The following is a 114,484-nucleotide window of genomic DNA, read 5'->3' as shown; positions in this document are numbered from 1 at the left end:
GCCGCCACCTTGCGTCTGCGACGACAGCGCTCCCTCGGCAGGTTTCACGCCGGGGAGTGCTGCTGTGAGCCTTGCCGGAGTCGACTGTTCCCCTGAAGCCGAGGGCAGACCTGCCGCATGGCGACGCCAGAGAACCACGAACAGCGGCGAGACGCAGACGCCCGTCTGTGGGAGCACCACCTCCACACCGACACCATGGTCTTCGAGCGAGGCAACCTGTTCCTCGTCGCGCAATCTCTCCTGGCGGTGGCCTACAGCACCACCGCCACATCGGGCACCACGCACGCGGCAGCACGTGTCCTGGCCGGCTTCGGGCTCGCACTCACCGCCATCTGGGCATACGTGGGACACCGTTATCACCGCTACAACCGGGCCATCCAACGACGTACTGCCGAGCGCCTGCCGGACTACGCCGAAACCTATACATGCAGTCGCATCCCTGGTCCCAGCGCGATGCCGCTGATCGCCTATGCGCTTCCGGTTCTCGCCGCAGTCATGTGGATCGTTCTGCTCATCGTCACGTAGTCGGCGCTGCTGAGCGGCTCGGGCGAAGCTCTTTGCCGACTGTCGGATCCCTGTCCCCGGCCCGGTCTGGTCCCGGCGTCCCCGGGCGACTGTCGCTGTCCAGGACCGAATCCGGGGACTAGTGTTGGTGGCGCCGCCCTGGTCCCCGGCAGCGCCGCTTCCACCGCGATGTCGCACCGGAGCACTCCGCTCACCCGTCGCAGGGCCTGTGTCCCGTTCCCTGCACACGGTGCTCCTGGGCAACCCGATGCGTCCAGCGAGGCATCTCCCTCTGCCCCGCCCTTCTCGACAGGCCATCGAAGCCCTGGCGGTGCTCATGTACGTACTGCTCCTCCCGGCGGTGCTCCCGCTCGCCCTGCTCGGCACGATGATCGCGCTGTCCTGGTGGGAAGACCGCCAGCTCCCGCCGCGGCAGGCCAAAGGGCTCCCTGCGGCGTCGGTGGTCGTGTCCCTTCGTCCCTCTGCGCTCGCCGAGATGCCGGTCGTTGACCACCGCCCGCTCATCGGGGGCGTAGAAGCGCACTGGACGGTAAGACGCTCCACTGCGAGGTCCACGCGCCGACGCGCGCTCTTCCTGCCTGCGGCCAACAGCCAAGGCGCAGAACGGGACCAGACAGTTCTTACGCCGCTGAAGCGTGCGCCTGCTTCAGGACTCGGCTCACACGGGCGTGCTCGCGCACGCCATCGCACCCGTCGACCCCTCAGAGAGGAGAACGAAGCATGAACTGCTACGAGTGTCACGAGTCCGGTAGGACCACCGCTGCCGTCGCCGTCTGCCGGAACTGCGGAGCCGCCCTCTGCCCCGAGCACATCAAGGTCAACGCGCAGCATCTGGAGCGTCCGGAGGGCATGGGCGTGACCACCCTCAAGGAACCCGCTCGCCGCATCACGTGCCTCATCTGTCATGACGCGGAGCACCAGTTCTGACCTGGCCGCGCCACCCACCGGGTACCAGCAACGGCAGGCCGCCCGGGACGACCGAGCGACCGGAGGCAGCAAGTGAACGTCGAGGAACACGCACGGTCCGAGATGGTGCCGCACCTACGTCTGGACGAGCTGCTCGAAGAACTCCAGGCCCAGATCCGCGTGGTCCGCGGCACCCGAGGACGCCTCCACGGGCTGCTGCAGGCGATCCTGTCGGTGGGCCGCGAGCTCGATCTCTCCCAGGTGCTGCGCCACATCACCGAGGCCGCGGTGGTCCTGGTCGACGCCGAATACGGCGCACTTGGTGTCATCGGTCCCGATCAGAGCCTCACCCAGTTCATCACGGTCGGGGTCAGCGAGGCCGAGCAGGCGCGGATCGGGGCCCTGCCCGCCGGGCACGGGGTACTCGGCGAGCTGATCAGGCATCCGGAACCGATGCGGCTGACAGAGCTGTCGCAGCACCCGGCCTCGCACGGCTTCCCCCCGCACCACCCGCCGATGCACTCCTTCCTGGGTGTGCCCGTCAGTGTCCGGGGAGAAGTGTTCGGTAACCTCTACCTCACCGAGAAACGCGGTGGTGCCCAGTTCGACAGCGAGGACGAAGCCGTCCTGTCGACCCTGGCCGTGGCCGCAGGAGTGGCGATCGACAATGCCCGTCTCTACGCGGAGGCGCAGGTCAGAGAACGCTGGATGGCGGCCGGGGCCGAGCTCACCCGTGGCCTGCTCTCCGGGACCCCGGAGACGAAGGTCCTGGAGCTGATGCTGAACCGGGCGCAGGACATCACCTCGGCCGATCTCGGCGTGGTCGACCTGGTCACCGTGGGAACTCGGGAACTGCGCGGGGTACTCGCGCTCGGGGAAGGTGCCGAGCTCCATCGTGGTGTGAGACTGCCGCGCGAGGGGACTCTGAGCGGGGCGGCCCTGGCCGCAGGGCAGTTGATCGTCACCTCGGATGTGGGGAGTGACCCGCGGATCACGTACTGTCCCGAACGCTGGTCGGGGTTGGGGCCCGCGGTCGCCGTTCCCATGAGCACCAGTGACCGAGACCGCGGGGTGCTCGTCCTCGCGCGCACCGCCGGGTGCCCGCCCTTCACCCAGGCGGAGACCGAGCCGCTGCCCGGCTTCGCGGGCCAGGCCGCCCTCGCGCTGGAACTCGCCGACCGGCGCAAGGCCGCCGAGCAGGTGAGCCTCCTGGAGGACCGCGACCGTATCGCGCGCGACCTCCACGACCTGGCCATCCAAAGGCTGTTCGCGACGGGAATGACGCTGCAGAGCGCGCATCGCTTCGTTGCGCACCCGGAAGGGACCGAGCGGATCGACCGGGCTGTCGACGACCTCGACACCACCATCAAGATCATCCGGTCCACGATCTTCGGTCTGCGGGCCCACGACAGCACCGTGATCGGCCACGGCCTTCGGGCCCGTGCATCCAAGACGGCCGAGGAAGCCGTTCCCGCGCTGGGGTTCACTCCCTCCCTGCTCATGGAGGGACTGCTCGACACCGACGTTCCGCACACCATGGCGGATGAAGTCGTGGCGGTGCTGAGTGAAGCCCTGGCGAACATCGCCCGGCACGCGCACGCCTCGTCCGCGGAGATCGCACTCGTGGTCCGCAAGGAGCGGCTCACGCTGACGGTCACCGACGACGGGGTCGGAATCGGCGAAGGCGGACACCGTAGCGGGCTGCGCAATCTCAGCGAGCGCGCGCGGAACCTGGGCGGTGAACTCACCCTCGACGCACCGCCCGAGAGCGGCACCCTCCTCCGCTGGTGCGTACCGCTTCCCGACCGGCGCTAGCGCGACCCTCCGGGATCACGTGTCGGGGGCCAGCGGTGCGAGCCGGACCGCCGGGACCGCCGCTCAGATCCACCATGTCGTTTTCGCGCACGGTCAGAGCGTCCAACTGTCCTGCCTATGAAGCGGGTTGCCCGGAGGGCGCGCGCAGACTGCGCATCAGCCGTCCGGTGGTCGCCGGGTCCAGCATCGACTGCCCCGACGCCACCGTCCGTACGGCCACAACCAGATCGGAGCCCTTGATCTGTCTCAGGACGTAGCCGGCCGCCCCGGCCATGATCGCGTCCAGCAGGGCGTCGTCATCGTCGAACGACGTCAGCATCAGGCAGGCCAACTCCGTTATTCGGTGGTGCAGTTCACGGCAGACGGTGATGCCGCCACCGTCCGGGAGGCGAGTGTCCAGGATCGCGACGTCCGGGCGCAGCGCCGGGCCGTGGACCAACGCCTGCGCACTCGTACCCGCCTCGCCGACCACCGTAATGTCCGCTGCGCTGCGCGCGGGGCGGCGTGTGCGGCCGGAGGGAGGCAGACGTCCACTGCAGGCATAGTCTGGCTGTCTTCGATGAGAGATCTGCAGCGCCTACAGGGGGAAGAACGGGTGGAGCGCACCATCGGTGTCGATCTGGCGGTTGGGTCGCGGTCGACAGCGGCTGCGGAGATCCGCTGGAGCCCGGGCGGGGCAGAAGCGATGACTCCGACGGTTGGGTGCGGGGACGAGGATCTGCTGGAACTGCTTTCAGGTCTCGCGCCGGGCGAGCGCGCGGGGGTCGACTGCCCGTTTGGCTGGCCAGTGGCGTTTGTCGAAGCCGTGGCGGCGCACGCGGGTCACCTGCCGTGGCCGGGGCGGACGGGGCGGGCGGGGCACTATGCCCGGCTGCGGCTGCGGACGGCTGACCGGGTCGTGGATGCGGTGGTCCGGCCTTTGGTCGGGCGCGGTCCGCTCTCGGTGTCGATGGACAAACTGGGGGCGACCGCGGCGCGCTGGGCCTACCTCGCTGACCAACTTGCCCTTGGAGGCCGCCCTGTTGATCGGACTGGCGCCGGACCGGTGGTAGAGGTCTATCCCGCCGGCGCCCGGGCCGTATGGCGCCTGGACGGTACGCGCTCCACAGAGGCACTGCTCAAGGCAGCCCCATGGCTGCGGTTCGAACCCGGTGCCCAGCAGATGTACGAGAAGAATGAGCACGCCTTCGATGCGCTGATCGCCGCCCTTGTCGCCCGGGCCGCAGCCCTGGGTCTGACCTCCGGTCCCCAGGGCGAACAGGAGGACCGAGCCGCCGCCGTGGAGGGTTGGATTCACCTTCCCGAACCCGACAGCTTGATCAGGCTCGCCCCATCCGCCCCCTCATGACCTGCTCTTGATCGTCCCATCTCGTTCGCCCTTCCTGGCGAGCTGCGGCAGCACGCGCAGACCCCTCAGCATCCAACAGGCCACCGAGGAGGTCGGCGTCGTCACCGCTGCTCAAGACAGCCCCCCTCATGGCAGTGAGGGAAGGGCATGGCCGACTGGGGCGTGGTCGGTCGGGACCCGGAAGCCTCCGGCAGACCGCCCGCCCCTCACGTCGTTGCGCTGACCACCTTTGCCAGGTACTGGTCGAAGAGGTCTGCCTTGTAGAGGAGTCCGCTGTATTTGACGGGGATCCGGTACCCGTTTATCTCGGCGGTGGGTGTGCCGGGTCCGGCGTGCCCGTTGTAGTGTCCAGCGGCGGCGAACACCTTCTCGGTGGAGTCGACGAAGGCCTGGTACTTCATGGACTTCACCGCGGTGTCGAAGGAGGGGTTCCGCAGCCCGTTCACCTTGCTGGCCAGTTGCAGCAGGCGCGCGGTGGTGAAGCCGTCCACCTCCTCGGAGGGCTGGTTCTGGTAGAGGACCGCGTGGTACTCGGCGAACTTCCCTGTCTGCACCGCCGCGCGCAGCGCGTTGACCGCCTTCTTCGACCCGTTTCCGCCCAGCCGCGGGTCCAGGAATGACGCCATCGTGTACTCGACCTTGACCTTGTGCCGCAGAACCCATTTGGTCAGGACCGGGCCGCCGCCCGTGGTCTCGAATTCCCTGCAGTACGGGCAGCGCGGGTCTTCGTAGAGGTGCACGGTCACCTGTGCCTGGGGGTCGCCCACCAGAATGCTCGTGCCGTCCGATTCCACCTGCTCGGGCACGTCGTCCAGCCGGGGGTAGTCGGTTTTGGCCGCCGTTGGCCGCCCGCCGTCGGCCGCGGCGGCCGGGTGCCGGGACCCGCAGCTCACCAGTGCCGCACCGAGCACGCCTGTCAGTACGGCTGCCGTCAGCCGTCTACTCCCGCGATTCAACCGCATGATGCCCCCCCTGTGTTCTTGGAGTGGGAGGGTAGGCCATCCGCTGTGGGACTGAGGCCGCGGGGTTCGGTTCTTCCGTCCCGCTCAACTGGTACCACCGGATCCCGGCCTGTTCCGGTGGCCGGCAACAGTTCGACGGCGCCGGGAGAGCTGACGACGCTCGAGCGCGAAGAGGACCGGCCCGGCGCGCGGATCCCCTCCCGCGGTGACTGCCGGCCGTGCCTATTGCGGCTGTTGGGTTCCGAGGTGGCGTACGGCGGGGGTGTGTTCGGCCAGCCGTATGATCACGGTGGCGTGCCCGTGGTCGGCGAGTTCGCGCCATGCCTCGCGCATGTTGAGGATCTTGTCCACGGTGTAGGTCTCGGTGTAGGGGCAGAGGTCGATCTGGTGGTCGCCGAGGGCGAAGATCATGGATTCGTATCCGGCGGTGAGGTGGAACATCCCGTCGCGGATGCGGGCCAGCTGGTCGAGGCCTGCGGCTGCGGATATGGTCTCGCCCCGCAGGACGGTCTTCTTCCCGTCGAGCAGCGCGTGGATGTCCTTGATCTCGTGCGTCCTGCCAGGTGACGTCGTGGGGGACGGGGAAGCAATGGCTGGGCCGGCTCTGCAGTCGGGCCAGGTTGTCGTAGGCGTCGGCCCAGAACTGAGCTTCGTCATCCCCCTGGCCGGCACCTTGACCGGCGGCCAGAGGGATGACGAAGCTCAGCTGATCCCACTGCTCCAAGCCGTGCTACCGGTGCGGGGCAAGCGCGGCCGAGCCCGTCGCCGCCCCAGCGTGGTCCTGGCCGACCGCGGCTACGACCACGACAAGAACCGCCGCATGGTCTGGGAGATCGGTGTAAAACCGCTGATCGCTCGTCGGGCACCGAGCATCGCTCCGGACTCGGCACTCAACGCTGGGTCGTCGAGCGGACACACCTCGAACCCGGTCGGCGCGGACGGCGATGGGGGAGACGCCGACCGTGGCGAATCCTGCCTCGGAGCTGGAGCTGGAGCTGGAGCTGGAGCCGGAGCCGGTCAGGGTTCCCAGGCGACGGACTGCGAAGGCAGCCGGTGCGGGTGCGTAGGTAGCGGTAAATCACCAGTGAGGCTCGGCACTGTCACGGTGCCGAGCCTCACCTCGTACGACAGGAGCATCTGATGGACATCGCTGTACGGGCCTGGTTGCTGGCTTACGACCTCACCCGCGCTTGATCTGTGGGCATGCCGGCCAGACGATTCGGCTGGTGGTGATCAGCAGGCCGTGTGGCGGGTGAGTACCAGTTCGGTGCTGAGCGCGCGACGGGCAGGGCGTTGGGCCGTCCTGTCGGAGATCAGGCTGGCGATGGCCTGCTGGGTCTGTGGGAAGGTCTCGCGGCGTCCGATGAACCTGCGTATCGGTGCCCACTGCCGTAGCTCGGCGTTGGTGTGCTCGACACAGATTCGGGCCGAGGACTGCCGGCGTCTGGCCTCGCGCCAGGCTCGCTTGTCGCCCTCGCAGGCGTCGTCCTTTGGCTTCTTCGGCGGGGCCGTGACCTGGTAGTGGAACTCCTTGGCCAGGCCGGGGTAGCCAGAGTCGACCTTGGCCTTGACCCTCGGTCGCTGCCGGAACTGTTCAGCGATGCCCTCCGTGTGCACGGTGGTCTGGTCGTGCATCCGGCCGGGGGTGCAGCTCTCACGGAGGGAAGATCGTCGATCAGGGTGTGAGGCCGCGGTCGTGCTGGTTGGGGGTGGGAGACCCTTCCGGCCAATGCAATCGGACTGATCGAGGTCACAGCCTGTTGGCTTCAAGCTTTTCCCTTTGGCCACCACTCTTCGCGGCACTCGGGATGGTCGGCGTAGACAGTGGCGAGCCGTAGACAGACATCTTCGAGCGCAGATCGCCGGGCTTCCCAGGACACGGCGTCCTCGGGTGCCGTCTTGGCCCACAGAGCGATGTCGTACTCGTCGACGTTTGTCTGGTGGGCCTGAACCTCGGCGAGAACGCGGGCAGGGTCATGGCGCACGATGTGCATAGCATCGGCCGGGCGAGGGCATTCGATGACCGTGCTGCCGTACTCGCCTATGTAGACGCAGTTGGGCTCGTCGCCCGGGGCGTCGTCACCAAGCGCCCACCGGCCGGAGCCGGCAGCGAGGCGTGCTGCCTGTTCGTCTTCGTTGAGGCGGTCACGTAGGAACTGAACCAGCGCATCAGTCATGGCGCTCAGCGTTGCAGTTGTGCCAGTTCTGGGCCGGCATGATGAGGGAAGATCGTCGGTCAGGCCGTGAGCTCGTAGTCGTACTGGTCGGCGGTGGGGTAGAGGCGTTCGTGTTCGCGGGAGAGGTGGTGTCGCCAGTAGGCGGCAAAGTCGCCGTTATCGATGAGGGCTCGGAGCGTGAGGACGGCCTCGGCCCCGTCGAGTCCCCAGCGGCTGCCGGTGATGTCGAGGCGGTCGCCGATCAAGTGCCGGCAGGCCCCTTCGATCGGGCCGGTGGCGACGGGCCAACCTGCGGCGAGCGCGAGGTCGTAACCAAGCTGGTCGAGGTGACCAGTGAGGTATCGGACGCAGGCGTCGGCGCCTTCACGCCTCGTTCCGTGGAGATGAGTTCGGTCGGCCTCGGCGATGATCTCGGTGGAGGCTCGGTCGGTCTGCCCGTGGAGGACCGCGGTGAGGTGGCCCGCGACCCAGGCTTCGGCGTCGGGGGTGCCTGGCTTGTGGAAGCGGTGGGCCGCTGCCCAGATGTACTCGGCCATGTGCACGAAGTCGAGCAGGACGTGCACCGTGATGTGGAGCCGGTCGGCTTCCGCCTGGATCAACTCCAGCTGGTGGCGGGCACCGTCGACCAGGACCACCCAGTGGCGCAGATGGTCCCGGTCGCGGGCTTCGGCTTGGTCGAATGCGACGGCGATCACGTGCTCGGGTGGATGGATAGGGGAGGCCGTGAGCCATTTGTGTTGTGCTCTTGGCCCCGGGCGAGGGTCCGTGTGGTGCTGCGGCCCTCGGGTGGGGCGATCACATCGTGTGGTCGACGCGGCGGTCGGTATCGAAGACGCAGGCCAGCGTGGCCATCCGTTCCGGTGCGGCTTCTCACCCGGAGCCAGCCGGGTTCGCAGAGCACGCCGGCCGTTCAGGTGTGCTCTGAGCGCCGCGGGCCGCAGGGCCTCGGGCCGCATCACGACGCCCTTGCCGTCGACCTGCATCACGAGTGCGGTCGCGGCGGTCGACGGAAGCGGAATCGTGCACTGGTAGAAGTCACCGACGTCCACCGCCGCGGCGACCAACAGCCCTTCGGCCTGCCGTTTGCCCAGGACCTTCCCGCAGCCGCGGTCAATTGCCTCTTTGGCCTGGTCGTAGGAGCCGCGAACGGCCTCGAGGACGGCGAGGCGGCGCAGACCACGGGAGTGCAGGTGGGCGGGCAGGGAGAGTTCCGCATCGGCCGGGTGCACGCTGGCCAGTCCCTTGCCCCGCCATGCGGTTCGCGTGATGGTGACCGTGCCGAACACGCAGGCCAGCAGTCGGGAGTGCCCCGTCTCGCGGTGCGGGCGGACCTGCCCGTCCGCACCGCGGACCACCACTCCTCTTGTCTTCCGCAGCTGTTCCCGCTCTCGGCGTTCCCGCGGATCGAGGTGTCCCTGGAACAGCAGCCGTGCAGGCAGCCTGGAGCTGGACCAGGAGGGCGAGCATCTGCTTGCCGAGCGCGTCCTCGACGAGGGCGTGCGGGGCCGTGGCCGAGGGAGGCGGAACCGGGCGGCGCAGGCTTCATCGGCCCGTCGGGCCGCGGCGCCCCGACGGGCACGGTCACCCCGTTGCGGAGATGATCGGACGACGAGGCAACAGCGTCGGAGCAAGCGCGTGGAGGCAGGATCGTGAGCGCGGACGGACAGCGGAACGCGACCGACGCCGCGGAAGGACACGGCGGCCGCGACGCCGGGCGGCTGCACTGCCTGGTCACCGGAGCGTCCGGCTACGTCGGCGGACGCCTGGTACCGGAGCTGCTGGAGGCCGGCCACCGGGTACGCTGCCTCGCTCGTTCACCGGACAGACTCCGTGACCACCCCTGGACCGGCGACGCCGAGACGGTTCGCGGGGACGTCACGGACCCCCAGTCGGTCGCCTCAGCCATGGGTGGCATCGACGTCGCCTACTACCTGGTGCACGCCCTCGGCTCCGGCGCCGGGTTCGAGGACACCGACCGCCGCGCCGCGCACGTCTTCGCCGAGCAGGCACGGGCCGCCGGCGTACGACGGATCGTCTATCTCGGCGGACTCACCCCGAAGGGCGTGCCCGAAAGCTCCCTGTCCCCCCACCTGCGTTCCCGGGCAGAGGTGGGACGGATCTTCCTGGAGTCGCCGGTGCCCGCCACCGTATTGCGGGCAGCGGTCGTCATCGGCTCCGGATCGGCCTCCTTCGAGATGCTGCGCTACCTCACCGAACGGCTGCCGGTGATGGTCACCCCGAGCTGGGTGAACACGCGCACCCAGCCCATCGGGGTGCGGGACGTGCTGCGCTACCTCGTCGGCTCCGCGACCATGCCGGACGACGTCAACCGCACGTTCGACATCGGCGGGCCGGACGTCCTCACCTACCGCGAGATGATGCGACGCTACGCCCTCGTCGCCGGACTGCGCCGACGGCTCGTCGTGCCCGTTCCGGTCCTGACGCCAAGGCTGTCCAGCCACTGGGTCGGGCTCGTCACGCCCGTGCCCGCCTCCATTGCCCGACCCCTCACGGAGTCCCTGCGCCACGAGGTCATCTGCCACGAGCACGACATCGCCCGCTACATGCCCGACCAGCCGGCCCGGCCACTGCCCTTCGACCAGGCGCTCGCCCTGGCGCTCCAGCGCGTACGGGAGGCGCAGGTGGTCACCCGCTGGTCGTCGGCCTCCGTGCCGGGCGCGCCCAGTGACCCGCTGCCCACAGACCCGGACTGGGCGGGCGGCAGCCTCTACGAGGACGAGCGGCAGGCGTCGGTCGACGCGTCGCGGCAGGCGCTGTGGGAAGTGATCGAGGGGATCGGCGGCGACAACGGCTGGTACTCCTTCCCGCTGGCCTGGGCGGTCCGGGGCTGGATGGACCGGTTCGTCGGCGGAGTCGGCCTGCGCCGCGGCCGGCGCGACGCCGAACACCTGCGGGTCGGCGACTCGCTGGACTTCTGGCGGGTCGAGGAGATCGAGCGCGGACGACTGCTGCGGCTGCGGGCGGAGATGAGACTGCCGGGCCTGGCCTGGCTGGAGATGTACTCCGATACGGACACCGAGGGCCGCACCCGTTACCGTCAGCGTGCCCTGTTCCACCCCCGTGGTCTGCTCGGCCACGTCTACTGGTGGTCCGTCTCGCCGTTCCACGCAGTCGTCTTCGGCGGCATGGCCCGCAACATCACCCGGGCCGCCGCCAAGAACACCGGCAGGCCCAGGCGTGCCCATCGCCCCGCCCGGGCCCGAGGCCACCGCAGCTGACCAGGATCCCACCGGTAGCGCACGCATCCCCATCACACTGGCAAGAGCGGCACCATCACCAGCGTGTCCGTGCTGTCCGCTTCGAATGGGTCTCACGCGCCCTCCCGGACAAGGGCACCACGACCGCCGGATACACGGCACTCGACCAGGTGACCGGCCTTTCTTTGGGTGAAGGGCGACCCACCGGTCCGGCAATCCGTCCCCCCGTCGGGTTGCCGGCCCCTGAGGGCCGCCGCCGCGTCCACGCTCCAGCCGGCGTGGCGGCGGCCCGCCAGATCCCCGGTCGCATGCCGGAGAGCAACATTCCGACCGTTCCTGTGTGCTCCACCGCCCGCGGCTCCTTCTCGCTGGTTCTCCAGATCTCGGCTCTCTCAGACGTGAGACCCGGGCCATGCGCGTAATCGCCGAGGACCACGGCAGCCAGGAGATCGCGGACGAGCTCTTCACCAACGTCTCCCAGAACCGGTGGCGCCGGTCACGAGGCAACGGTGTCGCCGAGGTCGTCGACCGACTCCACCATCACGCTCTCCAGCGAGAAGAACAGCAACTCTTCGAGTTCCGGGCGTACTTCGTTCACGGCGCAGTACCGTCGGCCACGCTGTCCACCGGCCGGACGATTTTCGGGCTGTCTCAGCCACCATCAAGAGGAGATCGACAGTCACCTGCCCCGCATGTTCCAACGTGATCGGTACGGTGATACCGAGACGACAAGAGGGGAGCCGCGCGGCCGTGGGCGAGGAAGCGGAGATCAGGACGGCGAAGGAGGCCGCCGACCACGAACTCATCCTGGCGTTCGGGCGGCTGCAGGGGGCGGCGAACCGGCTGGAGTACATCCTTGGCCGGGCGCTGGAGGCGGAGTGTGGCATCAGCCATCTGGTCTTCGAGGTGCTGCTGATCCTTGGGCGCGCGGGCGATCCGGGGCTTTCGATGCGGGCCATCGCCCAGGAACAGGTGTTGACCACGGGCGGTGCCACCCGGCTGGTTGATCGCATGCAGGCGGCGGGGTTCGTGACGCGTGCGGATTCCCCCGACGACCGGCGCGGAAAGCTGGTTCGGCTGACGCCGTTGGGCGAGGAGACGGTCGTGTGCGCGTCCCGGGTGCACCTGGAGAACATCAAGCGGTACCTCGTGGATCCCCTGCCCGAGGCGGACCGGAAGCGGTTCGCGGAGGATCTCCGGATCCTCAGCCACACGGCCCGGGACCTGCTGCCCCGTCTGCCCTGACCTGCGGACCAGCGGCCGCGCTGGTGTACTGACGTGGTCAGCCACACCCATGTGCCCCACCTCACACGAACCTTGAAATATCTGACGCGTCAGTTACTGTTCTGTCAGGTGAATCGCTCGCAACCCGCGGGCGCACATCTCTGCCGAGGTCTTCGATGAAGCTCGTCTACGTCTTCGACGCCTACTGCGGCTGGTCGCACGGGTTCTCCGGAACACTGAGCGAGGTCGCCGCCCGTCACCCCGAAATGCCGGTCGAAGTCGTCTCCGGCGGCCTGTTCACCGGATCGCGGCAGGTGCCCGTCCGCCAGTTCGGCTACGTCCAGGGTGCGAACGCCAAGATCGCCGAGCTGACCGGCGCCGAGTTCGGCGCGGCCTACGAGCGGCTGATCGCCGACGGCTCGTTCGTGATGGACTCCGAGGCCGCCGCCCGCGGTGTCGCCGCCCTGCGCCAGGTCGCCCCCGACCGCGCGGCGGAGCTGGCCGCGGCCCTGCAGGCCGCCTTCTACGTCGACGGACTCAGCCTGTCCGAGGCGGCCACCTACCGGAAGGTCGCCCAGGCCGCCGGGCTCGACGCGGATGCCGTCGTTACCGCCTTCGAAGCCCCCGACGCTCAGACCGCGGCCCACGCCGACTTCCGCCGCGCCGTCCAGCTCGGCGTTACCGGGTTCCCCACTCTGCTGGCCGTCGACGGCGACTCCGTCACCCCGCTGGCCTACGGCCAGGCCACCGCCGACGAGGTCGACGCACGCTTCGTCGCGCACTGATCTTCCCCTGCCCCCACCCCACCCCCTGCGTAAAGGAGCCCTCGCATGAGCACCCTCTCCTTCAAGGTCCTCGACCTCGACTTCCCGGCCGGCAGCAAGAACAAGACCGCCACCCTCGTCACCGGCGAGAACGACGCCCTGCTGGTCGACGCCGCCTTCACCCGCGCCGACGGCCACCGCCTCGCCGCCGAGATCCTCGACTCCGGCAAGAAGCTGACCACCGTCTTCGTCAGCCACGCCGACCCCGACTTCTACTTCGGCGCCGAGGTCCTCGCCGACGCCTTCCCCGACGCGACCTTCGTCGCCACCCCCCTCGTCATCGAGCACATCCAGCACACCTACGAGGGCAAGCTCAAGGCATGGGCAGCGCTCGGCCCGAACCTGCCCACCCGCCTGGTCGACCTCACCCCGCTCACCGGCGACCTCACCCTGGAGGGCCACCGCTTCGAGCTCAAGGGCGGCCCGGCCGCACTGCCCGACCGCCACTACCTGTGGCAGGCCGAGCACCGCGCCCTCCTCGGCGGCGTCCTGCTCTTCCAGCAGGAGCACGTCTGGGTCGCCGACACCCCCACCCCCGGCGACCGTGCCGCGTGGATCGACCTGCTGGACGAGATGGCCGCCCTCCAGCCCGACCTGGTTGTTCCCGGCCACCAGCTGCCCGGCGCGCCGGCCGACGCGTCCGCCATCTCCGCCACCCGCGAGTACCTTCTGGTCTTCGAGGAGGAGCTCGCCACGGCGGCCGACGGTGCGGCCCTGGCCGAGGCGTTGGTCAAGCGCTACCCAGGCAACGGCATGCTGATCGCCGCCCAGATCGGCGCGAAGGTCGCCAAGGGCGAGATGAAGTGGGGCTGACCATGACCGAGTTCGCTGCCTCCACCGCTCCCGTCGATGTCGTACGGCGTCAGTACCTCGCCTCCGCGGCAGGTGACCTGGAGGCACTTCGGGTCACCCTCGCACCCGACGTCGAGTGGACGGAGATGGCCGGCTTCCCTCTCGCCGGTACCTACCGCACCCCCGACGGCGTCACCGCCAACGTCATGGAGAAACTCGGCCAGGACTGGGACGGCTGGACCGCCCACGACGACACCTACGTTGTCGACGGGGAGAACGTCGTCGTCCTCGCCCGCTACACCGCGGCCAACAAGGCCACCGGGAAGCCGATCGACGTCCGCGTCGCCCACCACTTCGTCGTACGCGGCGGACACATCGTGCGCTTCGAGCAGTTCGTCGACACCGCGCTCGTCCGCGATGCCATGACCGCGTAACCGCACCACCCGGCCCCTCGGAGAGCAGGAGAAGCTCGTGTCCGCTGCCGACAACAAGGCGCTCGTCATCGCGTTTAACGAGCAGGCGTTCAACGACCATCGGCCGGAGCAGGCCGCCGCCGCGTATCTCGGCGAGAGCTACACCCAGCACAACCCGGAGGCGCAGGGACAGTCCGCAGGCGTTCGTCGGCTACGTCCACTGGCTGCGCGGTCAGTTCCCGGAACAGCGCCTGGACATCAAGCGGGCTGTCGCCGAAGGGGATCTGGTCGTTACCCGGGCAACGGCACGGATCGAATGGCCGGACGGAGGCGTGACCACCTTGGCCACCGGAGCCCCCACGACGTGGCCAATGGAGCGCCCCACTGAACGGCCGGCATCGCCCAACCGCTATGACTGAGCCGGGTTTACGTCCCGCGGAATCCAGGTGTCTTCCCCGGGCCGTGGCCGCTGTTTGCCGTGTGTGGTTCGCCGAGGTGGATCTATGTCTCACACACGGTGAAAAATGACCAGCGGTGGTGAGCGGAGCCAACGCCCCGGGTGGGGCGGTGGTCCTACGTTGGAGCGCATGACCAACACCAAGCTCCTGAGTTCGGTGCAGATGGCGCACTTCGTGTCCCACGGCTCATTGAGGCTGGACGCCGTGGTGCCGCCCGAGCTGAACGTCGTAGGGATCGAGGCATTGCGCAAGAGCGTTCCGGACGTTGCCTACGGCAGCAGTGTGCCGGACGCCTACCCTGAGGGGTCCTTCGCCCGTCTCCTGCTCGAAATCCCGGAGGTGGCAGGGGCGTTGCGCAGCCTCGTCGGGCCCGAACCCAGTGTCGACCACCATGCCGTCCACATCCGGGAGCCCCGTCAGGGGCAGGCGCAGCCGCTGCACGGGGACGCGATCATCGACGTGCGCACCGACGCGTTCGACGTACAGCTGATGTACTACCCGCAGGACGTGACGCTGGACATGGGCGGAACCCTCAGCGTGCCGGGGAGTCATCTGCGGCGTACGAATGAGTCGGACACCGGTCGCTACCAGAACCTGAGAGGGCAGAGTCGGCTGGTCTGTCCCGCCGGCACCGTGGTGTTTCTGCACCATGGTCTGTGGCACGGAGGCCGGCGCAACGACAGCGATGCCGTCCGGTACATGTTCAAGATCCGCTTCAATCCCACCGTGCGTCAACTCCGGTTGTGGGACACGTCGGACCTGGGAGATCCTCGCGTCGCCGCGGAGCTGTCGACGATGTTCCCGTGGTACGAGCAGGCCACCGGACGCCTGGAGATCTACAACCGAGTCCTTCTGTGGCGCTCGCTCACGGGTGACGACACCTTCGACCTGGAGCACTGGGTGTCGCGGGTCTCCAACCGTCCCGAGAGGCAGGCCGCATGAGCATGCGTCAGCAGGTCTTGGTGCTCTACCTGGCCACCTCCGCACTGGACGCGGATGTGGTGGGCTGGTCTCTCTACGACGGCACGGGGCTCACGACACCGACGGCGGGCGACAGTGACAAGCCCCCGTACACTTCGGGCGTCCGTGCCCTGGAGGACGGCTGGAGACTGTTCCAGGCAGCTCAGCTGATTCCCCCGTATCCGGGGCACGAGTACGACGTGTCGTTCCTCAAGCATGAGTTCTTCTTCGAAAAACTGGCGGACACGGGCGTCGCCTGACGTCCAAGATCCGACCCGGCCGGTCGGTCCCGCGTTCGGCGCGGGACCAACCGACCCGATGGGTCGGCGCGGCGATCGGTTCGGATCGTCGGTCGGCCCGAGCAAGGCCGTGTCCTGGCCCGGCGGCAGGCAATAGGCGCTGCGGTACTCGCTGTTGAACTGGGTGGCGCTCACGTATCCGACGGGTCTGTCCAGCCGACGGCGTGATGCCGTCGCGACCATCGGTCGTGCTCAGCGTGTCCGTCGGGTCTCAGACACGCCAATGCACTTTGAACACCCATGCGTGCTGCCCCGCGTTGCGTGCGGCTTCGGGGACGTCGATCACCAGCGCCCCGTTGCTGAGGCTCCATGTCAGGGGGCGGCCGTGGCCGAGCATCGTCACCTTGTCACCGCTGCGGATCGGGACCGGCGCTTCGACGGTGAGTTTGGTGCTCGGCTTGGCCAGGGAGTGGATGTAGAAGGCCTCGTCGGGACGGACCGTGAACCTCAGGTCGTCGCCGAGCTGCGCCATCCGCGACCAGTACGTCGTGTCGTAGATCGCCTCGCCGTTGACGCGCAGCCAGCGGCCCGTCTCGCGCAGCCGGGTCTGCATGATCTCGGGGATCGAGCCGTCGGCCCGAGGGCCGATGTCGAGAAGGAAGTTGCCGTTCTTCGACACGATGTCGACGAGGTTGCGCACGACCTCCTCGGCCGTCATGTAGCCGTCGTCGGGGGTGGCCCGGTTGTAGCCGTAGCTGAACGGGTCGAGGCCGCGGCTGGACTCCCACTTGGCGACGACCGTGTTCTCGTACGTCGTGTACTCGGGCGTGGTGAAGTCGTGGAAGGCGATTCCCGAACGGTCGTTGACGGTCACGTCGATCGGACGGCGGCGGTTCTTGGCGTGGTTGAAGTACTCCGCCAGCACATGGAGGCTGTCGTTGGCGCCGCCTATGTCGCACCAGATGAGCTCGGGGTCGTAGCCGTGGATCAGTTCCAGCATCTGCGGGGCCTGATACTGCGTCACATAGTCCTTGCCCGCGGTGTATCCGGTGTACGGCACCGGCTCAAGGGTGTACGGATTGCGTGGGGCGTGGCCCATCCACGGGTTGTCGGGGTTGAACCACTCCGGCATCGAGAAGTAGAGCCCGCGGTGGAGTTCGGGCGTGTGGCGGCGTGAGGCGTCGAAGAGTTCTTTGACCAGGTCCCTCTTCGGGCCCATCTTGACCGCGTTGCGGTCGGAGACCTTGGTGTCCCACAGCGCGAAGCCCTCGTGGTGTTTCGAGGTGAGCACGTGGTACTGGGCGCCCGCGTCGCGGAACAGTTCCACCCAGGCCCGCGGGTCGAACTTCTCGGCGGTGAAGCGCGGGATGAAGTCGTCGTAGGCGAAGTCCTCGCCGTAGGTGTCCCGGTGGTAGGCGTACGTCGGGTTGTTCGGGTCCTGCATCTGGTCCCAGTACCACTCGGCGTACTGCTTGCCGACCGGCGCCCAGGCGGGCACCGAGTAGACGCCCCAGTGGATGAAGATGCCGAACTTGGCGCCCTGGAACCAGTACGGCGCCTGGTGGCCGGCGAGGGAGGCCCCGGTGGGTCCGTAGTCGGAGACGCCGAGGGTCAACTGCTTGCGGGACACCGCGACTTGGGAGCCGCGTCCGGTCACGGTCACCGTGCCGTCCCGCACGGTGCCGGGTGTCACACCGCTGCGGATGCCGACGCGGACGCGGGCCTGCTCACCGGGGTCCAGGCGCCGGACGCGGGCGGCCTCGACCGTACGGGCACCCTCGGCGTCGACGCGCACGGACACTCCGTCGCCCGCGAGGATCGCGACCGTACCGGCGTTCACGACCGTCGCCTCGACGCTCTGTGCGCCGGACGACTCCAGCAGCGAGTTGGTGGAGTGGGCGTCGCGCAGGGTCAACGCCCGTCCCTGGGCGGCGGGTTGCAGGGAGAGGGCGAAGACGTGCAGGGAAGTCCTGCCTGCCTCGGCCGGGTTGGTGACGGGGAGGGTGAGGGCGACGGCCTCGCGCTGCGGGTCGAGCCAGACCTCCGAGGTGCCGATGCCGACGCCGTGCTGGTCCTCGGTGCCGTCCGGCCGGTAGCGGTACGGGGCGGAGAGTGTGCCGCCGGCCGCGTACCAGTCGGCGCCGCCGAGGCCTGCGGTCGTGGTGGAGCCGTCGGCGTAGTGGACGGTGGCGTTGCCGGAGGCGTTGCCGTAGCTGCCCGAGGTGAGGAAGACGGCCGAGAGGTAGCGGCCCTGTGGGAGTTCGACGCGCTGGCCCAGGGCGACGACGTTGTTCTTGGCGCCCGCGGTCGAGGAGGGGAAGAGGAAGGGGATGCCGTCGACCTCGACGCGGCCGGTGGGGAGTTCCTCGCCCGGGAAGGTGTAGCCCGAGCCGTCGAAGTCACCGCCGCGGGCGGTGGTGGTGTCGATGCCGTCGTTGTCGTAGAGGTCGTCGAGCGGGACGGGGACCGGCTCGGGGACGGGAACCCATGGCCCGGCGTGCTCGGCAAGTGGTTCGTCGGCGTGTGCGGCGGTGGCTGAGGTGAGGGGAAGGGCTGCTGCTGCGGCGACTCCGGCTGCGGCGCCCAGGACCTGACGTCTCGGATACGTACCCATGAGCGGCTCCAATTCATCGGATGTCTGATGATTGAGGAGAGCCGAGACACTGTCAACAGTGGGGACAGGGGGAGGAGTTGGAGGAATTCATAGGATGAAAAGTAGGGTCGCTCGGCTGCATGTCCTGTTCGGCCAGTTACTGGTGGATCTCAGTCGCACCAACGCGCGGCCTGAGCCGGTCCGGCCCCCTGAACCGTCCGCGGTACCCACGCCGTCCACTTGTTTCTCGGTTCTCGACGAGGTGCCCGGGATCGGTGTACGCAGAGAGCGGGAGGGGAGTCCGGCATGGGTAACAGCCTCCGAACAGAGGTACGGCTCGCGCAGCCGGGGCAGGCTCACCACGTGGGTGACCATCCTGTCCTCGGCTTCCGGCACGTCCAGCCCGAGCTCGTCGACCTGCCGGAGCTCGACCAACTGGCCTGAGTGGGAGGAGGGTTGGGTCAGTCGTTCGACATGAACGGAGAGTCTGCTCAGATCGTTCAGGTGGGCGAGGTCGGCCGGCACCCGGTGACGGCCGAGGCCCGGACCGTCAGCCTGCCTATGCCGTCGGCCGGGAGCTGCCGCAGGAACGGCAGCCGTACCGTCGTGCGCGGCCTGTATATCCTCGTACCCGGCCCGCAACGTCTCCCTGACCACCGCCATCGTGCTGCCGCGACCGCCGGCCGATGACATACTGCGCGGCACTCTCGACCGCCTCCCCAACTCCCGCGACCGGCTCAGCTTCGTGCTCGCCGCCGTGCACGCCCTGAGCACCCACGACCAGCGCCCCCTGCTGCTGGACGACCTCGACCACAGCCGCGCCACCCTCCGCGTGCGCCGCACCGGCAAACCCGTCCACACCGTCTACCTGGACGAACTCACCCACCGCCTGGCACGGCAATGGCTCGCCGCACGCCACCGACGCCGGCCCGCCACCACCAGCCCCTACCTGCTGGTCACCGCCCGTACCGCCACTGACGACACCCGGCCCCCGGTGTCGATCGAGGCGATCAACAAGCCCCTGCGCGTCCACGGCCACCAGGCCGGCCGCCTGCGCGTGGACCGCATCCTCAACGAGGCCCAGCACACCGACGACCCCCTCCACCTCATCCGGCTCTTCGGCCTCTCCCCCCCCCGCACTGCCATGAAGTACATCCACGCCGCGCGCCCGCACCGCAGCCAGAGGACCCGATCATGTCCTGAGCAGCACAAGCTGTAGGAATGTGAGGTGCTTGGGCGCTCCTACCTGGAACGTCGCGGTGTTGAGGGTCCCAGTAGTTCTCGCGGAAGAACAGCACTACGCCGTGCGGCAGCCCATTGCTCTGGGCTCGGCCCCCGACCGAGCGAGGCTGGGTGCGGCGTTGACCCTCACGGCTAACGTGACTAGTCTATGGCTAATCACGTTAGCCATTTTGGTGGAGGACGGCATGACCGAGCACCTGAGAATCGGCAAGAACACCGTCGCCTTCGACGTGACCGGGGAGGGTCCCCTGGTCGTGCTGGCGCACGGTATCGGCGACAGCCGGCACTCCTACCGCTTCCTCGTTCCCGGCCTGGTGGCCGCCGGATACCGGGTCGCGAACGTCGACATCCGCGGGTGCGGTGAGTCCAGCCTCGGCTGGGACGGTTACAGCCGCACCGACATCGCCGGAGATCTGGTCGCCGTCGTGCGTCACCTCGGCGGCCCGGCCGTGATCATCGGGCAGTCGATCAGCGGCGGCGCAGCGACCATCGCGGCCGCCACCGCGCCCGACGTGATCAGCGGAGTGATCGAGCTGGCTCCGTTCACCCGTGCGCAGCCGGTCGACCTGGGCGGGCTGATCCGGGTCAAGCGCTTCCGGACCGGGTACACGCGGATGGCGCTGGTCATCGTCCGGGGACGCCTGGCGGACTGGAAGAAGTACCTCGACGTGGCCTACCCGGCCAAGCCCGCCGACTGGGACAGCGAACTGGCCCGCATCGAGGCCACGTTGAGTGAGCCCGGCCGGATGAAGGCCCTGCAGGACATGTGCAAGTCCAAGCCCACCGACGCCGGCGCCCAGCTCGCCCACGTCACCTGCCCGGTCCTGATCGTCGAAGGCAGCCTGGACCCCGACTGGGCCGACCCCCGCGGCGAAGGGGCGAAGATCATCGCCGACCTGCCCGCCGGCCTCGGCGAGCTCGCGGTGATCGACGGCGCCGGCCACTACCCGCACGCCCAGACCCCCGACCAGGTCCTCGCGCTGGCCCTGCCGTTCCTGGCCAAGGCGGCCGGCCGTGCCTAGGGCCGGACTCACCGCCGCGGCGGTCACCGAAGCCGCCGCCGCCCTGGCCGACGAGGTCGGGTTCGACCAGCTCGGCATGAGCCTGGTCGCCGAACGGCTCGGGGTCAGGACCCCCTCGCTGTACAAGCACGTCAGCGGCCAGACCGACCTCGCCCACCGGATCGCCATCCTGGCCATGAACCAGTGCGCCGACGCCATCCGCGACGCCATCCAGGGCCGGTCCGGCACCGAAGCCCTGGCTGGCGGCGCACAGGCGATGCGGACGTTCGTCAAGGACCACCACGGCCGGTACGCCGCAGCCAACGCCGCCCGCCCGACCGGACCCGACGACCCCCTCATCGACGCCCTCAACCGGGTGGTCGACTCCTGGGCGGCCATGCTGCACGGCTACCGGATCGACCCCGACCAGCAGATCCACGCGCTGCGGATGCTGCGCACCGTCCTGCACGGATACGCGTCCCTCGAAGCAGCCGGCGGGTTCCGGTTCGCCACCGACATCGACGACAGCTTCACCTGGATGATCGACTTCATCGACCACGGCCTGCGGGAGACCACGGCCACCAGCACCCCCTCCCGTAGGGCCGCGCCGGGCGGGACGCTCTGACCCGCCGTGGACCGCGCCCCACGCCGTTCCCCGGCCCCACCGGCCACCGCCGGTGGACCACCCGCTCGCCGAACCCCCGCCCCTGTCCTCCCGCACCAGCCAGAAGTGGAAACCATCATGAAGCCGGTCCTCACCGCGGTCATCGACATCGACGCCACCCCGCAAGCGGTGTGGGACGTCCTCACCGACTTCGCCGCCTACGGTGAGTGGAGCACCTTCGCCGCAGCCGAAGGAACCGCTCGAGTGGGAAGCCTCGGGCTCGTTGTTGGGTACTCGGGGCGAGAGCACCTTCGATCCGTCCGTGTCGATTACCGTGCAGTGATGCGCGGCCTTGCCGGCATCCGTCCCTGCCCAGAGCTCGGGCACCCGAGCCTCCCTCGTCGATCGGTTGACTGGTCCCTGCAGACGACCACGCCGACGTGTCCTTACGAAGCGATCTCTGTTCGCTCATCCCAATGAGTGGCCGTGTCGTCGCGGAGCACTGGACGGCCTATCAGTCAAAGCCACACGTACGGCATGAGCGCTTTCAGCCACACCCAGACCCCTGGGTCTGCCGATCGTACGAAGGACCGGAATCAACCCGCCAACAAGGTAAGGAGCGCTTCAGTTGGTTCTGACCGCTCTTCCGTGATAGCTACGGCACAAGGAGGACGCGGGCTCTGAGCAAAGCGAACGAGGCTCGACCGTACATTTGCCGCTTGATCGTTTTTATTCTGTTGACGTGTCCTTCCACGATGCCGGAGCTGTAGGGCAGGGTGAGGCCGGCGGTGACGGCGTGGAGGTCTTGGCGGATGGAGTCGGCGAAGATGCCAATGGCGTCGGGGCCGCCCAGCTCGGCCTTCTGGATCCAATCCCGGAGTAGGTGGCCGCGACGGTCGCGAAGCATGTCGGTGAACTCCCGCGCGAGGTCGCAGGCCAAGGCGATCTCTGGGCAGGCACTCCGAACAGCCTCCAGCCGGGCAACGTCAGAGAGCCCAAGTGTCTCCTGGGGGCGCATGATCCATGAGGTGATATCGCGAGGACGGGGAGTCATCGAGCGGGCAGGGACCGCGATGCCCTCCCGGATGGCCATCACGTAGCGGTTCACAACGTGGTATCCGCCGGTGTAGCCGAGAGCGAGCAATTCGCGATAGAGCTGCATCGAGTTGGTGCAGCCCGTCTGGAAGCGGTGCTGCACGTGCTCAATGAACGGGTCGAGGACACCGTGCCCGCGGTCCTGCGCGGAGGCGAGGAGCCCCGCCAGGTCCTTGTTCCGGTAGCGCCGAACCGTCTTGCGGTCCAACTGCAGGCGGCGGCCGATGGCGCTGAGCGACAGGCCGGTGTCGACCAGCTCGTTGACCTCCGCGTGGCGTCGTCGGACCCGGTCCAGGAGCGGCGTCTGCGGAGTGGCCAACGGTGGGTTGGACTCTGGTCCGGCTGGTCGCCGTAGGCACTCACGATGCCGACGGCAGGTCTTCTCCACGGCCGCCGAGAGGTTCTGGAGGAGGTGCCAACGATCGGCCACTTCCAGCGCGTCCGGGGCGGCCTGCCTGATGGCCTTGGTGAATGCCATCAGACGGTCTCGACAGATGATCTCGGCGCCGGGATGCTCCTGGAGCCAGGCGGCGACCGTGCCAGTTTCTCGATCCGGCAGCACGTCCACCGGCCTGGAGGACTCGACGTCGACGAGGACGGTGCCGTAAGTCCGGCCCTTGCGGAACGCGAACTCGTCGATTCCGAGGATCCGTGGGGCCTGGTCCGGCACGGGCTGAGCGGCCAACTGCCTCAGGAGGTTCGTCCGCCGACCATGGATCCGCAGTTTCGTGCATAGGCGTTGACCCGGGCGGCCGCCGAGTTCCACGGCGACCGCTCTCATCGCCGACCGGGCCGCCGTTGAGGTACGAAGGCGCGGCTCGGTCAGGCCCGCCACCTGTTCCACGTATGTCCGGCGTCGGCACTGGCTTTGATCACAGAGGAACCGACGCACGCAGAGTCGGACGATCACCCGGTGACCACCGACGGGCAGCCCGGCTATGTGACGCCAGTAGCGGCTGTGAACGCGTGCGGCAGGATGCTGACACTGAGGGCATGGTCCTGGGGGTCCGCAGCCCGCCGCGTCGATCATCAAATAGTCGTCCGCGAGCACGGCCTGGCGCACCGTGAGGTTCAGGCCCGGGAAGAGGAAGTCTTCGACCGATTCCAACTTCATGTCGACGTCATCCCCTGGCGGAACGATCCTGCAGTCCAGCCCTTCGAGGGCCAGCCGTCAGGGGGCGACGTCCAGGGCACGAGTGATCGTCTGAACCGTCGTTCGCCACTGTTGGGCATCACTGCTCTCGACCCAGCCTGCGGCCAGCTCCGAACCGTCCTGCAGAACACAACGAAGTGCCCGACCGGCCACGGGCCGGAGCAAGAGCGGCAGGACAGGCAACGGCTCAGAAGGACCGTCATCAGGATCGATCACTACCTGACTGCCCGGAATCTGGGCCGCGACAAGAGCAGCAGCGGCAACGGCTTCGGCCGCGTCCCCACCATCCACGCGCGAACCTGAGTCCACCACTCGCTGGAAAGCCCTCGCCATCGCTTCAATTACCTGCTCAGGCGACTTCCCTGCAAGGCCATCGACGAAGTCTGCGGCCATGTCGCTGTCGAATGGACCGGTCCCCCACGTCCCCATGCACCACTCCCACCACCTGGACTTGATGGTGCCAGCATCTCAGCACGCCCTGACACTGCGGAGCAGGGCATCCGGCGATGCCCACCGTCTGGCAGTGTCCCGCGGATGGCGTGGGCCTCACGGAAGAGCGGTCAGAACCCTTCAGTTGCCCACTCTGAGCGTCACGGTTGGCCGCAGGGTAGCGACCACGTCGTCTTACTGATGCCGATCCGAGCCTCCCCTGGGCACGGCCTGGGGGGTGGCCGGACCACTAGCATCAGGCGTATCTGGATCACTGTCTCCGGATTCCCGAGGCTGATGGGGCAAACGCAACACAGACCTACGGAATCGGAGACGCACGCGATGCGCGTTGTGATCATGGGTGGGACGTCCGGGATCGGCCTCGCGGCAGCCGAGAGGCTGACGGCTGCCGGCGCCGAGGTGATCGTGACCGGACGGGACCCCGAGAAGCTGGCGGCAGCCAAGGGCCGGGTGGCCGGTGCCGAACAGATCGACGGTGCCTCGGAAACGGACGTGGCGGAGTTCTTCGAGCGGGTCGGCGCCATCGACCATCTCGTGCTGGCATTCAGTCCGGGCGCGCTCGGGTTCGGGCCGCTCGCGGACGTGAGCCTGGCCAGCATCAGGGGTGCCTTCGACGGCAAGCTCTTCCCCTACCTGTACGCGATCCAGAAGGCCGACGTCACCGGCTCGGTCACGATGATCTCCGCAGCGACCGCGAGGGCCGCCCTGCCCGGCAGCGTGGCGCTTGCCGCGGTCAACGGGGCGATCGAACGCATCGTGTCCCCACTCGCCGCCGAACTGGCTCCGGTGCGGGTCAACGCCGTGGCCCCCGGGGCCGTCGACACTCCCTGGTGGTCGTTCCTGCCGGAGGAACAGCGTGCGGCCCAGTTCACCGCCGTGGCGGCGGACCTTCCGGCCAAGCGGATCGGACGGCCCGGCGATGTGGCGAACGCGATCTCCTACCTCATCGGCGCCGACTATGTGACGGGCACGGTCCTCCCGGTCGACGGCGGGTTCACCGTCGCCTGACGTTCACGTACCCGGATTCCTGACGAGTTTCAGGAATCGGCTCTCCACTTCTGAGCCCGGTGGCAGCAGATACGACACCAGCGTCTTGTCGTCGTTCGCCACGTGCAGCTTCACGTAGTCGAGGGTGACCTCGCCGAGCAGCGGATGGTCGATCGTACGGACCTTGGGCACGAACGGCGCCAGCTCCCTGCGTCGCCACAGGCGGGCGAAGTCGGGGCTGGCGTCGGCCAGTTCCGCGATGAGTCCGGTGATCTCGGGCGCCAGGATGCCTTCGTTCGCCTGCGTGCGGAACAGCGCGACGGTGAGCGCGGCCTCCGTCTCCCAGTCTCGGGTCATCTCCCGCACCTCGGGCGCGGTGAACGTGAGCCACAGGACGTTGCGCCGCGATGCGGGCAAGGCGCCCAGGTCGCCGTAGAGGAGTTCGCAGCCGCGGTTCCAGGCCAGGATGTCGAACCGCTGGTTCACGATGAAGGCCGGGTTCGGGTCGAGGTGGGTGAGCAACAGCTCGTACTGGGCCGGCAGTTCGGCGCGCGAAGGCGCCCCGTCCGGAGGCGGTTCATCGGCCAGCCGGAACAGATGGGCACGCTCGACCTCATCAAGTCCCAGTGCCGTGGCCAGGCTCCCGAGAATCTGGCGCGAGACGCGGATATTGCGGGCCTGCTCCAGCCACGTGTACCAGGTGATGCTCACCCCAGCGAGCGTCGCGACTTCCTCGCGCCGCAGCCCGGGAGTGCGCCGCCGCCCGAAGGTTGGCAGCCCCGCGTCGGCAGGCGTGCGCCGCGCCCGCCGGCTGCGGAGGAACTCGGCAAGCTCACGCCGCCGGCCCTGCGCTGTCATCTGTCCACCACGGCTTCCGCTTCGACGGGTTCCCGGAAGTCCTCGACGCGCTGAGACCCGATGAACGGCCCATCCTCACAGGTGCCGCCAGAAAACTCTGCGTCAGGCTTCGGAAGGGGGCCCAGGCCGGAGGACGGCTGGGAAATCGCCGCCAAAGCCTGTTCTTCAGTGCATGCGAGTGTTCTTGCGCATGCCTTCATCTGCAGGAACATGGCGCCTCCAGCCGCTCGGTCACCACAGACTCCAGGCCAACCGACCTTCCCGGCCCTGGCCCAGCCAGTCCACAACTGTCTACACCCGCACGAACTCGTGTTCGTGGCCAGCTTCGATCACCCGATCGAGACTCCCGTTCGACGCAGGCGCCTCAAGATCGGAACGACAAAGCTGCTTACGCGCCGGGGTGCTCCGGCATGGCGAGCCAGTCCGACCAGGAGATCTCGCGGCCGAGGAAGCGCGGCTGCTCGAACGGCCAGTCGGCGGCGATCCACTGCGGTACCAGCTCGTCGAGGGCCTGCTCGACCTTGCTGCCCACCAGCTCGTCCACCACCCACCAGGAGATCTCGCCGTCCGCGTCGGCCCTCTCCGGTGGGTCGATGTAGACGCAGCCGAGCAGAGCTGTCTCCGCCGAGTCGAACAGCGCGTAGTTGAAAGACTGATGTGCGGCGATCTCCTTCTCGTGCCGCAACAGGTCGGCCTGGTCGGCCTCGTAGGTCATGGTGGCCGCGGGCCAGCCCCAGGCTGGGCCGAAGATGGTCCACAGCCGCTCGCGTGAACCCATCACAGCCGGATAGTCGAGCGGGGTGTCCGCCTCCCGGATCGGCCGCAGGTGATGACCACTGCCCGGCAGCGGTACCAGGACGGGATGGACGAAGCCATCGGGGAGCCAGCTCATAGCGCCCGACCGTAGCAGCGCGCGGCCGTCCGCTCCCCAGGATTTTCCCCGTACACCGCCAGGCCCTGCTCTCATGCCGGGCAGTGCCCGTGAGTACCCGAGCGAGACTCCCGTTCGATCGACAGACTCCATGATCGGTATGGCAACGGCTTCTGACTTGCTGTGCTGAATGCAGACGCGCACCAGGGGCTGCGTGTACACCTGACAGAGCGCGTGGGACCGACTCAGGGTGGGAACAGTGAGCGCATGGCAAAGGCGGTCAACAGTACGGCCGGTTTGTCCGGCCTCCTGGGGGAGGGCCACATGACCGTTCTCCGACACTCCGTATCCGTCCTCGCCCTGGAACCCGACCGGCTCCAGGAGCTCACCAAGCTGATCTTCGATTTCGCCGAATCCACCCGGGCCCAGGGAGAACAGATCGTCCTGGAAGACGGGCGGCCGGTCGCGGACGTACGACTGGTCAAGGGGCGGCATTTGCGGCCCGGCGCGCGGTACGAGCTCGCGGAGGCCGGCGCCACGGATCAGGTGGCTGTGCTCGTACGTGAGTGGCAGCGCCGCAGCGCGATCGCCGTGGAACAGCTACTGGTCTCGGACGATGTGACGGTGCGGACGGCTCTGCGACTGCGCACCCCCGACCGGCCGCGGCTGCTGGAGGTCGAAGGACAGGTGCGGGGCCCCGAGGGATCGGGGGCGCTGCGCCGGGGGTCGGGAAAGGCGCGGCTCGACCTGGCCGCATGGTGGGCGGCGACCGACCTCGCGCCCGGGGCTCTGCCTGCGGCGCGTGCCCCGGCGACGGCACGGCTGAAGCACCGGTTGGGCAAGGCGCATCTGTATCTGTGGCCGCGGCGGGCGGACGGCGGACGGTGGCAGGTGGACGTCGCAGTCACCGTGCGTGGGCGGTGGCTGTTGCGGCCGGTCGTCGCTGTCGCCCTGATGGTGGCGGGGCGCCCGGTGCGGCGAGGCTTCCGGTCCGAGGTGGAGCAGGCGGCCGACGAATGGAACCGGTCGATCGGCGAACTGCTGGCGCTCACCCCGGACGACCTCCGGGCCGAGCTGACGAGGCAGGCCACCGAGCGACCCCCGGAGGAGCCGATGGGCGCTCCGGCTTCCTGAGCCCCCCATGGGTCAGCTTCCTGGTTCCCTGCTGCCTACATGGCCAACTCGAACGCCGACTGCCCAAGTGAAGCGCAGGTTCACCAGCGCCTGAGTGAAGGCCCGGTCATCGGGGCCCTGGAGGACGGCGACCTCGTGTTCGGCATCCAGGAAACCGTCGCGGAAGCCCCGGAGGACGCGCCCGATGCCGACCATGCCGTACGGGGCCAGCTCGGCGGCGTGCAGCGCGCCCATGCTCGCGGCGCCGAACACCTCGACGCCCGAGTGGTGGGCTGATCGAGTCGTCGATCGCCAACAATGGCTCGCCGCACACTCGGGCAGCGTGAACAGCCTGGTTTTAGTGCCTGTGAGGCTCGATTCGGCCCCGGCCTCCCGGTGCGGCCCAGGCTCGGCGAGTTGGAGGACGGGAAGGCCATGGATTCCATGCACCAGACTGAGCGGCCATGGCGTTCTTCGTGACCCCTTCCATCGCCGACACCCCGGCGAGATGTTCATGCGCACTTGGATACGAAGCCATCCCGCATAGGCGGGTGAAGTTCTCTCGCTGTACGCCGACGGCACCAGTGGTGCGACATCTGTGCGCCTGCACGCCCTGCCGCGCCCGGTAGTGCGGCAGACGGGTAGGGCAGCATCTGCTCAGCTTCCGCCTGACCGCGAAGGGTCATCATGCGCTCCACCCGCTGCGCCGCGTCGTCCGTGTTGTTCACTTGTCTGGTGCTCGCGGGTTGCTCGCTCACGTCGCTCGTCAGTTCTGGCGCGACAACAAGCGGGAGCCCAGCTGCTGGTCCGGCAGGCACGGGTGCCCAGGGCGGAAGTTCGGGGCGGGTGAAGGTCGGGGCGGGTCCGCAGATGACGTACACGCTGCAGCAGCCGGCCGCGGGCTCCTGCCACTACCGATATCTCAAGGGTGAGCCGATCGAGGACCCGAGGTGCCCGCCGGGAGCGGTCTCCGCGGCGGTCGCGCAGGCGAATCTGAAGTCGACGATCTGCCGCGCGGGCGGCTACACCTTCGGCATCCGGCCCTCCACGTCGGTCACGGGCAGGGGAGAAGAGGCTGAACGCCGCCTCCTACGGTTTCACCGGCCGTATGGGGGATGCCGGGTACGACAACCTCCTGTCTGGCGTCGTGACTGTGTAGCGAGTCGTATCTCCTGTTGACAGCGCCAGCGGCATGTCGCTGACAAGCGCCCGGCGCGCAGATGACCCCGGAGTTCCCAGCTCGGGCACCAGCCGTGAAGTGAGGGTCGTGGCCCTGCTAGCGTGCCGCCGTGCCTTCGGAGATATCCCAGCTCGTTGACGAGCTCGTCGCGCAGATGAGGTCTGGTTCGACTCGTGGCTACCGGCGGGCTCTGTCGCGGTTGGGAGACACCGCGCGTGCGGGAGGTCCTGCGGGTTTGACCGCTACGGTCGAGGCCCTTGCGCCGTGGTTGCCGGGTTTGGCGGGCGACTTCGCCAAGACGGCCGTCCTGGCGGGGGCGTGCGTCGAGTGGGGCGGTTCACCAATGGCGCTGGCCAACGTACTGCCACAGCGCGCGGCGGACGCGATGATGCTCAACGATCTGTTCCCTCGGTGCTGGGCCGAAGCGGCTCCCGGGCAGCCGCTGCCGGAGCAGGTGAGCGCCAGTACGAAGCAGCTGGTGCAGGCTCTTGTCACCCTGGCCAGACCGAAAGGTCGTCCAGACGAAGAGGACATGACCCGGATCGCCATGTCCTGGTTCGACATGGAGGACTGGCTCAAGGCGCTGATCACCGTCTTGGGGCGCGGTCCCTTCCGGGCGGCGGTGCCCGCTGAGGTCAAGGCCGAGCTGCGGGAGTATGCCGCAGCGGTCGCCGACCGGTCGCAGCGCGCTGCCTGGGTCAGAGACTTGGCTGCGGTCCTGGACGACGAGCCCCTGGTCGTCCTCAACCCCCGTGCGCGTAGGGGGTATGCCCTCACGATGAGCGGTGTCGGGGACAACTTTCAGCTGCACACCCTGCTTGCGGACCGGCTCATCGGCGACTCCGGCCAAGGCATGGTTGCAGGGGTGCGCCCCGACCGCTCGTGGGTCGAGGCAGCGACGGATGCCGACCCGTACCTGGGCCCCGATAATCCGGCGCTCCGCCGTTTCCGCCTTTTCGACGGTCATGGCGCCTACGTCTACCCGGAAGGGGTGCCCGCCGACATCAAGCCGCTCGATGGCACCCGCGTGCTGGTACTGCACCCACCGAACGGAGACTTTGGCATGGGTGTCGGCCGGGTCTTCCAGAATATGACCCCCACCCTCAGCCTTGACCGGGTCCTGGGATTGGACGAGGCGGAGTTGTGGCTCACCCGCATCACCCCCGCCGTCGAGAACGACCTCATGGCTAACTAACAGATCTGCTCTGGGGCTGTCGTCGAAGCGCGAGGAGCTCACTGTGGGCCGCGGCGTGGGCGGCTGGCAACTGGGCGACTTCTTCTCGGTGTTTGCGGCGCTCGGTGGCGAGTTGCTGAGTGAGGCGGCGGACCAGGGTGCCGGCGGCTGCCTCGGCGCCGGGCGGAGCCGATCGTCAGCAGCGTCACCGTCATGAACGAACAACCCCGGATGTCACCTGATCAGCCTGCAGTTGGGCGGGGATCCCAATAACTACCGCAACCTGTGGGTGGAGCCCGCCGACCCCGGCCACAGGAAGGGTTCCGGGGTCAACAACGCGAAGGATCCGGTGGAGACGAAGCTGCACACCGCGGTCTGCAAGGGCACCGTCACCCTCGCCGCCGCAGAGCAGGCGATTGTCACCGACTGGACGACTGCGCTCAGTCGCTTCGGGCTGGTTGAGACACGGCGCAGAGCAGTTGACTAGGCATCGGCGCCTCGGTCGGTGTCTTCGGGCTTCTCCTCGGCCTGGGGCGCAGTTGTCGGCTCCGGTGCGTCGGGAGAGGTGTAGTAGACCGAGGCTCCCTGCTTGGTGCGCTGGGCCTGGCTCCTGGCCACGAGTCCTTCGAGGGTGACGCGTACGACCTTGGTCTTGATGCCACGTTCGGGGTGAGCGTTGCCGAGCGCGGTGGAGATTTCCGCGGCGGAGCGTGGCTCGTTCTGTTCGATGAGGTGGCGGCGGATGAGTTCCACCAACGTGGGTCGGGGCGCTGTCGTGCCGGCCATGGGTGTGGTTGGCTTCTTGGCCGTCGTTTCCCGCACGGCTGTGGTCTTCCGTGCCCTTTGCTTGCTGGCCGGTGCGGCCTCGGTCTTCTGCTGGGAAGCGGGCGCTGCGGCGCTCTCGGCCGCGGTTGACGGCTCATCCGGTTGGCGGGTGACGCCGAGCGCCTGCTGCATGTTGACCAGCACGCTGTGGTCCTGCTGCAGGGCGGTCAGCTGTTGCTGCAGGGCGGCGATTTCCGCGCCGATACGTTCCTGCTCTTTGAGGTTGCTTTCGAGGTCGCCGGCGACCTGGGCGATGTACTGGGATGTCAGTCCCGTGGTGACAGTTGTGCTCTCGGGCATCGTGCTGGCCTTTCCTCGTTGTGCGGCGGTGATCGACGCGGGCGGTCTCGAACCGGGTGGCGCTCTCTGTGCCGTACCGGCGGTGCGGGCGCTGTGACTGCCGCAAAATGCCTTGGCGTAGAGATACTACGGACAGGCGGAACCAGTTGTTCCCCTCAAATGGCGTCCGCTGTTCGACATGGAGGTCAGGGCCTCGCTGTCCGGTGCCTTTGCGGCGCTGCCGCAGGGCGGGTTCGTGCGCAGGGACTGGGGCAGTTGCCAGACTGCCTCGTCGGTCTCCCGGTTGTGGTGCCAGGTCGTCAGGGCGCCTGTTGTCACCAGCCGGTCGAGGAGTTCTCCGGTCTGCTGCGGGGAGTGCCCACACAGGCGGGCGAGGGCGTCCAGGTCGGTGCTGTGTTCGGTGTTGGCGGTGTGTGCGGCCAGGGCCAGGGCCAGGGCGGTCAGTCGCAGGACGGGCGGTGCCGCGGGCAGGGCCAGCGGGGCGGTGGCTTCGTCAGTGACAACCGGCTCCATTGGTAGGTCAGTTTTGGGATCAGGCACACATTCCGTGAGGCCGATCACCAGGATTCAAGGGCAGTGACGTAGCGTCGTCTGGGACGGTGGTGCGGTGTGACGAGCTCGTCAGCGTGCTGTTCCCGTACCTCGGCACCGTGCTGGTGGACGCCGTCGTCCGGCGGACGGTGCGGTCCACGTTGTGGCCAGAACCCGGAACGTCGTCGTGAGTTGTCCCGGCTGCGCGACGCCGTCCGAGCGGATACACAGCATCTACGAACGGCACCTTGCCGATGGCCCGGTGGGTGATCAGGCGGTACGGATCGATCTGTCCGTCCGGCGGTTGTAATGCGAGAAAGCTGGTTGTCCGCGCCGTACGTTCGTCGGGCAGGTCGATGGACTCACCGTGCGGTACGGCAGGCGGACTCCGGCTTTCCGCAGGGTGCCGGAGGCGGTGGCCGTGGCTCTCGCCGGCCGTTCCGGGGCTCGTTTCGCGAAGGCCCTGCACAGTGTCGTGAGCCGGATGGCGTTGCTCCGGCTGGTGATGGCCGTGCCCGATCCCGTTCGGGCTGTGCCGAAGATGCTGGGGGTGGACGACTTCGCTACACGCCGCGGGCAGCACTATGGCACCGTCATCATCGACTGCGAGACTGGTCAGCCCCTGGACCTGCTGCCCGGCCGGGACGCTGGCCGCCTGGCTGCTGGCCCATCCCGGCTCGGAGGTCATCTGCCGGGATGGGCCGGGTCCTAAGCCGACGGCGCCCGCTCCGGAGCACCCCACGCGGTCCAGGTCGCAGACCCCTTCCACCTGCTGCAGAACCTCGGCACAGCGGTGGAACGCTGCGTGCGCCGGTACAACGCCTGCCTCAAACCGCCGGACGCCGACGCGAACGGCATCGTGAACATCTCCTTCGCCGAGCCGGAGAACACGACGAAGGCGATATCGCCCATCGAGGCCCGACAGCGTGAACGCCACGCGATCGTCCACGCCCTCCTTGACCAGGGACACGGCATCCAGGAGATCGCCCGGGAACTGCACATGGGCCGCAATACCGTCCGCCGGGTCGCCCGAGTCGAAACACCCGAGCAGATGCTCAACGGCCGTCACCAGCCCCGGCCCAGCCAGCTTGACCTGCACGCCGAGCTCAAGGAGCTTGGCTATCAGGGCAGCTACCAGATCATCAGCGACTACCTGCGGCCCCGCCGCCGACGGCGCATCCGCGTCGTCGGACCGGCGCCGCCGGGCGTCCGCCATGTCACCAGTTGGATGATGCGCCACCCCGACCGCCTGCGGGACGAGGAGCGGGAGCTGTTCGCCGGCATCCTCGCCCGCTGCCCCGAAGTGGCCGCTGCCGAACAGCTCGTCCGGTCCTCCGTCGAAATCCTCACCGCCCGCTCCGGCCAGCACCTCAAGGACTGGATCCTCGCCGCCCAGACCGAGGACCTCCCCGGACTCCACAGCTTTGCGCACGGCTGGAGAAGGACTGGGACGCCGTCCTCCAGGGACTGACCACCCACTGGAACTCCGGCCCCGTCGAAGGCCGGGTCAACCACATCAAGATGATCAAACGTCAGATGTCCGGCCGCGCCAAGCTCCCTCTGCTCCGCAAGCGGGTCCTCCTCACAGCGGCAGCGAACTGGTGACCACGTCGGCGGAGTGTCAGACGCCTGCGTCATGCTGCAGGCATGAACGAAGACGCCTTCTGGCAGCTCATCGAGGAATGCAGACCCACCGGGCCGGACCCTGATTCCGAACAACTGGCAGTCGCGCTGACAGAGCACCTTGCTCAGTCCCCGGTGTTCGTCGTCACCGGCTTCGCCGAGCAACTGTCCTGGGCCCTTTACCGCTTGGACCGCAAGGAACTCGGACAGGGCCTGTCCGGTGACGCATTCCTCTACACACGCTGCGCAGTCGTCGCCGCCGGCCGTGAAGCGTTCGAAGGCGTACTCCAGGATCCGAGGGCCTTCGCACCGTTCGCCACCGACCTCATCTGGGCCGAGAGCCTGCTCTACACGCCAGACCACGCCTACGAACGCATCACCGGCGAGGAATGGGACCGCCGCACTCGGTACTCCTACGAGTCGTACTCGAACACCGGCGGGTGGGCAGTCTGAACACCGCCGATCACAGCAGCAGCCGGCCCCGACCGGATCGCCGACCACGAAGGCCGGACCACGGTCATGAAGCGACAACGCCTCCGTGGACCACGGTCGGTATCCCCTCCCACAACCCGGCCGGCAACCGTCCGTATGCTCTGCCGCGCTTGTCCGTGAATCCGCAGGCCACCATGCCTGGTTGGGCCGTGGTCGGGAGGCTGACATCCCCTCTACGCCCCCGAGTCCACGCCCCACAGCAGGAAGAAATGAGAAGTGGGTGGGACAGGCCCCGGACTGCGGGCGAGGGGACGAGCGCCGCTTGTGTGCCTCGCGCGCGAGGGCGGAGCCGCGCGCGAATCCGCAGGGGCTTTGGGGTGCGGCGTCTCGGGGCTTTCCACCTTGTACGCACGGAGCAGGCACACTACCTCGACGACGTCTTCGGATCGGCTGGCTCAGCAGCTGCGGCATGACCGCCATAGCGCCTGCTGCTCGCCAAGGACGTTTGTCTGGCCTTGCGCTCAGGGTGGCGAACGTCGCGAGCCCGAATCAGCCCCAGGGCTGCCGGCCGCGGGCCGGGAGGACAGCGGCGTTCAGGGGCTGAGGGGGTTCGCCTCGGGAGGGTCCACGGCGGTGAAAAATGCGTCGATGGGGTAACTGGATGCGTCGCGGGGGCTGCATGGTCTCTGGCGGTTGGGCGGGCTTCGGGGTGCCGGGCGGGTGGGCTGCCGAAGATCGAATACTGTTACTGAGCCTTTTCCATCCTCAGTTTGAGCTGGTCAGATCGAGGGTGAGGCTGGTGATTCTGGTCGTCGAGCAGCGGAGCTTGCGTAGGAGCCGCTAGGACTTGAGGGTGGCGATGGCTTGTTCGACCAGTGCCCGGACCTTCGCATGGGACCGGTTGACGGCCTGCTGACCGGCGGAGAGGCTGTCCCATCGGCCGCGGTAAGGGAGGCGGACCGTGCCGCCCGCGCCCTGGTAGCCCTTGATGCTCCTATAGAAGTCAAGTCGCTGAGGTAGTGCTGCCGGGGTGTGTGCGAGTGAGGGCGTGGTAGACCTCGCGGGCGATGAAGCGCTTGAGGCAACGGATGATGTCCTTCTTGGTCAGTCCCTGTTGGGTGCGGCGTGCAACGTAGGCGCGCGTGCGGGGGCAATAGCGCATCCGGACCACCGCGATCATGTGGAGGGCGCGGTTGGCCTGGCGGTCCCCGCCTCGGCTGAGTCGGTGTCGGTCGGTGCGTCCGGAGGAAGCCGGAACTGGAGCGGCGCCGCACAGAGCGGCGAACGCGGCCTCTGTGCGCAGGCGTTCGGGGTTGTCGCCGGCCGTGACCAAGAGCTGGCCGGCGGTCTCGGTGCCCACGCCGGCCACGTGCGACGGCGTCACCGACAGACCGACGGATCAAGGCAAGGACACGAGATTCCGGTCAGTCAGCCCAAGGGACAGATCTATCGGTGACGCCATCACCCATCATCACTGTCCGCCCAGCAGTTGATGCCGGCCTCGGCGAGAGCGTCGATGATGCCGTACTCGCGCGCGGCCCGGCGTCGTGGACGGCTCCGGCCAGGGCGGGTGAAGCCCAGATGAGACGTCCCTTCGGGTCGGCTATGACCTGCACGTTCATGCCGTGCTTCTTGTGTTTGCCCGAGCAGAAGGGACGGTCGGCGGCGATCCGGTCGATCGGCGGCAGCGTTCCGTCCAGGATCAGATACGCCTTCATGGACGCGGTCCGTACTGCTTCGGCGAGCGTGGGGGCGAGGGCGGCCAGGACCTCGACGGCGTCGATGACGTACCGGTAGACGGTGGTGGTACCGATCCCGAAACCCGCCGCGCAGGTACTCCATGGCGTGGCGCGGGACGTCGAGCGTGGCAACATAGGTGACCAACGTGAAGCCTCTGGTTCAGCAGACGATCTTGTGACAGAGACCCTGTCCTACCAGGGGCTTCACCCCTATCTGCGACCGGGACCCACCTGCCCGACGCCACACCCGCGAAGTGCGTGATGCGTGTGAACCAGGCTGATTGCGCATGCCCAGCTTCAACTCATGCCCTGGGGAATACACCTATCCGTATCACGGATCCGTCACCTGCGATCTACAGTGAGTGAATGGGGTTTCGTGCTCGCTCGGCAAACGAGGTCTTCCGTTACGCCTTCAGGCAGGACAATAGTCATCGCTCCTTGAACGACGGATTCAGCTGGACCATCCTGTTCCTCGGCGACAGCGGCGAGGTGTCCAGGGAGTTCCTGCTGCACTATGGAGTGGACCTCAGCATCGCGACCGCCCACCGGGTCCGGTTCGTCTTCTTCTCTGAGATCCCGGAGCGGGAGATGTATCGCTTCCAGGAGGCCCGGGCCTACGGACGGTCGTCGAGGCGGTCATTCCTCGATCTGCTGGAGCGCGCTCTGCGGAGTTCGCCCCGTCGCCGTCGGTATCAGCCGCTCGACTGGGAGGGAGACCCCTGGCGGGAGCTGCGCCCTGGCGCGCTCACGCCCTTCACACGCGCGCAGGATGTCCACAGGCACCTCAGGGACGACTATGAATTCTCGGAGTTGGCGATCCCGGGAGCCGAGGCCTCGGTCGGGTTCGCACAGATCCTGGGCATCGGACGCCATGTGCCCTGTCTGCTCATGTTCACCGACCTCGGAGCCCCGCAGTACCACATCCTGCCGATCGGGGACCTGACTGCCGCCGAGGCTTACTCCCGCGTCCGGGGCTGGATCGACTCGTTCTACGAGACCAACCATTTCGACCTGACGCGCTGGTCCTCGGTCGAGCAACAGATACAGCGGCTGGCCGCGCAGGCACATCGTTCCCTGCGGTCCATCCAGAGCGAGCCTGCGCAACGCAAGAGCGACTGGCTCAGTCTAAGTACGCTCGCGGAGTGCGCCCGGATCGCACGAGAGCGCCCGGCCGAAGCCCTCCGGACCGTCCAGATGCTCCCCCTCCGGTCCAGCAGTCAGTGGCGGATCGGCGGAGAGCTCCACAACCTGCAACAGCGAGGCAGAGAGCTCGAATCTCGGGAGGAGACTGGACAGAAACTCTCCGAGATCGCCCGCGCTCTTCAGCGCACTACGGACCTGTACGAGATCTCCGTTCTCGTCGGCCGGCTGAGCCGTCGAAAACCAGCCGGGCTCTCTCCCGACTCTCGGCAGGCGATAGAGGCGGCCTCCGCCGTCTTTCGGGCCAGTCCACCGCCCGTTCCACCAGATGTCGAACTCTTCATGTGGTGGCGGGACATCAGCGGTTCCCCTTTCTCTCCGCACCAGTTCCTTCGCCTGCGCCGTGCGTGGCGCGCATTCCAGCGGCCCCAACAGCGGGCAGACGAGTCGGACGCCGAGCAGGAGAAGAGGGACTACGCCGCTTTCTGGACGGCGCTCGGGCACTGCCCTCTCTCGGCGAGGGCAGAAGACACCGCGGAAATCGTGCGCACACACCTCGCACGCCACTACGGAGTGGCACCTTCCGAACCCGCGTGGCTCACAGCTACAGAGAAACTCCGCGATCATGTGGTCGGCAGTGTGCGCAAGTTCCAGCGCAAATCTCCTAGCTGGCTTCTTCAGTGGACCCCTCCCGCGCTGCTGCACGAATGCCTGCTCCCCAGCGGTCAGCGCGACGAGAACAGCCTCCGGCAGTTCCTCGCCTCATCCACCAGACTGGCCGCCGCCACGCGCGACCGAAGCGAGAGTTCCAGCAACCGCTTCACCGTATCCGACGAGGTCTATTTCCAGCATCGGAACGCCATCTCACGAATGCTGCTAGAGGACGCCCGCCGAACGGAGACAGTTCCCGAGAGCCGCGCGTCATTCGCACGGGACACAGCCGACTATCTCGAACGGGTCCGTGCGGAATTCCAGGCCGAGATGCAGAAGAATTCCGAGACCGTCTTCAATGGATCCGTAGACATTTCGGCGCTCAAGGATGATCTGGCAGTCGCTGAACGCCTCGGCGCTGCGCTGGACGAGTACGACGAGGCCGTTCGCGGCCTGGTCTACCCCTATGTGAACGATCCCCGTGTGATTCCGCTCAGGACCCCGCCCGACCTACTCCAGGCCACCATCGGTTCGTACACGGGTGACATGCCTACCGGCGCCAACGCGATACTCCGGGACGCCGTACGGCAGACCCGGGACGACACTGGTGAGGTGCTGGCCGCGTGGCAGGGGGCGCGAAAGGAAGCCGCCAGATGGACACCTGAAGCCCGGCTGGCGGAAGTCATCACCGCGGTGATGACCCCAGCGAGGACGGCCGAGGCCCTGGCCCCGTTTCCCGGTGCGACGGCCGAGGAGAAGGTGTCACGTGCCGTACAGGATAAGCGTGCGGTAGACCTCCTCGCGGCTCTGCGACCCGAGGAACTGGCCTTGGTCTTGAAACACGCCCGCCCGTCCGACGCACCGTGCCGCCCCCAGCTCCTGCCGGAAGAGAAGGTGACACCGACCGTGGTACTGAGCTATTTCGGACTGAGCGCCCCGCCCCGGGTGTTCATCTCCTACGCACACGAGGACGACGGCGGTGTCCATGCCGAGCGTGTACGGGCGCTCTGGCTGCTGCTGCGCGCACGGGGTGTCGATGCACGGCTGGACCTCTCGGCGGCGGAGGAGCCGCAAGACTGGGCGCTGTGGATGCAGGGCGAGTTCAGCGCTGCGGACTACGTCCTGGTGATCGCGTCGCCCGCCTACAAGCGCCGTGCGGAAGGCACCGAGGTCCTCGGTGCCGGAGAGGGCGTGATCTGGGAGACGCGTGGCATCAGAAGCGAGGTCTACGCCTGTCCGGCCACCTGGTACCGCCGCATCCTGCGTGTCGTCCTCCCCGACGGCTCCCGCGAGGACCTGCCCAACTATCTGGGCGGCCACACAGTCACGTACTACACCGTCGACCCGATCGACGACACTGGCGTGGAGAAACTCCTGCGCTACCTCACCCGGCAGCCGTATGAGGTCGAGCCCTTGATCGGCACCCCTCCGCTGCTCCCGCCGCGCGGAGCAGAGTAACAACGGCCGACGGCATTGAGCCTTTTCCAACCCCCTTCTGCAGAGGGGAGACGGCCATGGCTGACGCGATCCGCTGCAACACCGCTGTGACCGGCGCCGTCGCCGTACTCCCTTGCTTGGTGTTCACCCTCGAAGCGCCGGCGGTCGAGCGCCGGCCCTTCACCCGCGACGTGTCCGCCCTCCAGAGGGCCCTGGCGTCGCGGAGCTGATCGCACGGGCCCCGGCGATACACGTCGGCGGCCCGCGCGCTCAGGTCACGGCCGACACACCACCCTGCAGAGCGCGGCCCCGTTCTCGTAGCTTTCAGCGATCTCCCGTTCCCGGCCTATGCCGGATGTCGTCGACCATGTCCTCGATCGCCTCGTCGAATCGTTGCCGCAGCAGTCGAGGCGGAGGGGTACGCCGTGCTGTGGATCCCGGTTTCGAGGTGCGACACCCGTACCAGCTGCTACCACCCTGCTACCATGCGCGTGTGACGTCCGAGAAGAAGCAGACGCAGGTCAGGCTGGAAGAGAACGTGCTGGAGGCCGGCAAGGCTGCCGCGCGCGCCCGCCGACTGGACTTCAACAAGTACGTGGAGCGGCTCATCGTCGAGGACACCACCGGTGCCCGCGCCGCCGGTATGACGGCTGCCCAGCGGCTCATTGATGAGCACGGTGGCTTCCTCGACGATCTGGAAGAGCAGCTCGACGCCCCGTACGCCGATCCGCAGTCGGGCGCTGCCGCGTGATCCTGCACGTCGACGAATCCTGGATCCTCGAAGTGGCGGAACGGACCGGGCACCGCGATCCTGCCCCGGACGACTACGGCGTGCCCATCGCCGCCGTCGCCCGCCATCGCGGGGAACTCCTCGACACCCCCGTCTACAACGGCCCTTACGCCCGCGCCGCCGCCCTGGTGCACACCCTGGGCCGCTGCCGCTGGCTGGAGCGCTCTAACCTCACCATCGCCTGTGCCGTCGCCGTCATGTACCTCGAGGCCAGCAACATCCCCGTCAACCCCACCCGCGAACAACTCACCGCGCTCGCCCAGGAGTTGAACAATCCGCGCTGTACCGCCGACCGGATCGCCTCCTTCCTGCGCACCTGGAAACCCTGAGCTTGAGTTTTAACCTTCTTCGCGGCGTTGCCTGCCACGAAACGATCGACACTCCCACATGGGCAGCGCCTGCGATCGTCCCTCTCCGTGAGCGGCATGCGGTTTCGGAACACCGGCGGAGTGAAGCCTCGTTGCGTCGGTGTTTCACGACTCGTTCTTCGCAGAGCGCAGGAGTCAACCAGGAGCTTCCCTTACGCGGCGGCCTTACCCGTGGGCCGTCCGTCTTCAAGAGTCGGCGGATCGTGTCCAGGTCCAGCGCCGCGGTCGCAGCCGCATCGTGGGCCAACTTCTCGTCGTCGAGGAGTACTGCCGGCCGGGACTGCGGAAGATTCGGGTGGCGCGTGGCCGTAGCCCTCACGGCATATTCCGGGTCGCGGGTGAGCCGCTCCACGGCTGTCGGCTCAGTTTCGGGGTCGCGTGCGGTCAAGGCCCGGACCTCGGGGTCCTCGTGGTCGGCGAAGGCAGCCATTCCGTTGGTCGGGAAGTTCGGCCGGGTGGTGAGGTGGCTGCGCTCGGGGCCGGTGTACTCGAGGAAGCTGCGCAGCAGAAGTGGCGTGGAGGCGTCTGGATGGTTCTGAGCCGGCAGGACGCGTACGCCGAGGTCGTCGTCGGCGGCCAGGCGTGCGACCAGGTCCGGTGGCAGCAGGTGGTCCCTGGCTCCCTGCCGGCGCAGCAGTGGGTGGTTGGAGAGTGCGTTTCGGCGGACGGTCTTGGGATCCCGGGGCACCTCGGGCGCAGGGTGGAAGACGAAGGGATGGTCCATGGGGACCTGGTAGTCGATCTGGGCCCGTTCCTCCTCGCTAGTGCGGGGTTGAGGGACGCGGCCAGCCGGACGTCGGGGTGGGGATCCGTCATGAGAGTGCGACGTTCGGCCGGTCCCAGGTCCGCGCGGTACGCGACCTGCGTGCGCACGTCCGGGTCCGGATCGGCGACGAGTGCGCGGCACTCGGCGGGTCCGAGGTCTGCGCGGTGCGCGATCCGGCCACGTGTCTCCGGATCCGAGTCGGCGGCCAGGAGGACCACTGCGTCGGGAGGGAGGGTGGGGTTGACGGCGATCATCGCCTTGTCCTCCTTGCCGGCGGGCCTGGCGAGGACGCCCTCCACCACAGCTCTGGTAAGGCAACTTCCCGCTGGCAGGTTCTTCAGGCGCCCGCTGCCCTTCGCTGCCCTTCGGTGCGTTCGATGTGCCGGTCCCCGCCGCACTCCGTGGCGGGGACCGGCGCCGGCGGTTACCGGTGTGCGACTCAGTGGCACTCCGGCACGCCGGGCATCCAGGCCGGCCCGGACAGGAAGATGTTGCTGATCCAGCCCTGTTGCTGCGGCAGGTACGACCAGGCGTCGTTGGTGATGCCGCCGTAGGTCACCGACTGTCCGTGCTTCTGGCACCGCACATACACGGTGGTCGGCGCCGGGATCACGGTGACGATGCCGGACTCCGTTGTCGGCTCGGCGCGGACATTGACGTTGGTGGCCCACACGTGCTCGGGGGTGTCCGGCGGCGGATGCACCACGTTGCGCTGCGCCACTGCCGCGCTGACCGCCCGGTCGGCCACCCGGGCTGCCACAGCCGTGGCCTTCGTCCTGTCCTCGGGGCTCTGGTCCAGGCCGTTGTTCCGGTACATCACGTGCGGGGCGTTGCTCCCGATCGCGCTGTCGCCGAAGTCTCCCGCCCAGCGGTCCAGCCACTCGTCGGAGCCCGGATAGGCCTGCTCGTTGCAGACCGCGTCGTCGGTCCGGCACACGTCGAAGTACCGTCCGTCGCCGAGGAATCCCGCGAACACGTCGGGCACGGCCAGACGCTGCATCAGCCCTCCGCGCGCCACCTCGGCTGCGCCGTCCGAGTAGTCGGGGTTGAGGGTGAGCATCTGCCCGTTCTGCCCCATCCCGATCTGGCCGTTGTAGCGCGAGGCGTCACCGATGTTGACAATGGCGCCGACCTCGTCGGAATTGGTTTTGTTCCCCTTGACCGCGTCCTGCGCGATGCCGTTTTTGATCACCTGGGCGCCCTGCGAGTAGCCGAGCAGGATCAGGGTCGGGCGGTTCGGGCAGGAGGCGTAGAAGGCAATCTCCTCGACGAGTTTGTCCCGGCCTTTGCCCATGGAGGTCCAGTAGTCGTCAGGGCCGTATGCCCAGGGCCAGTCCAGCGCGGACGCCGGGTAGTACAGATTCCGCACGGCGATGTCGCCGTCTGCGACACCGGCCCTGGACAGTGAGTTTTTCAGGGCCGTGATGTAGGTGCTGTTGACGCCCACAGTGCCGTTGGGGTGCCCGTCGTCCGTGCTCTCGCCTGTCCCGTACGCGGAAAGGATCACCCACGGTTTGGCGCAGTCCGCGGGCGCCTGCGGCGGGTTCGGGCCCGGGTAGTCGGCGTGTGCCGCCGGCGCGCTGCCCAGGTTCATGGCCAGCGCGGAGGCGGACAGAAGGGCCAGGACGAGTGCCCACAGACGCCGTCTGCCCCCTTGGTCCCGTCTGCTGTTTTGGTTTAAAACCGCCTCGGTCGTCATGCATTCCCCCGTAAAGCTATCGAATTTGCTTCACACCGTAGGTGTCGCCCGTGGATACCAGCCACCCTTTCGAACACCATCGAAACGTCCTCCGCAGCCTCCGCTCACACACGGCTGTCGCTTCCGTCGGCGGACCACGTGACCAGCGGACCCTGCGGGGTGGCGGAAGTCCGCAGGGGAACGGGCATCAACTGCGCGCCCCGCACCACGACTGCAAACCCTGCGAGGCCACGCTCACCAGTGCACGCCCAACTCGTCCGACGCGGCGCGGTGTTGTCGGTCCAGACGCTGAGCCTGACGGCCGTCTCCTGGCCGTTGTCGCCGGCTCCGCCCAGCTTGATCGTCTCGGTGTGTTTGCGGGGGACATGGAGGTGGCCTCCGCGGGCGTGGTACTGGCGGGCGGCGGTGGGGTGGAGCACGCCTCTCTCCCGACCGGCCTGATCGCACTCCAGGCGGACTGGCAGCGCACATACGCGGCGCTCGCCGTACCGCCCCCTGTGCATGCGACCGCATTGCGCCGCCGCCTGTACGCCCTGTCCGGTCAGTTGCTGTGTCACCCGTACTGGTCCAGCCCCCCGCGACTGCCCGGCGCGCGAGTGGAGCTAGGCGCCAGGCCCGCGCACTGGAGCGGCTGCCATGACGCATACGGTCCGACTCCAGTTCGCGACCGGCAGGTCGGCGGTCTTCGGGGAGTGGGCTGACGGTGAGACAGCCGGCCGCACCTGGCGGGACCGGGTCGAGCTCTACGGCGGCGACGAGAAGGTCGTCGTCCGGCTGACCGGAGACGCCGGCGGGAGCGAACGCGTGCTCATGGCCGGGGAGCGGGGGCGTGTCGTCGGGACGGGATCGGACGGCGGTCACCGGTCCCGGAGGTAGTGGGCCCGCATGACATCTGCTGAACCACCGCCTCCAGAGGTTCGGGTGCTCCTGCCCGATGGACGGGAGCGGCGAGGTCGACTACACGCGCGAGGAGTTCACCAGGGCAGGGCGGATGTGCGGTGCTGGACGTATGTGCCGCGCTTGAGGCACTGCGCCACCTTGGTGTGCCCTGTTCCGAGTGCGGGGCAGGTCTTGCTCCCTTTTCGTCGGCTCCTGGCTCTATGCCCTGTTGTCCGAAGACGAGTGGGACCCGGCAACCTCAAGAGGGCAAGCCGAACGGGAGGGGTGGAAGGTGTCTTCCTTCTGGAGGCCGGCTGCTTTCCGGTGGCCGCCCGGATTCGGGCTGTGGGGGACGCCGAGAACATTGGTCAGCCGGGTCAGGTGCCGGTCAGCCCGCGGATGGCGGTGGCACCGCCGTGGTCGCGCGGAATTGTGGCCGCGGTCCGGGCGCGCCGGCCTTGCTGCCTCTGGCCGCGGTCTCGACCGTCCCGCAGGCGGTGGCTGCCTGCTTGACGTCCATCTCGTCGATCCCGTCGAACACGCGCGCTTTCCAGAACGGTGCGTCGGTGTGCGTGAACGGGACCGTCACTGGCGACCGCTCCAAAGTGCGGAGCTCCGCACCTGCTTGACGGAGCGTCGGCAACCACTGTTCGGCGGCGCGGCGCACGCCGTCTCGCGCACGAGCAGCCCACCGCAATCGGGTTGCGGGGTGAGCGGATGATGGATCCAGCTGCCGGGGGAGAGATGGCGGATCAGCGCGTGGCGGGCGAGGTCGTGGCCGTGGTCCGGGCGGGCGGGCGATGAGCCATTCCTGGTTCTCGGACACTCATGCCCGGCTGGAGAGAGGAGCTCGAAGTTCCACGCGCAGTCGGATCGAGGTGTCGGTGGTCAGTCCCATGCTGGAATGGCGAAGATCTTTCGAGTGGTTCGCGATGAGGTCGAGGTCCCGCAGCTGCCGCTGCACCTCAGAGGTCAGCGCTTCGTCCGCATCAGGGACGAGGTCGTCCTCTTCCTGCTCGGCCAGGAACTCAAGGTATTGGTCAACGGCCTCCACTGCCCGGCGGCTGGTCCAGGTGGCGAAGTCGTGGCAGCCGAACAGATAGGCGTGCGCGGCATACAGCGTCGCCGCTGCGGCAGACTCGTCTGCATCATCGGGCCCGTCCTGGCCGTCGTTGTGGCAGTACTCGCTGAGCATGTACTCGGCGACACCGCGTTTCACCGCCGAGAAGGCCGTCGAGTTACCGAGGACGCCCTCCCACACGGAGTTCAACAGGGGGCGAAGGCCCACGGTGAACGGCGCCTGCTCGTCCGTGGGCAGTTCCTCGTGCCGGCTCATGAGCCGTTCCGCGACACCTGCAGCGAACACGCCGCGTTCCCCAGGCGAGATGGCCTTCAGCCGCTCCTCCACCAGCGCTGAAAGCTTCTGCCACGTGTCCATATGAGCCATCCCCGAGTTGCGAAACCAGCGTGCTCACGCCGGCAACGGCGATCATTGCATCCACCTGCGACAACGCATCGGGCGAGGCTCCCTGGCTGCGAACGCGTGGATGCAGTCGGCGCAGCTTCCCCGCGCTGTCGTGCGGCCGCAGGCTGTCCGCAATGTTGGTCTAGACCTTGACGCCCTCGTTCCTGCGCGACTACCTTCCGGCATCAGCGGTTCACAATCGAATTCACTGTTCACGTATAGGAATTCCGTAGCGGCAGTCGCCTCATGGAAGGCCGTCCCCCCATGCGTTCAACAGACCTCTCCCGGTTCGCCGGCCTGTCCGCCGTGCTCGGCGCTGTGGCGGCCGCAGCCGCAGTGGTTCCCGCCTCCGTTTTCCCGGCACCCACGCCGGAAGCCGCCACGCGGGCCACGATCCTTCAAGCCGGCACGGCCGCAGCCGCCGCCGTTGACGCATCGCCCGCGGCGTTCGTGCACCCGGGCGTGAACCTTGACTCCGCTCGGCTCGACTTCGTACGGGCCAAGGTCCAGGCGGGGGCCCAGCCGTGGAAGACCGCGTACGACAGCATGATGGCGAGCCCGTACGCCTCGCTGTCACGCAGCCCCAAACCCCTGGCGACCGTGGAGTGCGGCCCCTCCTCGAATCCCGACAACGGCTGTACCGACGAGCGCGAGGACGCGATAGCCGCGTACACCGATGCGCTGGCCTGGTACATCAACCGCGACGACCGCTACGCACAGAAGGCGATCCAGCTCATGGACGCCTGGTCCGCGACCATCCATGACCACACCAACGACAACGCCCCGCTGCAGACCGGCTGGACGGGCTCCTCCTGGCTGAAGGCAGCCGAGATCATCAAGACCATGCGCGGTAACTGGCCCAACGCCGGCCGCTTCGCGACGATGCTGCGCACCGTCTACCTCCCGCTGGTCGTCAACGGCTCCGACCGCACCGGCAACTGGGACCTGACGATGCTGGAGGCGGCCGTCGGCATTTCTGTCTTTCTCGACGACCACACCAGTTACGACACCGCGATCGGCCACTACCTGCAGCGCGTCCCCGCCTTCGTGCACCTCTCCTCGGACGGCGCGCTGCCCAGGACCGTGCCCAGCCAGCACCTCACGACTCGCGACCAGATCGTCGACTTCTGGTTCGGCGCAAGCACCTTCACCACCGGCATCACCCAGGAGTCCTGCCGCGACTTCACCCACACCGGCTACGGCATCTCCTCGATCTCCCACGTCCTGGAGACCGCCCGCATCCAGGGGCAGGACCTCTACCCGCAGGTCGGTGAGCGGCTACGGCAGGCACTGGGCTTCCAGTCGAAGTACGAACTCGGCGCGGCCGTCCCGTCCACCGTGTGCGGCGGCACTCTCAAACTCGGACTTGGCCCCATCACCGAGGTCGGCTTCAACACGCTGAACAGCCTCCACGGCGTCGCGATGGCCAACACCCAGACCCTCGCCGAGCGAAACCGCCCGGCCGGCACGAACAACCTCTTCGTGGCCCGGGAAACCCTCACCAACGCCCGCAACCCCAACTGAGTTCGCTCCGCACGGCCGATGGCGATCCGCCGCGCCGATTCCCGTAAGGGGACTCCTGCACAGCAGCAGGCCGGTCCTCACCCCCGACTCCGGGGAATCCGCCCCTCCTCAGACACGAAAGGCCCTGGCCCCATGGACAAGGACATGGACCGACGACGTTTCCTGACCACCACGGGCGGCAGCGCGCTCGCCGCTGTGGGGCTGTCCGCCCTGACGGGCATCGCAGGGCCGCGCGCCATGGCCGCCCCCGCCGCCGTGCCCTCGCCCGCTCTGCCCTCGCGCGCCGCGATCATCGCCGTGCTGCGCCGAGTCGCCGACCATTGGATCGCCGCCCACGGCAACCCGGGCAACAACCAGTGGGCCAACGCGACCTTCTTCTCCGGCCTGCTGTCCTTGTACTCCCTGACCGAAGACGCCCGCTACCTTGCCTACGCCCGGTCCTGGGCCGAGCAGAACAACTACGCCCTCAACGCGGGCTCCGGCACCCGGATCGCCGACAACCAGAACGCCGGACAGGCGTATCTCGATCTCTACGCGCTGGAACCCGACCCGCACAAGATCAGCGCGATCGAGACCTCGCTGCATCGCATGACCTACACCGACCAGGTCGACAAGAACGACGACTGGTGGTGGGCCGACGCCCTCCACATGGCGATGCCGCCCTTCGCACGCCTGGGCACTCTGCGCGGTGACGCCCGCTACCACCAGAAGCTGTACAGCCTGTACCAGCACACCAAGCATGCCGAGGGAGGCCCCGGCCTGCTGAATCCGGCGACCGGCCTGTGGTACCGCGACAAGAACTTCCTGCCCGGCCACATCGTCTCGCCCTCCGGCAAGCCCGTCGTCTGGTCGCGGGGCAACGGCTGGGTGGCCGCCGCCCACGTCAAGACCCTCAAGGCCCTGCCGCCCGCCCAGTCCGACACCGCCGAATACCGCGACACCCTCACACGCCTGGTGACCGCCCTCCCTCCGGTCCAGCGTCCCGACGGTTTCTGGAACGTCAACCTTGCCGACCCCGCCCACTTCCCCGGCCCCGAGAGCAGCGGCACGTCCTTCTTCGTCTGTGCCGTCGCCTACGCCGTCGCCACCGCTCTCGTCGACCGGGCCACCTACCTGCCCGTCGCCGCCCGTGCCTGGAACGGCCTGGTCACCACCGCCGTCCACCCTGACGGCGTTCTCGGCTACGTCCAAGGCGTCGGCGACCGCCCCGACTCCAGCCAACCCGTCACCTACGACACCACCGCGGACTTCGCGGTCGGCGCTTTCCTCCACGCGGGAGCGGAGCTGGCGACCCTCGCCTCCTGAAGAGCTTCGGCGCGCCGCGCCCCGAGCGGGTCATCAGCCAGGAGAGGGCGCTGTCGGTGCTCGGGTGCGCGGCGGAGTACCGGGCCGCGTTCCCCAACTCGCCGCCCACCGGGCAGATCCCGACCGGGGTGCTCGCTCCGGAGGAGACCAACGGGGTCCGCGCCGAATACAACCTGCCACCTGTGACCGCCTACGACGTGCAGGCGTACGACAGCAGTGACGACTTGGTGCGCGTGACCTCCGAGGTCACCGTTGCCGCACGGAGGCGGGATGTTCAGCTCTTCCACACCGGTCTGCTCGCATGCGACTCCCTATGTTCCGGTACCGCTCCGCGGAGGCGGACGATGTCGGCACGCCGAGCAGCACGGCCGCCGCGACGAGCGCGGTCACCATGGGCCGGACTGGTCCGTCGGACACGGTCAGCGCCTCGTTGTGGCCGCTGTCCGTGGACGGCCTTCCGCTCTTGGCCACGGTCGGCTTGCCGAAGCCTTCCGGGGCCCGCACTCGCTGGGCCCGAGGTGCGGTGTGGTCGGCGTTCCTTCTGGGTATCGCGGTGTCCCTGGCTGCGAACGTTGCGGGCAGCCCCGGCTTTTGAGTGGAAGCCGGTGTTGGCTGCTGGGTGGCCTGCGGTGGTGGTGCTGTTGTCGGTGGAGGTGCTGGTGCACCGCCCGGATGGCCTTCAGGGGAGTGGGGAGGGTGAAGGGGGCAGGCGAAGTGCGAGCGGCTGCACGAGACGGCGATGCGTTGCCGGCGCAGGCTCGGCTGCTGGATGCCCGGGACCGGGAGCTTCACCAGCGCCCGGCGTCGTTCGGAACTCTGGGGAAGGAGTTGGGAGTTGGAGCCGGGCGATCGAGGCGGCTGGTGGCTCTGGTGAGGGGGTACCGCGGCGACGGGATGGCCGGCGAGGCACCTGTGCCTGATCGGACACAGGGATCTCACCAGCAGGTCCTTGGCCGTACTTGCGCGACGCCACTCTCCGACCCCGTGTTCGCTGATGCCGTGTTGCCTGCACGGAGGTTCGAGTGACTGAACAGGCCGCCGGTGAGCGTCAGGTTGTCCGGACCCGGCTCAGCGGGGTCAGCCGATGACGCGGGCGGCGTAGCAGAGCCGTGGCGTCGCCTCCGGAGGGAGTGGAATCCTGTCCTGCGGCTCTGGCCGGCATGCGCGTTTTGTGCGGTGTGCAGGGCGCGTCGTGTGCGAGCTTGTGGACTGGCTATGGCACGTTCGGCAGATCCTTCGCCATCTCCACGACCGGGAGCCGGCGGCCGGTGGCGTGAAGTGTCCAGGGGGACGTGATGGTGTTCAGGCAGGTATGTGTCGCAGTTGTGGCTGCCGCAGCTGCCGTCGGCCTTGCAGGCGCCGCTCCGGCAGACACTGCGAAGCCTCAGCACTCTCAGGGCACGAAGGTCGGCTGCTTCTCCTGCAGGCCTTTGGCCGGGGACAGCAAGACCGTGGGCTACTTCTCCGACCACCCCCTGCCGGAAGGCGCGGTCACACCCGTATCGGGGCTCCCGGGCGCCGCGCAACGGCAGTTGGCGGGCGGTGGTGTCGTGGCGCCGCAGGCTGATACGCCTGATGGTGACAAGCTGCGCAAGGGCTCGCGCAGCACGGCTACGTGTACAAGTCGGCGGACGTGTACGCCGTCGAAGCCAACTGCGATTCCAACGGGTGCCGCCCCGTCCGGCAGGTGGCCGCTGACGTTCGGCAGCGTCACGTCCAGCACCACCGTGTCGTAGGGGTTCTCCAGGGCGAGTTCCAGATCCCGGCGTCCGTCGTGCCCGTCGTCGACCGCGTATCCCTCACCGGCCGGGCCCCGGCGCAGCAGTTCCGCCGTCCGCCGGTCGTCCTCCACCACCGGTATCCGCATCACCCCAGCATCGCCGCCGGCGGCTGAGGAGAACCTGAAAGGCCCTCAGGAACCTTCAGAGTCCCTTCAGCGCCGTCCTGCCATGGTCCTGTCACACGGGCCCCTGCCGGGGCCGGGTTCAAGGGAAGGAACGTCTATGTCAGTACTGACTCGGACCGGGCTGGCGTTCGCGGCCGTCGCCGCGCTCGTCGTCCCCACCGTCACGGGTTTGAGTGCCGGAACCGCGATGGCAAACGCCCCGTGTGGGTCGTCAGCACCTGGTGACCATGACGACAGCTCCTGGAACGCCACGGGCAACAACAGCCGGATGCGCAGTGGTACCAACGCTGCCAGCACGACGAACTGCGCGATCAAGAGCACCGCCCGTCCGGGCGACCGGCTGGACTATCACTGCTACACCCGCGGCAACGATGGCTACACCTGGACGTACCTGCGCAATGACACCCGGAGCCCGGACACGTACGGATGGGTCCGCGACGACGTTCTGTCCGACGGCGGGAGCTTCGTAGAGTGCCCCGAGTACCCGATCCCCGGCTGAGCTTGTTCTTTATGGCCTGAGGTCGAATGGGGCCTCGCAGTAGGCCGCTAGCCTGGGCGTTCGCCGGACGCTGGAGCGGCCTTCGTCTGATCGTGTGCTCCGGTCAGGGTGCACCGGTCGAGACGGGGGCCGTGCGGGTGTGTCTGCTGCCTGACGCCGGTCGCGGGGAGGCGTTCGTGCGAGTGTCACTCTTCCGGGAGGACTTGATCCGGCTGCCTGACCGTGCGTGGGGACGGACTGTTCGAGTTCGTGGACGGGTTGCTGTGCGCGGATGGTCCGGTGACGTGGCCGGTGGACCTGAGGCTGGTGGCCGAGCTCCGGCATGGGCACGGCGTGGTGTACGAGGTGTTGAACAGCGGGAACGCGGGCGTGTTCCCGCTGCGGCAGGTGCCGGCCGGTCTGCCGATGCCGCGGGCCGCCGACGGGCGCCCGGTCCTGGCCGTCGACGTCGGCAACTGGCTCCGACCCGAGGCGCCGACCAGCGCGGACCGTCCGTTCTGCCATGACTACGGCCGCAGCGGACGGTCCTCGGACCAGTACAGCCCTGGCTGGCCGTACTCGTTGGTCGCCGCCCTCGAATCGGGCCGGGCGTCGTGGTGCCGACTCCTGGACGCCGTCCGTCCCGGGCCTGTCGCCGTCGTTGCTGAGGGCGGCGATGCCGTTGCCGGTGTCGCATATCGAATACGTCATCCAGGTACGGCCGTTGCGGCTGAGGAACTCGGTCCCTCGCGCACCTCCGCGCAGGCGCCCGCCGCGTCGATGGCGACCGTGGTGTCGGAGACGGCGGTGGAGGGGGTGGGGGTCTGTTTGGTGGTGTGTGGGGCTGCGTCTGTTGTTCGCGTGGTTCGGCTGTGTGGTGTGGCTGCTACCGGTTGTTCGCGAGGAAGTCCTCGAGGATCTCGACGAACTGCGCGGGCTGTTCCTCGGCCGGGTAGTGGCCGCAGTCGTCGAGGACGACCTCCGTGACGTCGTCGGCCGCCAGCCGCATCGTCTGGGCGGCATTCGCGCCGCTCCACAGCGCGCCGCCGAGGGCGAGCACCGGCAGCGTCAGCCGGGTCTTGCCGCGCTGCTCGTTCTGCGCGATCGTCTCGTCCAGCGCCCGGTAGTACGCGAAGCTCGCCCGCAGCGCGCGAGGATCCGCGGTGATCGCGTCGACGTAGACGTCGACGGCGTACGCGGGGATCGCGGTCGGCGTGGCGGCCTTTGTGGCGAACTGCCAGCCGAAGAAGAGCCGCTCCCGTCCCCGGACCAGTTCCTCGTTGAGGTCGGTGAGCCGGTTGAAGCCGAACTGCCAGAGCTTCAGGTTGGCCGCGGCAGGGCCGAAGAACGGCGGGGACGGCGTGAGACCGGGGATCACTGCTTCGACGATGGCGAGCCGGCCCACCCGCTCGGGGTGGTCGGCGGCGAGGGCGTATCCGGTCCACGTACCGATGTCGTGGCCTGCCACGTCGAACCGGTCGTGCCCGAGCGCGGCCATCAGCGCGGCCAGATCGGCGGCCAGCGTGCCGGCGTCGTACCCGTCGTCGGGCTTGTCGGAGAGCCCGGCCCCGCGCGGGTCGACGGCGACGACGGTGTGCTGGCGGGCGAGCGCGGGCATCACCTCCCGCCAGGCGTACCAGGTCTGGGGCCACCCGCCGATCAGCAGCAGCGGCGGGCCGTCCCCGCCGGTGACCGCGTGCAGCCGCAGTCCGTTCACCTCCACGAGCCGGCTGGTGAAGACGTCGGGGAATCCGTCGGGCAGTCGCAGCGAACGCAGGCTTGTCATGCCGGCGACCCTACCCATCTTTGAACGATCGTTACAAGATGTGTAGGGTGACGGACCATGGCAGGCCGCAAGCAGTTCGACGTGGACGAGGCGCTGCGACGTGCGATGCACGTCTTCTGGCGCTGGGGTTATTCGGAGGCCTCGATCGATCGCCTGGCCGAGGGCACGGGCCTGGGCCGGGGCTCGCTCTACGGCACCTTCGGTGACAAGAGCGCTCTCTTCCGCAAAAGCCTCCAGCGGTATGCGCAGACCTACCACCCGCTGTACGAGCAGGCGCTGTCCGGCCCCCACCCGGGCCCGGGCGCCGTTGTGGCCGCCTACCTGCAGGTCGCCCTGAACCGTATCGCCGACCCGACGGTCCCGGACGGCTGCCTGCTCACGGTGTCGGCGACGCAGTTCCCGGCGCTTGACGCGGAGGGCCGGGCGATGGTCCGCGCCATGATCGAGGGTTTGCGGGCGAGGCTGGAGCAGGCGTTGCTGGCGGCCGGGGCCGGTGAGCAGGGGGCGGCAGAGCTGGCGCTGTGCACGCTGGCGACGAACAAATCCCTGGCGGTGCTGAGCCGCGCCGGCTTCTCGGGCGAGGACCTGGCGACCGTCGCGGCAGCCGCCGCCAGGAATGCCGAGGTGGTGCCGAATGGACCGGACGAACCGTCGGGGCCGCGATAGGCGGGAAGGCCCGTTCGCGTCTGTGCCGCCGCGGTGACACGAGGCTGGTGAACCCGGCTGGTCAAAGGGCTCCGGGGCAGTGGTGTTTCGAGCTGGGCCGGGCCCTGTCGACCGGCGACGGACCTGTGTGCTGCCCCCTCTTTAACGCCCGCACGTGGGGGGCGTTGGCCGTGCGGTGGGGCCGGTTCGGGTGTGGGGTCGTGTTCGGTTCGGCGGGCAGGATTTCGTGTGGCCGCTGCCGGATGCCGGCCTTGTTCTTGGCCCGCGGTCGGTGCGGGCATGTCGTGTCCGTGCCGGAGCCGGACTCCTGTGGCGGGTGCTCGTACTGGAGCCCGGTGTGCGGCGGGCAGTGGATTCCGCGCGGTACCTCGTGGTCCGGGCGATGCCTTGCCGTCCGGTTACCGGAACTTGCGCTCGCGCTGCGGCGGCAGCGGCTTCAGTCGGTCCCGCGGCTCTGCCGGCACGGTCCACGGCGACGTCCCCGCATCGGACCGAACGCCCAACTCCCGCCCCGGACAGGGTCGTCAGGACCGATCCAATTCTTTGTGTCAGCTGTTGATACGGCCTTGAGTGTCGGGTGCTGTGCGTGGTCAGGGTCTGAGCGCGAAGACCATGCCGATGTCGCCGGCCTGCTGTACCGGGTTCTGTTCGGTGGTGACTGTGAAGCCGTGTGTGAGGAGGATTTCGCGGACGGTGTCGCGGTTGTGCTGCCAGCGTTCCACCTCGACGACGGCCTGGCGGACGAGCGGCCAATGCCGTTCCTCGATGCCTCTCAGTACCTCGAGTTCGGCGCCTTCGACGTCGATCTTGAGGAGGTCGATGTGGTCGATGTCGTGTTCGTCGAGCACCGATGACAGGGGTCTGACCTTCACTCGGTGTGTCTCGAGCTGCCGCAGTACCCGGAGCTTGCGGCTGATGAGAAGTGTGAGGACGGGGGCGGGTATGCGGCGCGGGACCGGTCCCAGGCCGCCCTGGCGGATCATTTCGACGACGCTGGCGGTGACCCGGCGCCGCTCGTCCTCGATGTTCCCCTGGTCCCGCGAGGAGGACGAGAAGATCGTGGCGGCCGGAATGTAGCTGAAGTCGAGCTCGTCGTCACGGGACGCCAGGCCGTAGGGGAGTGCGGTCAGGCGTCCGTCGAAGAACTCGCGGGCGTTGCGGTCGAGTGTCGCGTGGAGGGGCGGCATCGGCTCGAAGGCGTAGATCCGCACGTCTCCGTCCAGTTGCTCATACACGGCGGCCGAGAACACACCGATGTTGGCGCCCACGTCGAGTACCGTCGCGCCCGGTGTGCACTCGATGCCGTGGGTGAAGTAGCCGTTCACCTCCTGGCGGAGGAAGGAGGCCTCCCAGCGGTTTATGGTGTGCAGTTCCATCGTGTCCATGGCCATGACAAGGTGATGTATCAGGGTTGGAGTCAACAATCCAGCCCGTGCCCTTCGCCTCGGCCGCGTCTCAGATCCACGGGGGTGCGACGTGGGCCCGTTCTCGAAGCAGTGGACGACTTCGGCCCGCGATGCATCCTGCTCGGTCTCCAGCGCACCAGGCCGCTGCTGTAGCCGATGCCTGTGCGGAAGGGTCTCCGGCCCCGGCCTGATGGTGGGGGGCGACGTGTGGCCCCTCAGGCAGGTGACCGGCCGTGTAGGGCGCCTGGGTGTGTTCCGTCCTGAAGGGCCCGGAGGCTGCTGTACGACGGGTGCAGGGGTCGTCGGTTGATGGGGGTCGGCGCGCGCATTCACGTCCCGTACTGCGCCCGGTGTTGGCCGGCCGCTTGAGGATGTACCTCGGTCCACCGCTGTGGATTCTCGGCGGAAGTCTTGATGCTGCCGGCATCGGACGCTCCGGTCGGCATCTTGCTGAAGACGTCGGGCGGGATCGTCTCAGGCCGCCGTGCGGTCTCTTCGAGACCGGCGCCTCGGTCGGTGATCGGGCAGGTGAGGCAGAACGTGTCGCGGTGTCCGGTCCAGGTGAGGGTGCCTGCGGGTGGGACGGCGAGGTCGTTGAGGAGGAGCCGGCGCAGCACTGCGGTGTCGGGGGCTGCCGTGGAGCGGGTGTACGGGCCGAGCAGTACCGGGAGCAGGGGGAGCGCGGCCGGTGCTGGTGCCGGCACCGGTGATGGGTGGTCGGGGCCTGTCAGCGTGTTGAGGAGTGCCACGAGCACCAGCGTGCCGTTGGATGCCGTGGTCCGGACCGGTGGTGTGGCCAGGGGTGAGGGGATGGGCCGTGCTCCGGTCCGGAGAGGCATCCGGTCGGTCATGTCTGGGACTGCTTGTGGTGGTCCCGTTTCTCCTGGTGTCGGGGGAGTCCGCCTGCCCGTGTCCGCGCCGTCGGTACAGCCTCGCCGTACGGCTCAGGTCCCGGTCCTTGCGGCCTTTTTGGGCAGTTTTGTCGTGTGTCGTTCGTAGAGGATGGGCCACAGGGTGATCAGGACGAGCAGCCAGACCAGGGTCACGGTGGGGACGTGTGTGCCGAACGCGGCCAGCAGCAGGGGCAGTAGAAAGCAGGGGAGGGCCACGGACAGCAGCCATCGTTGTTCCCGCCTGGCTCGACCGAGCCAGGCGAGTCCGCTGAGCATGAAGTATCCGGCCAGTGACGTGCACAGCAGCCATCGGGTGGTGTCCGGGAGCGTTGCCAGGTGTCCGGCCGCGGCTCCGAGTGCGGCGGCCAGGGCGGCGAGGCAGCCGGACACGGAACAGTGCAGGGGCAGTGCCGCGCGGGCGGGCAGTACCCCTGCCGCCAGGTGCGGCACTCCTGCGTAGCCGTGTCCGAAGGACAAGGCCCACAGTGTGGCGAGCAGGAAGAACGCGGCGACGGCGAGCAGGTACAGCTTTTTGTCCCACTGGGCGTCGGAGGTGGCTTCGACCATCTGGGCGACGCCCTCGCCCAGCACGATGATGACGAAGAGGCCGAGCCGTTCGCTCAGGTGCTCCGTCTGTGACCGTGCGAGCGACGTGCCGCGTGCGGAATCGCGCCGGGAGGTTCGGCTTTGGTGGCGTTCCCGGGCTTCCTGGTGTTCGGCGATGTCGCGTGCGGAGACCGCGAACGTGACGTACAGATCGAGAGCGATGCCAAGGGCCCAGAGCCAGTGGCGGGTGGGATCGTGCGCCCAGAGGGAGACGGTCCAGGGGATGACGCCGAGCGACATCTGAGCGGCGGGCCAGTCGACAAGGACCTGGCGGCGGTGCTGCCAGGCCCGGCTCGCCAGGACCCGGATCAGGACGTAGGCGAGGGCGAACACCCGCGCGTGCCGGTCGTCGCCCTCATGCACCCCCGGCACCGCAGCGGCCATGACGGCCATGCCGAACATCGCGGCCAGCACCGTTCGTACGTGGGTGTTCTCGTAGGCCACGTTGGCGTAGAGGGTGAAGCAGATCCAGGCCGTCCAGAAGGCGAGGAACAGCAGCGCGTACAGGCCCAGGTCGGACATGTCCGGGACGCCGTGCAGCAGGTGTGCGATCTGTGCCACGCCCGCCACGGCGACCAGGTCGAAGAACAGTTCCAGCCAGCTGGCGTGCCGGTTGTCCTCCGAGGTCGGTTGCGGGGCCGGTGGGGTCGTGTTGTCGTCGCTCACGGCATCACCATGCCCTGTCGGCGACGGTTTGCGAGCCGGAATCGCCTGCTACTGCTGCTGCGACCGGTTGCCGGGACGGGCCTTTTGCCCGCCCGAAGCCGCTGGCGGCCGGGTCGGCAGTCCTGTCGTGCCATTCCGAGATGCGGCCGTCGCGCAACTGCGGTCGGAACCAGGACCGTTGTCGGCTCGGCCGGTGCTGGGCACCGCTGCGGGCTTCGGGGGCTGGCGTGTGGACGGGTCCGACCACGGGGGTTCCCGGGGGCGATTGGCCGGCTGCTGTCGGTGTGGCTGCCGTGGTTTGGGTTGCTGGCTCCGTCGTTGCGGGGTCCGGTGTTGCGGTTGCTGTGGTTTCGGTCCGCGGCGCCGGGCCGGTGCGGCTGTCCGGGGTGGCTGGCCTGGGCGGCGGGGTTGTCGGACCGCGCCTCGCCTCGCCTTGGATGCGGTGCGGGGGCCGTGGGAGCGCAAGGCGGGCGAGGAACGGATCGGACCCGACCGCTCCGAGGCCCGGTTCATGCTGCTCTTCACCGTCGCCCGGCTGTCCCCGACCGGTGTTGGGACCTGGCCGCAGGTCCCAACACCGGTCGGCACGCCGCTGTGCCGGAGTCTCTGTGACGCGGTCCCCGGGAGGAGACACCCCGAGGAGGAGGCACGGCGAGTCGGAGACCGCTCCGTGCGACCTCTGTGCCCGCGGCCGCCGTTGTGGCCCCTGCGCCGCCCGGCTCCGTTGCGGCGCCCGCCCCGTCCGGCCCCCGCGCCCCGCGCCCCCCGGCCTTCCCCTTGTCTCTACTTGTCTGTAGGGAAATGTCCGGTGACTGCACACAGTGGGCGTCGGGTTGTCCGTCTGTCCCGCCCCCCGTACCGCCGGCCGTCCGCCGCCGGCGTGCCGCGGCGTCACTCTTGCTCTGCTCCCGGGCCGGAATCCACCCTATGGAGACGGAGACCCATCGCCGTGACCACCCATCAGACCTCCTCCCTCCTGCTGGGCTTGGCTGTCGTCGTGCTGCTGGCCCGTCTGCTGGGTGCGCTGGCCCGGCGTCTGAAGCAGCCCGCGGTGATCGGCGAGGTCCTCGCCGGTATCGCTTTGGGTCCGACGCTTTTCCACGGGGCGCTCTGCGACGTGCTGTTCCCGGCCGGTATCCGGCCGCTGCTGGGCGCTCTGGCCGCGGTCGGTGTGGCGTGCTTCATGTTCCTGGTCGGTCTGCAGTGGGACGCCGCGATGGTCCGCGGCAGCGGGGGCCTCGCCGCGGCCGTGTCGCTCGGCTCCGTCCTGCTGCCGTTCGGTCTGGGGGTACTGCTGGCGCTGTATCTGATGGACGAATACGGCACGGGTGGCCGGACGGGGTTCGTGCTGTTCATGGGCATCGCCATGTCGGTCACGGCGTTCCCGGTGCTGGCCCGCATCCTCACCGACCGGGGTATGACCCGCTCCCCGCTGGGCGTGGTGGCGCTGGCGTGTGCGTCCGTCGACGACGTTCTGGCCTGGACGCTGCTGGCCGGTGCGGTCGCCGCCAGCGGTTCGGCCGGCCCCGGCCGGTGGCGCATCCTGCTCGCCGTCCCTTATCTGCTGGGCATGCTCGTCGTCGTACGGCCCCTGCTACGCCGTTTCGTGGCCCGCCGGCCCGCCCTGGCACTGACCCCGACCGTGTTCGCGGCCGTCCTGGTGGGTCTGCTGCTGTCGGCCGCCGCCACCGAGTGGGTGGGTCTGCACTACATCTTCGGCGCGTTCCTCTTCGGTGTGATCGTGCCGCGCGCCGGTGGCGAACGGCTGCGCGCCGATGTCCACGAGCGGCTGGGCGGGTTGAGTGACACCCTGCTCCTGCCGGTGTTCTTCCTGATCGCCGGTCTCCAGGTCGACCTGTCCGGGTTGGATGTGGCCGGGCTGGGCACGCTGGGGCTCATCCTGCTGGTGGCGGTCGGCGGCAAGTTCGCCGGCGCGTTCGCCGCCGCCCGTCTCAACCGGCTGCCGGTGCGGCAGTCCGCCGCGCTCGCGACGCTGATGAACACCCGGGGCCTGACCGAGCTGATCGTCCTCGACGTGGGCCTGCAGCTGGGCTTCCTGGGCCGGGACCTGTACTCGCTGATGGTGGTGATGGCCGTCGTCACGACCGCGATGGCGGGCCCGCTGCTGAGCTGGATCATCGGCCGCCCCGCGGACACCGGCCGCCCCGCGGACACCGGCCGCCCCGCGGACACCGGCCGCCCGGAGGAGAGCGCCGTACCCGAGCGCGGGGCGGACCGGCTGGGGCGGCCTTCAGCGGGGTCCGGCACACGTTCCGGGCTCTGGCGCTGATGTGGGGGTGGTGGCGATCAGGAGTGGGCGGGCATCGCCCGGGTGTGGGGGATGTGGTGCGCCTCGCCGGCCTTCTTCTTCCGGGACCTTCTTCCGGGACCTTTTTCTTCCGGGTTTCTTCCGGGGCGTTGCGCTGGCCCGCGTGATCGGTGTCGGCATGGTGTTCGTGAACAAGTACTTCCGCGGGATTGTGGGCACCCGCCTTCGGCGGGACCAGGCACGGCGGCTTCGGCCGGGAGCATTCCATCGAGGCCCTGCGCGAGTTCGCCGGCCCGAAGGCGATCCGTTTCCCTTCCGGTCGCGGTACGCCACCGTCCTGGCGCGCGGCGGACGAGGTCCTCGGAGCAGCCGGCGACGCCAACTGACCGCCGGCGGACGGTGGTTGCGGCCCGGTCCGCGCAATGGGGTTTCCTTCCACACCCCGCGCCCTCGGCCCCGAGGGCGGCGACGCACCTGCCTCCGCGAGTGCCCGGGTCCTGGCCGGGACGGTCATCAGCAAGGTCACCGGGCACAGCTGTCAGCAGGGAGTGACCCGGCGCGTCATCGGGTTCAGCCGGTCGATCTGCCGGCTCCGGGACGACTGGGTCAGGTGCAGGGAGTCCGCGGCGCGCCCCAAGTGCTGCTGGGCGAGGACGGTGGAGCACCGCACCGGCCGCAGGTCAGGATCCGCAGATGATGACGGCGACTGGGTCCAGGCGGATGCCGTCGAGGCCGTAGTCGGTCTCCGCTTCGGTGAGCACGCAGCGCCGGCAGGGGGCGTCGCGCAACGGCAGCGGTTGGCCGCGCCGGTGGCACGGGCCCGCCCGGCGGCCGGTGCCCCGGTCAGGACAGGGCGCGCACCGCTGGTCCCGCTCGTTCGTCCGGGCCAGGCATTCGTGACAGCTGCCCTGGCCGGCGGACATCCAGGTGGGCGCCAGCCGCGGTCGTGGCGGCGTGGGCAGTCCTGCCCGCTTCAGGGCTTCGTACGGGGTCGGTGTCGTCTGTGGGAGATCTGTGAGTGCCTCGGGGTGCATCAGATGCTCGTCCGGGGGCGGGGTGGGGCGGCGTGAGCCGGGTGCTTTTTCCGTGTGGAAGTGCCGGGTCTGTCCGAGGTGGTGTTCGGTGGCCATCTTCAGGGGCACCGCCTGGGCTCCGGGGAAGTCGGGGATGTTCCGGCCGCGGATGCGTCTGCTGCGGGCGCGGGTGAAAGTCCTGGGCCGGGGTGCGAACAGCCCGGTGTTGTCTCGCACTGGAACGGTCAAGGTCTCTCTCACCTGGATGTCACACCGAAGGCTCTGTGAGCTGGTGTGGTGGGTCCGTGGCGTGGCATTGCATTGCATGAAAGGGCGGTTCCTGTCGCATCGAGGACGCTGCCTCGCCCCTCACGTCCTATGCCTTCGCCCGTACCGCTGGTGATGTCGCGGCCGGTGCGAAGCGTCCGGGCCCGCGGTAGATCTGTCTGGACCCGGCCGTGCACCACTCCTGGATGGCCGTATCCTCCGGCAACGTGGCGGTCAGCGCCGACGGCGGCACCGGCGCGGGCAACGTCGATGGCGGCAACGCCGGTTACTCGCAGTCCGCCCTCACCGCGGCGGGTGCGGGGTGCGGTGCGGGCGTTTTTGTCTCGGGTGAGACCTTCGCCGTGCCGGAGGTCGGCGCAGGCATTCCCGGCAACACCGTCGCCGACGGCCAGGACGTCATCTTCCACGGCACGGCCGACTTGCTCGGCTTCCTCGTCTGTGCTGGTTGTGGTCCGGTAGTCGGGGTGGGCGTGTTCGACGACACTGACGGAACCGTCTGGAGCTGCATTGTCACTGCGTGGGACTGGTTTGCCGGCGAAGTGCTGTCCGAGGTGAGGCGGCGGTCGCCTCCGTGTGTCAGGGCCGTCGGGGCAACGGCACCTTCTGGCACGCTGTCGGCCTTTTCTCGGTGGCTGTCTCTCTCGACCCGACCCGGCCCGACCCGACCCGACCCGGCCCGACCGGGCCGGGACGGTGGTGTTGGTCGTTCTGCTTTGCGTGGGTTTGCTGGGAACCCGTCTTTGAGCGTCGCTGTTGGGTTGTCTGTGGGGGGTGGGCGAGTGGGGGGTGGGTATGGGGGCGGAGATCGAGTGGGTGAGGTTGAAGGGGACTGTCGTGTCTTTGTGTAGCTGAGGCAGCCCGGTCGTCGTGAGGCGTCTGGTTGCATGTCTCGCTCAATCTCGGGCATCTGGTGGGGTGTCTCGGTCGTGCCTCATCTTGACTGACCATCACGAAGCATCCGTGTCGTGATCGACGAGGGACATCTGGGATGCCAGAGCGCGGGCGGTGTCGGTGAAGTACTGCTCGTCGGCTCCAGGGGCAAGACCGAGGGGGACGCCCTGGCTGAGCCCGGCGAACAGTGCTCTGAGCGCGGTGGTCAGGCGTTGCGCCTGTTGCGGCGTCACGGTGCTTCCGTTGTGCGACCTTCCGGTGAACAGCGCAATGAGAAGGTTTTCCTGCGACCGGATGGACGCGGCGAGTTGGGATCCCAAGTCTGGGTCATGCAGGGCCATGTCCAGCAGGGTGATCTGGAGGGACAGGCGAGACAGTGCGTCCGGGGCGTCGCAACTGCGCCGGTAGTACCGGGCGAAGGCGTCGACCGCTTCCAGTAGATCGAGTCCAGCGGGAACGGCCTGCTCGACTTCCTCGTAGTACGGCCGCAGGTAGTCGGCGACCAAGGCGACCACCAGGCCGTTCTTGCTCCCGAACAGCGAGTAGATGGCGCCGGTGGTCACGTCGGCGCGTTCGGCGATCTCATCAAGCCTGGCCCGGTACCCGTCGCGGGACACGACCTGGAACGCAGCGTCCAGCAACGCCCGGCGGTTGCGTTCCTTGGCCTCCGCTCTCGTCATTCTCATAGTTGGATTATTGCCGTAATCTTGTTACGGGACTAGTCGGGGCGAGCTCTGAGGAGGACTCTCATGGCCCTGGTCGTGGCATCGCGGGTGACCCGACAGACGGTCGGGGTCATTGCCGATGGCGTTTTCAAGGTGTTGCTCGCCGCTGTCTACATCGTCGGCGCTGCCCCGCTCGGCCGGTTACTCGGCACGCCAGTCTGGCTGATGGTCGTCTCAGGCTTGGCTTTGCTGATCGGCGGCGGCATCGAGGTCGGATGCACGCGCAGGCGGTCGATGCGCGCTTGTACCCGGCTCATGATTGCTTACGACAGCGGCTGGGTGTTGGCGGCGCTGGCTGGTTTCCTGGTGGCGTGGCAGGGCGGCAGTACCGGGGGCGAAGTCTGGATGGGGTACCAGACAGTCGCACCCATCGCCTTCGCCGCTCTGCTGATCGCCGCTGCCCCTGCGCAGATGACCTCCACCCCGTCCCCGTCTCGCTCAAACTGAGGCACCCCCGGTCAGGCACTCACGCTGCCTCGTCTTGAGCGAGACCGGACAGGGGCGTGAGGCCGGTGAGCATCCTTTGTGAGGTGTCCCGTCTCTGTCGGCCTGACTCCTGTCTCAAGTGATCTGGTCTGATTCGCTCGTCATCTCTGATGATCTGGTTCACCGCGAGCGGCGGTGTCGGCTACAGCGGGTCTTGCTGTTCGGCCTGTTCGGCCTGTTCGGCGGGGAACAGGATGGGGCTGAGGAGGTATCGGGTACGTTCCCCCGACGCTTCGTTGGCGAGGAGGGGCGCGATGGCGGCTTGCATCGCGCCGATCAGTGCTACGAGCTCGTCCTTGCTGAGCCAGATTGCGTGCTGCCGGTAGCCGACGAGGTCGTCCACGGGAGCGCTGCCTTCGCGCTCCAGGTAAGCGCCGAACTCCGCGACCAGGGCGGCCATGGCGGCAGCGAATGCCCGCTCGTGGTGCTGCGGGGTGAGCGCACGCGCGGTTTCCGCGTCGATGCCCGCGCGTTCCTGCCGCAGTCGGTATCGGCGTTCGACGGCGCCCCGCACCCGCCGTTCGTCGGCGACGTCGAGGATGCCGCCCGCGGCGAGAAGGTCGACGTGCCGGTAGACGGTCGCCTTGGACACGTCCGGGATCAGAGCGCACAGCTGCCCGGTGGTCAGGACCCGCCTGCCGCGCAGTGCGTGGACCACGCGGAGGCGGACAGGATGCGCCAGGAGTTCCAAGGTGTCCATCTCCTCACTTTCTCATGCATGCTACCTTTCTCAAATCTAAGAAAGGTGAGGGGATGCAGACTGCGGAGGAGACCGCCGTGCTGGTGGTCGGGTGGGCGCGCGATGGCCGTTTCAGGGAGATCGCTGCGCTGTTCGCCCCGCCGTTGCGTGCCGCGCTGACCGCCGAGACACTCCAAGCGGCCTGGCTCGCCGAGACAGCGGGAACCGGTCCGGTCACGGACCTCGGCGAACCGTCGAGCGAGAGCCTGCGGCCGGACCTGATCCGTGTCAGCGTTCCCGTGGTGTGCGAGCGGGGACAGTTCAGCGCCGTCATGTCGGTCGACTCCGCCGGCCTGCTGAACGGGCTGCGCCTCGCGCCCCCTGCCTGCGAGCCCTGGGCTGCGCCCTCCTATGCGGATCCGGACGCCTTCGAGGAGCACGACGTCACGGTCGGAGCCGGTGCTCTCGCCGTGGCCGGCACCGTCACCGTTCCGCGTGGCGACGGCCCGTGGCCCGGGGTCGTGCTGCTGAGCGGCGGAGGTCCCTTCGACCGGGACGCGACCGGCGGACCCAACAAGCCCCTCAAGGACCTCGCCTGGGGTCTGGCCAGCCACTGCGTGGCAGTGCTGCGCCACGACAAGGTGACCTTCACACACGCGGCGGAGGTCGCCGCCGCAGACGGCTTCACGATGACACGCGAGTACGTCCCCTACGCCGTTGCCGCCGTGCGCCTGCTCCGGGAGGAGCCGCGCGTCGATGCCGGCCGGGTGTTCGTCGCCGGGCACAGCATGGGCGGCAAGGTCGCCCCACGGGTCGCCGAGACCGAGCCGTCCGTCGCGGGCGTCGTGATCCTGGCGGGCGACGCCGAGCCCATGCACCGGGCGGCCGTCCGGGTCGTGGGCCACCTCGCCGCCCTCGACCCCGGCCCGCACTCCGAGGCGGTCCTTGCGGAGATCACCCGTCAGGCCGCGACCGTCGAGACCGCCCTGTCACCCCGTACGCCCCGGGAGGACCTGCCGTTCGGCCTTCCTGCCTCGTACTGGCTGGACCTGCGCTCCTACGACCCGGTTGCCACCGCTGCCCGCCTGGACAAGCCGCTCCTGATCCTTCAGGGCGGCCGCGACTACCAGGTCACCGTCGAGCATGACTTGTCCCTCTGGCGAGAGGGACTGGCCGGGCGTCCGGACGTCACCATCCAGATCCACGAAGCCGACGACCACCTTTTCTTCCCGGGGACGGAACCGTCGACGCCCGCCGGGTACATGGCACCCCAGCACGTCGACGCGGCGGTCATCACGGACGTCGCCGCATGGCTGGACTGCCGGCTTCAGCACGAACCCTGCAACCGGGCGAAAACGCCCCAGGCGAACCAGATCACCTGAGACGGACACAGGTATCCGCTCTCCCCGGACCAGATCATCTGGGATTTTCAATGCCTCCACGTCTCACTTGAACTGGTCGATCCAGGTCAGAGCCGGTCTCGCAGACCAGATCCTTTGCGACGGGACATGAGGTGCCGGCTCAGGCGGCTCGGACCGGATTGCTGAGGTGCGGGGTGCTGGCGTCGGGGAAGGCGGTGGGCCGCGTGAGCCGGTGGGTCATGAGGGTGAGTGCGGCGATGGTGAGCATCGCCTCCGCGTGCTGGGGGAGCGTCGCGTAGTCGTGGGCATTGCGCCGCGCGTGCAGCAGCCAGGCCCAGGTGCGCTCGATCACCCAGCGCCTCGGGAGCAGCACGAAGCCCTCGGCTCCCTCCGGTCTGCTCACCGTCTTGATCGTGAGGTTGAGGGAGGTCTTCGCCCATCCGGCGAGTCTGCCCGCGTAGGCCGAGTCGGCCCAGACGACGGCGATTTCGGGGTGCGTCAGGCGAAGCCGAACGAGATCTCTTTGGCCGGTCCGCTGTCGTGCAGATTCGCCGGAGTCACCATGATCAGCAGCGGCAGCCCCTTCAGGTCCACGATCATGTGCCGCTTACGGCCAACGATCTAATGGGCGGTAGCTGAGCTCGGTGAAGCACCTTCTCGATGCCGATCGCCGGCGTCAGCACAACGTCCACCGACGATCGGGGCCGTGAGCCCTCAAAGAAGACTGACGTGTACTGGCGCTCGCCGTCGACATCGAGAGCAAACCCTTGATCACCGATGATGATCGTGGTCCAAGCCCCCTGCGGGGACTACCTCTTACGTGCTCGGGAGCCATCAGCTCCGATCAAGACCGAGGGCCCCGCTGGTCGCTGGGGTCATGAACGGCTAATCGGATGTCGGGCCATCGAGCCCTTCCATTAGAGAGACGCATGCCCTGCACGGCTGTGACCAGCCACCACACAGGTTCGGTGAGAAAGCGTGAGGCGAGTGAGAGCGTTCTGCGGTATCGACTGGGCCAGCGACCACCACGACATAGCCGTCGTTGACGAAACGGGTTCGCTGCTGGCCCGGGCTCGCATCGATGACTCGGCGGAAGGGCTCGACCAGCTGCTTCAGGTGCTCGCCGCGCTCGGCGACAGTTCGGAGGATTCCATCCCCGTGGCCATTGAGACCTCCCGCGGTCTCCTGGTCGCCTGTCTCCGGGCCACCGGCCGCCCCGTCTATGCCATCAACCCGATGGCCGCCGCCCGGTACCGGGACCGTCATACGGTCTCCCGGAAGAAGTCCGACCACCTGGACGCCATGGTGCTGGCGAACATTCTCCGCACCGACGCCGCCGCTCACCGCATGCTTCCCGCCGACTCGGAGGTGGTCCAGGCCGTCGCGGTCCTTGCCCGCGCCCAGCAGGACGCCGTCTGGGACCGAACCCAGGCCGGCAACAAGCTGACCTCCCACCTGCGCGAGTACTTCCCCAGCTACCTGGCCGCCGTCGGGCACCGCCGCGAGGGCATCTATCACCCCATAGCCCGGGCGCTCCTGGCCGCGGCGCCAACTCCGGGCCAGGCGGCCAAGCTGACCCGGCCGCAACTGCGGGCCGTGCTGAAGAAGGCCGGCCGCAAGAACACCATCGACACCGAGGTCGAGCGTCTGCACAGCGCACTTCGCGCATCGCAGATGCGCCATCTTCCCCTGGTCGAGGAGGCCATGGGACGCCAGGCAATCGCGCTGCTCCGGCAGTTGGAAGCTGCCTGCGCGAGCGCCGACGATCTTGCCGAGGCCACGGTGCAGGCGTTCGAGGCACATGCTGATGCCGAGATCATCACCAGCTTCCCAGGGCTGGGTCCGCTCAGCGGAGCTCGGGTTCTGGCGGAAATCGGCGACGACCGGACTCGGTTCGCCGACGCCAGAGGGCTGAAGGCTTACGCGGGTTCCGCCCCGGTCACCCGGGCCTCCGGCAAGAGCGTGTCCGTCGCGGCCCGAAGGGTGAAGAACCAGCGGCTGGCCGGGGTCGGCTACATGTGGGCCTTCTCGGCGATGGCCCATTCAGATGGGGCGCGGGCTCACTACGACCGCCGACGTGAGGCCGGAGATCGACACACGGCCGCCCAGAGGAACCTCTTCAACCGAATGATCGGCTGCCTCCACCACTGCCTGACTCACCGCGTCCCGTTCAACGAGGCCGTAGCCTTCCCGACCTCGCCAGAACCCCGTCTCACCCTCGCCGCTTGACACGTTCTCCGCATCGGATGTCTTCTTGCCCGGGTCATAGCCGCTGGTGGAGCGGGGGACGGTGGCCGCTGCCTTGCCGGACTGCGAATCGATCGCCACGGCCACCCCGTGCGGGGAGGCGCCCATCGCGATGCGCACCGGGCGCCGCAGCTGGTCGCGGATCAGGTTGAAGACGCCGGCCTGCGACCAGCGGCTGAAGAAGCCGAACACGGTCTGGAAGGGCGGGAAGTCCTGGGGCAGGGCCCTCCACTTGCAGCCGGAATCGTTCACATACCGGATGGCGTCCCAGACCGCCCGCCGCGGATGGGCCTCCGGCCTGCCTCCCGTAGAGGTCCGGCAGGCCGGGACGGGCAGCATCGGTTCGATCAGCAGCCATTCCGCGTCGTTGGTGTCCGAGGGATAGCAGCTGCGGCGCAGAACATGCGCCCCGGTCCGGGCGCGGCCGTCATGCGATCAGGTCGAGGGTGGACTCGACGGAATTCAGCTGGGCGACGATGCGGCGGACCCACTTGTCCTGCGGGGCCAGGGCGGCGTGCGCAGTGACCGTGCCCGTGATCAGCCTGCGGATCTCGGTCAGCTTCTCGTGGATCACCGCCGGCTCGTAGGACTGCAGGACGACGTCCGCGGTGAACTGGTAGCCGTCGGCACGTGCGTAGATCAGCGGCGGCCAGCCCTTCTGTCCGATGAGGTCGCGCAGCATCGCAAGCCCGGAGCAGACCTGGCCACGGGTCAGTTCGCTGGCCCGGGCCAGCTGCGGCATGTGCAGGCCCGCGGGTCTCGCCGACATCAGCACCCGCCGGATGGCCTCGGCATGACCACGGGCAGCGTCCCCCTTGCGCCTCGACTACGGACCTTCGCCCCGAAGGAGCCTGGTCAGCTCCGCGTCCATATCCAGATGCCCGCTGTCCAGAGCCGTTTCGATCCACGCGCACGTCGCCCGGACCCGGGTGACGTTCTTCTCGATCAGCTCCCGCTCGTCCTCCGACAGCCGACGGCCGTGCATCTGGGGCACCGGACGGCCGGTCGCGGCCAGGAACTTGTGGCAGGCCCCGATCAGATCGAGGAACTCGATCGTCCGGTCGAGATGCCGCATGACCGGCGCGACCGGACTCTCCTGCCCGCCCGGGACCGGCTCCTCATCTTCTGCCTGGCGCCACCGGTCGTTCTGAGCCTTGTTGAACAGATGCCGCGCCGTGTCATCACTGGCCGCCCGAAAGGCGACCGCGGGCCGGCGCAGAAAGTCGGTGGCCACCCGCGCCGCGACCTTCTCGTCGGAGGCCAGGTCGTGGATGGCCTCCACCTTCTCCTGCACGGACTGCGGGTTGTCCACCCGCCATCCGACCTGCCGTTTCGCAGCGTCCTGCGTCCACCGCGCCACCCCGTCACGAGGATGCTCCGGCGGCTGCGCGATGCGCTCGAAACGGTCTTCCAGCTGTTCCGGTGGGGGCTTGTTGCCTGGGGTTGTTGCTGCTGTTGGTGCTGCTGTTGGGTGCTGTTGCTGTTGCTGTCGGTGTTTGTGGTGGGTGTGGTCATTGTGGGGTGGTGTTTGTGGTGGGTGGGGTGGGTCCGGTGAGGGTGGAGGTGAAGACGGTGTGGTTGTTCTGGTGGCCGGTGATGTGGATGGTGGTGGTGTGGTTGTTGGGGGTGATGTGGGTGATGTCGATGTGGCAGGGGTGGTCGAATTCGGTGTAGCGGGTGAAGGTGGTGGTGGCGCTGGTGGGGGTGTAGGCGGGGTTGTTGGTGGCGTGGTGGGCGGCTTGGCGGGCTGCTTCGAGGAGGACCATGCCGGGGATGTGGTCGCCGGTGTGGTCGAAGAGGGTGGGGTGGTTGAGGTTGGGGGTGAGGAGCCAGCGGTGGGGGTGGGGGGTGGGGGTGAGGACGGTGTGGGGTGTGGTGGGTGTGCCTGCGGCCCAGGCGTGGAGGGGGATTGCGGGTGTGGGGGGTGTGGGGGTGGCCGGGCCTGTGGTGGTGATGCCGGTTGTTGCCCGTGTCCTGGTGTCTGTCGTGTCTGCGTCTGTCGTGTCTGTGTCTGTGTCTGTGGTTGTTGTGGGGGTGGGGGTGTTGCCGCGCAGGCGTGTGTAGACGCTGGGGCTGATGGTGGAGAAGGTGGCGGTGCCGTGGGCGATGGGGGTGTTGTCGCGGTGGAGGGTGAGGTCGATGGTGGCGCGGTTGATGGTGTGGCGTCGTTGGACGAGTTCGGTGTAGTGGGCGGTGATGGTGAAGTCGGTGGGGCGGGGGCCGATGCGCAGGCCGTGGGGGTCGGTGGTGTAGCTGAGGGCCCACATGACGAAGTGGTGTCCGAGGGGGACGTCGAGTTCGGTGTGGGCGAGGAAGATGCCGGCCTGGCGAAACGTCTCTGCGACCTGGAGGGGGTCGTGGCGGGTTCCGTCGGGGCTGGTGAAGTAGGTGTGGGCGCGGGGCCACTGGCCGGTGAGGGTGAAGCCGAGGCCGCCGCGGGCGGTGCAGTCGGTGAGGAAGACCTCGGCGAGGCTGGCGCGGTGGACGTACTCCTTGGGGACCGTGGTGGTCAGGCGGGGCAGGTCCCGCGTTTCTCTTCCGCTTTCGGTGGTGGTCAGGTTCATCGTTGCCCCCGTCTTGAAGCCGCGTCTGACGACTCCATAAGATACGGACCTACCGGTTTGGTTGGCTGACGCTCAGGGCAAAGGCTTCACCAAGTTTGCGGCGGAAATGTGAATAAGTGACTCCGTTTTGCGGTGTCGCGGCAAAAAGTTCCACTCGTTCCGCAGGTTCAGGCCAAGTAAAACCCGCTTGACGGTTTTCTTTGTGTCCGTTGTGGTGTGAGGGAGCCGGTGATCCGGGTACCGACTGCAGTCCGTGACAGGGAGAGCGTGATGCCTGCTTCTTTGGAGTCGCTCCGGCTGGCCGCCGTCAATATCGACGGTGTCCTCCTCAACGACACGTTCAGTCCGGTGATCCACCGGTTCGTCACGTCGCGGGGTGTGGCGTACACGCGTGAGCTGGAGCGGGCGGTGTTGTCCCAGCCGCGTCATGTCGCGGCGCGGGTTCTCGCGGAGGCCACCGGCGCCGCGCGTGCCGTCCGTACGGCCGGGGCCGGCGCCGTTTCACGGGCGGCCGGGGACGGCTTCCCGGCTGCTGTGGCCGGGGGGGATTCCGGGGGTGCGGGGGCTGCCGGGACGGCCGGTGCTGTCCGGGGCGGCGGGGCTTCGCGGGGGGCCGGGGGCGGCTGGGCGGGCGGTGCTGCCGGGGCTGCCGGTGTCCCTGCGGGTTACGGGCCGGGGCGCGGGAATGCCTGGGGCGGCGGTGCTGCCGGTGCCGCGGGGGCTGTAGGAGCTGACGGGTTCGCCGGGCCGGCCGGCGTGTCGGGAGTCGCCGGTCCTGGGGGGGCTGCGGGGGGCCGGGCGGGCGCGGGACCTGCGGGTCCGGGGGTGGCGGGGGTGGCGGGGGCTGTTGGGGCTGGGGTGGGTGGCGGGTTTGGTGGGGTGGATGTGGTGCTGGGGGCTGGTGCGGGGCCGGTGGTGGAGGGGGAGGCGGAGGGGGGTGTGGAGGAGACGATCCGGGCGTATTTCGCGTTGCGGGGGGAGTATCTGCGGGAGCATCCGGTGTGTCTGAACGAGGGGGCGGTGGACCTGGTGGGGCGGTTGCGGGGGCTGGGGTTGGAGGTGGTGTGCTACGGAGGGCTGGAGGAGAGTCATTTCGAGCGGTATCTGGGGGAGTGGCGGTCGTGGTTCAGCGGGCCGGGTTATGTGTGCACGGATGCGGTGCGGCCGGGGATCCGGGAGATCGCGGGGGGCTGTTTCGGGCTGGGGCTCGAGCAGGTGCTGTTCATCGATGACGCGGCGAGGTTCGCGGAGCATGCGCGGGAGTTGCGGGTGCCGTTCGTGGGGCATCCCAGTGCGTTCCGGTACGGGTTCCAGCGGGAGGCGATGCGGGAGAACGGGGTGCGGCACCTGGTGGGGTGTCTGGGGGAGATAGACGAGGCGCTGGTGCGGACGGTGGACGGTGAGGTCGCGCGGGACACGGTGTGGGGGGCCGGCGGGCGGCCGCCGGTGGGCGCGGGTGCCCGGTGAACGCCGGCACGGGCGCGGGCGGGGACGCGGGCATGGGCGGGAGCGGGAGCGGGAGCGCGGGCATGGGCGGGGGTGCGGGTATGGGCGGGGGTGCGGGCATGCGGGCAGGCACGGGTGCGGGCGGGGGTGCGGGTGTGTCGGGGAAGGGGGGTGCTGCCGGGGGTGTGTTCGGGGGTGGTGTGGGGCTGTTGGCGGGGAAGGCGGTGCTGATCACGGGTGCGAGCAGTGGGATCGGTGCGGGTGCGGCGCGGGTGTTCGCCGAGCAGGGTGCGGTGGTGGTGCTGGCGGCGCGGCGCGAGGAGCGGCTGCGTGCTCTGGTGGAGGAGTTGCGCGGTGGTGGGTTCGAGGCGTGTTACCGGGTGGCGGATGTGCGGCGGGGGGAGGAGGTGCGGGGGCTGGTGGAGTACGCGGTGGAGCGCTACGGCCGGCTGGACGCGGCGTTCAACAATGCGGGTGCGGGGCTGGAGCGGTCGCCTCTGCATCTGCTGGAGGACGACGCCTACGACGTGGTGATGGACACCAATGTGCGCGGGGTGTGGAACTGCATGCGCAGTGAGATCGCGGCGATGCTCGGGTGCGGGGGCGGCGCGATCGTGAACACCAGCAGTGTCGGCGGTCTGGTCGCCTCCTCGGCGGGTGCCCCCTACATCGCCTCCAAGCATGCGGTGATCGGGCTGACCAAGGCGGCCGCGGTCGAGTACGCGGGCGAGGGCATCCGGGTCAACGCTCTCGCGCCGGGGCTGACCCGTTCGGAGATGGTCCGGGAGCGGCTCCGGGACCCGCACACCGGCGGGCGCGCGCTGCGCAGTGCGCCGCAGCAGCGGGCCGCGGACCCGCGGGAGGTGGCGCAGGCGGCGGCGTGGCTGTGCAGCGACCTGGCCGGTTTCGTCACAGGGACCACCCTGTCCGTGGACGGGGGGCGGACCGCCTGGTGAGACGGCCGATCCCCGGCAGCAGACCCCGGCAGCGGCTCCCGGCAGCGGCTCCCGGCATCCGCCCCCCGGGCAGGCGTCCCGGCTGCGGCGGACGGCGGCATCCGCCGCTCCCGCTCCCGGTCACCGTGGGCCGGCAGCCCCGGCAGCCCCGGCAGCTGTGGCGGCTGTGGCGGCTGTGGCGGCTGTGGCGGCTGTGGCGGCTGTGGCAGCTGTGGCCTGCCGGTGCCCGGTGGCGGGCGGAGACCTCGGGCAGGAACGCGGCGCCGGTGTGCGGACGGGCCGGCGGGGGCGCCGTACCGCCGGTGCCGGTGCCGGTGCCGGTGCCGGTGCCGGTGCCGGTTCCGGTGGACGGTGCCGGGGACGGGACGCGGAGTCGGACGGGACGCGGGGGCGGGCGGGGGCGGGCGGGGAGGGTGTGGGGCCGGCGGCCTGGCCGGTGGGGGTTGTGCGGCCGGTATGGCGTCCGGTGCGCCTGCGGGCCGGTGGACGGGCGCGGAGGATCGCTGTGCGGGCGGGCCGGTGGGTGTGCGGGTGGCGGGCGGTGCGGATGCGCACCGGCTCCTGCCCGGGCGGGTGCGGGGCGGGTGCGGGGCGGGGGTGCGGGGGCCGGGATTGGTGTGTCCTGGCCCGGGTGGGAGCCTGAAGGTGGGGTAAGGTACCTCACGTTCGGTTTTGTTTTTCGCCTTCTGGAGGGTCCCATGGCGCGGCAGGAACGTGCGGTACGGACCCGGCGCGCTGTTGTCGAGGCGGCTGCGGCGGTGTTCGCCGAGCGGGGGTACGCGGCGGCGACGATCGCCGAGATCCTGGAGCGGGCCGATGTGACCAAGGGGGCGCTCTACTTCCACTTCGGTTCCAAGGAGGCGCTGGCGCGCGGTGTCATCGACGCGCAGATCACCGGCGACTACTGGGTGGCGCGTGAGCTGAAGCTCCAGGAGTGGGTGGACATCTGCATGACGCTGGCCCACCGGATCCCCAAGGACGTGGTCCTGATGGCGGGCATCAGGCTCTCCGCGGACCTGCAGGGGCGGGAGCTGTTCGGCAGTGCCTGGCCCGCGTGGACCGAGCTGGTGGCGGGCAAGCTCGCCGAGGGCAAGAAACTGGGGGAGGTGCTGGCGCACATCGACCCGCACGAGACGGCGGAGTTCTTCCTCGGCGCCTGGCTGGGCATCCAGTTCCTGTCGGAGGCCTACACCAACTGGAGCGACCTGCCCGAGCGGGCCTCCCTGCTCTACCGCTACATCCTCCCGGCGATCGCCACCCCGGCCGCCCTGGTCAACCTGGACATCGCGCCGGACCGGGGTCTCCGCGTCATCGAGGAAGTCGAGCGGCTGACGGCCCGGCCGGCGGCCGGCTGAGCCGGCGCGGCCGGCGGCCGCCTTTGTGTCCGCGAACCAAACCTTATGGAAGGTTTCCCACGACGGTCATGCCGTCGTGGTCATCGCGGTTTCTGGCGTGTTTTCTCCCTTTCTCCTGGGCCTCTGCGGTTTCGCCGTGCTCCGGCAGCATCCTCCGGCCCGATAACGGACCGGGCAACCCGTTCCGTGCGGATCGCCGGAGGTGCCGGAAAAGGCGTACGGGCCGGACTGTCTTCCTGCGAGCAGCGGATTTGCTGCCTGTATAGTTGAAGCCCTCAAACAGAGCGCCGCCCTGCGCTCTTGTAAACCAACCAGACGTGCGGTTTGCTTGGGTGGTACAGCCGGATGGGTAGCAAGGAGGGTGCAATGGTCAAGCAGGCGCGAGCGGCCCGTACACGTGAGGCCCTCATCGTCGCCGCGGCCGAGGTCTTCGCCGACAACGGCTATGCGCTGGCCAGTCTGCCCGCGGTCAGCAGGCGGGCCGGGGTGAGCACCGGTGCCCTGCATTTCCACTTCGCCAGCAAGGAGGCGCTGGCGCGGGAGGTGGAGGGGGCGGCGGCCGATTCGGTGGGGAAGATGGCGGCGGGCTGCCGCAGTACCGCGGACACCCTGCTGCAGTCCCTGGTGAACGCGACCTGCCGGCTGCTGGCCGCGGTGGGCAGCGATCCCGTCGTGCGGGCCGGTTTCAAGCTGAGCCAGGACCCCTCCCGCCGGGCGGGGGCGCGCGCGGGAGGGCTGGTGGAGTGGTGGTGCGCATGGGTGCAGGACCTCGTCGCCCAGGCCGCGGAGGAGGGTGAACTGGCCCGCGGCGTCTCCTGCGAGGACGCGGCCGCGGCGATCGTCGCGGCGACGGTCGGTTTCGAGACGCTGGGCGGCTGGGACCTGGAGTGGGTGTCGCTGGAGCGGACCGCCCGTTTCTGGACCTTCCTGCTGCCGCTGCTGGCCGCCTCGCCCCAGCTGGTGGTCGTCCACCCGGCCGCCGCCGCAGCCGCAGGAGACACGGCCGGCGGCCCGGCGGGCGGCCCGGCGGGCGGCCCGGACACGGCGGCCCGGCCGGGCGGGCCGGGCAGCGGGGGCGCTTGCGCCGGGTGACGGCGGCCGGGCGGCGGCCGTCCGTTCCGTGTGCTGCCCGGAGCGGCGGCCGGACCGCGGGGCCAGGTCCCGCCCCGCCGGGGACGGGAGTGCGCCTGAGTGCGGCCGCAGCGCCCTGCGCGGGCCCGGGGCCGGGGGAAGCCGCGGGCAGGCCCCGGCCGCCCGGCACCGGGCCCGCGCCGCGTCACGTGCCGTCCGGGCCGAGGGCGGCACACCGGCCGGCGGTGGGCCCGTTCCGTCCGCCGGCAGGCATGAGCTCGATGCCGCGGGACAGCCGGCTCACCGCCGGAGCCGGAGCCGGAGCCGGAGCCGGAGCCGGAGCCGGAGTGGTGGCGCGGGAGGTGGAGCGGGCCTCGACCGTGTCCGCCGGGTCCTCGGCGAGGCCGGCCGGCGCCGCGGCGGGCCCTGCTGCTCCCGCGGTGGCCGCCTCGCCGGCTGCACCGGCCTGTCCGTCCCCTGTCCCCTGACGTCGAACGCGGCCCCGACAGCGGCCTGTTCGCCCGCCGGGCCTTCTTCCTCCTGCCCCACGGCCGTGACAGCGGCCCCGCCGGCGCGTGCCGGGCGGGCGCGCCCGGAGGAGCCGTCGACCCCAGCACCACCGAACCCGGCAGGACCGGGGCCAGGGCCCCCGTTCCCCGCGCGGCGGCGCGGCGGAGACAGCACCTGCCGGGTGACGGCAGCGCATCAGGTCGCTCTGCTGTCCGTGGCCGCCCTGTGAACGCGCTGGCCCAGAACCGCTGCCCCCGCAGGACACGGACTTGCTGTGCGCGCTGCTGCGCGGGGTGTCCGGACTCCTCGTGGCCCCGCGGGACCGTTCCCGGTCACCGGGGGCTCGTCGTCGGCGCGGCCGCCGGGGCGTGCGGGGGCAGGGGTGAGGCGGTGCAGGCGGGCCGGCGGCAACTGCTTTTCGGCCCTTGCTGCTTCGCTTCGGGCACCGCACCCGCCGAACTCCCGGGTGCGCTCCGGCACGCCGTCTTCTCCCGCGGCCTTCCGTGCCGCCGTTTCTTCTTACGGGAGATCAGCACGGGGCGGAAGCGGCGGCTGGCGGAGCGGCTCACCTGACGGGAGGTGGGGCCGGTCAGTTCTTCTGCCGGCGGGGATGCGCGTGGTAGACACCCAGGATGCGTACTTCGGTGGAGAAGAAGCGCAGTTCGTGCAGGGCGAGGGCGACGCTTTCCTCGTTGGGGTGCCCCTCGATCTCGACGTAGAAACGGCAGGGATTGAACCCGGCCCCCATCTGGTAGCTCTCGATCTTGGTGAGGTTCACGCCGCTGCTGGCGAAGCCGCCGAGCGCCTTGTACAGGGCGCTGGGGATGTTGCGGACGCTGAAGAACAGACTCGTCATCGTCGGCTCCTTGCTGTGCGGGACCAGGACGGCGTCCCGGGACAGGACGACGAACCGGGTGGTGTTGTCCGGGTCGTCCTCGACCCCGGCGCGCAGCACCTGAAGACCGTAGAGCCCGGCCGCGGCGGGCGGGGCGAGCGCCGCGTGTCGCGGGTCGCCCAGTTCGGCCACCTCGCGTGCGGCGCCGGCCGTGTCGTCGCAGACGAGGGTGCGCCAGCCGCCCTCCCGCAGCACCTTGCGGAACTGCCCCAGCGCATGCACATGACTGCGGACGCACTGCACCTGGTCGAGAGTGGCGCCGGGCACGCCCATCAGGTCGAAGGAGATGGGGAGGAAGTACTCGGCGACGATGAACAGCCCCGACTCGGGCAGCAGGTGGTGTACGTCGGCCACGCGTCCGGCCGCGGAGTTGTCCACCGGGATCACGGCGATGTCGGCGTCGCCGAGGGTGACGGCGTCCAGGGCCTGTTCGAAGCTGGTGCAGGGCAGTTCGCCGACCTCGGGGTAGAGGGCGAGCGCGGCGGTCGCCGAGTTGGATCCGGGCTCACCCTGGTACGCGGCGGTCGTCACCAGTAGTTCCGCCTTTCTGGAGGAGGGGCTGTGTGGGCAGCAGGAACTCCGTCGCCCCGCAGGGCCTGGCCGTCTCAGCTCCGTCGCTCGTACGCGGTGGCTCCAACAGCCGCATCAGGCCGCACCGGGAACTGCCCGTTCGCCAGGGCGACGTGTGCGGCAGTGTGCGCACGCCGCACGCCCGGCTGCACCACTCGACGGCACAGCATCGGGCTCCAGCGTTGCTGCAGGTTTGCTCAAGGCCGGTTCGCGACGGGCAGCGGCCGAGGGGAAGCTGTTCACGGGATTCCTGGTCGCTCCGGGCCGCCGCGGCGGCTCCGGCGTCGGGATCGCCCGCGGGCCGCCAGACCGCGTGGCCGCCGGCACCGGACACTCACGCACGGGGACCGTCCGGAGGCGGCCGGCTGCTGCCCGGGACCGGCATCTGCGACGCCGTCGGCCTGACGGGACCGGCCGGCGGCTTCCGCACACCGGTGTGTCGGCCGCCCTGCGCGGCGTCGCCGGGCCCGACGGCGGCACGACCCTGCGCGTCCGTACGCCGGGCACCGGTCCGGCTCCGGCAGGAACGGCAAGCCGGTGCTGCCCGACGTGCCGGTGAAGATCCCCGGGGGACTGCACCGCTCCGCCCGGTTTCCTGGGGGCCCGCCCTTACGAGGAGCATCCGGCCGGCCTGGCCGGACTGCACGGCCGCAGGGCGATCGTGTGCACCGGGGCTGAGCCGGGGGGCCGTTTTCGGCGAAGCCCGCAGTCCTCGGCCGGCTGGTCCTGGGTGCTCGTGCCCGTTGCTGTCCGGGCGGCGAGAAGGACCCCAGCGCCCCGAGCGCGTACGGATCGCGACGGCGGCGTACGCGCAGACCGGGGAGCGCACCGGGCGTTTCCTCGGCGAGTGCTGCCGGCTCGAGGCCGCTCCCGGGACAGAACGGGCCCACCCCTGCGCGGTGTGCCGGACCTGGTTGACGGGGGCGCCCCGGCCGCCGAGCCGCGCGGCTCGGCGGCCGGGGCCGCGAAGCGGCCGGACTGGTGTCTGCCGGGGAGATGATCCTGTCCGGCCGGCGCAGGGGCTGCCCGGGCGCCGCGGTGCCCGCTGTCCTCAACAAACGGTTCTGCGGCCCCGGACGGGCCGCGCAGGCCGCCCCGAAGGCAGCCGCCCCGCTGTCCGGACGGAGGAAGCGGAGGAAGCGGAGGAAGCAGGGGAAGCAGGGGAAGCAGGGGAAGCAGGGGAAGCAGGGGAAGCAGGGGAAGCAGGGGAAGCAGGGGAAGCAGGGGAAGCAGGGGAAGCAGGGGAAGCAGGGGAAGCAGGGGAAGCAGGGGAAGCAGGGGAGCCCTGTGTCTGACGGGGCAGGGCTGAGAGCCCCGACGCGCAGCAGGCCCAGGGTCTCCGGTTCCGTGAACCGTTGCAGGTTCCGGCGGAATCCGAGCCCGCTTCCAGGTTCGCCACCGATCATGGCGGCGGACGGGGGCAGCGGACCCGCGCGAACCCCGCTGGGCCGGTGCGACCAGGAGCCGGGCGGGGTCCGCCGTCCTGACCGCACGCGGGCCATGCCGGCGCCCGAGCTCCCGGCGGGGCGCGTCCGCGTCGGAAATGCGCCGAAGTCGTGCTGGTGCTTGCTCAATGTGACCGCCGAGTCTTTACAGACCGCCCGGACGGTTTACGATGACCGTGGAGTGATCGACTGCTCCGGGGCTCCGGCGGGGAAGGTGGCGGCGGGCCCCGCGGCAGGGGAGATGTCCCAGCTGGGCCGACCTCGTTCGGGATGATCAAGCGGCACGCCCTCGTGCGGGGGCCGGTCCGTGATCCAAAGATACCGCTTATGCGGTTTATTATGGAGAGTGTGATGGCCAGGCAGGTGCGGGCGGTACGTACACGCGAGGCCTTGCTCCGGGCGGCGGCCGAGGTGTTCGCCGCCGACGGCTACACCCTCGCCTCGCTTCCCGCGATCAGCGGGCTCGCCGGCGTGAGTACGGGAGCCCTGCACTTCCACTTCGCGAGCAAGGACTCCTTGGCCAGGGAGGTGGAGGCTGTGGCCACGAGGTCCGTGGAACGGCTCGTCGAGCGGCGCCGGGCCTCGGCGGACACGCCGCTGCAGCTCCTGGTGGGCGCGACGCTCGACCTGGCGGCCGCCATCGGTGCCGACATCGTGCTGCGGGCGGGCTTCCGGCTGGGGGGCGACCCCTCGCGCAAGAAGGGGGAGGGGCCCGGTCACTGGTGGAGCGACTGGGTGCACGCGCTGCTGCGCGAGGCCCGCGAGGCGGGCGAACTGGCCGACGGTGTCTCGCCGGAGGGGGCGGCCGCGGCCGTCGTCGCCACGACGGTCGGGTTCGGGATGCTCGGCTCGTCCGGACGGCTGAGGCTCTCTCCGGAGCTCGTGGAGCAGTTCTGGGTCCTCGTGCTGCCCGGGCTCGCCGCTTCCCCGTCCGGCTCCCCGGTCCGGCCGGCCGGACCGGACCCGGATCGAAAGACAGACCGTGCGGTCTGATGATTTCAGTTCAAGGAACAGGAAAGAAATGACAAGGGGATCATTCTGTTACCCACTTTGATGCCGAGTGCCCTAAATGTACAGTTCACTTGAGTTGTTCTGGAGGGGGGCACGAGAACAAACGCGGTGTCCGGTATGGCATTGACATACCGCACACGCTGTTTTTTACTCGGGATGCTACGTAACCGCTTCACGGTGACATCAGCGGCAGACCGACAGGGGGAAAGCGTGGACACCGACATACTCGGCACACTCGGGGTGAGGGAAAAAGGAATCTCGATCGCACCGAGCGCTCCCAAACCGCGGCAGGTGCTCGCGCTCCTGGTCCTGCACACGGACCAGGTGGTGCCCGTGACCATGATGACCGAGGAACTGTGGGGCGCCGAGCCTCCGCGCAGCGCGCGTCCCACGCTGCAGACCTACATCCTGCAGCTGCGCGAGCTGATCACCGTCGCGCTGGAGCACGGCGGCGCGACGAACGAGGGCCGCTGCGCCAAGGACGTGCTGCTGACCGTCCCCGGCGGCTACCTGCTCAAGGGCGGTGAAGGCACCAGCGACGTCCGCGAGTTCGAGCGGCTCGCGGGCATGGGCTACCGGGCGATGGACGCCGAGGACTTCCGCGAGGCCGCCCGCTGCCTGTGCGAGGCGCTCGCGCTGTGGACCGGACCCGCCCTCGCCGACGTCCAGGCGGGCCCGCATCTGCGGACACAGATCAAGCGGCTCGAGGAGACCCGGCTGTGCGTGCTGGACCAGCGCATCGAGGCCGACCTGCGGCTGGGCAGGCACCGCGAACTGCTGGCCGAACTGACCGTGCTCGTCAGCAAGTACCCCATGCACGAGAGCCTGTGCGGTCAGTACATGGTGGCTCTGTACCGGTCGGGGCGCCGGGGAGAGGCTCTGGAGGCCTATCAGCGGCTTCGCTCCACGCTGGTGCGCAGCCTGGGCCTGGAACCCTCGGCCGCACTGGCCAAGCTGCAGCGCTCCATCCTGGCGGCACGGCCGGGCGGTTCGGCCGTCAACGGCACCGCCGTGCCCGCTCCCTCCGGCGGCCGCCGGCTGGCCCCGGTCGGCTGAACACGGCCCGGCGAGGGCCCGCGGATGTCCCCCGCCTTCGCCGACAGCGGCCGTGCACGGCCGCGTGCATGTCCCCGTACGGTCGAGACCGCGTCGTGGAACGCTTCACGGCCGCTCGAGGAAACAGGCTCCCGACCTGCGACGACGTTAGGATCCGGTCCGAAGCCGGCGGGAGGGGCGGCCGGCGGCCGCCGCCCGCCCCACCCGCCCGACAGCCGGCCGGCACAGGCCCACCGGAGCGGTGCAGCGCCCGGTGTCCTGATGCGTCCGGGCAGGATCCGGTGGCTCAGTCCGGTCCCGGTGGGCCGGGCCGGCCTTCCGAGCCGTGTGCAGAAACGATCCGATAGGGGGAAGGGGGCCGGTCGCCGTGTCGAGACGGGGGACCAGGGACCACAGCGCCCGAGACAGCCGATGAGCATCCATCACTCGTCGCGGGGCGTCACCCTCGCGGTCGTCAACGAACCGGGCGGGACGCAGCAGCCCGGCACCTCACTGGTACTCGAACTTTCCGGGCCCGCGGGATCGCTGGACGCCGAGACGGTCGGCGCCCGGCTCGCCCGACGCCACCGTGACTTCTCCGTCGTGCTGGACAGCCACGACAGCGGCCACCACACCCTGCGGCTGACGCCGTCCGCCGTGCGGCGCGGCCCCCTGGCGCTGCCCGCGGAACTCCTCGCCGATCTGCTGGCGCCCTGTCAGGGCGACACCGAAACGATGCCCGTGACCGGGCATCAGCGAGAGCTCCTCCTCTCCGCCCTCGCCGGCGAGGAGGGCGACGACCGTCACATCGGGCAGCTCTTCTGGACCTGGTCCGGCGCGCTGGACGTGGCGCAGTTCATCAGCGCCTGGCAATCCGTGTTCGACCGGGAGGCCGTGCTGCGAGCCGCCTTCGACTGGGTCACGACACCCCGGCTCGTGGTGCACGCACGGGCCGACGTCGACGTCGTACGGCATGCCGGCGGCACCCTCGCCTGGGAGGAACTCCTCGAACGCGACCGGCGGCGGGGCTTCGAGCCGTACCGGCCCGGGCAGCTGCGTCTGACACTGCTCGACATGGAGGCGGGCGGCGACGGGCAGGGCGGGGTGCCCACCCGAGTGCTGCTGACCTACCACCGGGCGCTGCTCGACGAGCGCGGGGTGCGCATCCTGCTGCGGGAGTTCTACCGGGCCTACACGCTGGGCGGTGTACTGCCCGGCAGCGAGCGGCGCCCCGACATCCGGGACCATGCCGCGTGGCTGGCCGCACAGGACACCACCGCCGCACGCGCGTTCTGGACACAGGCGCTGCCGCCCGGCCGCGCCGCGATCAGCCCCGGGCGGCCGCGTGCGCTCCTGGGGTGGAACACCGGCCGCGGCCGGTGCCAGACCCGCCTGCGGATGTCTCAGACGGCCCGGCTCAGGGCCTGGTCGGCGGCCCTGGGAGCGGGCGAGAGCAGCGCCCTGCACGTGGTGTGGGCGCTGCTGCTGTACCGGGCTTCGGGCGGCGGGGGACCTCTTGCGGTGTGCCTGGGGGTGCATGTGTCCGGTTGTGACATCACCCTGCCGGGGGCCGCCGGCATCCCCGGGCTGCTGGGCGGCCCGCTGCCGCTGAACGTGACCGTGGACCCGGCCGGGTCCCTCGCGGACCTGGTGCGGGAGGCGCGGGACAGGCTGCTCGACATCACGGCGTATCCCTGGGTCTCGGCCGACCGGATACGGGCCTGGACCGGACAGGAGGAGGACGCGGAACTGTTCGACATCGCCGTCCGCTTCGACGGCCTTCCCGAACTGCCCGCGCGGCTGCGCAGGGAGCCGCGGGTCCAGCAGGTCCGTCCTGACCCGCCCCGCGGTCCGGACGGCGACACGGTCCTGCCCGTCACCGTCCTCGCCCGCCCCGACCCGGAGGGCGGCCTGGTCCTGACCACCGTCTACGACCGCGCGAGCATGGCGGACGCGGACGCCTCCACGCTCCACGGCCAGTGTGTGCATCTGCTGCGCACCCTGCCCGATCTGCGGGACCCGCAGGTCACTGTGGGGCAGGTGCTGGAGCTGCTGGGGACCTCCGACGTGCCGGGCGTGGCACCCCGCAGGGCGTGGCGGGGACTCGCACTCACGACACTGCGGTCCGGAGAGCCGGGCGCGGACATCGTCTGCCTCGTCACGGTCCCGGGGGTCACGCCGGGCAGCTACGACCTCTTCGTGCGTGCGCACGAGGGCCCCGAGTGCATCGTGGTCCTGCGCCTCGACGGCGGGCGCGGGGCGCTGCCGGCCGAGCTGGGCCAGGCGCTGGGTTCGGGAGGCCGGCGGCTGATCCTGTGCGGATGCGGGCCCGCTTCACGGGCGGCCTACGCGATCGCGGCGGACACCGCGGCGGGGGCCGACGTCCCGGTGACCGTGGTCATGACCGGTTTCGGGAGCGCCGCCGACAGCGCCTCCGCACTGGCTCTGGGGCTCAGGTCTGCGGTCGCGAAGGACTGCTGAGAAGACGTCGGGAGCACCGGGAGCGAGCTCTGCGGTCATTCGGATAATCCGATTCATTTCCTCTGCGGAGCGGTGCTTGGAAGTCCGCTAGAGGGCTGCTGGAGGAAACGATGGGAAAGCACGGGCGCGGCTAGCGTGCACAGCGGCGTGGATTTCTCGCCATCGGAAGGCATGGCAACGAACTCGACGATTGCAGGGTGGATGCAGTGAGGATTCGAGTGTTGGGTCCGTTGAGCGCGGAGGTCAACGGGGGTTCCATTGTTCCGTCGGCGGCGAAGCCGCGACAGATTCTTTCATTGTTGGCTTTGCATCCGGGTCGTGTGCTGCCGGTGCCGACGCTGATGGAGGAGATCTGGGGTTCGCGGCCGCCGCTGAGTGCGTTGACGACATTGCAGACGTACATTTTGCAGCTGCGCCGGCGGCTGGGGACGGCGATGGGCCCGGACGCACCCGGGAGTGCGAAGGAGGTGCTGGTGACGCGGCATGGGGGCTATCTGCTGCAGGTGCCTTCGGAGTGCGTGGACGTGCACGTGTACGAGGGGCTGGTGCGGGAGGGGCAGACGGCGTTCGAGGCGGGCGACGACGAGGCGGCGGCGGAGCGCTTTCGCACTGCGCTGGACCTGTGGCAGGGCCCGGCGCTGGTGGACGTACGGGGCGGCCCCGTGCTGGAGATCGAGGTGGTGCGGCTGGAGGAGTCGCGGCTGGTGACGGTGGAGCGGAGGATCGATGCGGATCTGAGGCTGGGACGGCACGCGGAGTTGCTGGCCGAGCTGGCGGAGCTGACGGCACGGTACCCGCAGCATGAGGGACTGCACTCACAGGCGATGGTGGCGTTGTACCGGTCGGGACGGCAGGCGTCGGCGCTGGAGGTCTACCGGGGGCTGCGGGGACGGCTGATCGAGGAGCTGGGGGTGGAACCGTCGCCGCAGACACAGCGGCTGCATCAGGCGATGCTGGCGGTCGACCCGCAGCTGGATGTGCTCGCCGGCCCGCGGCACACCTCCACCTACGACATCTTCGCCGCCTGAGGCCACCCGGGCCGGAGCCGGTCTCCAGCGGGAGCCGAGCCCCTTTTGAGGGCTGCGGCAGACCCTGGCCCGAAAGCCGAGGAGGCGCTGTGGACGGCTTGAACGGTGCGGGCGATGTCCTGCGTGTCGAGCGCGGGAAGGCCGCTGAGGAGGAACTGGCCGCGGTGACGGTCGCGTTGTTCTGTCTGCTCGCGCGGCGGACCGAGGACGGGGACCGGGGCCGCCGGACCGTCGGCTCGGTGTCCTCGTGGCGCCGGTGGGAGCGCATGGCGGCCTACCGGTCGCCGCACAGCTGGCAGTGAGACGCCTGCGGTTCCGCGTCGATTTCCCGGGCGCCTTCGCTCGGCAGCCGAACGAAGGGATCTGACATGACGGTGGTGGGTGACCGCGCCCCGGGCGACGCGGCGGCGACCGGTACACGCGGACGGGTGGCCGAGCTGCACGAGATCCGTGCCCGGGCGCTGGCCGGACCGGGCGGGAAGGCGACCGAGGCGCAGCACGCCAAGGGCAAGCTGACCTCGCGCGAGCGGATCGAACTGCTGCTGGACGAGGGCTCCTTCCGTGAGGTCGAGCAGCTGCGCCGGCACCGTGCCACGGGCTTCGGCCTGGAGGCGAAGAAGCCGTACACCGACGGTGTCGTCACCGGCTGGGGCACGGTCGAGGGCCGCACGGTCTTCGTCTACGCGCACGACTTCCGCATCTTCGGCGGCGCGCTGGGCGAGGCCCACGCCACGAAGATCCACAAGATCATGGACATGGCCATCGCGGCCGGTGCCCCGCTGGTCTCCCTCAACGACGGCGCCGGCGCCCGTATCCAGGAGGGCGTCTCCGCGCTGGCCGGCTACGGCGGCATCTTCCAGCGCAACACCAAGGCGTCCGGGGTCATCCCGCAGATCAGCGTCATGCTCGGCCCGTGCGCCGGCGGCGCGGCCTACAGCCCCGCCCTCACCGACTTCGTGTTCATGGTCCGCGAGACCTCGCAGATGTTCATCACCGGCCCCGACGTCGTCAAGGCCGTCACCGGCGAGGAGATCAGCCAGAACGGCCTCGGCGGCGCCGACGTGCACGCCGAGACCTCCGGCGTCTGCCACTTCGCCTACGACGACGAGGAGACCTGCCTCGCCGAGGTCCGCTACCTGCTCTCGCTGCTGCCGCAGAACAACCGGGAGAACCCGCCGCGCGCGGAGTCGAGCGACGAGGCCGAGCGCCGCTCGGAGATCCTGCTGGACCTGGTCCCGGCGGACGGCAGCCGTCCCTACGACATGGCCGAGGTGATCGAGGAGATCGTCGACGACGGCGACTGCCTCGAAGTCCACGAGCGCTGGGCCCGCAACATCATCTGCGCGCTGGCCCGCCTCGACGGCCAGGTCGTCGGCATCGTCGCCAACCAGCCGCAGGTCCTGGCCGGGGTCCTGGACATCGAGGCCAGCGAGAAGGCCGCACGCTTCGTGCAGATGTGCGACGCCTTCAACATCCCGATCGTCACTCTTCTGGACGTCCCCGGGTTCCTCCCGGGTGTCGGCCAGGAGCACGGCGGCATCATCCGCCACGGCGCGAAACTGCTGTACGCCTACTGCGACGCGACGGTGCCGCGGATCTCGCTGATCCTGCGCAAGGCGTACGGAGGTGCCTACATCGTCATGGACAGCCAGTCCATCGGCGCCGACCTCACCTACGCCTGGCCCACCAACGAGATCGCCGTGATGGGCGCCGAGGGCGCCGCCAACGTCATCTTCCGCCGCCAGATCGCCGGCGCCGAGGACCCCGAGGCCATGCGCGCACGCATGGTCAAGGAGTACAGGTCCGAACTCATGCACCCCTACTACGCGGCCGAGCGGGGCCTGGTCGACGACGTCATCGACCCCGCCGGGACCCGCGAAGTACTCATCAGGTCGCTCGCGATGCTGCACACCAAGCACGCCGACCTGCCCTCGCGCAAACACGGCAACCCCCCGCAATGAACTAAAAATACCCAAAATGCATATCCGGCAATAAAAGACTGTCGACCGTGGTCGGCGGTCTGTTTCCGTATCGCCGAATACTGGTGGCATATCCGCAGATTCCGCCGCTCCGTCCCTGCCTGATCCGGCCCGGCGGTCCATCCGCTTGACTAGGAAACCGCTTATGCGGTTTTCTGTTGGTGGACCACTCGTGCTGTTTTTCATCGCATGGACAGGGAGACGGTGTGGACATCGACGTACTAGGTGGCCTGATGGTGCGGGTGAACGGGGTCTCGGTCACGCCCACCGCGCCGAAGCCTCGGCAGGTCCTGGCGCTGCTCGCGCTGCACGCCGACCGTGTAGTGCCCGTTCCCGTCCTGTTCGAGGAGGTCTGGGCGGGCCGCCCGCCGCGCAGTGCCCGGACGACACTGCAGACCTATGTGCTCCAGCTGCGCGAACTCATCGCGGCCGCCCTCGGGACCGATGAGCAGCACGACGGCGGACGGCTCGGCGCCAAGGACATCCTGATGACCACTCCCGGCGGCTACCTCCTGTCCCCCGGCGGCGGAACCAGTGACGTCCGGGAGTTCGAGCGGCTCGCGGGCACGGGCTACCGGGCGATGGACGCGGGGGATTTCGCGGGCGCCGCACGGCAGCTGCGTGAGGCCCTGGACCTGTGGTCGGAGAGTGCCTTCGCCGACGTACAGGCGGGGCCGCAGCTGCGGATGGAGGCCAAGCGGCTCGAGGAAAGCCGGCTGTGCGCCCTCGACCAGCGCATCGAGGCCGACCTGCGGCTCGGACGGCACCGCGAACTGCTTGCCGAACTCACCGTGCTGGTCAACCAGTACCGCACCCACGAGAGCCTGCACGCCCAGTTCATGCTCGCGCTGCAGCGCTCGGGACGGCGGGGCGAGGCGCTGGACGTCTACCAGCGGCTGCGGGGCACCCTCGTGCACGAGGCCGGCCTGGAGCCCTCCGCGGGACTGCGCCGGCTGCAGCGTTCGATGCTGGCCGCCGCCGCGGAGCCCCTCGCCCCGCCGACCGCGTCCGCGACGGGTACCGGTCCGGAACGGGAACGCGCGGCGGGCATCGGGTGGTGACAGGAGGCGGCCTCATGACCAGCGCCCCGCACACCGTGTCCGGCACGCCATCCCGGACCCGGGGATCCGGCTGGTTCACCGAGTTCACGGCCGTGCTGGCCGATGTCCTCGGGCTGCGGCCGGAGCAGATCGACCCCGGGCAGACCTTCCGGTCCCTGGGCCTCGACTCGATGCTCGCCATGGAGTTCGTGGCCGTGGTGAACGCCAGGTACGGCACCCGCATCGCGACCCCGGCGATCCTGGACCACCCGACGCCCTTCGCATTCGCCCACCACGTGGCGTGCGAAGCGGGTGTGCCGGGCCCGGCACCCGCGCCGGCGGCCGGCCCGCCCCTGGCCGCCGGCGCGGACCCGACCCCGGTCGTCGACGTGCTGCGGGAGCAGCTTGCCGGCATCCTGTGCTGCGACCCGTGGGACATCGGCGCCGCGACCACGTTCGACGCGCTGGGTCTCGACTCCCTGCTGGGCGCCGAGTTCGTGGCGGGCATCAACCGGCTCTACGGCCTCCAGGAGCGGGCCGCCGTGCTGTACGACCACCCCACCATCGGCGCGATGGCCGCCCGCATAGGCGCCCGGTCCGCCTCGGTGCCGGACTCCGCGACCGCGCAGGCCACCCGCCCGGCACCGGATCGCGAGGCGTCGCTCCGGGCGGTGCGTGACCACCGCCTCGGCGTCGACGAGGAGGGCCCCTCGCTGGCCGGCTCCGTCTGAACCGGTGCGGCCGGGGAGCCGGGCCGCACCGGCGGCAGGGCTCGAGCGGCTCTCCAGACGGCTCGGCGAAGCTCTGAGGCCGCACATCAAGGATCGCGAAGGAGGCCATGCCGTGCCCGAGAGCCCTCCCATGACGCTCTACTGCTTCGCCCACGCCGGTGCCGGCGTGTCGAGCTTCCACCGCTGGGGCGACCTTGCGGGACCCGGCCTCCGGGTCGTTCCGTTGATGCTGCCCGGGCGGGACAAGCGCCGTCGCGAGCCGAGGCTGACCGGACGGGACGAACTGCTCACCGAACTCCTCGGCCACATCACCGAACGCGATCCCGGCGACGGCCCGTTCGCCTTGTACGGGCACAGCCTGGGCGGCCTCGTCGCCCACACCCTCGCACGGGCGCTGGCCGACACGGCGTCGCCCCCGCCCGCGTTCGTCGCGGTGGGCGCCTCCCCGCCGCCCGACGCGCCGCCGCTTCTGCTGCACGCCGCCGACGCCGCCGACACCGAACTGGTCGAGGCGCTCTCCGCGGCGGGATTGCTGCCACCCGGGGGCGTCGGGGCGCCCGGCGGCGTGTGGTACCGCGCCGTACTGCCGGTCCTGCGGGACGATCTGCGGCTGGCGGACGCCCTGCGCCGGGCCGCCGTGGCCCCGGCCACCGGGGGAGCGCTGACCGTGCCGCTGCTCGCCGTCGCCGCAAGCGCGGACCGGTTGGCCCCGACCGGCGTGCTGGCCGGATGGCGGCGCTGGACCACCGGCCGCTTCGTCCAGCGCACCGTGCCCGGTGACCACTTCTTCGCCGGCGGCCGGGAACTGCCCCGTCTGATCGCGAGGGCCTGCCGGGTGGCCCGGCGCGCCGAGGCACAGGCCGCGGTTCGGACGTGAGCCGCACAGGGGCCCCGAGGACACGCGGTCCTTCCCGTGGCCCACAAAAAATGGGGGGGGGCTCCGGCGGGACTCCGGCGGGTCTTGAGGCGGGCGGCGCACTCTCGAGGCACGGTCGTCCGTGACGTGTGGACCTCGTAGCCGCGCCGGCAGGCGGGGGCGCCGTCCATGAGAGAAGGTGTTGGCGATGCCGAACAGGCGTGTTCACCACGTGCTGAACGCGATCGATGTGGCCGCACCGGCGGGTGTCGTGTACGGACTGATCGCGGACTCCGTCCGGTGGCCGCTGTTCTTCCCGCCGAGCATCCACGTGGAACGCCTCGATTTCGACGGGGTCAGGGAACGCCTGCGGATGTGGGTGACCGCCAACGGGCAGGTGAAATCGTGGACCTCGGACCGGGTCCTCGACGCGGCCCGGCGCACCGTCTCCTTCCGGCAGACACTGCCCGCGACGCCCGCGGCCTCGCTGGGCGGCGTCTGGACCGTGGAGGCGGCCGGCGCGGGCTCCTGCCGGCTGACCCTGCGGCACGAGTTCACGGCGGTCGACGACCGGGCCCAGGACGTGGCCTGGCTGGAACGGGCCATCAACGCCAACACCCGCTCCGAGCTCGAGCAGCTACGGTCGTTCGCGGAGCGCTGGACCGACCTCGACGCACTGACGCTGTCCTTCGAGGACTCCGTACGGGTCAAGGGCCCGGCCGAACTCGTCTACGACTTCCTGTACCGGGCCGCCGACTGGCCCGCCGTGGTTCCCCACGTCCACCGCGTCGATCTGGCCGAACCGCAGGCCGGCGTCCAGCAGATGACGATGGTGACCTCGACCGCCGCCGGCGTCGTGCACGGCATCGAGACGGTGCGGGTGTGCTTCCCGCACGCAGGGCGCATCGTCTACAAACAGGTCGTCTGCCCGAAGCTGGTGGCCGCGCACACCGGCGAGTGGTCGGTGGTGCCCGACGAGACGGGCGTCACCGTCGTCTCGCAGCACAGCGTCGTGCTGCGGGACGACGCCGAGCAGCGGGTGCTCGGCGCGGGCACCGATCTCGAACGGGCCCGCCGGACCGTCCGCGCCGAGCTGGGACGCAGCAGCGTCCAGCTCCTCGAACTGGCCCGAGAACACGCGAAGTCGGCGATTCATGTCCTGCGAAGCCGCCGGCCGGTCCTCGGCCAACTGTGAAATCTGCACGTCCGCGGGAGGCCGTCCGGCCAAGAAGGAACGTGCGGAGCATGAACGGTTTTGCGGGGCAACGACCGTACGTCCGCAGGAAGACCGGCTGATCCGGGCGATTCACCACGAGGCTGCCGTGCCGTCGGAGACCGACGCCACGGCAGCCTTTCGCATGGGGCACCGCCGCCTGGGTCGAGCATGCCTCCAGAACTCTTCCAGACCCTCTCCAGCATTCCCGTACAGGCTCTGAAGCGCGTGCGCGCAACAGGGCACGCGAGCAAGACGCCCGCCCGTGTGCCGAAGGAGCTGACCCAAGCCGCCATGGTCACCAATGCGCAGACCCTTCCCGTCAGGACCGCTGGAGAAGAGCACGCCACGACGGCCGCGCTGCACCGCGCCGCCCGGCTCGACGCACTGCTCGGCGACCCCTACGATCCTGCCAACCCGCACGGACTGAAGGCCCTGCTCGCCGCCGACAGCCGCCATGAACCCCCCGCCCGGACCGAACTCCTGCTCGCCGAAGCCGGTCTGGGCTCCGAGTTCGTCCCCGTCGCCCTCGGCGGCCGGCTCACCCGCGCCGACCTGCTGGCCAAGGTGCTGCGCCCGGTCTTCCGGCGGGATGTGATGCTCGGTTTCGGCTTCGGCGTCACCTCGCTCTTCGCGAGCTCCGCGGTGTGGGCCGCGGGCACCGAGACCCAGCGCCGGTCCATCGCCGACGTACTGCTCGGCGGCGGGCGCGCCACGATCCTGCACCACGAACTCGCCCACGCCAACGCCATCCTGCGCGAGGAGTTCACCGCCCGCACCGTACCGGGCGGCTACGCCCTCAGCGGCCGCAAGAGCGTCATCATCAACGCCGAACGGGCCGGTGCGTACGTCGTCTATGCCCGCACCGATCCGGCCCGCACCCCGCGCAGCCACTCCGTGCTGCTCCTCGATCCCGGGCAGCTCCCGCCCGACGGGGTGCGCCGGATGCCCCGGGTGATCGTGAACGGGGCGCGGGGCGGCCTCTTCTCCGGTCTGGAGTTCACCGACTGCGCCGTGCCGGGCGACGCGCTGGTCGGCCGGCCCGGCGAGGGTGTCGCCCTGGCGCTGCGCACCTTCCAGGTCAACCGCTGCCTGATCGCCTCCGTGGTCACCGCCGCCGCCGACACGGTGCTGCACTCCGCGGTGCGAGCCGCCACCACGGCTCGCAGCGGCCCGATCGCCCCTCGCTGCCGCAAGCCGCTCGCCGGAGTCTTCGCCGACCTGCTCGCCTGCGACAGCATGGCGACCGTCGCCCTGCGCTCGCTGAGCCTGATGCCGGACTGCGCCCATGTGCCGGCCGCCGCCGTCAAATATGTGGTGCCTGACCTGATCAGGGAGGACCTCGAGGAACTGGCCACCGTGCTCGGCTCCCGCGGCTACGAACACGGCAGCCCCGCATACGGGGCCCTCGACAAACTGATGCGTGACCTGCCGGGCGCCGGGCTCGGCCATGCCGGTACCGCCGCCTGCCAAGCGGTCATCGTGCCCCGGCTGCGCATCCTGGCCGAGCACTCCTGGTTCGCGGAAGAGGAGCCGCCGCCCCGGCTGTTCGACCGCAACGCCGAACTGCCCGACCTCGACTACGGGTTGCTCCAGATAGCCGACGGCGGAGACTTCCTGGCCGCGTCCCTGATCGGCTCGGCCGACCGGCTCAGCCGGGCGCGCGGCGTCGGAGGGCAACTGGGCGCGCTCAGCGAACTGGCCGAGGGGTTCGCCAACGAACTCCGTGCCCTGCGCGCCAAGTGCCGCGCACTGCCCGCGATCACCGCCAGGACACTCACGGACCCGGCCGTGTGCGTGCTGAGCGACCGGTACGCCCTGCTGCTCGCCGCCGCCGCGGTCCTGGGCGTGTGGGAGGGCCAGGACGGCACGTCCCCGTTCCTCGCGGCGCCCGCCTGGGCGGTGCTGGCCCTGTCCAGGATCGGTGAACGCCTCGGCATGCCGGTGCCCGAGCTGCCCGCCGGCTGCCTCGACCAGGTCCTGGAGGAACTCCTGCTGCGCCACCGCACCGGCCGCGGCTGCGACCTGGACGCGACGGAACTCGTGCAGTGACCAATCCGCCCCGTGCCCCGCGGGTCAAGGAGGAACCGATGGACGACACGGCGCGCATCAGCCCCTTCAGCCATGTCCCCGGACCAGACGGCCCGTGGCATACGGTGCGGGAGAGCATGCGGCTGAGGGGGAACGCCGTCGTGTACACCACATGGGGAGAATGGCTGCCCGCCGTCCTGGCCGACGCAGCGCTGCAGCCGCTGCTCGGCCGCGACTGGCAGCGCTACCGGCGCACCGCCGACCCCACGATCCGCTACCGCTTCGTCGCCTCCCGGCTGGCCGTCAAGTACACCGCGGCAGCGGCGCTCGGCGTCGAACCGGCCGACCTCGACCTCGCGTACAGGATCGCCGGCCGCCCCTATCTGCGGGGCCTGGGCCAGATCGATCTGAGCCTCACCCACACCGACGACCTGATCGCGGTGGGCATCAGCCGCAACGGCCGCATCGGTGTCGACGCCGAACCCATGGACCGCCGGATGCCGGTCGGACTCCTCAAGGACCAGATGTGCACCTTCGCTGAAAGGCGGGAACTGGCCGGACTCGACGAGCGGGAACAGGCGGCCGCCCTGCTGCGGCTGTGGACGCTGAAGGAGGCGTACACGAAAGCGCTCGGGCAGGGAATGCGCCTGGCTTTCACCCAGTTCGGGTTCGACCCGGGCGGCGGCGGGCTGCTCGCACCCGACGGCACTCCCGCGGCCCACGGCGAGTGGGCCTTCGCCACCCGCCCCGCACTGAGCCGCTATCTCATCAGCGTGGCCTGTCACGACGCGGGCCTCGACGCCTCACCCGACATCGCCGTCGCCACCATGCTCGACGAAGGATTCCTCGGCACGGTCGTGGAACTTCTGGGCGAGGCCCCGCTCGTCGACCGCGCCGGCTGAAGGCCAAACCGGTACGGACCGCGCCCCATCACATCCCACGCCGACGTGGGCTGTCTGCGGTCCTCAAGCGATCCTCATGCGGGTGGTCCTTCCATGGAGCTTCAGCCCGGTGGGACTCCGGCACCACGACCCTGGGCACGCACCGACGCCGAACTCGTACGCCCCGCCCGCAAGAACGCCCCGTCATCTCTGAACCACCGAGACTCTGGAGAGCCATGTCCCGCCGACTGTTCACCTCGGAATCCGTGACCGAGGGGCACCCCGACAAGATCGCCGACCAGATCAGCGACACCGTCCTCGACGCCCTCCTGCGCGAGGACCCCGCCTCCCGGGTCGCCGTCGAGACACTGATCACCACAGGTCAGGTACACATCGCGGGCGAGGTGACGACCACGGCGTACGCACCGATCGCCCGACTGGTGCGCGAGAAGATCCTGGAGATCGGCTACGACTCCTCGGCCAAGGGCTTCGACGGCGCCTCCTGCGGGGTCTCGGTGTCGATCGGCTCGCAGTCGCCGGACATCGCGCAGGGCGTCGACACCGCGTACGAGAAGCGGGTCGAGGGCGGGGAGAACGACGAGCTGGACCGGCAGGGGGCCGGCGACCAGGGCCTGATGTTCGGCTACGCCTCGGACGAGACCCCCAGTCTGATGCCGCTGCCGATCGAACTGGCCCACCGACTCTCACGGCGGCTGACCGAGGTACGCAAGGACGGCACCGTTCCCTACCTGCGTCCGGACGGCAAGACACAGGTCACCATCGAGTACGCGGGCAGCCGCCCCGTCCGGCTGGACACGGTCGTGGTCTCCTCGCAGCACGCGAGCGACATCGACCTGGACTCCCTGCTCACCCCGGACATCCGCCTGGAGGTGGTCGAACCGGTGCTTCGCGGGCTGGACGACGAGGGCATCAAACTGGACACCGAGGGCTACCGTCTGCTGGTCAACCCGACCGGTCGCTTCGAGATCGGCGGCCCGATGGGCGACGCCGGCCTCACCGGCCGCAAGATCATCATCGACACGTACGGCGGCATGGCCCGCCACGGCGGCGGCGCCTTCTCCGGCAAGGACCCCTCCAAGGTCGACCGCTCGGCCGCCTACGCGATGCGCTGGGTCGCCAAGAACGTCGTCGCCGCGGGCCTCGCCACGCGCTGCGAGGTCCAGGTCGCCTACGCCATCGGCAAGGCCGCGCCGGTCGGTCTGTTCGTGGAGACCTTCGGCACCGCGGTGGTGGCGCAGAGCGTCATCGAGCAGGCCATCAAGGACGTGTTCGACCTGAGGCCCGCCGCGATCATCCGAGACCTCGATCTGCTGCGACCCATCTACACCCAGACCGCCGCGTACGGCCACTTCGGCCGCGAACTCCCGGACTTCACCTGGGAGCGCACGGACCGCATCCAGCAGCTCAAGGCAGCGGTCGGACTCTGACCGGTCCACCCCCCTTCGACGGGAGCGTTCAGGTGCGTATTGCGGTGACAGGATCCATTGCCACGGACCATCTCATGGTCTTCCCCGGCCGGTTCACGGAGCAGCTGATCCCCGATCGGCTCGCTCAGATCTCGCTGTCCTTCCTGGTCGACGACCTGGAGGTACGGCGGGGCGGGGTCGCGGCGAACATCGCCTTCGGCCTGGGCGGTCTCGGACTGGCCCCCCTGCTGGTGGGGGCAGTGGGCGCGGACTTTGCGGACTACGAGGTCTGGCTCAAGGAACACCAGGTCGACACCGGCGCGGTCCGTGCGTCCCAACGGCGCCAGACCGCGCGCTTCACGTGCATCACGGATCAGGACGCCAACCAGATCGCCTCCTTCTACGCGGGAGCGATGGCGGAGGCCGCGGACATCGACCTCGCGGACGTGGTCGCCCGCGCCGGCGGCATCGACCTCGTCGTCGTTGCCCCGAACGACCCCGAGGCGATGCTGCGCCACACCCGGCAGGCCAGGGAACTCGGCATCCCGTTCGCGGCCGACCCCTCCCAGCAGTTGGCCCGGCTGACCGCAGAGCAGGTGCGCGAGCTGATCGACGGCGCCGCGTGGCTGTTCACCAATGAGTACGAGGCAGCACTCCTGCTGGAGCGCACCGGCCTCGGTCACCAGCAGGTCCTCGCCGCGGTCGGCACCTGGGTCACCACCCTCGGCGAGCGCGGGGCCCGCATCGCCCGGGCCGGTCTGCCGGACCTTGCCGTCCCCGCGCTCACGGGCGTACCTGTCACCGACCCGACCGGCGTCGGCGACGCCTTCCGCGCCGGCTTCCTCGCTGCCGTCAGCCACGGACTGCCCCCTGATGCCGCTGCCCGGATGGGCTGCACGCTGGCGGGTGCCGCGCTGGCGGAGGTGGGCTCGCAGTCCTACGAGACGGATTCGGTGCGGCTTCTCGCCGACGCGCGAGAGACCTACGGCGACGCCGCCGCACGTCAGCTCGCCCCGATGCTGGGGAACGTGTCATGACGAATGCCGACCGCGCGTCCGCGCTCCGCGAGGCCCTTGCCACCCGGGTGGTGGTGGCTGACGGAGCGATGGGCACGATGCTCCAGGCGCAGGACCCCACTCTGGACGACTTCCAGCAGCTGGAGGGCTGCAACGAGATCTTGAACGTCACCCGTCCGGACATCGTCCGCTCGGTGCATTCCGCGTACTTCGACGTGGGTGTGGACTGCGTGGAGACCAACACCTTCGGCGCGAACCTCAGTGCGCTGGGCGAGTACGACATCGCCGAACGCGTCGCCGAGCTGTCGCAGGCCGGTGCCCGTGCCGCCCGGGAGACGGCGGACGAGTACACGGCGCGGGACGGCCGCCAGCGCTGGGTGCTGGGCTCGATGGGGCCGGGTACCAAGTTGCCGACCCTCGGCCACACCACGTTCACCGCGATTCGGGACGCCTACCAGCAGAATGCCGAGGGCCTGCTCGCGGGTGGCGCCGACGCCCTGATCGTGGAGACCACGCAGGACCTGTTGCAGACCAAGTCGTCGATCCTGGGCGCCCGTCGTGCGATGGAGATCGCCGGGTACGAGGTGCCGCTGATCGTGTCGGTGACTGTCGAGACGACCGGCACGATGCTCCTGGGTTCCGAGATCGGCGCCGCGCTCACCGCGCTGGAGCCGCTCGGCATCGACATGATCGGCCTGAACTGCGCGACGGGCCCGGCCGAGATGAGCGAGCACCTGCGCTATCTGGCCCGCCACTCCCGTGTCCGGCTGTCGTGCATGCCGAACGCGGGCCTGCCCATCCTCACCTCGGACGGTGCCCACTACCCGCTGACCGCGCCCGAACTCGCCGACGCGCAGGAGAATTTCGTCCGCGACTACGGCCTGAGCCTGGTCGGCGGCTGCTGCGGCACCACCCCCGAGCACCTGCGCCGGCTCGTCGAGCGGGTCCGTGAGGCCGCGCCCACCGAGCGTCACCCGCAGCCCGAGCCGGGCGCCGCCTCCCTCTACCAGACGGTCCCGTTCCGCCAGGACACCGCCTACATGGCGATCGGCGAGCGCACGAACGCCAACGGCTCGAAGAAGTTCCGCGAGGCCATGCTGGACGGCCGCTGGGACGACTGCGTGGAGATGGCCCGTGACCAGATCCGCGAGGGCGCCCACATGCTGGACCTCTGCGTGGACTACGTGGGCCGTGACGGGGTCGCCGACATGGAGGAACTCGCCGGCCGCTTCGCCACCGCCTCCACCCTCCCCATCGTCCTGGACTCCACCGAAGTCCCGGTCATCCGGGCCGGGTTGGAGAAGCTCGGCGGCCGCGCGGTCATCAACTCCGTCAACTACGAGGACGGCGACGGCCCCGAGTCCCGTTTCGCGAAGGTCACCAAGCTCGCCCAGGAGCACGGCGCCGCGCTCATCGCGCTGACCATCGACGAGGAGGGCCAGGCGCGCACCCCGGAGCACAAGGTCGCCATCGCCGAGCGGCTGATCGGGGACCTGACGGCGAACTGGGGCATCCACGAGTCGGACATCCTCATCGACACCCTGACCTTCACCATCTGCACCGGCCAGGAGGAGTCCCGCGGCGACGGCATCGCCACCATCGAGGCGATCCGCCGCCTCAAGGCCGCCCACCCCGACGTCCAGACCACGCTGGGCCTCTCGAACATCTCCTTCGGCCTCAACCCGGCCGCCCGCGTCCTGCTCAACTCCGTCTTCCTCGACGAGTGCGTCAAGGCGGGCCTGGACTCGGCGATCGTGCACGCCTCGAAGATCCTGCCGATCGCCCGCTTCACCGAGGAGGAGGTGAAGACGGCCCTCGACCTGGTCTACGACCGCCGCGCGGAGGGCTACGACCCGCTGCAGAAGCTGATGGCCCTCTTCGAGGGCGCCACCACGAAGTCCCGGACGGCGGGCCGGGCCGAGGAGCTGGCCGCGCTCCCGCTGGAGGAGCGGCTCAAGCGGCGGATCATCGACGGCGAGAAGAACGGCCTGGAGGCCGACCTCGCCGCCGCGCTGGAGACCCGCCCGGCCCTGGACATCGTCAACGCGACGCTCCTGGACGGCATGAAGGTCGTCGGCGAGCTGTTCGGCTCCGGGCAGATGCAGCTGCCGTTCGTGCTCCAGTCCGCCGAGGTGATGAAGACCGCGGTCGCCTATCTGGAGCCGCACATGGAGAAGTCGGACGCGGAGGGCAAGGGCACCATCGTGCTGGCCACGGTGCGCGGCGACGTCCACGACATCGGCAAGAACCTCGTCGACATCATCCTGTCCAACAACGGCTACACCGTCGTCAACCTCGGCATCAAGCAGCCGGTCTCCGCGATCCTGGAGGCCGCCGAGGAGCACCGCGCCGATGTCATCGGCATGTCGGGCCTCCTGGTCAAGTCCACGGTGATCATGAAGGAGAACCTCCAGGAGCTCAACCAGCGCAGGATGGCCGCCGATTACCCGGTCATCCTGGGCGGCGCCGCGCTGACGAGGGCCTACGTCGAGCAGGACCTGCACGAGATCTACGAGGGCGAAGTCCGTTACGCCCGGGACGCGTTCGAGGGGCTGCGCCTGATGGACGCCCTGATCGGTGTCAAGCGGGGCGTGCCCGGGGCGAAGCTGCCCGAGCTGAAGCAGCGCCGGGTGCGGGCGACGGCGGCCGTCTCAGAGGCCGAGGAGCGTCCCGAGGAGGGCCACGTCCGCTCCGACGTCGCCGTCGACAACCCGGTCCCCACTCCGCCGTTCCGCGGCACCCGGGTCGTCAAGGGCATCCAGCTCAAGGAGTACGCGTCCTGGCTGGACGAGGGCGCCCTCTTCAAGGGCCAGTGGGGCCTCAAGCAGGCCCGCACCGGCGACGGCCCGACGTACGAGGAACTCGTGGAGACCGAGGGCCGCCCGCGTCTGCGCGGTCTCCTGGACAGGCTCCAGACCGACAACCTCCTCGAAGCGGCCGTGGTCTACGGCTACTTCCCCTGTGTGTCCAAGGACGACGACCTGATCATCCTGGACGAGCAGGGCAACGAGCGCACCCGCTTCACGTTCCCGCGCCAGCGCCGCGGCCGGCGTCTGTGCCTGGCCGACTTCTTCCGCCCGGAGGAGTCCGGCGAGACCGATGTGGTCGGCTTCCAGATCGTCACGATGGGCAACCGCATCGGCGAGGAGACCGCGAAGCTCTTCGAGGCGAACTCCTACCGCGACTACCTCGAACTGCACGGCCTGTCCGTCCAGTTGGCCGAGGCACTCGCCGAGTACTGGCACGCGCGCGTGCGCTCCGAACTCGGCTTCGCCGGCGAGGACCCGGATTCGCTGGATGCGATGTTCCATACGGAGTACCAGGGCTGCCGCTATTCGCTGGGCTACCCGGCCTGCCCCGACCTCGCGGACCGGGCCAAGATCGCCGACCTGCTCCAGCCGGAACGCATCGGCGTCCACCTCTCCGAGGAGTTCCAGCTGCACCCCGAGCAGTCCACGGACGCGATCGTCGTTCACCACCCCGAGGCCGGCTACTTCAACGCGGGAGGACGAGCATGACGACTTTCTCCTTCGAGTTCTTCCCGCCGAAGACCGAGAAGGGCGAGCGCGCCCTCTGGGACGCGATCCGCCGGGTGGAGCCGCTCTGCCCCCACTTCGTGTCCGTCACCTACGGAGCGGGCGGCTCCTCCCGCGACCGGACCATCGCCGTCACCCGCCGTATCGCCTCCGAGACAACTCTGCGGCCCGTCGCCCACCTCACCGCCGTCGGCCACTCGGCGGCCGAACTGCGTCACATCGTCGGCCAGTACGCCGATGCGGGCATCCGCGACGTCCTCGCCCTGCGCGGTGACCCGCCCGGCGCCCCCAACGCTCCCTGGATCCCTCATCCGCAGGGATTCACATACGCCGGAGAGCTCGTCGAACTGGTGCGGTCCCTGGGCGACTTCACCATCGGGGTGGCGGCTTTCCCCGAACGGCACCCGCGCTCACCGGACTGGGAGAGCGACATCCGGCACTTCGTCGCCAAGTGCCGAGCGGGCGCCGACTACGCCGTCACCCAGATGTTCTTCCACGTGGAGGACTATCTGCGGCTGCGTGACCGGGTGTCCGCGGCGGGCTGCGACATCCCGATCATCCCGGAGATCATGCCCGCCACCGACGTACGCCAGATCCGCCGCTTCGCCGAACTGTCCGGCGCCGCCTTCCCCGAGGCACTGGCGCACCGGCTGGAGGCCGCGCGCGACAACCCCGCCGAGGGCCACCGCATCGGCGTCGAACACGCCACGGCCATGGCCGACCGGCTGCTCGCCGAAGGGGCGCCCGGGCTGCACTACATCACCCTCAACCGGTCCACCGCCGCCCTCGACATCCACCGCAACCTCCAGACCTCTAGGAGCTTCAGTGCCCGCTGACTTCACGGACTTCAAGGTCGCCGATCTCTCCCTGGCCGAGTTCGGCCGCAAGGAGATCACCCTCGCCGAGCACGAGATGCCCGGCCTGATGTCGATCCGCCGCGAGTTCGCCGCCGGCCGGCCGCTGGCCGGCGCCCGGATCATGGGCTCGCTGCACATGACCGTGCAGACCGCCGTTCTCATCGAGACCCTGGTCGCGCTGGGCGCCGAGGTCCGGTGGGTGTCCTGCAACATCTTCTCCACCCAGGACCACGCGGCCGCCGCCGTCGCGGTCGGCCCGGACGGCACGCCCGGGAACCCCCAGGGCATCCCGGTCTTCGCCTGGAAGGGCGAGACTCTGGAGGAGTACTGGTGGTGCACGGAGCAGGCGCTGACCTGGCCGAACACTCCCACCGGCGGTCCGAACATGATCCTGGACGACGGTGGCGACGCCACGATGCTTGTCCACAAGGGCGTCGAGTACGAGAAGGACGGCAAGGTCCCCTCCCTCGACACCGCCGAGTCCGACGAGCACCGCGTCGTCCTCCAGGTCCTGCAGCGCACCATCTCCGAGGGCTCGCAGAAGTGGACCCGGCTCGCCTCGGAGATCCGTGGCGTGACCGAGGAGACCACGACCGGTGTGCACCGTCTCTACGAGATGCACCGTGACGGCACCCTCCTGTTCCCGGCGATCAACGTGAACGACGCGGTCACCAAGTCGAAGTTCGACAACAAGTACGGCTGCCGTCATTCCCTGATCGACGGCATCAACCGTGCCACCGATGTCCTCATCGGCGGCAAGACCGCGGTCGTCTGCGGCTACGGCGATGTGGGCAAGGGCTGTGCGGAGTCGCTGCGCGGGCAGGGTGCCCGTGTGATCGTCACCGAGATCGACCCGATCTGTGCGCTGCAGGCGGCGATGGACGGCTATCAGGTCACGACGCTGGACGAGGTCGTCGACAAGGCCGACATCTTCGTGACCACGACCGGGAACAAGGACATCATCATGGCCGCGGACATGGCCAGGATGAAGCACCAGGCGATCGTCGGGAACATCGGTCACTTCGACAACGAGATCGACATGGCCGGTCTCGCGCAGATCCCGGGCATCGTCAAGGACGAGGTCAAGCCGCAGGTCCACACCTGGACGTTCCCCGACGGCAAGGTCCTCATCGTGCTGTCCGAGGGCCGTCTGCTGAACCTGGGCAACGCCACCGGCCACCCCTCGTTCGTGATGTCCAACTCGTTCGCGGACCAGACCCTGGCCCAGATCGAGCTGTTCACCAAGCCCGAGGAGTACCCGACCGACGTCTACGTGCTGCCCAAGCACCTCGACGAGAAGGTCGCCCGTCTGCACCTGGACGCGCTCGGCGTGAAGCTGACCACGCTCCGCCCCGAGCAGGCGTCGTACATCGGCGTCGAGGTCGAGGGCCCGTACAAGTCGCACCACTACCGCTACTGAGCACTGCCACCGAGGCCGGGCCGGCCGGGACGCCGGCTTGGCCCGGTCCCGACCGCAGGAGGACCACGTGCACAACAACGAGACGTACCCGGTGCACCGTCCCGACCAGTCCGACCCCCCGGCCGTGGTCGCCTTCCCCGTGACCGCAGCCCCGCCGCTGCGTCTGGCCGGTGTCGACGAGGACGACACGGCAGAGCCGAACATCGTCCGTGGCATCGACTGACGTGCCCCTCCGGCACGCGACGACCCGGTCCCGAGGAGGACTTGAGAGATGCGGCCCATCATCACCGGTATGAAGGCACTGGTCCTGTCCGGAGGCTCGGGCACCCGTCTGCGGCCCATCACCCACACCGCGCCCAAGCAGCTGGTGCCGGTGGCGAACAAACCTGTTCTCTACTACGTGCTGGAGGACATCGCACAGGCCGGTGTCACCGAGGTCGGGATCGTGGTGGGGGAGTCGGCCCGGGAGATCCAGGAAGCCGTCGGCGACGGCTCCCGTTTCGGCCTTCAAGTCACCTATATACGCCAGGAGGCACCGCTCGGCCTCGCCCACGCGGTCCTGATCGCACGGGAGTTCCTCGGCGACGACGACTTCGTCATGTACCTGGGTGACAACTTCGTCGTCGGCGGCATCGCCGATCTGGTGAGGGAGTTCCGCACCCAGCGTCCGGATGCCCAGATCCTGCTCACCCGGGTTCCCGACCCGGCCGCCTTCGGCGTCGCCGAACTGGGCGCCGACGGCCAGGTCGTGAGCCTGGAGGAGAAACCGCAGCAGCCCAGGAGCGACCTCGCACTGGTCGGCGTCTACCTCTTCTCTCCGGCCGTGCACGAGGCCGTGCGGTCCATCAAACCCTCTTGGCGGGGCGAGCTGGAGATCACCCACGCCCTCCAGTGGCTCATCGACGAGCACCGTGACGTGCGGTCCACGACGATCCACGGCTACTGGAAGGACACCGGGAACGTCACTGACATGCTCGAGGTCAACCGGACCGCGCTGGAAACCGTCGAAGCGCGCACCCACGGCGTGGTGGACACGGACAGCGAGGTCATCGGCCGGGTCAGGATCGAGGCCGGTGCCCGGATTCGGGGCTCGCGCATCGTCGGCCCCGCCGTCATCGGCACCGGGACGCTGGTCAGCGGCTCGTACATCGGCCCCTACACCTCCATCGGTGACAACTGCCGGGTGGAGAACGGCGAGATCGAGTTCTCGATCATGCTGTCCGACTCGCGCCTCGAGGGAGTGGGCCGCGTCCACGGCTCTCTCATCGGCCGCAACGTGACGGTGACCCCCGCACTGCACATACCCTCCACCAACCGGCTGATCCTCGGTGACCACAGCGAAGTGCAGATCGCGTCCTGACGCCCGCCGGGCGCCACCCCGAACCGCCGACATCCCGGACGGAGTGCGTTCTTGAGGTCCCCCATCGACTCCTTCGCTCCTCCTGCCCGGGTGGCGGTCCTCGGCGCCACCGGCTGCGTGGGCCGCCATCTGTGCACGGCGTTCGCCGCCAGGGGCAGCGACGTACTGGCCGTGGCCCGCAGACCGGCACAGCACCTCGCCGCGCACCGGTTCGAACCACTGGACCTCGCCGCCACGGACCCCGAGCGGCTCGCCGGCCTCCTCGCGGCCCGCAGAACCGACGTCGTGGTCAACGCGACCCTCGGCTGGGGCGACGACCTGCTCGCCGTGAACGTCGGGCTGGTCGAGCGGTTGCTGGAGGCGCTGCGCCTGATGCCGGCACCCCAGCGCCCCCGGCTGGTGCAGCTCGGCACCATCCACGAGTACGGCCCGTGTCCGTACGGCACGTCCGTGACCGAGCGGACCCGCCCCGAGCCGCAGGCCCCCTACCCACGCGCCAAGCTCACCGCCTCCAGACTGGTCCTGGACGCGGTGCAGGACGGCACCGTCGACGCCACGGTGCTGCGCATGGCCAACACCATCGGCCCGCACCCGGCCCGGCAGAGCTTCCTCGGGTCCCTCGCGTTCCGGCTCGCCGAAGCCGGCCCCGACACCCGGATCGAACTGACCGTCGCGGACGCCCGCCGTGACTACGTCGACGTGCGCGACGCCGCCGACGCGGTCGTCCGGTCGGCGTGCCGCCCGCGCCCGGCGCGGCACGACGCCCTCGGGCCGGTGGTCAACGTCGGCCGGGGAGAAGCCCCGGAGATCGCCGGACTGGTACGCACACTGGTCGCGGCCACAGGGCTGCCGCCCGAGGTCGTCCGTACCCGGCGCGGCGAGATCGTCGGCCAGGGCGGCGACTGGATCATGGTTGATCCCTCCCGCGCCCGGCGGCTGCTCGGCTGGCGCCCGCGGTACGGCATCGAGGCGTCCGTGCGGGCGATGTGGGACACCGTGCGCACGGACGCCGTCGCCGGCGGTGCCGGCTGAGCGCCGGCCCGCCGCTACGCGACCGCCGGCAGGAGCAGCCGGTCGGGCTCGAAGGCCGTCGCTGCGCGCTGCGCGTCGGCGGGCAGGAAACCGAGGAGGGTCAGCAGACTGCGCGCCTCCACGTTGAGGTGGCTGCCGAAGCGGACGAAATCCATCAGCTGACGCACCGTCATCCAGGCGAATTCCGGCGGTACCTCCAGCGGGAAGTCCTCGTCCACCTCGATGAGCAGGTAGCGGCTGTGCGCGTGGTAGAAGCGACCGCCTTCCTCGGACTGCAGGGCGTCGAAGCGGATCTGCCTCGCCGATGCCGACAGCACCTCGTCGAGGAACGCCGGCCGTCCGGCCCGCAGTCCCGCGTAGTCCGCCGGCTGGCACTGCACGGTGGGCGCCATCTCGATGCGGTCCAGCGCACCGGTTTCCACCCGGGTCTGCACCAGCAGATGCAACACTCCGGCCACCCGGCGGACCAGGAAGGCGATCACGCCTCGGCTGCGGGGCGCGAACATGGGCTGCGTCCAGCCGGCCACCTCACGGCTGGGAGCCTCGGCCGCCACGCCGAGGACGGTGAAGTGCCGTCCCTCGTCGTGGGCGATCACCCCGTCCGCGGCCGACCAGTCACGCACCTCGGACAACGGGATGAGGCGACGCGACAGGGTTGCCCGGCCCTTGGCCTCGGTGAACCAGCTCAGCAGATCGGTCGTGTCGTGCAACGAACGGGCCTGCGGACGAAGAGAGTCCACCAGAGCCGCCGAGAAACTGCCGTCCTCGCCGGCGGCGGGGCGGGGTCGCAGGGCCACCGCACCGGACAGCACGGTACGGGTGTCCATGTTCACCAGATCGTCGATCTGCAGCAGTTCGGCGATCTGGTCGAACGACAGCCAGCAGAAGTCGTCCAGGACGGGCACGTCCTCGTCGGTCAGAACGATCATGTTGCGGTTGCGTTTGGCGAGGAACCAGGACGCCTGCTCCGACTGGAGCGCGTCGAACAGCACACGTCCCGTGCGTGGCGCGACGAAGTGTTCGAGGTAGGCCACCGGACGGCCGCCGTGCACCCGTGTGTAGTTGCTCTTCGTGGCCTGGACCGTCGGCGACAGCTGCACCAGATTGATGTTGCCCGGCTCCATCTTCGCCTGCAGCAGGCAGTGCGGCACCCCGTCGAACTCCTTCACCAGGATCCCTAGGATGCCGTGTTCCGGCTGGACGATCACGGGCTGCTGCCAGGCGTCGACGGCGCGGCCCGAATCCGTCACGTCCAGGCCCTGGACGGAGAAGAACCGTCCACTGCGGTGTGTGAGGTTTCCCGAGTCCTTCTCCACCGACCAGCCGTCCAGACGGTCCAGCGGAACCTTGGTGACCTTGTAGGAGTTGACGCGGCACCGCTGCGTGAACCAGTCGTGGAACTCTGCCGTGTCGGAGAACATGTGAGGACCTCTCTGCTGGGGGATCTTCCAGGACTCAAGCCCGGAGCGAGGGGCGTCAGCCGAGAATGCCCAGGGCCGCCCGATCGCGCGGGCACCGGGTCGTGTCCGATGGACCGCGGTCCATCTCACTCTCAGGGAAGCGGCTCGACGCCACCTCGACCCGGGAACGAGCCGCCGTGGACCGGATCACCGCCCGTCCTTCGCCGTGCACCGACGCACCGCACGACTGGAGTCGCCGCCATGCGGTACCACCCGCCCGTGCCACCCGCCGCCCCCGTGCGCTTCGGCGTCCTCGGCTGTGCCGAGATCGCGCGCCGCCGCATGATGCCCGCGATGGCGGCCGCGCCGGACGTCGAACTCGCCGCCGTCGGCAGCCGTTCGGCCCACACCGCCGCCGCCATGGCCCGCCGCCACGGCGGCCGCCCGGTCGCCGGCTACGCGAACCTCCTCGCGGACGACGGCGTGGACGCCGTGTACCTCCCGCTGCCCGTCGCGCTGCACGACCAGTGGGTCGAGGCGGCGCTGCTCGCGGGCAAGCACGTCCTGGCCGAGAAACCGCTGACCACCGACCCCCGTCGCACCCGGGAGCTACTGGCGCTGGCCCAGCGGCGCGGTCTGGTGCTGCGGGAGAACGTCATGTTTGTCCACCACCCGCAGCACGCCGTGGTACGTCGGCTCCTCGCCGCGGGGGCCATCGGCGAACTGCGCGCTCTGCACGCGGTGTTCGCCATTCCCGCTCGCGCCGACACGGACATCCGTCACGACCCGGAACTCGGCGGCGGCGCCCTGTGGGACGTGGGGCTTTATCCGGTGCGGGCGGCGGTCCATCTGCTCGGCCCCGGTCTGGAGACGGTCGGCGCGACCTTGTCCGTCGGCGCCGGACGCCGCGTCGACACCGCCGGCGCGGCCCTGCTGCGCCGTGCCGACGGCGTCACCGCGCAGCTGACCTTCGGCATGGAGCACGCGTACCGCAGCGCCTACCAGGTGTGGGGCAGCGCCGGCCGGATCACTGTCGACCGGGCGTTCACCCCGCCGGCCGACGAGGGCCCGCGGATTCTGCTGGAGCGCTCGGGGGGCACGGAGCCGGTCGAGGCGGCCGCCGCGGACCAGGCCGTGCGGACGCTCGCTGAGTTCGCCGCCGCGGTACGCACCGTGCGCGCCGGCGGCACGGACGCCCACGACCACACGGACCTGCTGGCCCAGGCCGATCTGCTGACCGCGATGCGCGCGGCCGCCGCGCTCTGAGACGAACCCGGCCCGCGGGACGTGGCGGCCGCGCAGTTCGGGAGAGACACCCGCTGGTGCCTCTCCCGGGCGGATCATGCCGCTGGCGCCGGCCGCCGGCGCAGCGGTTCCCACCAGGCGCGGTTGTCGCGGTACCAGGCCACCGTCCCGGCGAGGCCGGCGACGAAGTCCGTGAGCGGGCGGTAGCCGAGTTCTTCGGTGATCTTGGTGCAGTCGACCGAGTACCGGCGGTCGTGCCCCTTGCGGTCGGTGACGTGCCGCACGCTGTCCCAGCCGGCTCCGCATGCTTCGAGGAGCAGGCCGGTCAGCTCCCTGTTGGAGAGCTCGGTGCCGCCGCCTATGTTGTAGACCTCACCCGCCCGGCCCCGGGTCCGCACCAGCTCGATTCCGCGCACATGGTCATCGACGTGCAGCCAGTCCCGCACGTTGCCGCCGTCGCCGTACAGCGGAACGGTGCCGCCGTCGAGGAGGGCGGTGATGAACAGCGGGACGAGCTTCTCCGGGAACTGGTACGGACCGTAGTTGTTGGAGCAGCGCGTCACCCGTATGTCGAGACCGTGCGTGCGGTGGTGGGCCAGCGCGAGCAGATCGCTGGACGCCTTGGTCGCGGAATAGGGCGAGTTGGGGCTGATCGGGTCCGTCTCCGGCCAGGACCCGGTGTCGATCGACCCGTACACCTCGTCGGTGGAGACGTGCACGAAGGTGCCCACCCCGTGGCGCAGCGCCGCGTCGAGCAGCGTGTGCGTCCCGGCCACATTGGTCTGCACGAAATCCGTGGAGCTCTCGATGGACCGGTCGACGTGGGACTCGGCGGCGAAGTGGACCACCTGGTCGTGCTCGGCGGCCAGGGCGTCTACGAGCGTGGCGTCGTTGATGCTGCCCCGGACGAACGACAGCCGTCCGCAGTCCCGCACCGGCGCCAGATGGGAGAGGCTGCCCGCATAGGTCAGCTTGTCGAGCACGGTGATCCGGACGGCCGGGTCGCCCTGCGGACCCAGCAGCGTACGCACGTAGTGCGAGCCGATGAATCCCGCTCCACCGGTGACCAGGATGCGGGCCGCCGTCATCGCGTCCCGCTTGCGTCGGCAAGGCCGGCCCGGCAGTCCGCGTAGCGCGGGAGCATGCCGAGAGCTTCGGCTTCGGCCAGGGAGACCGCGGCACGGTCCCGTGCGGAGAGCGTGAACTCCACGTTCTTCGGCCAGGGCAGGCCGAGCGTGCCATCGAACGGGTCGATGGCCTGCTCCAGCTCGGCCCGGTAGGGGGTGGACACCAGGTACGACATCACCGTGTCGTCCTTCAGGGACAGGAAGGCGTGACCGACCCCCTCCGCGAGGTACACCGAGCGGAACGTCCTCGTGTCCATCCGCACGGTGTCGCAGACTCCGAAAGTGGGCGAGCCCAGACGCAGGTCGACCACGATGTCGAGGGCCCTGCCCCGGGCGCAGTGGACGTACTTGGCCTGGCCGGGCGGCATCGTGGTGAAGTGGATGCCACGCAGCACGCCCCGGGCCGACCTGCTGTGGTTGGTCTGGGCCACGGGGAAGCGGTGGCCGACAGCAGCGACGAAGGCCTCGTCCTGCAGGGGCGAGACGAAGACCCCGCGCTCGTCCCGGTGGACCTGCGGGGTGAACGCGAAACATCCCTCGACGGCGAGCGCACGGACCTGGGTGCCGGCGACCTCGGTGATCCGTTCGGCGTGCGTGGTCACGGCCGCCTCACCGCACGACGTCGAGGACGGGCAGCGGGAAGACCAGTTTGCCGCCACCGGCCGTGTACGCGCGCTCCCGCTCCACGAACCCGTCCCGGTAGATCCAGGGCAGGACGAGGAGCTGGTCGGGCCGGCGGGACCTCGCCTCCTCCTGGGACACGATCGGGATCCTGGTGGCCGGGGTGAAGGCGCCGTGCTTCTCCTCGTTGACCTCGCCGATGCAGGGCAGGTCGTCCGCGGTGAGTCCGCAGTACTGCAGGATCACGTTGCCCTTGGTCGATGCCCCATAGCCCAGGGTCAGCTTGCCTTCCTTGCGTGAGGTGTCGAGGAACTCCACCAGCTCCTCGCGGTAGCGCCGCACCCGGGAGGCGAACGCCTCGTACGGTGCCATCGTGTCCAGGCGAAGCGCGGCTTCCCGGGCACGGATGAGCTCCAGGGACGTCTCGTCCACCGGGCGCGGGGAGTCCTGCCGGGCGAGCACGGCACACAGGCTGCCGCCGTAGACGTCATTGAGTTCGGCGTGGACGACCTTCAGCCCCGCGCGCCCGGCCATCCACTCGATCTGCTGCAGCGCGTAGTACTCGAGGTGTTCGTGGCACACGACGTCGTAGGCCGTCGCCTCCAGCATCGCCGGCATGTAGCTCTGTTCCATCAGCCAGACGCCGTCCTCGGCGAGGATGTCGTGGACGTCCTGCATGAACTCCAGGGGACGCGGCAGGTCGTAGAACATGGCGACCGAGGTGACGATCTTGGCGCGACGGTTCCCGAACCGGTCGGTGAAGGCCTTGCGGGAGAAGAACTCGGTGATGAGCTCGGTGTGCTCGGGGTAGAACGCGCGGAACTTGCCGCCGGTCGGGTCGATGCCGACCAGGTCCGGCCGCTCGTCCGGGGCGCAGGGGTAGCCGCGCAGCAGCGTGGAGTCGTTGCTGCCGATGTCCACGACGAGATCACCCGGACCGGCTCCCGTCAGCTCCATCAGGGAGGCCGCCTTGCCCTGCAGATGACGGATCATGAACTCGCCGAGACCTGACCGGTAGCCGTAGTGGTCCCCGTACATCAGCGAGAAGTCCGTCGTGTGCAGCAGCTGCACCAGACCGCAGCCGTCCGGCGCCGAGCACTTGACGAGCTCCAGCGGAACAGCGGGGATCTCCTCCTCGCGCGTCTTGGGGAAGATGCTGGTGACAGCCTGCCGGCCCAGGTCCAGCACCGGCACCAGCGAACGGTTGCCGCAGATGCGGCACTTGTCGATCTTCATGTGACCTCCATCGAGGAACGGGTCTGACCCGCGCGGCGCCCCATTGTGGGGAGGAAACCCTCGAGCAACGGTCGACCAGTGGTCGGCCCACTGCCGCTCCACCACGGCACGAGCACCTCCCGGAACCTTCTGTAGCGATCCAGGAGCCAAGGTGCGGAGGACTGAGGTGAAACGGATGCTGTCCCCTTCAGGGCGGGCCCGGAGCGGGCGCGCCACGAGCGCCATGTGGATCAGGCGCGTCCTGGCCGACTACGTCCTGGCGCCCGTCTGGCGAAGCCTGATGGCCTACGGCGCGATGTTCGTCGGCCACGTCGACCAACGGGCCGATTCCGCGGCGCTGTACGGCTGTTACGGCCTCTACCGGGGCGCGGGCTGGAGCGACTGGCCCGCGACGCCGTGGCTGTCGGAGAGGCTGCTGCTGTCGCCAGGGCTGCGCGGGCTGCCCGAGGGACACCCCGAGCGGCTGTGCAAGGGCGTGCCGCTGTCCGAGGCGGAGCAGCAGCTGGCGCGCGAACTGTGGCCCGGTCACCGGAGCGGCGGCCGCGGCCCGACGCAGAGTTGACCACGATTCGAGCGGGCGGCCGGAGCCTGGCGGCGACCACCGGGCCGACAGGAAGGACCGCCCATGACCGTGCACGAGGTCCTGGCCGCCGTGCGGGAGCTGGTGCCGCAGATCCGGGCGCGTGCCGAGGAGAGCGAGACGGCGTGCCGGATCCCGGACGTCACCGTCAAGGAACTGCGGGAGACCGGATTCTTCCGGCTGCTTGTGCCGCGCGCCCGCGGCGGGCTCGCCGCCGCGCCCCAGGCACACTTCACCGCCGTCCGTGAACTCGCCGCCGCCTGCGGCTCGACCGGCTGGGTGGCGTCCGTCTTCGGCATCCACCTGTGGCACGTGGCACTGTTCGACCCACGGGCCCAGCACGACGTGTGGGACGACGACCCCACCGCCCTGGCCTGTTCGTCGTACGCCCCCTCGGGCACCGCGACCGCAGTGGGCGGCGGCTACACGCTCAGCGGGCGCTGGCAGTTCTCTTCGGGATCCGACCACGCCACCTGGGTGCTCCTGGGCGGCCTGGTGCCGCGGGGAGAGGCCGGGCCGCCCGGGATGAGGGCGTTCCTGCTGCCGCGCGCGGACTGCCGCGTCGAGGCCAACTGGGACACGGTCGGGCTCCGCGGCACCGGCAGCAACGACATCCTCGTCGAGGACGTGTTCGTCCCTGCCCACCGCACCGTCGAGGTCGGTGTGCCCGACGGCCATGTCTTTCCCGGCTGGGAACTCAACCCGGAGCCCCTCTACCGGGTGCCGTTCCCCGCCATGTTCACCACCGCGGTCGCCGCGCCGGCCGTAGGCATCGCGGAGGCCGCCTACCGGGACCACTGCGCGGTGCTGCGCGCGCGGATCGCCGAGGGCACGGCGCGGCCCGGTGACCTCGACCCGGCGGGACTGCTGCGGATCGCCCGCGGCAGCGGCGACATCGACGCGGCCTGGCGCGGGCTGATCGGGAACATCGAGGAGCTGTCCGCGTGCGCCGAGCGCGGCGGGCGACCCTCACTTGCCCTGCGCGCACGCACCCGGCGGGACCAGGTACGGGCCACGGAGCGGGCGATGGAGGCCGTCGACCTGCTGATGGCGCACGCCGGCGGAAACGCCATGCGGACCGGCTCCGGTGCACTGCAGCGTGCCTGGCGGGACGTGCACACCGCGCGCGGGCACGCCGCCAACGACTCCCAGCGCGGCCAGCTTCCCTTCGCACAGGAGGCTCTGGGCATCGACGTGCGGGAAACCATGGTGTGACCGGACGCGGTGCGGCACCCCGCGCCGCGTGGGACAACGGCAGACTGCCCGTTCCGGCCGAAGGCGACGGCTCGGCCGGAACGGGACGCCAACGGCGCGGGGGAGGAGCCCGGGCCGCGGTCGGATTCCTCGCGCCGCTCAGGCCGGCTGCGGGATCAGGACGCGGCCCGCCTGCAGTTCGAGGCGGGTGCCCCGGAACGACGCCCGCAACCGGCGGTCGTGGCTGACCACGACGAGAGTGCCGGCGTAGTCCGCGAGAGCCCGTTCCACCTCTTCGACCAGGACCGGCGACAGATGGTTGGTCGGCTCGTCCAGCAGCAGCAGGTCCACCGGGCGGACCACCAGCCTGGCCAGGGCCAGGCGGCGCCGTTGCCCCGTCGACAGCGTATCCACCGAAGCGGTGAGCGCCTCGGGGCGGAACAGGCCGAGGGCCAGCAGCTCCTCCTCGTACTCCTCGGGCAGCCCGGGCCGGCCGTGAGCGAAGGCCTCCAGGACCGTCTGCCCCGGGAGCCCGGCCGTCTCCAGCTGGCGCAGATGGCCGACGGCCCGCGGACGCGTCACCGAGCCCCGCCCGGGCGGCAGTTCCCCGGCGATGACCCTCAGCAAAGTCGTCTTGCCCGCTCCGTTGGCGCCGGTCACCAGCAGACGTTCCCCGGGGGCGAGCCGCAGATCGTCCACCCGCAGCCGGTCACCGACCACGACGTCCCTCAGCTCGACGGCCGGTCCCTGCGCGAGCTCGCCGTCATCCGTGGTGCGGACGGCCCGGCTGAAGTGCAGCGGATCCGGAGGACGGGGCACCGGCTCGTCGTGCAGCCGGCGCAGCCGTTCGTTGGCGTTGCGGACCTTGTGCGAGGTGCCCGTGGACGTCGCCCGGGGCCGTGCCGCGCCGGACCCGCCGTTGCTGAGCGCGACCCGCTTGCCGATCGTGGCGAGCTGGGCACCCGCGGTCCGGGACAGCCGCCGCTGCCGGTCGATCTCCGTCAGCCAGTCCTCGTACTCCTGTTCCCAGCGGGCCCTGGCCGCGGCCTTCGCGGACAGGTAGCCGGCATAGCCGTTGCCGTAGCGGTGCACGGTGTGCGCGGCGTCGTCCACCTCCAGGACGGTGTGGGCGACGGCTTCCAGGAACGTCCGGTCGTGGGTGACGACCACCACGGTGCCCGAATGGCGCCGCAGACGGTCCTCCAGCCAGGCCGTTGCCCGGTCGTCGAGGTCGTTGGTGGGTTCGTCGAGCAGCAGCAGCTCCGGGCCGGACGCCAGGGTCGCGGCCAGGGCGAGCCGGGAACGCTCCCCGCCCGACAACTCGTCCAGGCGGCGGCCGCGCTCGAGGCCGGGCAGCCCGAGACCGTGCAGGGCGATGTCGACCCGTGTGTCGGCGCCGTAACCGCCCCGGGCCTCGAACTCGGCCCGAAGTGCGCCGTACGCGGCCAGTTCCTCGGCGGAGAGCGCGGCCATCCTCTCCTCGGCCGCGGCCATCTCCGCCTCCAGGGCGCGCAGTTCGGCCAGGGCGTGGTCGATGGCGTCCTGCACCGTGGCACCGGGCGGCAGGCCGAGTGTCTGGGCCAGGTAGGCCAGGCCGCCGGGCGCCTCGACGGTCAGGTCGCCGCCGTCCGGCCGTTCCACGCCCGCGATCAGCCGTAGCAGCGTGGACTTGCCGGAGCCGTTGTCGCCGACCACGGCCGCCTTCTCGCCGGGGCGGATGGTGAGGGACACGTCGTGGAGGACGATCCGGTCGCCGTAGCACTTGGTGACGTCGTTCAGTGTGAGCTGGGCGGGGGATGACGGTCGGTGGGTACGCAAAAGGATTCTCCTGATTCTCGTCAGCACTGAGGAGAGAGCCGGCGGCAGCGGCCGGCCGGCACGGGGTGCTTGCCGGAGGCGTCCTCGCGTCCGGCGACGAGAATCACAGGAAGTAGATACCCATGGGACGAGAGTAGGCCGGGACCGGTGGCCGCACCACCTGTTTTCTCGCATGCCGGCGCCCGTCGGACGGGGAGGAAAGGTCCGACGGGCGCCGCTCGGCAGACCGCCTCAGACGGTCACGGAGACGTTCGGGGGCTGTGCCGGGTCGACGGCCAGCTGCTGGGCCAGAGACCCCTTCTTGCGCTTGAGGAAGGGCTTCTCCACCCAGCGGTAACTCGCCTCGGCGAGAAGATAGGCGGCCGGGATGCCGATCGCCGCGATGCCCACGTCGGCCCAGGCCCAGCCGTGCACGGTCGGCGCGTGCAGCTCGAACAGCCGGCCGAGGATGACCATGTGCAGCAGGTAGATGCCGTACGAGATCAGGCCCACCCGGACCAACGGCCGCCAGGACAGGACGCGTTGGAGCCTGCCCTCGTTGCCCGCGAAATAGAGCACCGCACCGAAGAACAGCCCGGCGACCGAGTACTTCCACACCCATTCGTAGTCCGAGGCGAGCAGCACCGGGTAGCCGAGGTCGCTGCGGAAACCCTTGCCGTCGGCGAAGCCCTGGGCGACCAGTGCGGCGGTCACGACGGCGAACAGGGCGACGGCGGCCTTGGCGAAACCGGCCAGGTGCTTGCGGACCTCGGGCAGCGCGGTGCACGCACCGATCGCGAACACGTCCAGGTACGAGGCGGGGGAGCAGTAGACGACCATCGCCTGCAGCGGCTTGATCGGGAAGTGCGTGGCGTCCATGAGCAGCCACACGCCCCAGCGCAGCAGCGGGCCGGCGAACGCCAGAACGACCGAGGCGCGCACGAACCAGCGGCGCGGCAGGAAGAAGGCGAGCAGGGCCCAGACCACGTACAGCTGCACCTCCACGCCGAGTGACCACACCTGGGCGTACAGCACCATCGGGGTGGGCTGGAAGTCGTGCAGCATCGCGGACAGGTTCCACGTCCACGTCCACAGGTACGGCAGGTCGCGGGTGAGGATCTTGTCGCCGCCGACCAGTGCGACGACCGTCAGCCCCGCGACGAACAGGAAGTACAGCGGGGCCAGGCGCAGCAGCCGGTTGCGGAAGAAGTTCTTGGCCCGCTGGGCCCGGCTGAGCTCCGGGTGGGAGAGCAGCGTCCGGGTGATGAAGTGGCCGCTGAGCACGAAGAACATCGGCACGCCGAGCCAGCCGAACTTCAGCTGACCGGTGTGGTAGAGGATCACGGCGAGCACGGCGAGGGCGCGCAGCCCGTCGAGGGCGGCCACATGGGTCTGCCGGGCCGCCGGTGCGGCACCTCCCGGAAGGTCTCCAGGACGCCCGGTACCCGGGCGTTGCAGGGTCGTGTCTGTCATGGTGCTGGCTCCGAATCCGTCGCTGGGTATGGGGGTACTGGGGGCACGGGAGACCGGGGAAGGGGTCACTGCGGGGCGCGGGTGCGGCGGCGCGGGCCGGGCGGCGCGCCGCCGGTCTGTCACAGGAGGAGGAAGCCGCCGCTGACCGGGAGGAAGGCGCCGGTCATGTGGGTGCTTTCGGGGCCGGCCAGGAAGGCGACGGCATTGGCGACGTCCTGCGGCTCGCCGATCTTGCGCAGGGGGGTTGCCTGGATGACCGGTTCGAGCTTGCCGGCGTGCTGGTCGCCGGCCGACACGAGCAGGTTGGGACTGCGGGTCGCACCCGGGATGACGGTGTTGACGCGCACACCCTTCGGACCCAGTTCCAGGGCCAGGTGCTTCATGGCGGACTCGACGGGCGCCTTCGTCAGGCCGTGACCGATCGTGCCCACCAGTTGCGTGCGGGCGAAGCTGTCGGAGATGAAGACGATCGCCCCCGACCCGCGTTCGGCCATGCCCGGGGCGACGGCGGCGACGGGACGCAGCGCGGCGCGCGCCTGGGCGGCCATGTTGTCGACCAGTTCGTCGACCTTCATACCGAGGAACGGCCCCCGCAGGTGGGAGCTGTATCCGGTCGTGTTGAGAACGAGGATGTCGACGGGACCGAGCTGCTGTTCGGTCTGGGCGAGCACGGCGTCGGTCTGGCCGGCGTCGGTCACGTCGCCGGCGACGGCGACGGCCCGCCCGCCGGCCTCCCGGATCGAGGAGACGACCTCGGCGGCGGCATCGGCCGAGCTGCGGTAGTTGACGGCGACGGCCGCGCCACGCGCGGCGAGTTCGCGGGCTATGGTGCCGCCGATCTCCCGGCTGGCGCCGGTGACCAGTGCGACCTTGCCCTTGAGCTGTTCGGAGTTCGGCATGGTCCAGACGCTATGGGCGGCTCTTGGAGCGTGTCTTGAGCCGTGCTCGACCGCCCTCTCGGTGCCCGACCGCTGCCGCCGCCGGCACCTTGCCGGCGGCGGAGGCAGCGGTGCGGGGCGTCAGCGCAGGTCGTCGCGGCCTACCTTGCGGTCCTGGATGAGCAGGCGGCCGCCCTCGTCGCGCACCAGCACGTCGGTGCAGGTGCAGACGCGGTGCACCCGGGAGTCACCCCCGAGAGGAGAGGCGAAGACGGTGGTGTAGGAGTGCACGACGACCGAGCCGTCCGGCTGCGGCACCACGTCGAAGACCCCCGGCCAGTGCCGGTGCTGCTCGCCTGCCTCCGCGAGGGCCGCCGCGCTGCGCCGGACGGCGGTGGCCAGGCCCGAACGCCCCACCACGGGCTCCGGCAGCGTGGGCACCGAGAAGCTTGCGTCCTCAGCGAAACCCGCCGCCCACGCGTCGGCCTCGCCCCTGTCGAGCTGGTGCATGTGGCGGGCGTAGAACTGCTGAACCTCCGCGTACAGGACGGCGAACGCGGTGGTGCTCGCGTCGGTGGCCTGCGGCTGGAACTCGGTCTGCGTAGTCACTGTGTCTTTCCCTCCATGGCGCGATCGGGCGCGGTGGTGTGTGGCACGACATCCTGCGCGGCCACGATCGAGCCGCGTTCGAGTCCGCATGCAGCGCACGGTCCGGCGGCCCCTGTCGAGGCGAATTCCAAGAGGCCTCGAGAACGGCCCGGAAATGTTGGCGGCGCCAAACCCAGCGTGGTGACGAGGCAAGGACCTGGAGGCACACCGTGACGAAGATCCAGCAGCATTCCGCCAGCGACGAGGTGGTCGTAGCGGCCCCGGCCGCGGTGGCGCGCGGCCTGGTCGACGACGTCATCGGCTGGACACAGCTGCATACGACCGCTGTCCACGCGGAGATCCTCGAGGACGACGGCACCGAACAGCTCATCCAGCACTGGGCCGTCGCCGACCGGCACTCGGTACGCACCTGGAAGGTCCGTCGCACCAGGGAGGCGGACCGCATCTCCTTCGTGCACGTGCCGGCCGAGCACCCGTTCGCCTCGCTCAGCGGCGAGTGGACTTTCAAGGAGCAGGACGGCAAGACCGTGGTGACCCTGCGCCACGACTTCACCCT

103 protein-coding genes and 10 pseudogenes (1 of these 113 running past the window's edge) are annotated in these 114,484 nt (G+C 69.6%); 69 read left to right on the top strand and 44 right to left on the bottom strand.

The features are described from left to right. Positions 1–117: 117 nt before the first annotated feature. The 3 genes from OG504_RS00905 (at position 118) to OG504_RS00895 (ending at position 3,246) form a co-directional block, all read left to right on the top strand. Positions 118–525, top strand: coding sequence for a hypothetical protein (locus OG504_RS00905; protein WP_405987900.1), 408 nt, complete (start codon positions 118–120; stop codon positions 523–525). 720 nt (positions 526–1,245) lie between these two features. After that, entirely contained in the window at positions 1,246–1,452 is a 207-nt protein-coding gene (locus OG504_RS00900) for a DUF2180 family protein (RefSeq protein WP_405987899.1), read from the top strand. A 102-nt stretch (positions 1,453–1,554) separates the two neighbouring features. Next, entirely contained in the window at positions 1,555–3,246 is a 1,692-nt protein-coding gene (locus tag OG504_RS00895) for a GAF domain-containing protein (RefSeq protein ID WP_405996230.1), read from the top strand. A gap of 118 nt (positions 3,247–3,364) precedes the next feature. Here OG504_RS00895 and OG504_RS00890 read toward each other — a convergent pair. Further along, positions 3,365–3,772, bottom strand: a pseudogene (locus OG504_RS00890) (response regulator transcription factor); the annotation flags it as partial. A gap of 69 nt (positions 3,773–3,841) precedes the next feature. Here OG504_RS00890 and OG504_RS00885 point away from each other — a divergent pair. After that, positions 3,842–4,594 (top strand): DUF429 domain-containing protein, encoded by a 753-nt coding sequence (locus OG504_RS00885; protein WP_405987898.1) that lies wholly within the window; start codon positions 3,842–3,844, stop codon positions 4,592–4,594. A gap of 206 nt (positions 4,595–4,800) precedes the next feature. On the opposite strand, the gene OG504_RS00880 is transcribed toward OG504_RS00885, so the two are convergent. Further along, a complete protein-coding gene (locus tag OG504_RS00880; protein ID WP_405987897.1) occupies positions 4,801–5,556 on the bottom strand; it encodes a DsbA family protein in 756 nt (251 codons plus the stop codon). 222 nt (positions 5,557–5,778) lie between these two features. Continuing rightward, complete coding sequence (locus OG504_RS00875) at positions 5,779–6,213, bottom strand: hypothetical protein (protein WP_405996638.1); 435 nt, start codon at positions 6,211–6,213, stop codon at positions 5,779–5,781. Here OG504_RS00875 and OG504_RS00870 point away from each other — a divergent pair. Beyond that, positions 6,212–6,468, top strand: a pseudogene (locus OG504_RS00870) (IS5/IS1182 family transposase); the annotation flags it as partial. The gene OG504_RS00875 and the pseudogene OG504_RS00870 overlap by 2 nt on opposite strands. 321 nt (positions 6,469–6,789) lie before the next feature. Here OG504_RS00870 and OG504_RS00865 read toward each other — a convergent pair. The 3 genes from OG504_RS00865 to OG504_RS00855 are packed head-to-tail and all read right to left on the bottom strand — an operon-like array spanning position 6,790 to position 9,091. Then, positions 6,790–7,344, bottom strand: a complete 555-nt coding sequence (locus tag OG504_RS00865; protein ID WP_405987896.1) for a transposase family protein — start codon at positions 7,342–7,344, stop codon at positions 6,790–6,792. Further along, positions 7,323–7,733: a DUF6221 family protein gene (locus tag OG504_RS00860; protein ID WP_405987895.1), complete on the bottom strand. Its 411-nt coding sequence runs from the start codon at positions 7,731–7,733 to the stop codon at positions 7,323–7,325. The genes OG504_RS00865 and OG504_RS00860 overlap by 22 nt, the downstream gene beginning before the upstream one ends. 59 nt (positions 7,734–7,792) lie before the next feature. Continuing rightward, entirely contained in the window at positions 7,793–9,091 is a 1,299-nt protein-coding gene (locus tag OG504_RS00855; protein WP_405987894.1) for an ISKra4 family transposase, read from the bottom strand. Between the two features lie 360 nt (positions 9,092–9,451). Between OG504_RS00855 and OG504_RS00850 the strand changes: the two genes are divergently transcribed. The 7 genes from OG504_RS00850 (at position 9,452) to OG504_RS00820 (ending at position 15,882) form a co-directional block, all read left to right on the top strand. After that, a complete protein-coding gene (locus OG504_RS00850; protein WP_405996229.1) occupies positions 9,452–10,972 on the top strand; it encodes an SDR family oxidoreductase in 1,521 nt (506 codons plus the stop codon). A 729-nt stretch (positions 10,973–11,701) separates the two neighbouring features. Next, positions 11,702–12,196, top strand: a complete 495-nt coding sequence (locus OG504_RS00845) for a MarR family winged helix-turn-helix transcriptional regulator (protein ID WP_405987893.1) — start codon at positions 11,702–11,704, stop codon at positions 12,194–12,196. Positions 12,197–12,351: 155 nt separating this feature from the next. Beyond that, the gene (locus OG504_RS00840) at positions 12,352–12,960 is read left to right on the top strand and encodes a DsbA family protein (protein WP_405987892.1); all 609 of its coding nucleotides are present in this window, start codon (positions 12,352–12,354) and stop codon (positions 12,958–12,960) included. Positions 12,961–13,005: 45 nt separating this feature from the next. Then, positions 13,006–13,812, top strand: a complete 807-nt coding sequence (locus OG504_RS00835) for an MBL fold metallo-hydrolase (RefSeq protein WP_405987891.1) — start codon at positions 13,006–13,008, stop codon at positions 13,810–13,812. A gap of 2 nt (positions 13,813–13,814) precedes the next feature. Beyond that, positions 13,815–14,225, top strand: a complete 411-nt coding sequence (locus tag OG504_RS00830; protein ID WP_405987890.1) for a nuclear transport factor 2 family protein — start codon at positions 13,815–13,817, stop codon at positions 14,223–14,225. A 566-nt stretch (positions 14,226–14,791) separates the two neighbouring features. Then, positions 14,792–15,604: a phytanoyl-CoA dioxygenase family protein gene (locus tag OG504_RS00825; protein ID WP_405987889.1), complete on the top strand. Its 813-nt coding sequence runs from the start codon at positions 14,792–14,794 to the stop codon at positions 15,602–15,604. Between the two features lie 2 nt (positions 15,605–15,606). Next, a complete protein-coding gene (locus OG504_RS00820; protein WP_405996228.1) occupies positions 15,607–15,882 on the top strand; it encodes a hypothetical protein in 276 nt (91 codons plus the stop codon). Positions 15,883–16,132: 250 nt separating this feature from the next. On the opposite strand, the gene OG504_RS00815 is transcribed toward OG504_RS00820, so the two are convergent. After that, positions 16,133–18,475, bottom strand: coding sequence for an alpha-L-fucosidase (locus OG504_RS00815; protein ID WP_405987888.1), 2,343 nt, complete (start codon positions 18,473–18,475; stop codon positions 16,133–16,135). A 285-nt stretch (positions 18,476–18,760) separates the two neighbouring features. On the opposite strand from OG504_RS00815, the gene OG504_RS00810 reads away from it, so the two are divergent. From OG504_RS00810 to OG504_RS00790, 5 genes are all read left to right on the top strand, one after another. After that, complete coding sequence (locus OG504_RS00810) at positions 18,761–18,898, top strand: hypothetical protein (RefSeq protein ID WP_405987887.1); 138 nt, start codon at positions 18,761–18,763, stop codon at positions 18,896–18,898. 220 nt (positions 18,899–19,118) lie between these two features. Further along, positions 19,119–19,673 carry a hypothetical protein gene (locus OG504_RS00805; RefSeq protein WP_405987886.1) on the top strand — a complete coding sequence of 185 codons (555 nt, stop codon included), beginning with the start codon at positions 19,119–19,121 and terminating at the stop codon, positions 19,671–19,673. A 208-nt stretch (positions 19,674–19,881) separates the two neighbouring features. Then, positions 19,882–20,718, top strand: coding sequence for an alpha/beta fold hydrolase (locus tag OG504_RS00800; RefSeq protein WP_405987885.1), 837 nt, complete (start codon positions 19,882–19,884; stop codon positions 20,716–20,718). Further along, positions 20,711–21,322 (top strand): WHG domain-containing protein, encoded by a 612-nt coding sequence (locus OG504_RS00795; RefSeq protein ID WP_405987884.1) that lies wholly within the window; start codon positions 20,711–20,713, stop codon positions 21,320–21,322. Before OG504_RS00800 ends, OG504_RS00795 begins: the two co-directional genes overlap by 8 nt. Positions 21,323–21,439: 117 nt before the next feature. Then, positions 21,440–21,781 (top strand): SRPBCC family protein, encoded by a 342-nt coding sequence (locus tag OG504_RS00790; protein WP_405987883.1) that lies wholly within the window; start codon positions 21,440–21,442, stop codon positions 21,779–21,781. A gap of 175 nt (positions 21,782–21,956) precedes the next feature. Here OG504_RS00790 and OG504_RS00785 read toward each other — a convergent pair whose 3' ends face one another. Both OG504_RS00785 and OG504_RS00780 read right to left on the bottom strand, forming a co-directional pair. Next, positions 21,957–23,510, bottom strand: a complete 1,554-nt coding sequence (locus tag OG504_RS00785; RefSeq protein ID WP_405987882.1) for an ISL3 family transposase — start codon at positions 23,508–23,510, stop codon at positions 21,957–21,959. 57 nt (positions 23,511–23,567) lie between these two features. Further along, positions 23,568–23,978: a DUF4259 domain-containing protein gene (locus OG504_RS00780; protein ID WP_405987881.1), complete on the bottom strand. Its 411-nt coding sequence runs from the start codon at positions 23,976–23,978 to the stop codon at positions 23,568–23,570. 342 nt (positions 23,979–24,320) lie between these two features. Between OG504_RS00780 and OG504_RS00775 the strand changes: the two genes are divergently transcribed. Continuing rightward, a complete protein-coding gene (locus OG504_RS00775) occupies positions 24,321–25,007 on the top strand; it encodes an SDR family oxidoreductase (RefSeq protein WP_405987880.1) in 687 nt (228 codons plus the stop codon). A gap of 3 nt (positions 25,008–25,010) precedes the next feature. Here the strand turns inward: OG504_RS00775 and OG504_RS00770 are convergent, their stop codons facing one another. The 3 genes from OG504_RS00770 to OG504_RS00760 form a co-directional block, all read right to left on the bottom strand. Then, complete coding sequence (locus OG504_RS00770; RefSeq protein WP_405987879.1) at positions 25,011–25,844, bottom strand: helix-turn-helix transcriptional regulator; 834 nt, start codon at positions 25,842–25,844, stop codon at positions 25,011–25,013. Next, a complete protein-coding gene (locus OG504_RS00765) occupies positions 25,841–26,056 on the bottom strand; it encodes a hypothetical protein (RefSeq protein WP_405987878.1) in 216 nt (71 codons plus the stop codon). The genes OG504_RS00770 and OG504_RS00765 overlap by 4 nt, the downstream gene beginning before the upstream one ends. A gap of 176 nt (positions 26,057–26,232) precedes the next feature. Beyond that, a complete protein-coding gene (locus tag OG504_RS00760; protein ID WP_405987877.1) occupies positions 26,233–26,736 on the bottom strand; it encodes a GNAT family N-acetyltransferase in 504 nt (167 codons plus the stop codon). Between the two features lie 303 nt (positions 26,737–27,039). Between OG504_RS00760 and OG504_RS00755 the strand changes: the two genes are divergently transcribed. After that, a complete protein-coding gene (locus OG504_RS00755; RefSeq protein WP_405987876.1) occupies positions 27,040–27,849 on the top strand; it encodes a hypothetical protein in 810 nt (269 codons plus the stop codon). Between the two features lie 12 nt (positions 27,850–27,861). Here the strand turns inward: OG504_RS00755 and OG504_RS00750 are convergent, their stop codons facing one another. Next, on the bottom strand, positions 27,862–28,083 hold the full coding sequence (locus OG504_RS00750) for a TfuA-like protein (protein ID WP_405996227.1): 222 nt from the start codon (positions 28,081–28,083) through the stop codon (positions 27,862–27,864). 1,160 nt (positions 28,084–29,243) lie between these two features. On the opposite strand from OG504_RS00750, the gene OG504_RS00745 reads away from it, so the two are divergent. Both OG504_RS00745 and OG504_RS00740 read left to right on the top strand, forming a co-directional pair. Beyond that, positions 29,244–30,203 carry a hypothetical protein gene (locus OG504_RS00745; protein WP_405987875.1) on the top strand — a complete coding sequence of 320 codons (960 nt, stop codon included), beginning with the start codon at positions 29,244–29,246 and terminating at the stop codon, positions 30,201–30,203. Positions 30,204–30,417: 214 nt separating this feature from the next. Further along, a pseudogene (locus OG504_RS00740) lies at positions 30,418–30,669 on the top strand (hypothetical protein); the annotation flags it as partial. Here the strand turns inward: OG504_RS00740 and OG504_RS00735 are convergent. Both OG504_RS00735 and OG504_RS00730 read right to left on the bottom strand, forming a co-directional pair. After that, positions 30,666–31,307, bottom strand: coding sequence for a hypothetical protein (locus OG504_RS00735; RefSeq protein ID WP_405987874.1), 642 nt, complete (start codon positions 31,305–31,307; stop codon positions 30,666–30,668). The pseudogene OG504_RS00740 and the gene OG504_RS00735 overlap by 4 nt on opposite strands. 126 nt (positions 31,308–31,433) lie before the next feature. Beyond that, positions 31,434–31,820, bottom strand: a complete 387-nt coding sequence (locus tag OG504_RS00730) for a hypothetical protein (RefSeq protein WP_405987873.1) — start codon at positions 31,818–31,820, stop codon at positions 31,434–31,436. Positions 31,821–32,001: 181 nt separating this feature from the next. Here OG504_RS00730 and OG504_RS00725 point away from each other — a divergent pair, with 181 nt between their 5' ends. The 3 genes from OG504_RS00725 (at position 32,002) to OG504_RS00715 (ending at position 33,914) form a co-directional block, all read left to right on the top strand. Then, entirely contained in the window at positions 32,002–32,148 is a 147-nt protein-coding gene (locus OG504_RS00725; RefSeq protein ID WP_405987872.1) for a transposase family protein, read from the top strand. Between the two features lie 495 nt (positions 32,149–32,643). Then, entirely contained in the window at positions 32,644–33,309 is a 666-nt protein-coding gene (locus OG504_RS00720; protein WP_405987871.1) for a helix-turn-helix domain-containing protein, read from the top strand. Positions 33,310–33,485: 176 nt separating this feature from the next. Then, entirely contained in the window at positions 33,486–33,914 is a 429-nt protein-coding gene (locus OG504_RS00715; RefSeq protein ID WP_405987870.1) for a DUF4240 domain-containing protein, read from the top strand. A 744-nt stretch (positions 33,915–34,658) separates the two neighbouring features. Here OG504_RS00715 and OG504_RS00710 read toward each other — a convergent pair. The 3 pseudogenes from OG504_RS00710 to OG504_RS00700 all read right to left on the bottom strand — a co-directional run. Then, positions 34,659–34,880 (bottom strand): annotated as a pseudogene (locus tag OG504_RS00710) (IS5/IS1182 family transposase); the annotation flags it as partial. Positions 34,881–34,896: 16 nt separating this feature from the next. Then, a pseudogene (locus tag OG504_RS00705) lies at positions 34,897–35,253 on the bottom strand (transposase); the annotation flags it as partial. A gap of 116 nt (positions 35,254–35,369) precedes the next feature. After that, positions 35,370–35,734: pseudogene (locus OG504_RS00700) on the bottom strand (transposase family protein); the annotation flags it as partial. A gap of 336 nt (positions 35,735–36,070) precedes the next feature. Here OG504_RS00700 and OG504_RS00695 point away from each other — a divergent pair. The 4 genes from OG504_RS00695 to OG504_RS00680 all read left to right on the top strand — a co-directional run bounded on the left by OG504_RS00695 (position 36,071) and on the right by OG504_RS00680 (position 39,979). Beyond that, the gene (locus tag OG504_RS00695) at positions 36,071–38,881 is read left to right on the top strand and encodes a toll/interleukin-1 receptor domain-containing protein (RefSeq protein ID WP_405987869.1); all 2,811 of its coding nucleotides are present in this window, start codon (positions 36,071–36,073) and stop codon (positions 38,879–38,881) included. Between the two features lie 56 nt (positions 38,882–38,937). Next, on the top strand, positions 38,938–39,090 hold the full coding sequence (locus OG504_RS00690) for a hypothetical protein (RefSeq protein ID WP_405987868.1): 153 nt from the start codon (positions 38,938–38,940) through the stop codon (positions 39,088–39,090). A 263-nt stretch (positions 39,091–39,353) separates the two neighbouring features. Beyond that, positions 39,354–39,611 carry a hypothetical protein gene (locus tag OG504_RS00685; RefSeq protein WP_405987867.1) on the top strand — a complete coding sequence of 86 codons (258 nt, stop codon included), beginning with the start codon at positions 39,354–39,356 and terminating at the stop codon, positions 39,609–39,611. Then, complete coding sequence (locus OG504_RS00680) at positions 39,608–39,979, top strand: fic family toxin-antitoxin system, toxin component (protein WP_405987866.1); 372 nt, start codon at positions 39,608–39,610, stop codon at positions 39,977–39,979. The genes OG504_RS00685 and OG504_RS00680 overlap by 4 nt, the downstream gene beginning before the upstream one ends. Positions 39,980–41,223: 1,244 nt before the next feature. Here the strand turns inward: OG504_RS00680 and OG504_RS00675 are convergent. Together OG504_RS00675 and OG504_RS00670 are read right to left on the bottom strand one after the other, a co-directional pair. Beyond that, complete coding sequence (locus OG504_RS00675) at positions 41,224–42,483, bottom strand: cutinase family protein (RefSeq protein WP_405987865.1); 1,260 nt, start codon at positions 42,481–42,483, stop codon at positions 41,224–41,226. Between the two features lie 104 nt (positions 42,484–42,587). Beyond that, a complete protein-coding gene (locus tag OG504_RS00670; RefSeq protein WP_405987864.1) occupies positions 42,588–42,902 on the bottom strand; it encodes a hypothetical protein in 315 nt (104 codons plus the stop codon). Between the two features lie 217 nt (positions 42,903–43,119). Here OG504_RS00670 and OG504_RS00665 point away from each other — a divergent pair, with 217 nt between their 5' ends. Beyond that, positions 43,120–43,359, top strand: a complete 240-nt coding sequence (locus OG504_RS00665) for a hypothetical protein (RefSeq protein WP_405987863.1) — start codon at positions 43,120–43,122, stop codon at positions 43,357–43,359. A 391-nt stretch (positions 43,360–43,750) separates the two neighbouring features. On the opposite strand, the gene OG504_RS00660 is transcribed toward OG504_RS00665, so the two are convergent. Further along, positions 43,751–43,951 (bottom strand): hypothetical protein, encoded by a 201-nt coding sequence (locus OG504_RS00660; protein WP_405987862.1) that lies wholly within the window; start codon positions 43,949–43,951, stop codon positions 43,751–43,753. Between the two features lie 237 nt (positions 43,952–44,188). Continuing rightward, positions 44,189–44,800 (bottom strand): hypothetical protein, encoded by a 612-nt coding sequence (locus OG504_RS00655; RefSeq protein WP_405987861.1) that lies wholly within the window; start codon positions 44,798–44,800, stop codon positions 44,189–44,191. A 291-nt stretch (positions 44,801–45,091) separates the two neighbouring features. Here OG504_RS00655 and OG504_RS00650 point away from each other — a divergent pair, with 291 nt between their 5' ends. Both OG504_RS00650 and OG504_RS00645 read left to right on the top strand, forming a co-directional pair. Continuing rightward, a complete protein-coding gene (locus tag OG504_RS00650; RefSeq protein ID WP_405987860.1) occupies positions 45,092–46,351 on the top strand; it encodes an alginate lyase family protein in 1,260 nt (419 codons plus the stop codon). Between the two features lie 144 nt (positions 46,352–46,495). Continuing rightward, positions 46,496–47,656 (top strand): glycoside hydrolase family 88 protein, encoded by a 1,161-nt coding sequence (locus OG504_RS00645; protein ID WP_405987859.1) that lies wholly within the window; start codon positions 46,496–46,498, stop codon positions 47,654–47,656. Between the two features lie 1,456 nt (positions 47,657–49,112). Here the strand turns inward: OG504_RS00645 and OG504_RS00640 are convergent. Next, positions 49,113–49,523, bottom strand: coding sequence for a hypothetical protein (locus OG504_RS00640; protein ID WP_405987858.1), 411 nt, complete (start codon positions 49,521–49,523; stop codon positions 49,113–49,115). 136 nt (positions 49,524–49,659) lie between these two features. Here OG504_RS00640 and OG504_RS00635 point away from each other — a divergent pair, with 136 nt between their 5' ends. Together OG504_RS00635 and OG504_RS00630 are read left to right on the top strand one after the other, a co-directional pair. Further along, positions 49,660–50,061 (top strand): SH3 domain-containing protein, encoded by a 402-nt coding sequence (locus OG504_RS00635; RefSeq protein WP_405987857.1) that lies wholly within the window; start codon positions 49,660–49,662, stop codon positions 50,059–50,061. A gap of 137 nt (positions 50,062–50,198) precedes the next feature. Then, positions 50,199–50,709: pseudogene (locus OG504_RS00630) on the top strand (transposase); the annotation flags it as partial. A gap of 217 nt (positions 50,710–50,926) precedes the next feature. Here OG504_RS00630 and OG504_RS00625 read toward each other — a convergent pair. Then, positions 50,927–51,826 (bottom strand): alpha/beta fold hydrolase, encoded by a 900-nt coding sequence (locus tag OG504_RS00625; protein ID WP_405987856.1) that lies wholly within the window; start codon positions 51,824–51,826, stop codon positions 50,927–50,929. Between the two features lie 57 nt (positions 51,827–51,883). Between OG504_RS00625 and OG504_RS00620 the strand changes: the two genes are divergently transcribed. Then, a complete protein-coding gene (locus OG504_RS00620) occupies positions 51,884–52,492 on the top strand; it encodes a TetR/AcrR family transcriptional regulator (RefSeq protein WP_405987855.1) in 609 nt (202 codons plus the stop codon). 590 nt (positions 52,493–53,082) lie between these two features. Here OG504_RS00620 and OG504_RS00615 read toward each other — a convergent pair. The 3 genes from OG504_RS00615 to OG504_RS00605 all read right to left on the bottom strand — a co-directional run bounded on the left by OG504_RS00615 (position 53,083) and on the right by OG504_RS00605 (position 56,063). Next, on the bottom strand, positions 53,083–53,883 hold the full coding sequence (locus OG504_RS00615) for an FkbM family methyltransferase (protein WP_405987854.1): 801 nt from the start codon (positions 53,881–53,883) through the stop codon (positions 53,083–53,085). A gap of 344 nt (positions 53,884–54,227) precedes the next feature. Continuing rightward, entirely contained in the window at positions 54,228–54,647 is a 420-nt protein-coding gene (locus OG504_RS00610; protein WP_405987853.1) for a hypothetical protein, read from the bottom strand. Between the two features lie 195 nt (positions 54,648–54,842). Beyond that, entirely contained in the window at positions 54,843–56,063 is a 1,221-nt protein-coding gene (locus OG504_RS00605; RefSeq protein WP_405987852.1) for a low temperature requirement protein A, read from the bottom strand. A 949-nt stretch (positions 56,064–57,012) separates the two neighbouring features. Here OG504_RS00605 and OG504_RS00600 point away from each other — a divergent pair. Continuing rightward, a complete protein-coding gene (locus OG504_RS00600; RefSeq protein ID WP_405987851.1) occupies positions 57,013–58,353 on the top strand; it encodes a cation:proton antiporter in 1,341 nt (446 codons plus the stop codon). 188 nt (positions 58,354–58,541) lie between these two features. Further along, positions 58,542–58,718, top strand: a complete 177-nt coding sequence (locus tag OG504_RS00595; protein WP_405987850.1) for a hypothetical protein — start codon at positions 58,542–58,544, stop codon at positions 58,716–58,718. Positions 58,719–59,012: 294 nt separating this feature from the next. On the opposite strand, the gene OG504_RS00590 is transcribed toward OG504_RS00595, so the two are convergent. Both OG504_RS00590 and OG504_RS00585 read right to left on the bottom strand, forming a co-directional pair. After that, a complete protein-coding gene (locus OG504_RS00590; protein WP_405987849.1) occupies positions 59,013–59,594 on the bottom strand; it encodes a hypothetical protein in 582 nt (193 codons plus the stop codon). A 986-nt stretch (positions 59,595–60,580) separates the two neighbouring features. Further along, a complete protein-coding gene (locus OG504_RS00585) occupies positions 60,581–61,204 on the bottom strand; it encodes a TetR/AcrR family transcriptional regulator (RefSeq protein ID WP_405996226.1) in 624 nt (207 codons plus the stop codon). A 69-nt stretch (positions 61,205–61,273) separates the two neighbouring features. Between OG504_RS00585 and OG504_RS00580 the strand changes: the two genes are divergently transcribed. Beyond that, a complete protein-coding gene (locus OG504_RS00580; protein ID WP_405987848.1) occupies positions 61,274–61,696 on the top strand; it encodes a hypothetical protein in 423 nt (140 codons plus the stop codon). Positions 61,697–61,877: 181 nt separating this feature from the next. Here OG504_RS00580 and OG504_RS00575 read toward each other — a convergent pair whose 3' ends face one another. Then, complete coding sequence (locus OG504_RS00575) at positions 61,878–62,435, bottom strand: helix-turn-helix domain-containing protein (protein WP_405987847.1); 558 nt, start codon at positions 62,433–62,435, stop codon at positions 61,878–61,880. Positions 62,436–62,488: 53 nt separating this feature from the next. Between OG504_RS00575 and OG504_RS00570 the strand changes: the two genes are divergently transcribed. Continuing rightward, positions 62,489–63,796: an alpha/beta fold hydrolase gene (locus tag OG504_RS00570; protein ID WP_405987846.1), complete on the top strand. Its 1,308-nt coding sequence runs from the start codon at positions 62,489–62,491 to the stop codon at positions 63,794–63,796. Between the two features lie 145 nt (positions 63,797–63,941). Here OG504_RS00570 and OG504_RS00565 read toward each other — a convergent pair. Next, positions 63,942–64,396, bottom strand: a pseudogene (locus tag OG504_RS00565) (transposase); the annotation flags it as partial. Positions 64,397–64,762: 366 nt separating this feature from the next. On the opposite strand from OG504_RS00565, the gene OG504_RS00560 reads away from it, so the two are divergent. Then, positions 64,763–66,004 carry an IS110 family transposase gene (locus OG504_RS00560; protein WP_405996225.1) on the top strand — a complete coding sequence of 414 codons (1,242 nt, stop codon included), beginning with the start codon at positions 64,763–64,765 and terminating at the stop codon, positions 66,002–66,004. A 222-nt stretch (positions 66,005–66,226) separates the two neighbouring features. On the opposite strand, the pseudogene OG504_RS00555 reads toward OG504_RS00560, so the two are convergent. From OG504_RS00555 to OG504_RS00540, 4 genes and pseudogenes are all read right to left on the bottom strand, one after another. Continuing rightward, positions 66,227–66,361, bottom strand: a pseudogene (locus OG504_RS00555) (transposase); the annotation flags it as partial. Positions 66,362–66,449: 88 nt separating this feature from the next. Beyond that, a complete protein-coding gene (locus OG504_RS00550) occupies positions 66,450–66,791 on the bottom strand; it encodes a RacP protein (protein ID WP_405987845.1) in 342 nt (113 codons plus the stop codon). 57 nt (positions 66,792–66,848) lie between these two features. Further along, positions 66,849–67,382, bottom strand: a complete 534-nt coding sequence (locus OG504_RS00545; RefSeq protein ID WP_405987844.1) for a DUF6192 family protein — start codon at positions 67,380–67,382, stop codon at positions 66,849–66,851. 151 nt (positions 67,383–67,533) lie between these two features. Next, positions 67,534–68,586 (bottom strand): ScbA/BarX family gamma-butyrolactone biosynthesis protein, encoded by a 1,053-nt coding sequence (locus OG504_RS00540; RefSeq protein ID WP_405987843.1) that lies wholly within the window; start codon positions 68,584–68,586, stop codon positions 67,534–67,536. A 270-nt stretch (positions 68,587–68,856) separates the two neighbouring features. Here OG504_RS00540 and OG504_RS00535 point away from each other — a divergent pair. The 6 genes and pseudogenes from OG504_RS00535 to OG504_RS00510 form a co-directional block, all read left to right on the top strand. Next, positions 68,857–69,051: pseudogene (locus OG504_RS00535) on the top strand (HAD family phosphatase); the annotation flags it as partial. A 474-nt stretch (positions 69,052–69,525) separates the two neighbouring features. After that, on the top strand, positions 69,526–70,053 hold the full coding sequence (locus OG504_RS00530) for an HAD family phosphatase (RefSeq protein WP_405996637.1): 528 nt from the start codon (positions 69,526–69,528) through the stop codon (positions 70,051–70,053). Next, complete coding sequence (locus tag OG504_RS00525; protein ID WP_405987842.1) at positions 70,050–70,988, top strand: SDR family NAD(P)-dependent oxidoreductase; 939 nt, start codon at positions 70,050–70,052, stop codon at positions 70,986–70,988. The genes OG504_RS00530 and OG504_RS00525 overlap by 4 nt, the downstream gene beginning before the upstream one ends. A gap of 698 nt (positions 70,989–71,686) precedes the next feature. Beyond that, positions 71,687–72,343, top strand: coding sequence for a ScbR family autoregulator-binding transcription factor (locus tag OG504_RS00520; protein WP_405987841.1), 657 nt, complete (start codon positions 71,687–71,689; stop codon positions 72,341–72,343). 366 nt (positions 72,344–72,709) lie between these two features. Then, positions 72,710–73,435, top strand: a complete 726-nt coding sequence (locus tag OG504_RS00515; RefSeq protein ID WP_405987840.1) for a ScbR family autoregulator-binding transcription factor — start codon at positions 72,710–72,712, stop codon at positions 73,433–73,435. Between the two features lie 405 nt (positions 73,436–73,840). Beyond that, positions 73,841–74,497 (top strand): DUF6009 family protein, encoded by a 657-nt coding sequence (locus tag OG504_RS00510; RefSeq protein WP_405996224.1) that lies wholly within the window; start codon positions 73,841–73,843, stop codon positions 74,495–74,497. A gap of 16 nt (positions 74,498–74,513) precedes the next feature. On the opposite strand, the gene OG504_RS00505 is transcribed toward OG504_RS00510, so the two are convergent. Then, positions 74,514–75,350, bottom strand: a complete 837-nt coding sequence (locus tag OG504_RS00505) for a prephenate dehydratase (RefSeq protein ID WP_405987839.1) — start codon at positions 75,348–75,350, stop codon at positions 74,514–74,516. 1,835 nt (positions 75,351–77,185) lie between these two features. On the opposite strand from OG504_RS00505, the gene OG504_RS00500 reads away from it, so the two are divergent. The 20 genes from OG504_RS00500 to OG504_RS00405 all read left to right on the top strand — a co-directional run bounded on the left by OG504_RS00500 (position 77,186) and on the right by OG504_RS00405 (position 101,768). Further along, positions 77,186–77,827 (top strand): ScbR family autoregulator-binding transcription factor, encoded by a 642-nt coding sequence (locus OG504_RS00500; protein WP_405987838.1) that lies wholly within the window; start codon positions 77,186–77,188, stop codon positions 77,825–77,827. A gap of 228 nt (positions 77,828–78,055) precedes the next feature. After that, complete coding sequence (locus tag OG504_RS00495) at positions 78,056–78,901, top strand: BTAD domain-containing putative transcriptional regulator (RefSeq protein WP_405987837.1); 846 nt, start codon at positions 78,056–78,058, stop codon at positions 78,899–78,901. 411 nt (positions 78,902–79,312) lie between these two features. Continuing rightward, positions 79,313–81,361, top strand: coding sequence for a condensation domain-containing protein (locus OG504_RS00490; RefSeq protein ID WP_405987836.1), 2,049 nt, complete (start codon positions 79,313–79,315; stop codon positions 81,359–81,361). Positions 81,362–81,567: 206 nt separating this feature from the next. After that, positions 81,568–82,389: a BTAD domain-containing putative transcriptional regulator gene (locus OG504_RS00485; protein WP_405996223.1), complete on the top strand. Its 822-nt coding sequence runs from the start codon at positions 81,568–81,570 to the stop codon at positions 82,387–82,389. An 89-nt stretch (positions 82,390–82,478) separates the two neighbouring features. Then, the gene (locus tag OG504_RS00480) at positions 82,479–82,691 is read left to right on the top strand and encodes an acyl-CoA carboxylase subunit epsilon (protein WP_405987835.1); all 213 of its coding nucleotides are present in this window, start codon (positions 82,479–82,481) and stop codon (positions 82,689–82,691) included. Positions 82,692–82,757: 66 nt separating this feature from the next. Further along, positions 82,758–84,350: an acyl-CoA carboxylase subunit beta gene (locus tag OG504_RS00475; RefSeq protein WP_405987834.1), complete on the top strand. Its 1,593-nt coding sequence runs from the start codon at positions 82,758–82,760 to the stop codon at positions 84,348–84,350. Positions 84,351–84,574: 224 nt separating this feature from the next. Then, positions 84,575–85,429: a BTAD domain-containing putative transcriptional regulator gene (locus tag OG504_RS00470; RefSeq protein ID WP_405987833.1), complete on the top strand. Its 855-nt coding sequence runs from the start codon at positions 84,575–84,577 to the stop codon at positions 85,427–85,429. Positions 85,430–85,443: 14 nt separating this feature from the next. After that, positions 85,444–86,139: a phosphopantetheine-binding protein gene (locus OG504_RS00465; RefSeq protein ID WP_405987832.1), complete on the top strand. Its 696-nt coding sequence runs from the start codon at positions 85,444–85,446 to the stop codon at positions 86,137–86,139. A 112-nt stretch (positions 86,140–86,251) separates the two neighbouring features. Beyond that, positions 86,252–87,016: a thioesterase II family protein gene (locus OG504_RS00460; protein WP_405987831.1), complete on the top strand. Its 765-nt coding sequence runs from the start codon at positions 86,252–86,254 to the stop codon at positions 87,014–87,016. Positions 87,017–87,203: 187 nt separating this feature from the next. Continuing rightward, the gene (locus OG504_RS00455) at positions 87,204–88,190 is read left to right on the top strand and encodes an aromatase/cyclase (protein ID WP_405987830.1); all 987 of its coding nucleotides are present in this window, start codon (positions 87,204–87,206) and stop codon (positions 88,188–88,190) included. Between the two features lie 189 nt (positions 88,191–88,379). Continuing rightward, positions 88,380–90,260 (top strand): acyl-CoA dehydrogenase, encoded by a 1,881-nt coding sequence (locus OG504_RS00450; protein WP_405987829.1) that lies wholly within the window; start codon positions 88,380–88,382, stop codon positions 90,258–90,260. Between the two features lie 38 nt (positions 90,261–90,298). Beyond that, entirely contained in the window at positions 90,299–91,141 is an 843-nt protein-coding gene (locus tag OG504_RS00445; protein ID WP_405987828.1) for a 4'-phosphopantetheinyl transferase family protein, read from the top strand. 215 nt (positions 91,142–91,356) lie between these two features. Further along, positions 91,357–92,568, top strand: a complete 1,212-nt coding sequence (gene metK / locus OG504_RS00440) for a methionine adenosyltransferase (RefSeq protein WP_405987827.1) — start codon at positions 91,357–91,359, stop codon at positions 92,566–92,568. 32 nt (positions 92,569–92,600) lie between these two features. Beyond that, positions 92,601–93,584 (top strand): carbohydrate kinase family protein, encoded by a 984-nt coding sequence (locus tag OG504_RS00435; RefSeq protein ID WP_405987826.1) that lies wholly within the window; start codon positions 92,601–92,603, stop codon positions 93,582–93,584. Then, positions 93,581–97,081 (top strand): methionine synthase, encoded by a 3,501-nt coding sequence (gene metH / locus OG504_RS00430; RefSeq protein ID WP_405987825.1) that lies wholly within the window; start codon positions 93,581–93,583, stop codon positions 97,079–97,081. The genes OG504_RS00435 and metH overlap by 4 nt, the downstream gene beginning before the upstream one ends. Then, complete coding sequence (metF, locus tag OG504_RS00425; RefSeq protein ID WP_405987824.1) at positions 97,078–97,935, top strand: methylenetetrahydrofolate reductase [NAD(P)H]; 858 nt, start codon at positions 97,078–97,080, stop codon at positions 97,933–97,935. The genes metH and metF overlap by 4 nt, the downstream gene beginning before the upstream one ends. Next, positions 97,925–99,376, top strand: a complete 1,452-nt coding sequence (gene ahcY, locus OG504_RS00420) for an adenosylhomocysteinase (protein ID WP_405987823.1) — start codon at positions 97,925–97,927, stop codon at positions 99,374–99,376. Before metF ends, ahcY begins: the two co-directional genes overlap by 11 nt. A 67-nt stretch (positions 99,377–99,443) precedes the next feature. Further along, entirely contained in the window at positions 99,444–99,599 is a 156-nt protein-coding gene (locus OG504_RS00415; protein ID WP_405987822.1) for a hypothetical protein, read from the top strand. A gap of 69 nt (positions 99,600–99,668) precedes the next feature. After that, the gene (locus OG504_RS00410) at positions 99,669–100,736 is read left to right on the top strand and encodes a glucose-1-phosphate thymidylyltransferase (protein WP_405996222.1); all 1,068 of its coding nucleotides are present in this window, start codon (positions 99,669–99,671) and stop codon (positions 100,734–100,736) included. 51 nt (positions 100,737–100,787) lie between these two features. Beyond that, on the top strand, positions 100,788–101,768 hold the full coding sequence (locus tag OG504_RS00405; protein WP_405987821.1) for an NAD-dependent epimerase/dehydratase family protein: 981 nt from the start codon (positions 100,788–100,790) through the stop codon (positions 101,766–101,768). A 14-nt stretch (positions 101,769–101,782) separates the two neighbouring features. On the opposite strand, the gene OG504_RS00400 is transcribed toward OG504_RS00405, so the two are convergent. After that, entirely contained in the window at positions 101,783–103,189 is a 1,407-nt protein-coding gene (locus OG504_RS00400; RefSeq protein ID WP_405987820.1) for an NDP-hexose 2,3-dehydratase family protein, read from the bottom strand. Between the two features lie 240 nt (positions 103,190–103,429). Here OG504_RS00400 and OG504_RS00395 point away from each other — a divergent pair, with 240 nt between their 5' ends. Next, complete coding sequence (locus tag OG504_RS00395; RefSeq protein WP_405987819.1) at positions 103,430–104,434, top strand: Gfo/Idh/MocA family protein; 1,005 nt, start codon at positions 103,430–103,432, stop codon at positions 104,432–104,434. A gap of 74 nt (positions 104,435–104,508) precedes the next feature. Here OG504_RS00395 and rfbB read toward each other — a convergent pair whose 3' ends face one another. The 3 genes from rfbB to OG504_RS00380 are packed head-to-tail and all read right to left on the bottom strand — an operon-like array spanning position 104,509 to position 107,397. Beyond that, entirely contained in the window at positions 104,509–105,501 is a 993-nt protein-coding gene (gene rfbB, locus OG504_RS00390; RefSeq protein WP_405987818.1) for a dTDP-glucose 4,6-dehydratase, read from the bottom strand. Further along, positions 105,498–106,142, bottom strand: coding sequence for a dTDP-4-dehydrorhamnose 3,5-epimerase family protein (locus OG504_RS00385; protein ID WP_405987817.1), 645 nt, complete (start codon positions 106,140–106,142; stop codon positions 105,498–105,500). The genes rfbB and OG504_RS00385 overlap by 4 nt, the downstream gene beginning before the upstream one ends. 7 nt (positions 106,143–106,149) lie before the next feature. Then, complete coding sequence (locus tag OG504_RS00380; RefSeq protein ID WP_405987816.1) at positions 106,150–107,397, bottom strand: class I SAM-dependent methyltransferase; 1,248 nt, start codon at positions 107,395–107,397, stop codon at positions 106,150–106,152. A 175-nt stretch (positions 107,398–107,572) separates the two neighbouring features. On the opposite strand from OG504_RS00380, the gene OG504_RS00375 reads away from it, so the two are divergent. Both OG504_RS00375 and hsaA read left to right on the top strand, forming a co-directional pair. Continuing rightward, the gene (locus OG504_RS00375) at positions 107,573–107,959 is read left to right on the top strand and encodes a DUF6059 family protein (RefSeq protein ID WP_405987815.1); all 387 of its coding nucleotides are present in this window, start codon (positions 107,573–107,575) and stop codon (positions 107,957–107,959) included. Between the two features lie 63 nt (positions 107,960–108,022). Further along, positions 108,023–109,192, top strand: coding sequence for a 3-hydroxy-9,10-secoandrosta-1,3,5(10)-triene-9,17-dione monooxygenase oxygenase subunit (hsaA, locus tag OG504_RS00370; RefSeq protein WP_405987814.1), 1,170 nt, complete (start codon positions 108,023–108,025; stop codon positions 109,190–109,192). A 138-nt stretch (positions 109,193–109,330) separates the two neighbouring features. Here hsaA and abc-f read toward each other — a convergent pair whose 3' ends face one another. The 4 genes from abc-f to OG504_RS00350 form a co-directional block, all read right to left on the bottom strand. Beyond that, entirely contained in the window at positions 109,331–110,989 is a 1,659-nt protein-coding gene (gene abc-f, locus OG504_RS00365) for a ribosomal protection-like ABC-F family protein (protein ID WP_405987813.1), read from the bottom strand. A gap of 231 nt (positions 110,990–111,220) precedes the next feature. Continuing rightward, positions 111,221–112,441 carry an acyltransferase family protein gene (locus tag OG504_RS00360; RefSeq protein WP_405987812.1) on the bottom strand — a complete coding sequence of 407 codons (1,221 nt, stop codon included), beginning with the start codon at positions 112,439–112,441 and terminating at the stop codon, positions 111,221–111,223. Positions 112,442–112,560: 119 nt separating this feature from the next. Next, positions 112,561–113,340 carry an SDR family NAD(P)-dependent oxidoreductase gene (locus OG504_RS00355; RefSeq protein ID WP_405987811.1) on the bottom strand — a complete coding sequence of 260 codons (780 nt, stop codon included), beginning with the start codon at positions 113,338–113,340 and terminating at the stop codon, positions 112,561–112,563. 120 nt (positions 113,341–113,460) lie between these two features. Continuing rightward, positions 113,461–113,928 carry a nuclear transport factor 2 family protein gene (locus OG504_RS00350; RefSeq protein ID WP_405987810.1) on the bottom strand — a complete coding sequence of 156 codons (468 nt, stop codon included), beginning with the start codon at positions 113,926–113,928 and terminating at the stop codon, positions 113,461–113,463. A gap of 209 nt (positions 113,929–114,137) precedes the next feature. Here OG504_RS00350 and OG504_RS00345 point away from each other — a divergent pair, with 209 nt between their 5' ends. Beyond that, positions 114,138–114,484, top strand: the beginning of a protein-coding gene (locus tag OG504_RS00345; protein ID WP_405987809.1) for an SRPBCC family protein. It continues 595 nt past the right edge of the window; 347 of the gene's 942 nt are visible here — the first part of the coding sequence; it begins with the start codon at positions 114,138–114,140; its stop codon lies beyond the right edge, outside the window.

This window comes from Streptomyces sp. NBC_00986, from assembly GCF_045162565.1.
Taxonomy (GTDB): Bacteria; Actinomycetota; Actinomycetes; order Streptomycetales; family Streptomycetaceae; genus Streptomyces.
Note: the sequence above shows the minus strand (reverse complement) of the source record. Positions and strands in the feature narration are given on the sequence as shown.

What these genes read in the sequence shown, in the direction of transcription:
- OG504_RS00580 (WP_405987848.1), top strand. Translation starts at nt 61,274, where the DNA reads ATGGCCCTGGTCGTGGCATCGCGGGTGACCCGACAGACGGTCGGGGTC.
- hsaA (WP_405987814.1), top strand. Translation starts at nt 108,023, where the DNA reads ATGACCGTGCACGAGGTCCTGGCCGCCGTGCGGGAGCTGGTGCCGCAG.
- OG504_RS00880 (WP_405987897.1), bottom strand. Translation starts at nt 5,556, where the DNA reads ATGCGGTTGAATCGCGGGAGTAGACGGCTGACGGCAGCCGTACTGACA.
- metK (WP_405987827.1), top strand. Translation starts at nt 91,357, where the DNA reads ATGTCCCGCCGACTGTTCACCTCGGAATCCGTGACCGAGGGGCACCCC.
- OG504_RS00800 (WP_405987885.1), top strand. Translation starts at nt 19,882, where the DNA reads ATGACCGAGCACCTGAGAATCGGCAAGAACACCGTCGCCTTCGACGTG.
- OG504_RS00475 (WP_405987834.1), top strand. Translation starts at nt 82,758, where the DNA reads ATGACGGTGGTGGGTGACCGCGCCCCGGGCGACGCGGCGGCGACCGGT.
- OG504_RS00570 (WP_405987846.1), top strand. Translation starts at nt 62,489, where the DNA reads ATGCAGACTGCGGAGGAGACCGCCGTGCTGGTGGTCGGGTGGGCGCGC.
- OG504_RS00515 (WP_405987840.1), top strand. Translation starts at nt 72,710, where the DNA reads ATGGTCAAGCAGGCGCGAGCGGCCCGTACACGTGAGGCCCTCATCGTC.
- OG504_RS00905 (WP_405987900.1), top strand. Translation starts at nt 118, where the DNA reads ATGGCGACGCCAGAGAACCACGAACAGCGGCGAGACGCAGACGCCCGT.
- OG504_RS00810 (WP_405987887.1), top strand. Translation starts at nt 18,761, where the DNA reads ATGGGTAACAGCCTCCGAACAGAGGTACGGCTCGCGCAGCCGGGGCAG.
- OG504_RS00785 (WP_405987882.1), bottom strand. Translation starts at nt 23,510, where the DNA reads ATGAAGTTGGAATCGGTCGAAGACTTCCTCTTCCCGGGCCTGAACCTC.
- OG504_RS00690 (WP_405987868.1), top strand. Translation starts at nt 38,938, where the DNA reads ATGGCTGACGCGATCCGCTGCAACACCGCTGTGACCGGCGCCGTCGCC.
- OG504_RS00455 (WP_405987830.1), top strand. Translation starts at nt 87,204, where the DNA reads ATGCCGAACAGGCGTGTTCACCACGTGCTGAACGCGATCGATGTGGCC.
- OG504_RS00380 (WP_405987816.1), bottom strand. Translation starts at nt 107,397, where the DNA reads ATGAAGATCGACAAGTGCCGCATCTGCGGCAACCGTTCGCTGGTGCCG.
- OG504_RS00895 (WP_405996230.1), top strand. Translation starts at nt 1,555, where the DNA reads ATGGTGCCGCACCTACGTCTGGACGAGCTGCTCGAAGAACTCCAGGCC.
- OG504_RS00625 (WP_405987856.1), bottom strand. Translation starts at nt 51,826, where the DNA reads ATGACAAGCCTGCGTTCGCTGCGACTGCCCGACGGATTCCCCGACGTC.
- metF (WP_405987824.1), top strand. Translation starts at nt 97,078, where the DNA reads ATGACGACTTTCTCCTTCGAGTTCTTCCCGCCGAAGACCGAGAAGGGC.
- OG504_RS00395 (WP_405987819.1), top strand. Translation starts at nt 103,430, where the DNA reads ATGCGGTACCACCCGCCCGTGCCACCCGCCGCCCCCGTGCGCTTCGGC.
- OG504_RS00500 (WP_405987838.1), top strand. Translation starts at nt 77,186, where the DNA reads ATGGCCAGGCAGGTGCGGGCGGTACGTACACGCGAGGCCTTGCTCCGG.
- OG504_RS00635 (WP_405987857.1), top strand. Translation starts at nt 49,660, where the DNA reads ATGTCAGTACTGACTCGGACCGGGCTGGCGTTCGCGGCCGTCGCCGCG.
- OG504_RS00520 (WP_405987841.1), top strand. Translation starts at nt 71,687, where the DNA reads ATGGCGCGGCAGGAACGTGCGGTACGGACCCGGCGCGCTGTTGTCGAG.
- OG504_RS00645 (WP_405987859.1), top strand. Translation starts at nt 46,496, where the DNA reads ATGGACCGACGACGTTTCCTGACCACCACGGGCGGCAGCGCGCTCGCC.
- OG504_RS00445 (WP_405987828.1), top strand. Translation starts at nt 90,299, where the DNA reads ATGGACGACACGGCGCGCATCAGCCCCTTCAGCCATGTCCCCGGACCA.
- OG504_RS00465 (WP_405987832.1), top strand. Translation starts at nt 85,444, where the DNA reads ATGACCAGCGCCCCGCACACCGTGTCCGGCACGCCATCCCGGACCCGG.
- OG504_RS00375 (WP_405987815.1), top strand. Translation starts at nt 107,573, where the DNA reads ATGCTGTCCCCTTCAGGGCGGGCCCGGAGCGGGCGCGCCACGAGCGCC.
- OG504_RS00490 (WP_405987836.1), top strand. Translation starts at nt 79,313, where the DNA reads ATGAGCATCCATCACTCGTCGCGGGGCGTCACCCTCGCGGTCGTCAAC.
- OG504_RS00835 (WP_405987891.1), top strand. Translation starts at nt 13,006, where the DNA reads ATGAGCACCCTCTCCTTCAAGGTCCTCGACCTCGACTTCCCGGCCGGC.
- OG504_RS00815 (WP_405987888.1), bottom strand. Translation starts at nt 18,475, where the DNA reads ATGGGTACGTATCCGAGACGTCAGGTCCTGGGCGCCGCAGCCGGAGTC.
- OG504_RS00730 (WP_405987873.1), bottom strand. Translation starts at nt 31,820, where the DNA reads ATGGAGCCGGTTGTCACTGACGAAGCCACCGCCCCGCTGGCCCTGCCC.
- OG504_RS00750 (WP_405996227.1), bottom strand. Translation starts at nt 28,083, where the DNA reads ATGGGCGCGCTGCACGCCGCCGAGCTGGCCCCGTACGGCATGGTCGGC.
- OG504_RS00775 (WP_405987880.1), top strand. Translation starts at nt 24,321, where the DNA reads ATGCGCGTTGTGATCATGGGTGGGACGTCCGGGATCGGCCTCGCGGCA.
- OG504_RS00355 (WP_405987811.1), bottom strand. Translation starts at nt 113,340, where the DNA reads ATGCCGAACTCCGAACAGCTCAAGGGCAAGGTCGCACTGGTCACCGGC.
- rfbB (WP_405987818.1), bottom strand. Translation starts at nt 105,501, where the DNA reads ATGACGGCGGCCCGCATCCTGGTCACCGGTGGAGCGGGATTCATCGGC.
- OG504_RS00550 (WP_405987845.1), bottom strand. Translation starts at nt 66,791, where the DNA reads ATGTCGGCGAGACCCGCGGGCCTGCACATGCCGCAGCTGGCCCGGGCC.
- OG504_RS00665 (WP_405987863.1), top strand. Translation starts at nt 43,120, where the DNA reads ATGACGCATACGGTCCGACTCCAGTTCGCGACCGGCAGGTCGGCGGTC.
- OG504_RS00575 (WP_405987847.1), bottom strand. Translation starts at nt 62,435, where the DNA reads ATGGACACCTTGGAACTCCTGGCGCATCCTGTCCGCCTCCGCGTGGTC.
- OG504_RS00655 (WP_405987861.1), bottom strand. Translation starts at nt 44,800, where the DNA reads ATGGACACGTGGCAGAAGCTTTCAGCGCTGGTGGAGGAGCGGCTGAAG.
- OG504_RS00735 (WP_405987874.1), bottom strand. Translation starts at nt 31,307, where the DNA reads ATGCCCGAGAGCACAACTGTCACCACGGGACTGACATCCCAGTACATC.
- OG504_RS00840 (WP_405987892.1), top strand. Translation starts at nt 12,352, where the DNA reads ATGAAGCTCGTCTACGTCTTCGACGCCTACTGCGGCTGGTCGCACGGG.
- OG504_RS00400 (WP_405987820.1), bottom strand. Translation starts at nt 103,189, where the DNA reads ATGTTCTCCGACACGGCAGAGTTCCACGACTGGTTCACGCAGCGGTGC.
- OG504_RS00540 (WP_405987843.1), bottom strand. Translation starts at nt 68,586, where the DNA reads ATGAACCTGACCACCACCGAAAGCGGAAGAGAAACGCGGGACCTGCCC.
- OG504_RS00900 (WP_405987899.1), top strand. Translation starts at nt 1,246, where the DNA reads ATGAACTGCTACGAGTGTCACGAGTCCGGTAGGACCACCGCTGCCGTC.
- OG504_RS00450 (WP_405987829.1), top strand. Translation starts at nt 88,380, where the DNA reads ATGCCTCCAGAACTCTTCCAGACCCTCTCCAGCATTCCCGTACAGGCT.
- OG504_RS00410 (WP_405996222.1), top strand. Translation starts at nt 99,669, where the DNA reads ATGAAGGCACTGGTCCTGTCCGGAGGCTCGGGCACCCGTCTGCGGCCC.
- OG504_RS00830 (WP_405987890.1), top strand. Translation starts at nt 13,815, where the DNA reads ATGACCGAGTTCGCTGCCTCCACCGCTCCCGTCGATGTCGTACGGCGT.
- OG504_RS00675 (WP_405987865.1), bottom strand. Translation starts at nt 42,483, where the DNA reads ATGACGACCGAGGCGGTTTTAAACCAAAACAGCAGACGGGACCAAGGG.
- OG504_RS00860 (WP_405987895.1), bottom strand. Translation starts at nt 7,733, where the DNA reads ATGACTGATGCGCTGGTTCAGTTCCTACGTGACCGCCTCAACGAAGAC.
- OG504_RS00790 (WP_405987883.1), top strand. Translation starts at nt 21,440, where the DNA reads ATGAAGCCGGTCCTCACCGCGGTCATCGACATCGACGCCACCCCGCAA.
- OG504_RS00620 (WP_405987855.1), top strand. Translation starts at nt 51,884, where the DNA reads ATGGCAGGCCGCAAGCAGTTCGACGTGGACGAGGCGCTGCGACGTGCG.
- OG504_RS00875 (WP_405996638.1), bottom strand. Translation starts at nt 6,213, where the DNA reads ATGACGAAGCTCAGTTCTGGGCCGACGCCTACGACAACCTGGCCCGAC.
- OG504_RS00820 (WP_405996228.1), top strand. Translation starts at nt 15,607, where the DNA reads ATGCGTCAGCAGGTCTTGGTGCTCTACCTGGCCACCTCCGCACTGGAC.
- OG504_RS00585 (WP_405996226.1), bottom strand. Translation starts at nt 61,204, where the DNA reads ATGACGAGAGCGGAGGCCAAGGAACGCAACCGCCGGGCGTTGCTGGAC.
- OG504_RS00615 (WP_405987854.1), bottom strand. Translation starts at nt 53,883, where the DNA reads ATGGCCATGGACACGATGGAACTGCACACCATAAACCGCTGGGAGGCC.
- OG504_RS00755 (WP_405987876.1), top strand. Translation starts at nt 27,040, where the DNA reads ATGACCGTTCTCCGACACTCCGTATCCGTCCTCGCCCTGGAACCCGAC.
- OG504_RS00650 (WP_405987860.1), top strand. Translation starts at nt 45,092, where the DNA reads ATGCGTTCAACAGACCTCTCCCGGTTCGCCGGCCTGTCCGCCGTGCTC.
- metH (WP_405987825.1), top strand. Translation starts at nt 93,581, where the DNA reads ATGACGAATGCCGACCGCGCGTCCGCGCTCCGCGAGGCCCTTGCCACC.
- OG504_RS00715 (WP_405987870.1), top strand. Translation starts at nt 33,486, where the DNA reads ATGAACGAAGACGCCTTCTGGCAGCTCATCGAGGAATGCAGACCCACC.
- OG504_RS00360 (WP_405987812.1), bottom strand. Translation starts at nt 112,441, where the DNA reads ATGACAGACACGACCCTGCAACGCCCGGGTACCGGGCGTCCTGGAGAC.
- OG504_RS00770 (WP_405987879.1), bottom strand. Translation starts at nt 25,844, where the DNA reads ATGACAGCGCAGGGCCGGCGGCGTGAGCTTGCCGAGTTCCTCCGCAGC.
- OG504_RS00825 (WP_405987889.1), top strand. Translation starts at nt 14,792, where the DNA reads ATGACCAACACCAAGCTCCTGAGTTCGGTGCAGATGGCGCACTTCGTG.
- OG504_RS00760 (WP_405987877.1), bottom strand. Translation starts at nt 26,736, where the DNA reads ATGAGCTGGCTCCCCGATGGCTTCGTCCATCCCGTCCTGGTACCGCTG.
- OG504_RS00765 (WP_405987878.1), bottom strand. Translation starts at nt 26,056, where the DNA reads ATGTTCCTGCAGATGAAGGCATGCGCAAGAACACTCGCATGCACTGAA.
- OG504_RS00640 (WP_405987858.1), bottom strand. Translation starts at nt 49,523, where the DNA reads ATGCGGATACCGGTGGTGGAGGACGACCGGCGGACGGCGGAACTGCTG.
- OG504_RS00780 (WP_405987881.1), bottom strand. Translation starts at nt 23,978, where the DNA reads ATGGGGACGTGGGGGACCGGTCCATTCGACAGCGACATGGCCGCAGAC.